General features: G+C 71.4%; 87 protein-coding genes and 2 pseudogenes (2 of these 89 running past the window's edge). 33 read left to right on the top strand and 56 right to left on the bottom strand.

Annotated elements, in window-relative coordinates; genetic code table 11:
* Nucleotides 1–618, top strand: the end of a protein-coding gene (locus ACIRSU_RS30930) for a glycosyltransferase (protein ID WP_403799096.1). 1389 nt of this gene lie to the left of the window's left edge; 618 of the gene's 2007 nt are visible here — the last part of the coding sequence; its start codon lies off the left edge, out of view; the stop codon is at nucleotides 616–618.
* Between the two features lie 36 nt (nucleotides 619–654).
* Here the strand turns inward: ACIRSU_RS30930 and ACIRSU_RS30925 are convergent, their stop codons facing one another.
* Nucleotides 655–1788: a hypothetical protein gene (locus ACIRSU_RS30925; protein ID WP_403799094.1), complete on the bottom strand. Its 1134-nt coding sequence runs from the start codon at nucleotides 1786–1788 to the stop codon at nucleotides 655–657.
* Nucleotides 1789–2042: 254 nt separating this feature from the next.
* On the opposite strand from ACIRSU_RS30925, the gene ACIRSU_RS30920 reads away from it, so the two are divergent.
* Both ACIRSU_RS30920 and ACIRSU_RS30915 read left to right on the top strand, forming a co-directional pair.
* A complete protein-coding gene (locus tag ACIRSU_RS30920; protein ID WP_403799092.1) occupies nucleotides 2043–3122 on the top strand; it encodes an LCP family protein in 1080 nt (359 codons plus the stop codon).
* Between the two features lie 20 nt (nucleotides 3123–3142).
* Entirely contained in the window at nucleotides 3143–3523 is a 381-nt protein-coding gene (locus tag ACIRSU_RS30915; RefSeq protein WP_403799091.1) for an NTP pyrophosphohydrolase, read from the top strand.
* On the opposite strand, the gene ACIRSU_RS30910 is transcribed toward ACIRSU_RS30915, so the two are convergent.
* The 9 genes from ACIRSU_RS30910 to ngcE all read right to left on the bottom strand — a co-directional run bounded on the left by ACIRSU_RS30910 (nucleotide 3520) and on the right by ngcE (nucleotide 15628).
* Nucleotides 3520–5034, bottom strand: a complete 1515-nt coding sequence (locus ACIRSU_RS30910; protein WP_403799089.1) for an amino acid permease — start codon at nucleotides 5032–5034, stop codon at nucleotides 3520–3522. The genes ACIRSU_RS30915 and ACIRSU_RS30910 overlap by 4 nt on opposite strands.
* Before the next feature lie 128 nt (nucleotides 5035–5162).
* Nucleotides 5163–7082, bottom strand: coding sequence for a 1-deoxy-D-xylulose-5-phosphate synthase (dxs, locus tag ACIRSU_RS30905; RefSeq protein ID WP_403799086.1), 1920 nt, complete (start codon nucleotides 7080–7082; stop codon nucleotides 5163–5165).
* 223 nt (nucleotides 7083–7305) lie between these two features.
* Nucleotides 7306–8649, bottom strand: coding sequence for a sugar ABC transporter permease (locus tag ACIRSU_RS30900; protein ID WP_403799083.1), 1344 nt, complete (start codon nucleotides 8647–8649; stop codon nucleotides 7306–7308).
* Nucleotides 8646–9449, bottom strand: coding sequence for an ATP-binding cassette domain-containing protein (locus ACIRSU_RS30895; protein ID WP_403799081.1), 804 nt, complete (start codon nucleotides 9447–9449; stop codon nucleotides 8646–8648). Before ACIRSU_RS30895 ends, ACIRSU_RS30900 begins: the two co-directional genes overlap by 4 nt.
* Nucleotides 9450–9600: 151 nt before the next feature.
* Nucleotides 9601–10701 carry a substrate-binding domain-containing protein gene (locus ACIRSU_RS30890; protein ID WP_403799078.1) on the bottom strand — a complete coding sequence of 367 codons (1101 nt, stop codon included), beginning with the start codon at nucleotides 10699–10701 and terminating at the stop codon, nucleotides 9601–9603.
* Nucleotides 10702–10823: 122 nt separating this feature from the next.
* Nucleotides 10824–12062: an ROK family protein gene (locus ACIRSU_RS30885; protein ID WP_403799076.1), complete on the bottom strand. Its 1239-nt coding sequence runs from the start codon at nucleotides 12060–12062 to the stop codon at nucleotides 10824–10826.
* Nucleotides 12063–12219: 157 nt separating this feature from the next.
* Entirely contained in the window at nucleotides 12220–13164 is a 945-nt protein-coding gene (locus tag ACIRSU_RS30880; RefSeq protein ID WP_403799073.1) for a carbohydrate ABC transporter permease, read from the bottom strand.
* A 15-nt stretch (nucleotides 13165–13179) separates the two neighbouring features.
* Entirely contained in the window at nucleotides 13180–14109 is a 930-nt protein-coding gene (locus tag ACIRSU_RS30875) for a carbohydrate ABC transporter permease (RefSeq protein ID WP_403799070.1), read from the bottom strand.
* A 67-nt stretch (nucleotides 14110–14176) separates the two neighbouring features.
* On the bottom strand, nucleotides 14177–15628 hold the full coding sequence (gene ngcE, locus ACIRSU_RS30870; RefSeq protein WP_403799068.1) for an N-acetylglucosamine/diacetylchitobiose ABC transporter substrate-binding protein: 1452 nt from the start codon (nucleotides 15626–15628) through the stop codon (nucleotides 14177–14179).
* A 400-nt stretch (nucleotides 15629–16028) separates the two neighbouring features.
* Between ngcE and ACIRSU_RS30865 the strand changes: the two genes are divergently transcribed.
* On the top strand, nucleotides 16029–19844 hold the full coding sequence (locus ACIRSU_RS30865) for a GH92 family glycosyl hydrolase (protein ID WP_403799065.1): 3816 nt from the start codon (nucleotides 16029–16031) through the stop codon (nucleotides 19842–19844).
* 70 nt (nucleotides 19845–19914) lie between these two features.
* Here ACIRSU_RS30865 and acnA read toward each other — a convergent pair whose 3' ends face one another.
* Nucleotides 19915–22650, bottom strand: a complete 2736-nt coding sequence (acnA, locus tag ACIRSU_RS30860) for an aconitate hydratase AcnA (protein WP_403799063.1) — start codon at nucleotides 22648–22650, stop codon at nucleotides 19915–19917.
* 168 nt (nucleotides 22651–22818) lie between these two features.
* Complete coding sequence (locus ACIRSU_RS30855) at nucleotides 22819–23556, bottom strand: alpha/beta fold hydrolase (RefSeq protein ID WP_403799061.1); 738 nt, start codon at nucleotides 23554–23556, stop codon at nucleotides 22819–22821.
* Between the two features lie 71 nt (nucleotides 23557–23627).
* On the opposite strand from ACIRSU_RS30855, the gene ACIRSU_RS30850 reads away from it, so the two are divergent.
* From ACIRSU_RS30850 to ACIRSU_RS30840, 3 genes are all read left to right on the top strand, one after another.
* Nucleotides 23628–24194 carry a sigma-70 family RNA polymerase sigma factor gene (locus tag ACIRSU_RS30850; protein ID WP_403799058.1) on the top strand — a complete coding sequence of 189 codons (567 nt, stop codon included), beginning with the start codon at nucleotides 23628–23630 and terminating at the stop codon, nucleotides 24192–24194.
* Between the two features lie 166 nt (nucleotides 24195–24360).
* Nucleotides 24361–24717, top strand: a complete 357-nt coding sequence (locus ACIRSU_RS30845) for a VOC family protein (RefSeq protein ID WP_403799056.1) — start codon at nucleotides 24361–24363, stop codon at nucleotides 24715–24717.
* A 50-nt stretch (nucleotides 24718–24767) separates the two neighbouring features.
* Nucleotides 24768–26297, top strand: coding sequence for a helix-turn-helix domain-containing protein (locus tag ACIRSU_RS30840; RefSeq protein WP_403799054.1), 1530 nt, complete (start codon nucleotides 24768–24770; stop codon nucleotides 26295–26297).
* 111 nt (nucleotides 26298–26408) lie between these two features.
* Here the strand turns inward: ACIRSU_RS30840 and ACIRSU_RS30835 are convergent, their stop codons facing one another.
* Nucleotides 26409–27632, bottom strand: a complete 1224-nt coding sequence (locus ACIRSU_RS30835) for an McrC family protein (protein ID WP_403799051.1) — start codon at nucleotides 27630–27632, stop codon at nucleotides 26409–26411.
* Nucleotides 27629–29482: a DUF4357 domain-containing protein gene (locus tag ACIRSU_RS30830; RefSeq protein WP_403799048.1), complete on the bottom strand. Its 1854-nt coding sequence runs from the start codon at nucleotides 29480–29482 to the stop codon at nucleotides 27629–27631. The genes ACIRSU_RS30835 and ACIRSU_RS30830 overlap by 4 nt, the downstream gene beginning before the upstream one ends.
* Before the next feature lie 187 nt (nucleotides 29483–29669).
* On the opposite strand from ACIRSU_RS30830, the gene ACIRSU_RS30825 reads away from it, so the two are divergent.
* The 4 genes from ACIRSU_RS30825 to ACIRSU_RS30810 all read left to right on the top strand — a co-directional run bounded on the left by ACIRSU_RS30825 (nucleotide 29670) and on the right by ACIRSU_RS30810 (nucleotide 40003).
* Complete coding sequence (locus ACIRSU_RS30825; RefSeq protein ID WP_403799046.1) at nucleotides 29670–30359, top strand: hypothetical protein; 690 nt, start codon at nucleotides 29670–29672, stop codon at nucleotides 30357–30359.
* Nucleotides 30360–30466: 107 nt separating this feature from the next.
* The gene (locus tag ACIRSU_RS30820; RefSeq protein ID WP_403799043.1) at nucleotides 30467–31756 is read left to right on the top strand and encodes a protein kinase; all 1290 of its coding nucleotides are present in this window, start codon (nucleotides 30467–30469) and stop codon (nucleotides 31754–31756) included.
* Between the two features lie 83 nt (nucleotides 31757–31839).
* Entirely contained in the window at nucleotides 31840–34803 is a 2964-nt protein-coding gene (locus ACIRSU_RS30815) for a DEAD/DEAH box helicase (protein WP_403799041.1), read from the top strand.
* A gap of 13 nt (nucleotides 34804–34816) precedes the next feature.
* Nucleotides 34817–40003: a class I SAM-dependent DNA methyltransferase gene (locus ACIRSU_RS30810; protein ID WP_403799038.1), complete on the top strand. Its 5187-nt coding sequence runs from the start codon at nucleotides 34817–34819 to the stop codon at nucleotides 40001–40003.
* 50 nt (nucleotides 40004–40053) lie between these two features.
* Here ACIRSU_RS30810 and ACIRSU_RS30805 read toward each other — a convergent pair whose 3' ends face one another.
* Nucleotides 40054–40257, bottom strand: coding sequence for a DUF397 domain-containing protein (locus ACIRSU_RS30805; protein WP_403799035.1), 204 nt, complete (start codon nucleotides 40255–40257; stop codon nucleotides 40054–40056).
* Nucleotides 40254–41114, bottom strand: coding sequence for a helix-turn-helix domain-containing protein (locus ACIRSU_RS30800; protein ID WP_403799308.1), 861 nt, complete (start codon nucleotides 41112–41114; stop codon nucleotides 40254–40256). The genes ACIRSU_RS30805 and ACIRSU_RS30800 overlap by 4 nt, the downstream gene beginning before the upstream one ends.
* Before the next feature lie 149 nt (nucleotides 41115–41263).
* Here ACIRSU_RS30800 and ACIRSU_RS30795 point away from each other — a divergent pair, with 149 nt between their 5' ends.
* The 3 genes from ACIRSU_RS30795 to ACIRSU_RS30785 all read left to right on the top strand — a co-directional run bounded on the left by ACIRSU_RS30795 (nucleotide 41264) and on the right by ACIRSU_RS30785 (nucleotide 46106).
* Nucleotides 41264–41704, top strand: a complete 441-nt coding sequence (locus ACIRSU_RS30795) for an ATP-binding protein (RefSeq protein ID WP_403799033.1) — start codon at nucleotides 41264–41266, stop codon at nucleotides 41702–41704.
* A gap of 104 nt (nucleotides 41705–41808) precedes the next feature.
* Nucleotides 41809–42234 (top strand): hypothetical protein, encoded by a 426-nt coding sequence (locus ACIRSU_RS30790; protein WP_403799031.1) that lies wholly within the window; start codon nucleotides 41809–41811, stop codon nucleotides 42232–42234.
* Complete coding sequence (locus tag ACIRSU_RS30785; protein WP_403799028.1) at nucleotides 42231–46106, top strand: AAA domain-containing protein; 3876 nt, start codon at nucleotides 42231–42233, stop codon at nucleotides 46104–46106. Before ACIRSU_RS30790 ends, ACIRSU_RS30785 begins: the two co-directional genes overlap by 4 nt.
* 18 nt (nucleotides 46107–46124) lie before the next feature.
* On the opposite strand, the gene ACIRSU_RS30780 is transcribed toward ACIRSU_RS30785, so the two are convergent.
* Nucleotides 46125–46385, bottom strand: a complete 261-nt coding sequence (locus ACIRSU_RS30780) for a hypothetical protein (protein WP_403799306.1) — start codon at nucleotides 46383–46385, stop codon at nucleotides 46125–46127.
* Entirely contained in the window at nucleotides 46349–47167 is an 819-nt protein-coding gene (locus ACIRSU_RS30775; protein WP_403799026.1) for a hypothetical protein, read from the bottom strand. The genes ACIRSU_RS30780 and ACIRSU_RS30775 overlap by 37 nt, the downstream gene beginning before the upstream one ends.
* A gap of 214 nt (nucleotides 47168–47381) precedes the next feature.
* On the opposite strand from ACIRSU_RS30775, the gene ACIRSU_RS30770 reads away from it, so the two are divergent.
* The 3 genes from ACIRSU_RS30770 to ACIRSU_RS30760 all read left to right on the top strand — a co-directional run bounded on the left by ACIRSU_RS30770 (nucleotide 47382) and on the right by ACIRSU_RS30760 (nucleotide 57610).
* The gene (locus tag ACIRSU_RS30770; protein ID WP_403799303.1) at nucleotides 47382–54353 is read left to right on the top strand and encodes a DEAD/DEAH box helicase; all 6972 of its coding nucleotides are present in this window, start codon (nucleotides 47382–47384) and stop codon (nucleotides 54351–54353) included.
* On the top strand, nucleotides 54350–56608 hold the full coding sequence (locus ACIRSU_RS30765; protein ID WP_403799023.1) for a UvrD-helicase domain-containing protein: 2259 nt from the start codon (nucleotides 54350–54352) through the stop codon (nucleotides 56606–56608). The genes ACIRSU_RS30770 and ACIRSU_RS30765 overlap by 4 nt, the downstream gene beginning before the upstream one ends.
* 654 nt (nucleotides 56609–57262) lie before the next feature.
* Nucleotides 57263–57610 carry a hypothetical protein gene (locus ACIRSU_RS30760; RefSeq protein WP_403799020.1) on the top strand — a complete coding sequence of 116 codons (348 nt, stop codon included), beginning with the start codon at nucleotides 57263–57265 and terminating at the stop codon, nucleotides 57608–57610.
* A gap of 39 nt (nucleotides 57611–57649) precedes the next feature.
* On the opposite strand, the gene ACIRSU_RS30755 is transcribed toward ACIRSU_RS30760, so the two are convergent.
* The 4 genes from ACIRSU_RS30755 to ACIRSU_RS30740 all read right to left on the bottom strand — a co-directional run bounded on the left by ACIRSU_RS30755 (nucleotide 57650) and on the right by ACIRSU_RS30740 (nucleotide 61970).
* Nucleotides 57650–59203, bottom strand: a complete 1554-nt coding sequence (locus ACIRSU_RS30755) for an MFS transporter (protein WP_403799017.1) — start codon at nucleotides 59201–59203, stop codon at nucleotides 57650–57652.
* 124 nt (nucleotides 59204–59327) lie between these two features.
* Nucleotides 59328–60158: an alpha/beta fold hydrolase gene (locus tag ACIRSU_RS30750; RefSeq protein WP_403799014.1), complete on the bottom strand. Its 831-nt coding sequence runs from the start codon at nucleotides 60156–60158 to the stop codon at nucleotides 59328–59330.
* A gap of 61 nt (nucleotides 60159–60219) precedes the next feature.
* Nucleotides 60220–60621, bottom strand: coding sequence for a RidA family protein (locus ACIRSU_RS30745; protein WP_403799011.1), 402 nt, complete (start codon nucleotides 60619–60621; stop codon nucleotides 60220–60222).
* Entirely contained in the window at nucleotides 60618–61970 is a 1353-nt protein-coding gene (locus ACIRSU_RS30740) for an acyl-CoA dehydrogenase family protein (RefSeq protein ID WP_403799008.1), read from the bottom strand. The genes ACIRSU_RS30745 and ACIRSU_RS30740 overlap by 4 nt, the downstream gene beginning before the upstream one ends.
* Nucleotides 61971–62183: 213 nt before the next feature.
* On the opposite strand from ACIRSU_RS30740, the pseudogene ACIRSU_RS30735 reads away from it, so the two are divergent.
* The 3 genes and pseudogenes from ACIRSU_RS30735 to ACIRSU_RS30725 form a co-directional block, all read left to right on the top strand.
* Nucleotides 62184–63800 (top strand): annotated as a pseudogene (locus ACIRSU_RS30735) (AMP-binding protein); the annotation flags it as partial.
* A 343-nt stretch (nucleotides 63801–64143) separates the two neighbouring features.
* On the top strand, nucleotides 64144–64944 hold the full coding sequence (locus ACIRSU_RS30730; RefSeq protein ID WP_403799005.1) for a PaaX family transcriptional regulator C-terminal domain-containing protein: 801 nt from the start codon (nucleotides 64144–64146) through the stop codon (nucleotides 64942–64944).
* 26 nt (nucleotides 64945–64970) lie between these two features.
* Complete coding sequence (locus tag ACIRSU_RS30725; RefSeq protein ID WP_403799003.1) at nucleotides 64971–65390, top strand: hypothetical protein; 420 nt, start codon at nucleotides 64971–64973, stop codon at nucleotides 65388–65390.
* 5 nt (nucleotides 65391–65395) lie between these two features.
* Here ACIRSU_RS30725 and ACIRSU_RS30720 read toward each other — a convergent pair whose 3' ends face one another.
* From ACIRSU_RS30720 to ACIRSU_RS30705, 4 genes are all read right to left on the bottom strand, one after another.
* Nucleotides 65396–65794 carry a hypothetical protein gene (locus tag ACIRSU_RS30720; protein ID WP_403799001.1) on the bottom strand — a complete coding sequence of 133 codons (399 nt, stop codon included), beginning with the start codon at nucleotides 65792–65794 and terminating at the stop codon, nucleotides 65396–65398.
* Nucleotides 65795–65804: 10 nt separating this feature from the next.
* A complete protein-coding gene (locus ACIRSU_RS30715) occupies nucleotides 65805–66194 on the bottom strand; it encodes a VOC family protein (RefSeq protein ID WP_403799300.1) in 390 nt (129 codons plus the stop codon).
* 47 nt (nucleotides 66195–66241) lie between these two features.
* Nucleotides 66242–68488, bottom strand: a complete 2247-nt coding sequence (locus tag ACIRSU_RS30710; protein WP_403799297.1) for a bifunctional salicylyl-CoA 5-hydroxylase/oxidoreductase — start codon at nucleotides 68486–68488, stop codon at nucleotides 66242–66244.
* A 611-nt stretch (nucleotides 68489–69099) separates the two neighbouring features.
* The gene (locus ACIRSU_RS30705; protein ID WP_403798999.1) at nucleotides 69100–69927 is read right to left on the bottom strand and encodes an enoyl-CoA hydratase family protein; all 828 of its coding nucleotides are present in this window, start codon (nucleotides 69925–69927) and stop codon (nucleotides 69100–69102) included.
* Nucleotides 69928–70207: 280 nt separating this feature from the next.
* Here ACIRSU_RS30705 and ACIRSU_RS30700 point away from each other — a divergent pair.
* Nucleotides 70208–70674: pseudogene (locus ACIRSU_RS30700) on the top strand (ATP-binding protein).
* Here ACIRSU_RS30700 and ACIRSU_RS30695 read toward each other — a convergent pair.
* Together ACIRSU_RS30695 and ACIRSU_RS30690 are read right to left on the bottom strand one after the other, a co-directional pair.
* Complete coding sequence (locus tag ACIRSU_RS30695) at nucleotides 70628–72154, bottom strand: amino acid permease (protein ID WP_403798996.1); 1527 nt, start codon at nucleotides 72152–72154, stop codon at nucleotides 70628–70630. The pseudogene ACIRSU_RS30700 and the gene ACIRSU_RS30695 sit on opposite strands and share 47 nt — an antisense overlap.
* Nucleotides 72155–72335: 181 nt before the next feature.
* Nucleotides 72336–73178: an MBL fold metallo-hydrolase gene (locus ACIRSU_RS30690; protein WP_403798994.1), complete on the bottom strand. Its 843-nt coding sequence runs from the start codon at nucleotides 73176–73178 to the stop codon at nucleotides 72336–72338.
* 61 nt (nucleotides 73179–73239) lie between these two features.
* On the opposite strand from ACIRSU_RS30690, the gene ACIRSU_RS30685 reads away from it, so the two are divergent.
* On the top strand, nucleotides 73240–73803 hold the full coding sequence (locus ACIRSU_RS30685; RefSeq protein ID WP_403798991.1) for a MerR family transcriptional regulator: 564 nt from the start codon (nucleotides 73240–73242) through the stop codon (nucleotides 73801–73803).
* Here ACIRSU_RS30685 and ACIRSU_RS30680 read toward each other — a convergent pair.
* From ACIRSU_RS30680 to ACIRSU_RS30650, 7 genes are all read right to left on the bottom strand, one after another.
* A complete protein-coding gene (locus ACIRSU_RS30680; protein ID WP_403798989.1) occupies nucleotides 73794–74222 on the bottom strand; it encodes a hypothetical protein in 429 nt (142 codons plus the stop codon). The two genes, ACIRSU_RS30685 and ACIRSU_RS30680, sit on opposite strands and share 10 nt — an antisense overlap.
* Before the next feature lie 120 nt (nucleotides 74223–74342).
* Complete coding sequence (gene argF / locus ACIRSU_RS30675; protein ID WP_403798987.1) at nucleotides 74343–75356, bottom strand: ornithine carbamoyltransferase; 1014 nt, start codon at nucleotides 75354–75356, stop codon at nucleotides 74343–74345.
* Between the two features lie 156 nt (nucleotides 75357–75512).
* Entirely contained in the window at nucleotides 75513–76745 is a 1233-nt protein-coding gene (locus tag ACIRSU_RS30670) for an arginine deiminase (RefSeq protein WP_403798985.1), read from the bottom strand.
* 196 nt (nucleotides 76746–76941) lie between these two features.
* Nucleotides 76942–79494: a polynucleotide kinase-phosphatase gene (locus tag ACIRSU_RS30665; protein ID WP_403798982.1), complete on the bottom strand. Its 2553-nt coding sequence runs from the start codon at nucleotides 79492–79494 to the stop codon at nucleotides 76942–76944.
* Nucleotides 79491–80969 carry a 3' terminal RNA ribose 2'-O-methyltransferase Hen1 gene (locus ACIRSU_RS30660; protein ID WP_403798980.1) on the bottom strand — a complete coding sequence of 493 codons (1479 nt, stop codon included), beginning with the start codon at nucleotides 80967–80969 and terminating at the stop codon, nucleotides 79491–79493. Before ACIRSU_RS30660 ends, ACIRSU_RS30665 begins: the two co-directional genes overlap by 4 nt.
* Before the next feature lie 73 nt (nucleotides 80970–81042).
* Nucleotides 81043–81945, bottom strand: a complete 903-nt coding sequence (gene mmuM / locus ACIRSU_RS30655; RefSeq protein ID WP_403798978.1) for a homocysteine S-methyltransferase — start codon at nucleotides 81943–81945, stop codon at nucleotides 81043–81045.
* Between the two features lie 4 nt (nucleotides 81946–81949).
* Nucleotides 81950–82873, bottom strand: coding sequence for an LLM class F420-dependent oxidoreductase (locus tag ACIRSU_RS30650; protein WP_403798975.1), 924 nt, complete (start codon nucleotides 82871–82873; stop codon nucleotides 81950–81952).
* A gap of 248 nt (nucleotides 82874–83121) precedes the next feature.
* Here ACIRSU_RS30650 and ACIRSU_RS30645 point away from each other — a divergent pair, with 248 nt between their 5' ends.
* The gene (locus ACIRSU_RS30645; protein WP_403798972.1) at nucleotides 83122–83334 is read left to right on the top strand and encodes a hypothetical protein; all 213 of its coding nucleotides are present in this window, start codon (nucleotides 83122–83124) and stop codon (nucleotides 83332–83334) included.
* A gap of 41 nt (nucleotides 83335–83375) precedes the next feature.
* On the opposite strand, the gene ACIRSU_RS30640 is transcribed toward ACIRSU_RS30645, so the two are convergent.
* The 4 genes from ACIRSU_RS30640 to ACIRSU_RS30625 form a co-directional block, all read right to left on the bottom strand.
* Complete coding sequence (locus ACIRSU_RS30640; protein ID WP_403798969.1) at nucleotides 83376–83867, bottom strand: DUF6099 family protein; 492 nt, start codon at nucleotides 83865–83867, stop codon at nucleotides 83376–83378.
* A 126-nt stretch (nucleotides 83868–83993) separates the two neighbouring features.
* Nucleotides 83994–84350, bottom strand: coding sequence for a nucleotide pyrophosphohydrolase (locus ACIRSU_RS30635; protein WP_403798966.1), 357 nt, complete (start codon nucleotides 84348–84350; stop codon nucleotides 83994–83996).
* Nucleotides 84347–85792, bottom strand: coding sequence for an AAA family ATPase (locus ACIRSU_RS30630; RefSeq protein ID WP_403798964.1), 1446 nt, complete (start codon nucleotides 85790–85792; stop codon nucleotides 84347–84349). Before ACIRSU_RS30630 ends, ACIRSU_RS30635 begins: the two co-directional genes overlap by 4 nt.
* Nucleotides 85793–85846: 54 nt before the next feature.
* Nucleotides 85847–86269: a cell division protein SepF gene (locus ACIRSU_RS30625; RefSeq protein ID WP_403798961.1), complete on the bottom strand. Its 423-nt coding sequence runs from the start codon at nucleotides 86267–86269 to the stop codon at nucleotides 85847–85849.
* 120 nt (nucleotides 86270–86389) lie between these two features.
* On the opposite strand from ACIRSU_RS30625, the gene ACIRSU_RS30620 reads away from it, so the two are divergent.
* The gene (locus ACIRSU_RS30620) at nucleotides 86390–86776 is read left to right on the top strand and encodes a hypothetical protein (RefSeq protein WP_403798958.1); all 387 of its coding nucleotides are present in this window, start codon (nucleotides 86390–86392) and stop codon (nucleotides 86774–86776) included.
* A 106-nt stretch (nucleotides 86777–86882) separates the two neighbouring features.
* Here the strand turns inward: ACIRSU_RS30620 and ACIRSU_RS30615 are convergent, their stop codons facing one another.
* Complete coding sequence (locus tag ACIRSU_RS30615; RefSeq protein ID WP_403798955.1) at nucleotides 86883–88397, bottom strand: SDR family oxidoreductase; 1515 nt, start codon at nucleotides 88395–88397, stop codon at nucleotides 86883–86885.
* 150 nt (nucleotides 88398–88547) lie between these two features.
* On the opposite strand from ACIRSU_RS30615, the gene ACIRSU_RS30610 reads away from it, so the two are divergent.
* Complete coding sequence (locus ACIRSU_RS30610; protein ID WP_403798953.1) at nucleotides 88548–89609, top strand: MerR family transcriptional regulator; 1062 nt, start codon at nucleotides 88548–88550, stop codon at nucleotides 89607–89609.
* A 189-nt stretch (nucleotides 89610–89798) separates the two neighbouring features.
* Nucleotides 89799–90341 carry an SMI1/KNR4 family protein gene (locus tag ACIRSU_RS30605; protein WP_403798951.1) on the top strand — a complete coding sequence of 181 codons (543 nt, stop codon included), beginning with the start codon at nucleotides 89799–89801 and terminating at the stop codon, nucleotides 90339–90341.
* Nucleotides 90342–90839: 498 nt separating this feature from the next.
* Here the strand turns inward: ACIRSU_RS30605 and ACIRSU_RS30600 are convergent, their stop codons facing one another.
* Entirely contained in the window at nucleotides 90840–92213 is a 1374-nt protein-coding gene (locus ACIRSU_RS30600) for a cryptochrome/photolyase family protein (protein WP_403798948.1), read from the bottom strand.
* Nucleotides 92214–92708: 495 nt separating this feature from the next.
* Between ACIRSU_RS30600 and ACIRSU_RS30595 the strand changes: the two genes are divergently transcribed.
* From ACIRSU_RS30595 to ACIRSU_RS30585, 3 genes are all read left to right on the top strand, one after another.
* Nucleotides 92709–93905, top strand: a complete 1197-nt coding sequence (locus tag ACIRSU_RS30595; RefSeq protein WP_403798945.1) for a hypothetical protein — start codon at nucleotides 92709–92711, stop codon at nucleotides 93903–93905.
* A gap of 106 nt (nucleotides 93906–94011) precedes the next feature.
* On the top strand, nucleotides 94012–94410 hold the full coding sequence (locus ACIRSU_RS30590) for a PIN domain-containing protein (RefSeq protein ID WP_403798942.1): 399 nt from the start codon (nucleotides 94012–94014) through the stop codon (nucleotides 94408–94410).
* 686 nt (nucleotides 94411–95096) lie between these two features.
* Nucleotides 95097–97106: a SpoIIE family protein phosphatase gene (locus ACIRSU_RS30585; protein ID WP_403798939.1), complete on the top strand. Its 2010-nt coding sequence runs from the start codon at nucleotides 95097–95099 to the stop codon at nucleotides 97104–97106.
* Nucleotides 97107–97369: 263 nt separating this feature from the next.
* Here ACIRSU_RS30585 and ACIRSU_RS30580 read toward each other — a convergent pair whose 3' ends face one another.
* Together ACIRSU_RS30580 and ACIRSU_RS30575 are read right to left on the bottom strand one after the other, a co-directional pair.
* Complete coding sequence (locus ACIRSU_RS30580) at nucleotides 97370–98698, bottom strand: class I SAM-dependent RNA methyltransferase (RefSeq protein ID WP_403798937.1); 1329 nt, start codon at nucleotides 98696–98698, stop codon at nucleotides 97370–97372.
* Nucleotides 98699–98783: 85 nt separating this feature from the next.
* Nucleotides 98784–100835, bottom strand: a complete 2052-nt coding sequence (locus tag ACIRSU_RS30575; protein WP_403798934.1) for an APC family permease — start codon at nucleotides 100833–100835, stop codon at nucleotides 98784–98786.
* Nucleotides 100836–101068: 233 nt separating this feature from the next.
* On the opposite strand from ACIRSU_RS30575, the gene ACIRSU_RS30570 reads away from it, so the two are divergent.
* Nucleotides 101069–101737, top strand: coding sequence for a potassium channel family protein (locus ACIRSU_RS30570; RefSeq protein WP_403798932.1), 669 nt, complete (start codon nucleotides 101069–101071; stop codon nucleotides 101735–101737).
* Nucleotides 101737–102411: a potassium channel family protein gene (locus tag ACIRSU_RS30565; RefSeq protein ID WP_403798929.1), complete on the top strand. Its 675-nt coding sequence runs from the start codon at nucleotides 101737–101739 to the stop codon at nucleotides 102409–102411. Before ACIRSU_RS30570 ends, ACIRSU_RS30565 begins: the two co-directional genes overlap by 1 nt.
* A 129-nt stretch (nucleotides 102412–102540) precedes the next feature.
* Here ACIRSU_RS30565 and ACIRSU_RS30560 read toward each other — a convergent pair whose 3' ends face one another.
* From ACIRSU_RS30560 to ACIRSU_RS30525, 8 genes are all read right to left on the bottom strand, one after another.
* A complete protein-coding gene (locus tag ACIRSU_RS30560) occupies nucleotides 102541–103347 on the bottom strand; it encodes a DUF3159 domain-containing protein (protein WP_403798927.1) in 807 nt (268 codons plus the stop codon).
* Between the two features lie 3 nt (nucleotides 103348–103350).
* A complete protein-coding gene (locus ACIRSU_RS30555) occupies nucleotides 103351–103749 on the bottom strand; it encodes an OB-fold nucleic acid binding domain-containing protein (RefSeq protein WP_403798926.1) in 399 nt (132 codons plus the stop codon).
* 106 nt (nucleotides 103750–103855) lie between these two features.
* Entirely contained in the window at nucleotides 103856–104542 is a 687-nt protein-coding gene (locus tag ACIRSU_RS30550) for a response regulator (protein WP_403798924.1), read from the bottom strand.
* Nucleotides 104543–104610: 68 nt separating this feature from the next.
* Nucleotides 104611–107178: a DUF4118 domain-containing protein gene (locus tag ACIRSU_RS30545; protein WP_403798922.1), complete on the bottom strand. Its 2568-nt coding sequence runs from the start codon at nucleotides 107176–107178 to the stop codon at nucleotides 104611–104613.
* 101 nt (nucleotides 107179–107279) lie between these two features.
* A complete protein-coding gene (locus tag ACIRSU_RS30540) occupies nucleotides 107280–107948 on the bottom strand; it encodes an ABC transporter ATP-binding protein (RefSeq protein WP_403799294.1) in 669 nt (222 codons plus the stop codon).
* A 210-nt stretch (nucleotides 107949–108158) separates the two neighbouring features.
* Nucleotides 108159–108917: a DUF3710 domain-containing protein gene (locus ACIRSU_RS30535; protein ID WP_403798919.1), complete on the bottom strand. Its 759-nt coding sequence runs from the start codon at nucleotides 108915–108917 to the stop codon at nucleotides 108159–108161.
* Nucleotide 108918: 1 nt separating this feature from the next.
* Nucleotides 108919–109431 (bottom strand): dUTP diphosphatase, encoded by a 513-nt coding sequence (gene dut / locus ACIRSU_RS30530; RefSeq protein WP_403798916.1) that lies wholly within the window; start codon nucleotides 109429–109431, stop codon nucleotides 108919–108921.
* Complete coding sequence (locus tag ACIRSU_RS30525; protein ID WP_403798913.1) at nucleotides 109431–110015, bottom strand: PaaI family thioesterase; 585 nt, start codon at nucleotides 110013–110015, stop codon at nucleotides 109431–109433. Before ACIRSU_RS30525 ends, dut begins: the two co-directional genes overlap by 1 nt.
* 58 nt (nucleotides 110016–110073) lie before the next feature.
* Here ACIRSU_RS30525 and ACIRSU_RS30520 point away from each other — a divergent pair, with 58 nt between their 5' ends.
* Entirely contained in the window at nucleotides 110074–110568 is a 495-nt protein-coding gene (locus ACIRSU_RS30520; RefSeq protein ID WP_403798911.1) for a DUF3093 domain-containing protein, read from the top strand.
* Between the two features lie 125 nt (nucleotides 110569–110693).
* Here ACIRSU_RS30520 and ACIRSU_RS30515 read toward each other — a convergent pair whose 3' ends face one another.
* The 4 genes from ACIRSU_RS30515 to ACIRSU_RS30500 form a co-directional block, all read right to left on the bottom strand.
* Nucleotides 110694–111713 (bottom strand): hypothetical protein, encoded by a 1020-nt coding sequence (locus ACIRSU_RS30515; protein ID WP_403798908.1) that lies wholly within the window; start codon nucleotides 111711–111713, stop codon nucleotides 110694–110696.
* A gap of 12 nt (nucleotides 111714–111725) precedes the next feature.
* Nucleotides 111726–112022 carry a DUF4193 domain-containing protein gene (locus ACIRSU_RS30510; protein WP_003955561.1) on the bottom strand — a complete coding sequence of 99 codons (297 nt, stop codon included), beginning with the start codon at nucleotides 112020–112022 and terminating at the stop codon, nucleotides 111726–111728.
* 397 nt (nucleotides 112023–112419) lie between these two features.
* The gene (locus ACIRSU_RS30505; RefSeq protein ID WP_403798907.1) at nucleotides 112420–113655 is read right to left on the bottom strand and encodes a sensor histidine kinase; all 1236 of its coding nucleotides are present in this window, start codon (nucleotides 113653–113655) and stop codon (nucleotides 112420–112422) included.
* 4 nt (nucleotides 113656–113659) lie between these two features.
* Nucleotides 113660–114313, bottom strand: coding sequence for a response regulator transcription factor (locus ACIRSU_RS30500; protein WP_403798905.1), 654 nt, complete (start codon nucleotides 114311–114313; stop codon nucleotides 113660–113662).
* A 364-nt stretch (nucleotides 114314–114677) separates the two neighbouring features.
* On the opposite strand from ACIRSU_RS30500, the gene ACIRSU_RS30495 reads away from it, so the two are divergent.
* Entirely contained in the window at nucleotides 114678–114851 is a 174-nt protein-coding gene (locus tag ACIRSU_RS30495) for a hypothetical protein (protein WP_403798902.1), read from the top strand.
* Between the two features lie 100 nt (nucleotides 114852–114951).
* On the opposite strand, the gene ACIRSU_RS30490 is transcribed toward ACIRSU_RS30495, so the two are convergent.
* Nucleotides 114952–115343, bottom strand: partial view of an inositol monophosphatase family protein gene (locus ACIRSU_RS30490; RefSeq protein ID WP_403798899.1) — the final stretch only. Its footprint extends 409 nt past the window's final position; only the last 392 of its 801 coding nucleotides appear in the window; its start codon lies off the right edge, out of view; its stop codon occupies nucleotides 114952–114954.

Below are 115343 nucleotides of genomic sequence, written 5' to 3'. Positions count from 1 at the left end.
GGCGTGCTGCGCCGGATCCGGATCAAGGAGCTCCAGCAGACCGCCAACGCGCTCATCTCCGCGCCGGAGGAGCACGGCCCGGTGCGCTTCCGGACCTTCGTGCGCTCGGAGGACGGCGGCTACCTCCGGATCGCCTCGCGCGAGCTCGCCGCGCACGCCGAGGTGCTGTCCGTCGAGATGAACGGCCCGCACCTGTTCGTGCAGCTCTACCCGTTCGGGGTGGTCCCGTCGCCGACGGCCGGTCCGGAGGTCGATCTCGCCGGACAGGGCGCCCAGATCATCGCGCAGAGCCGGAAGAACAAGGACGCTTTCTTCACCGTGCCCTGCGCGTTCGCGCCCGGGCAGACCGGCTTCACGCTCGACCTGCACCAGTACGCGGACCGGATGGTCGGCGTCGACAGCGGCTGGGACCTCAGCCTGGCCATCCCCGGGCATCTGACCGCCGACGGGCAGACCCACAAGCTCCGGCTCGGCCGCTTCCGCGACGACGTGCTCAAGCGCAAGCCGGTGTACGTGTACCCGAAGAACACGATCACGACGATGGACGGCCGCTCCGTGACGTACCACCCGTACTACACCGACAGCAATCTGCTCTCGATCGCCATCAAGCCGGCCTGAGCCCGGGGGCCCTCGGTCCGTCCCTCCACGTGGGCGTCAGACGCGGACCGAGGGCTCCATCACCAGGCTCGGACCGCCTGACTGGCGGGAGACGTGCAGCGCCCCGTCGGGGCCGATCAGCGCCAGGACCACGCGCCCGTAGGCGTCGTGGGCGAGGGCCGGGGTGCCCAGGCACCGGTCGCCAGTCGGCGACCACCACACGCCGCCCGCCTCGTTCTCCGTGGCGCAGGCGGTAAGCATGACCTGGCCGTCGGGGGCGCGGTGCACGAGGACCGTGCAGTCGTAGCCGTCGAGCAGGGTGCGGAGCAGCGACACCGGGCCCGTCGGGGCGGCGCCGCCGAGCGGGATGGACCACATGCCGGGGCGGTAGGCGACGAGGCCGCCCATGGACTCGTCGGTCCAGTAGTACGTGACCCGGTCCTGCGCCGTCTCCAGCGCGGTGGCGGTGCCGGGGCGGTGGGCGAAGGGGATGTCGTGGTCCTGCCGGTAGGCGCCGTCGGAGGCGTCCCGCACCAGACGGTGGGTCAGGCCCGCGCCCGGGACGAGCAATTCGGTGCGGCCGGACGCGGTGGTCACCGCGGCGGCGCCGTCCTGGGTGCGGCGCAGCTTCAGGTCCTTCCAGCCCTCCCACTTGCCGCCGCGGCCCTCGGCGCGGAGGAACAGGCTGCCGGCTCCGTTGCGCACGAGGGCGTGGACGAGGCCGGTGCCGGTCACGGCGAGCGTCGGCGCGCCCAGTCCGGCCGCCTTGTCGGAGTCCTTGTCCGGATTGCCCAGGGACCTCCATTCGGTGAGCGGCCGGCCCGTCTGGAACTGGGTGGCACACACCACGTCCACGACCTGCCCCGTCTGTCCGGTCCCGTCCTGACGGACCCGGCGGCCGACGAAGTGCACGAAGCCGTGGTCGCCCTGAGCGAGGGAAAGGTCGGTCAGGCCGGGTACGGGGAGGAGCTCGGGACCGGTCCACTCGGGGCCGCCGGGACGCGCCTCGGTCCAGCGCAGCACGCCCTCGACGCCGAGCGCGTACGCGGTGAGCCGGCCGTCCTTGCCGAGGACGAGCCAGCGGCCGGTGGCGGTCGACTCGGCGGCCCGGAAGTGCCCGGGGCGGTCCTGCTGTGGAGCGGACACAGAGCCCGCCGGACCGCCGGCTGCGCGCTTGGATCTGACCGGCATGAGCTGAGGCCGTCCTTCCCCGGAATTCCGTACGCCTCTGGGGCGGCGCTCCCTCGGAATTGTGCCGGTACTGGGTCACGGCTCAGGCGTGACGTTCGGATGCCGAAACCACTGGATTGCGCGAGCAATTATACGGGATTCGAAAATCCATCTATAGTGCAGACCCTGCCCCCCATAGAGTGGACCGGCCCCACCCGAGTCCCCGCCCCGAATCCCGCCCTCTGCGGGCCACGAGACCAAGGGACTTGAGCAGGATGAGCCACGACGTCATACCGCCGGAGTCGCGTGCCGCGCGCCGGGGAGCCGCCAAGGGACGCCCCCGCAAGCGCAGGACCGGCCGCATCATCCTGCTGACCCTGCTCGTGCTCCTCCTCGCCGCCGGCGGGACCGTGTACTGGATGTACTCGAGCATCGACGGCAACATCAAGGCCGTCGACATCACCAAGGAGCTCGGCGACAACCGGCCGCCGAAGCTGCCGACTTCCGGGCAGAACCTGCTGGTGCTCGGCTCGGACTCGCGGGCCGGGGCGAACGCGGCGCTCGACGGGGCAGCGGTGAGCGGAGCGCGCTCGGACACGGCGCTCGTGGTGCACGTGCCCGAGGGACGGCAGAGGGCCACGGCGGTCAGCATTCCGCGGGACACGCTGGTGACGCGGCCGGAGTGCACGCGGCGCGGCGGCGGGACGGCTCCCGAGGCGAAGCGGGTCATGTTCAACTCGGTGTACTCGGGCTTCGGTCCGGCGTGTGTGGTGAAGACCGTCGAGAAGATGTCCGGCGTGCGGCTCGACCACTACATGGAGATCGACTTCGCCGGGTTCAAGGACCTCGTCGACGCGATCGGCGGAGTGACCGTCGACGTCGACAAGCCCATCAAGGACAAGCACACCGGTCTCGACCTCGCCGCCGGTCCGCAGCGCCTGGACGGCACGCAGTCGCTCGCCTTCGTGCGCACCCGGTACGCCGTCGGTGACGGCAGCGACCTGGGCCGCATCGGCAACCAGCAGAAGTTCCTCACCGCGCTGCTCACCGAGGTGAAGAAGCAGGACCTGCTCGGCAGCCCCACCAAGACGTACGAGATCGCCGACTCGGCGACCAAGGCGCTCACCACCGACTCCGAGCTGGCCTCGCTCAAGTCGCTCGCGGACTACGGCCGCAGCCTCAACGGCATCGACCCGGCGAACATGGAGACGATCATGCTGCCGGTCGCCTACGACAAGAAGGACCCGAACCGGGTCGTCGCGTACGAGCCGAACGCCACGCAGCTGTGGACGGCGATCCGCGAGGACAGCGACATCCCGGCGTCGGCGAAGAAGTCCCCGGCGACCGGCGGCTGATCAGCTGACATCCTCAGGGCATGACACTCCCCCTGCTCATCGTCGACGGCGCCAATGTGGTCGGGTCCGTCCCCGACGGATGGTGGAAGGACCGGCGCGGCGCCGCCGAGCGGCTGCGGGACCGGCTCGCCGAGCACGGCGGGCCGGCCGAGGGCCCGTACCCCGGCCCGTACGAGATCGTGCTCGTCGTCGAGGGCCGGGCCCGGGGTGTCGCCCCGGTGCCGGGGGTGAGGATCGAGGAGGCGCCCGCCAGCGGGGACGACCTGATCGTGGAGCTCGCCCGGACCGCGGCCGGCCGGCCGTGCCTGGTGGTCACGGCCGACCGGGAGCTGCGGCGGAGGGTGGCGGAGACGGGCGCCGCCTGCGTGGGGCCCCGAGCTCTTCCCCGGGACCCGGACTAGTACTTCGCGTCCTGCCCCAGCTTGCCCAGCCGGCTGTTCCTGCGTCCGTACAGGAAGTAGACGGCGAGGCCGATCACCATCCAGACCGCGAACCGGAACCACGTCTCGCCCGGCAGGTTGAGCATCAGCCAGAGGGAGGCGGCGACGGAGAGGATCGGGATGACCGGCACCCAGGGAGTGCGGAAGGCCCGGTGCAGGTCGGGGCGGGTGCGGCGGAGGATGATGACACCGATCGCGACCATGACGAAGGCGAACAGGGTGCCGATGTTCACCAGGGTCGCGAGCTCGTTGATGCTGGTGAACCCGGCGATGATCGCGATGAGCCCGCCGAGCAGGATGGTCGGCCGGTACGGGGTCCTGAAGCGCGGGTGCGTGACGGAGAAGAAGCGGGGCAGCAGCCCGTCGCGGCTCATCGCGAAGAACACGCGGGTCTGGCCGAGCAGCAGGATGAGGCAGACGGTGGTCAGGCCGATGGCGGCACCGAAGCTGATGACGCCCGCGTAGAAGGGGTGGCCGACGGCCTTGAAGGCGTCGGCGAGCGGGGCGCTGACGGAGAGTTTGGTGTAGTGCTCCATTCCGGTGACGACCAGGGCGACCGCCACGTAGAGCACCGTGCAGATGAACAGCGAGCCGAGGATGCCGCGGGGCATGTCGCGCTGCGGGAGCCTGGTCTCCTCGGCGGCGGTGGCGACCACGTCGAAGCCGATGAAGGCGAAGAAGACGACGGAGGCGGCGGTGAAGATGCCCATGACGCCGAAGTTGGTCGGCGTGTAGCCGAAGATCAGCCCGAGCATCGGCTCGTTCCAGCCCGAGACACCGCCCGGCGGACTGACGGCCGGCGGGATGAACGGGTGGTAGTTGTCGCCGACGATGAAGAACAGACCCGCGATGATCACGATCATCACCACGGTCACCTTGATGGCGACGACGACGGCGGTGATCCGCGCCGAGAGCTTCATGCCGACGACGAGGATCGCGGTCAGCACCAGGACCAGCAGGAACGCCAGGATGTCGAAGGTGCCGCCGGGCACGTCGGGCCCTTCGAGCGCGGCCGGCAGATGCCAGCCGATGTTGTCCATGAGTGAGCGGACGTAGCCGGACCAGCCGACGGCGACGACGGCGGTGCCGAGCGCGAACTCCAGGACGAGGTCCCAGCCGATGATCCAGGCGGGCAGTTCGCCGATGGAGGCGTACGCGAAGGTGTACGCCGATCCGGCGACCGGCACCGTGGACGCGAACTCCGCGTAGCACAGGGCGGCCAGCGCGCAGACGATGCCGGCGGCCACGAAGGCGAGGGCGGTGGCGGGGCCCGCGTTCTCCTTGGCGACCTTGCCGGTGAGGACGAAGATGCCCGTGCCGATGATGACGCCGACGCCGAACACGGTGAGGTCCCAGGCGGAGAGGGACTTCTTGAGCGCGTGCTCGGGTTCTTCGGTGTCGCGGATCGACTGTTCGACCGACTTGGTCCGGAACAGGCCGGAGTTCCGCGTGGATTGCTGGTCCGTGCTCACGGTCCTACCTCCCTGGCTCGCCCTGGGGCTGCCCGCTCTCAGGCCAGGATGCACGCGGAAGGGCCGGTCGGCACCCCAAGGGGTGAGCCGACCGGCCCAAAGGTGACACTCGGTGAGGGGAGCGGGCGTCAGTCCCGCGCGGGCTCCACGGCCTTGGCGCTGGTCTCGAACCTGCCGTCGAGCCGCGAGACCAGGCCGGTGACCTGGCGCGCGATGTCCGGTGCGGTCAGGCCGATCTCGGCGAGCACCTCACCGCGCGAGGCGTGGTCGAGGAAGCGCGGCGGGATGCCGAAGTCGCGCAGCGGCACGTCCACGCCCGCGTCGCGCAGGGCCTGGGCGACGGCGGAGCCGACGCCGCCGACGCGGCTGTTGTCCTCGACGGTGACGACCACGCGGTGGCCCTCGGCGAGCGGGGCGAGGGCCTCGTCGACGGGCTTGACCCAGCGCGGGTCGACGACGGTGGTGGAGATGCCCTGCTTGTCGAGCAGGTCGGCGATCTCCAGGCACATCGGCGCGAGCGCACCGACCGAGACGAGCAGCACGTCGGGAGTGTCGCTGCCGGCCTCGCGCAGCACGTCCATGCCGCCGACCCGGCGCAGGGCGGGTACGGCGGGGCCGACCGCGCCCTTGGAGAAGCGGACCACGGTGGGCGCGTCGGTGACCTCGACGGCCTCGCGCAGCTGGGCGCGGACCTGGTCGGCGTCGCGCGGCGCGGCGAGCCGCAGGCCGGGCACGACCTGGAGGATCGACATGTCCCACATGCCGTTGTGCGAGGCGCCGTCGGTGCCGGTGACGCCGGCCCGGTCCAGGACGAAGGTGACACCGCACTTGTGCAGGGCCACGTCCATCAGGACCTGGTCGAAGGCGCGGTTGAGGAAGGTCGCGTAGACGGCGAAGACCGGGTGCAGGCCGCCGGTGGCGAGGCCGGCCGCGGAGACCGCGCCGTGCTGCTCGGCGATGCCGACGTCGAACACGCGCTCGGGGAAGGCCTTGGCGAAGCGGTCGAGCCCGACCGGCTGGAGCATGGCCGCCGTGATGGCGACGATGTCCTCGCGCTCCTTGCCGAGCGCGACCATCTCCTCGCCGAAGACGCTGGTCCAGTCGGCGCCGGAGGAGGCGATCGGCAGACCGGTGTCGGGGTGGATCTTGCCGACGGCGTGGAAGCGGTCGGCCTCGTCCTGGAGCGCGGGCTGGTAGCCGCGGCCCTTCTCGGTGAGGCAGTGCACGATGACCGGGCCGCCGAAGCGCTTGGCGCGGGTGAGCGCCGACTCCAGGGCCTCGATGTCGTGGCCGTCGATGGGGCCGACGTACTTCAGGCCGAGGTCCTCGAACATGCCCTGCGGGGCGATGAAGTCCTTCAGGCCCTTCTTGGCGCCGTGCAGCGTCTCGTAGAGCGGCTTCCCGACGACGGGCGTGCGCTCCAGGATGTCCTTGCCGCGGGCGAGGAAGCGCTCGTAGCCGTCGGTGGTGCGCAGGGTGGCCAGGTGGTTGGCGAGGCCGCCGATGGTGGGCGCGTAGGAACGCTCGTTGTCGTTGACGACGATGACGACCTGACGGTCCTTGGCGTCGGCGATGTTGTTGAGCGCCTCCCAGGCCATGCCGCCGGTCAGCGCGCCGTCGCCGATGACGGCGACGACGTGGTCGTCCCTCTTCAGGACCTGGTTGGCCTTGGCGAGGCCGTCGGCCCAGCCGAGGACGGTCGAGGCGTGCGAGTTCTCGATGACGTCGTGCTCGGACTCGGCCTGCGACGGGTAGCCGGACAGACCGCCCTTCATCTTGAGCCTGGAGAAGTCCTGGCGGCCCGTGAGCAGCTTGTGGACGTAACTCTGGTGGCCGGTGTCCCAGAGGACCTTGTCCTTGGGCGAGTCGAAGACGCGGTGCAGGGCGATGGTCAGCTCGACCACGCCGAGATTGGGACCGAGGTGCCCGCCGGTCTTGGAGACGGCGTCCACGAGGAAAGTCCTGATCTCTTCGGCCAGCTGGTCCAGCTGTTCCGAGGAGAGCCGGTCCAGATCTCGCGGTCCCCTGATACGGGTCAGCAGAGCCACCCGTGCCTCCTTGCTTTGAACTGGTCGAGCTTGCCGATTTGTCGAGTCTAATGTTCCGTCTTGGATCGTGGGCATCGGGCCGGTGGCTTCACCGCCACCCGGATGGCCGACACACCGATGATCCGTGCGGTCGCCGCACTGCTCCGGACGCAGCAGTGCCCGGCGCCGGTTCTCGGCGCCGGGCGGACTGTACGGGGTCCGGGTTACGCGGTGGTGACCGGTGTCACGCGCGGCCCGCGGTCTTCTGCGTGCGGCGGGAGACCGAGTCGATCACGACGGCGGCGAGCAGCACCGCGCCGGTGATCATGTTCTGGATCGCGTTGGACATGCCGATCATGTTCAGACCCTGCTGGATCGACTGGATCACGATCATGCCGAGCAGTGCGGACCAGACCTTGCCCCGGCCGCCGAAGAGGCTGGTGCCGCCGATCACGGCCGCGGCGATGACCAGCATCAGCGTGTTGCCGCCGCCGAGGCTCTTGGTCGCGCCGCCGGAGAGGCTCGCGATGAACAGGCCGCCGAACGCGGCGAGGGTGCCGGAGATCGCGAAGACGGCGATCCGGATCCGGTCCACGTTGATGCCGGCGCGGCGCGCCGCCTCGGCGTTGCCGCCGACCGCGAAGACCTTGCGGCCGAAGAGGGTGCGGCGGGCGACGAAGTCGGCGATCACCAGGACGGCCAGGAAGAGAACCAGGGCCAGCGGCAGGCCGCGGGCGCCGGCGGGCTCGTTCATCACGTACGCGACGACGAAGACCAGGACGGCGACGACACCGGTGCGCAGCAGGATCTCGCTCATCGGGCGGGCCGGGAGCTGGGCGGTCTTGCGGCGGCTGCTGTCGCGGAGCTGCGAGAGCACGTAGGCGGCGACGGCGAGCAGGGCGAGGCCGTACGCGGCGATCTTGTCGGCGAAGAAGTAGTTGGTGAGGTTCTCCACCACGCTGCCGGACGGCGTGTTGATGGAGCCCTCGCCGCCCATCAGCCATTCCTGGAGGCCCATCCAGCCGAGGAAGCCGGCCAGGGTGACCACGAAGGCGGGGACGCCGATCTTGGCGAAGAAGAAGCCGTGCAGCGCGCCGATGACGGTGCCGGTGAGCACCGCGAGCACGATGGACAGCCACTCGTTCATGCCGTGGCTGACCTGGAGGCCGGCCCAGACGGCCGCGCCGACGCCGGCGACCGAGCCCATGGAGAGGTCGATCTCGCCGAGGACGAGCACGAAGACGATGCCGACGGCCATGATGCCGAGGCCGGAGGCGTAGACGGCGACGTTGGCGACCGAGCTCGCGGACAGGAAGTTGCTGTTCTGGAGCTGGAAGACGATCGCGATGACGATCAGGCCGAGGATCACCGGGAGGGAGCCGAGCTCGCCGCCGCGGATCTTGCGGGAGAACTCGGTCAGGTAGCCCTTGAGGCCCTCCTCGCGGACGAGGAGGCGGGGGTCGACGGCCGGGACCGGCGCGGCGGAGACCTCGGTCACCTCGGCGGTCGCGGTCACCTCGGCGGTCGCGGGGGCCTCGGTGGTCTCGGGGGTCTCGGTGGTCTCGGGGGTCTTGGCGAGGTCGCTCACTTCGCGGCACCCTTCTCGGCGTTCGCGGCCGTACGGGCCTGCCGGCGGGTCACGGCGTTGTCCGTGGCACCGGTGATGGCGGCGATGATCGTCTCGTGGGTGGTGTCGGCGACGTCGAAGACGCCGTTGTTGCGGCCGAGCCGGAGCACGGCGACCTTGTCGGCGACGGCGCGCACGTCGGCCATGTTGTGGCTGATGAGGATGACGCCGTGGCCGCGCTCGCGCAGCCGCTCCACCAGGTCGAGGACCTGGGCGGTCTGCTCGACGCCGAGGGCGGCGGTGGGCTCGTCCAGGATGACGATCTTGGGGTCGCCGATCAGGGCGCGGGCGATGGCCACGACCTGGCGCTGGCCGCCGGAGAGGGCGGCGACGGGGATACGGACCGACGGGATCCGGATGGACAGGGTGTCCAGGAGCTCGCGGGCGCGCTTCTCCATGGCGATCTCGTCGAGCACGGAGCCGGAGCTCAGCTCGCTGCCGAGGAAGAGGTTGGCGACGACGTCGAGGTTGTCGCAGAGCGCGAGGTCCTGGTAGACGGTCGCGACCCCGAGGTTCTGGGAGTCGTGGGGCTTGGTGATCTGGACGGGGCGGCCGTCCCACTCGATGGTGCCCTCGTCGATCGGGTGGACGCCCGAGATGGTCTTGACGAGGGTGGACTTGCCGGCGCCGTTGTCGCCCACCAGGGCGACGACCTCTCCGGCGTGGATCTCCAGATCGACATCGGTGAGCACCTGGACGGCGCCGAACCGCTTGGAGACCCCGCGCAACGCCAGCACGGGCGCAGCGGACACGTGAATCATCTCCTTCGCCGCCTGACCGGCGGGGATGTGGTGCAAAAAGACTGAGGGGAGTCCGGCGCCCCGCCCCCGCTTGCGGGGCGTGGATGTCGGGGCGGGTGCGCCGGACCGTTTCTGCGTGGGGGGCGGGGCGGGGCGAGCCGGGCCCGGCGGGCTACTTGATGCCCGCGGCGTCGCAGGCCGCCTTGTACTCGGCGGTGCAGATGTCGGCCGCCTTGTAGACGTTGTCCGCGATGATCGTGGAGGCGATGTTGTCCTTGGTCACGACCTGCGCGTCGTACAGCTTCGCCGGGATGCCCTTGAACTCACCGGTGAGGCTGTCGACCTGGACCGGGGTGAGGTCGTCGATCTTCTCGCCCTTGAGGAGCTTGACGGCGATCTCGGCGGTGGTCTCGGCCTCGGGCTTGATCTGCTTGTAGATCGTGAAGGCCTGGTCGCCCTTCAGGATGCGCTGCAGACCGGCGAGTTCGGCGTCCTGGCCGCCGACCGGGACCTTGACGGCCTGCTTGTTGAGGGCGGTGATGATGCCGCCGGCCATGCCGTCGTTGGCGGAGTAGACGCCCTGGAAGCCGGTCTTGCCCAGCGAGTCGATGGCGGCGCCCATCTTCTTGTTGGCCTCGTCCGGGGACCAGTCCGGGATGTCCTGCTCGTAGACGACCTTCTTCACTGCGCTGTCGATGACGCTGTGGGCGCCCTTCTTGAACAGCGGGGCGTTCGGGTCCGTCGGCGAGCCGTTGATCATGACAACGTTGGCGGACTTGGCGCCGGCACCGAGGGCCTTCACCAGGGCCTCGCCCTGCAGGCGGCCGATCTTCTCGTTGTCGTAGGAGACGTAGGCGGAGATCGGGCCCTCGGCCAGGCGGTCGTACGCGACGACCTTGACGCCCTTGGCCTCGGCCTGCTGGACCCAGGACTTGGTGGCCTTGTAGTCGACCGAGTCCAGGATGATGACCTTCACGCCCTGGGTGACGAGCGCGTCGAACTGCTTCTTCTGCGTCTCGGTGTCCTGCGCGGCGTTGTTGTACTTGACCTCGCAGTCGGAGCACAGGGCCTTGATCTTCGCCTCGATGATCGGGCGGTCGAAGGTCTCGTAGCGCGTGGTCTTGTTCTCCGGCAGGAGCAGACCGATCGTCTTGCTGTCACCGCCGGCCGAGCCGCCGGAGCCGTTGTCGCCGGCCTTGCCACAGGCGGCAAGGGAGAGGGCCATGGAAACCGCGGCCGTGCCTATGACGACGCGACGCGTCACTGCGTTCATGTGGGGTTGCCTCCCTGACGAGGCCGCGACGTTGCGGCCGAGGTGGCTGGAAGTCAACTCGGCCGTACGTCCGACGTCAAGGAGTAAATCCTTAACGAGACGACAACGGTGCCATTCGTTATCTAAGTGAAGGCAGGAGACTTCGCCTTCATGGTCCCTGACAAACCGCCCATAGCGCCCAGAGCACCCACAGTTCCCTCCAGGAGCGTCGACTCGCCCATCTCGCTCAGTACGAGGGCGAGCGCGCCGAGCACCTCCGCGCGGCCGCCCAGGGCGCCCGGCGCCAGGGAGAGCTGCCGGGCGGCGCTGGGGATGGCGTAGCGGGAGACGGAGTCCCGGATGGGCGCGAGCACCAGCTCGCCGGCCTCGGCCAGATCGCCACCCAGGACCACCCGGCTCGGGTTCAAGAGGTTGCAGAGGTTGGCGACACCGCTGCCGATGTGCCGGCCGACGTCGGCGATCACCCGGCGGCAGCCGGGGTCGCCCTCGCGGGCCAGCTGGACCACCCGCTCCATGGTCAGGTCGGGCCCGTGGCTGGGCTGGAGCAGCGGCAGGACGTAGCGGGCGGCGGTGAAGGTCTCCAGGCAGCCCCGGTTGCCGCAGCGGCACACCGGGCCCGACTCGTCGAGCGTGATGTGGCCGATCTCGCCGGCCGTGCCGCCCGGGCCCCGGTAGACCCGGCCGTCGATCACCAGACCGGCGCCGACACCGCTGGCGACCTTGATGTACGCGAGGTCCTTCACGCCCCTGCCGCTGCCCCAGACCAGCTCGCCCAGCGCGCCGAGGTTGGCGTCGTTGTCGACGTGCACGGGGACGCCCAGGCGGGCGGAGAGCTCGTCGGCGGGGTTGATCCCGCTCCAGCCCGGCAGGATCGACGTGGAGCCGAGCAGGCCCGACGAGACGTCGATCGGGCCGGGCACGCCGAGGCCGACGCCGATGACCTTGTCCCGGCCGATGCCGGTGCTCGTGATCAGCCGTGTGACCAGCTGTTCCGCGCGGTCGAAGCCCTCCGCGGCGGAGGCGTCGACATCCAGCGGCTCGGCCTCCTCGGCGAGCACCTGGTGGGCCAGGTTGCCGACCGCGACGCGCAGGTGCGTATGCCCGAAGTCGACGCCGATGACGATGCCGGCGTCGCCGCTGAGCGAGACGCTGCGGGCCCGGCGGCCCCCGGCGGAGGTCGGGGTGACCTCCACGGTGCCGCCGTCCTTCAGCTCCCGCACGATGTTGGAGACCGTGGCGGCGGACAGGCCCGTCGCCCGGGCGATCTCCGCCTGGGTGAGCGATCCGGCCATCCTTACCGCCCGGACGACCCGCTCCAGATTGGCCCGGTGCAGCGAGGACTGCGACCCCGGAGTCTCCATTGACTCTCTCCACCCTATGACGTGTACAAGTTATGAACTCCAAGCTCCGCTGTGGGGCTTGTCGGCGTCAAGTCCTACAGCGGAGCGGAATCCGGACGCAAAAGATCCGGCCCCCGGGGGAGTGAGTCCCCGGGGGCCGGACGGAGCGCCTGACTCGTTACTTGAGCGTGGCCGAGGTGAGACCTGCCTGGACCTGCCGCTGGAAGGACAGGTAGACCACCAGCATGGGGATCATGGCGATCGTGACGCCGGCGAAGAGCACCGGCAGGTCGGAGGCGTAGCCCTGCTGCTGCTGGAGCTGGATCAGGCCCTGGGTGAGCACGTACCGCTCGGGGTCGTCACCCGTCTGGGGCTGCATCAGCACGGTCGGCAGCAGGAACTGGTTCCACTGCCCCAGCGTGTTGAAGATGCCGACGCTCACCAGGCCCGGCTTCGCCATCGGCAGCATCACCTGGAAGAAGGCCCGGGTGTGCGAGGCACCGTCCAGGATCGCGGCCTCGAAGACGGCCTCCGGCAGCGTCCTGAAGAAGGAGTGCATGAAGAAGACGGTGAACGGCATCGAGTAGGCGACGTACACCAGGACCAGGCCCTGGTAGGTGTTGAGCATCCCGAGCATCTTCACCATGAAGAAGAGCGGGACGAGCGCCAGGAAGACCGGGAACATCGCGCCGGCGACGAAGAAGTAGTAGATGAGCCGGTTGCCCCAGAAGCGGTAGCGCGCGAGCACGTACGCGGCCATGGAGCCGAAGAGCATCGTCAGCGGCACCGAGAACACCAGGACGATCACGGTGTTGAGGAAGTAGTCGCCGATGCCCTTGTGCCAGGCCCGGGCGAAGACGTCGAAGGACCAGTGGGCGGGCCAGCCGAAGGCCGAGCCGGCGATCTGCGAGTCGGTCTTGAAGGAACTCAGGACGAGCCAGATCAGCGGCAGCACGATCATCAGCGCCCACAGGGCGAGGAAGCCGTGCGAGAAGACGTTGAGGACGGTGCCCTCGCGGGCCGGGCCGGACGCCGGGGCGCCGCTCTTGCCGGTCTTGCCGCCCGCGCGCTGGCGGGGCACCCCGGCCGTGGGGGTGTCGGACTTCTGGATGGGTGCAGTCATCGTCGGTTCTCCCGCTCAGAACTCGAGGCGCTCGCGGCGGGTGGCGCGCAGCGTGACCACGGACACGATCAGGGTGAGCAGCAGCATCACGACGCCCATGGCGCAGGCGTAGCCGCTCTTTCCGAAGTAGAGGAAGTTCCGCATCATCACGGTGGACATGACCTCGCTGTGGTGGTCGGGGCCACCGCCGTAGTCGCCGGAGGTCATGGTCGAGACGAGGACGAACATGTCCATCGCCACGATGCCGAGGTAGACCCAGGCCGTCTGCACGGAGTCCCACAGCAGCGGCAGGGTGATGCGGAAGAAGGACTGGGCGCGGCCTGCGCCGTCGATGAGCGCGGCCTCGTAGATGTCCTTGGGGATGGACTGCATGGCGGCGGAGAACAGCACCAGGTAGAAGCCGACGCCGTGCCACACGACGACCGCCATCAGCGCCCAGAGCACGAAGTTCGGCTCGTTCAGCCACTCGATCGGGTTCTCCGCGTCGATGAGGCCGAGCTTGAGCAGCACGCCGTTGAGCATTCCGCCGGTGTCGCTGCGGTACACGGCGCCGAAGAGCACGGCGAGGATCGCGAGCGAGAGGACCTGCGGGAAGAAGTAGACGATCTTGTAGAACTTCGAGCCGCCGACGCCGGCCACTCCGCCGGCCCGGCTGCGCCCGCCCGCGTTCACCATGAAGGCGAAGAAGAGGGCGAGCAGGATGGTGATCACCGGGATGAACACCAGGAACAGGATGTTGTGCCAGACCGCTCCCAGGAAGACGTCGTCCTTGAAGAGGGCGACGTAATTGTCGAGTCCGACGAAGGAGAAGGTCTGCGACTGGCCTTTCCAGTCGGTCAGCGAGTAGCCGAACGTCTGGATGTACGGCCAGATGACGAAGACCAGATAGAGGGTCACGGGGACGAAGAGGAATCCCGTGACGAACTTGTACTGCCCTTTGCGCATGGCGTGGCGTTCCTGTCCCTGGTGTGGCCGGTGTTCCCGGCTGTTCCCGGCTCGGTGGTGCGCGAGATCAGTCGCGGTGGTTGTTCTTGGCCGCCGGGTCCTTGGCGGCCTTGTCGACCGCGGCCTGGGCCCGCTTCAGCCATTCCGCGGGCTGGATGCGCTTCGCCATCAGCTCGTTGGAGGCGTTCTGGATCTCGGTGTCCATCTCGCTGTACCACTCGGTGTAAAGGAACCGGAAGGTGTTGGTGCCGGCCTTCTTGGACGCCTCGACGGTGGACTGGGTGCCGGGGCGCAGCTTGACGCTCGGGTCCACGCCGTCGGCGAGGATGGTGAGCGAGTTGGCCTCCTTGGCGAAGAGCGTCGACCACTCCTTGGAGAGCATCATCCGCATGAACTCCTTCGCCTCGGCCAGGTTCCTGGCCTTGGCGGGGATGATGAAGGGCTCGCCGGAGCCGGCGCGGATCGCCTCGTACGGCATCTTGCTGCCGGGCAGCAGCGGCATCGGCATGAACTTCATGTCGAAGTCGGCCGGGGTCTGGTTGAGCTGCTCGTTCTCCAGCCAGGAGCCACAGGTGATGAAGGCGGCCTTGTACTGGTTCCAGCGGGTCTGCGACTCGGTGTGGGTGAGGCCGTTGGTGCCGGGCATGAGGTAGCCCTTCTCGACCACCTCGTAGATCGCCTCGACGGCCTCCTTGGCGGCGTCGGAGCCGACGAAGGCCTTGGGGTCGAGGTTGTCGATCGCCTTCATGGCGTCCAGGCCGCCCTTCTTGGCGATCAGGTCCATGATGGCGACGTTGATGTAGTACGGGTACTTGCCCTGGTGGGCGAGGCCGCCGATGCCCTGCGCGGTGGCGTCCTTGCAGATGGCGAGGAACTCGTCCCAGGTCTTCGGCTCGGTCCAGCCCTTCTCCTTGAAGAGCTTGCCGGAGTACCACAGGCCCCACACCGTGTAGATGTAGTTGAGGGCGACGGTCTTGCCCTCCAGGATGCCGGCGTCGAGGGTGCCCGGGATCAGGGTGTCGCGGACCTTCTTGGCGGGGTCGTCGACGGACGGCGCGTCGAGGACCTCGGCGAGGTCGAGCAGCTGGCCGTTCTTCTGCAGGACGTCGATCTTGATCTTCTGGGCGCCGGAGTCGTCGACGATGTCCGGCGGGTTGCCCGCGTTGAAGCGGGGCTGGAGCTTGCCGGTGATCTCCTGGGTGCCGGTGTGGGTCGCGGTGATGCCCCACTTCTTGTTGAAGCTGGCCTCCCACGCCTTGGCGTAGTCGTCGCCGTAGCCGCCCTTGAAGACGACGACGTCTATCTTTCCGCCCTTGGCGACGCCGAACGGATTGTCCTTCGTCTTCTCGCCCTTGGGCTTCTCGGAGCCCGTGTCGCCGCCGCCGCTGGAGGCGCACGCCGACAGGAAACTCATCGTGGGCACCGAGATCAGACCGAGTGCGGCGGAACGCCTGATCAGATCGCGGCGGCCGAGGCCCCCGTTGCCGGGGGCGTCGTTCTGGGCGGAGGTGGATCCCATGCTCAAGTCCTCGCCTTCATTCAGGACTCAGGCGGTGTACCGGTCGCCCGTACAGAGTTCGCCTCAGGCGAAGGGCCCCGCCACCGCGGTCAATTGCAGCTGGGTCGTGCAGGCGTCGGGCGTCGTCGTCATTGGTGCGTGGTACGACGGGCTGGACGCCGACAGGTATAGTCCACTTCCCGTCATCGGAGCAAGATCGAAACCGGCTTTCCCCGTGAGTCTTCTCCGAGTTGAGACCTGCGGGATATCCGCGGCATTTCTGCCCCGATTCCTCCCCTGCCCCTCCCTTCATTTTGCCGTCAACATCCTTGACAGCCCCTGCGGTTTGCCCTTCTCTGGGATCTTGCGCGGTGAGATTGACAACGTTGTCTACAACCAGCGGCAGGAGTGGCGACACGGCATGCACCTCCCTCTCAGAGCACTCTCGCTCGCGGCGTCGGCCGCACTGGTCCTGAGCCTCACCCCCGCGGTGGCTCAGGCACTTCCTGGCGGATCGGATGATTCAGCCGACACCACCCGGGAGTTCAGCACCTCCTTCGAACCGGACGAAGTCCAGCCGACCTGGCGCAACACCGTCGAAGTCGGCCCTGACGGGCAGAAGCGCGCATCCGGCGTCGACGGCGGATTCGTCACCGGAATCCCGGGCAATGTCACCGACCGGGTGACGGCCGTGCGCGCCAGCGGCGAGAACGCCGGCGCCGGTGAGGTGAAGGAGAACCTGGTCGACCTCCAACCCGGCACCAAGTGGCTGGTGTTCGAGCCGACCGCCTGGCTGGAGTTCGACCTCGACCAGCCGGTGAAGCTTGCGACGTACGCGCTGACCTCGGCCAACGACGCCGCCGAGCGCGATCCCCGCGACTGGACCCTCAAGGGCTCGGTGGACGGCAGGGAGTGGACGGTCCTCGACACGCGGTCGGGCGAGAGCTTCGCCAAGCGCTTCGAGACGAAGTCGTACGACATCCCGGGCGCGGCCGGCGGCGCGGGCACGGCGTACGCCCACTACCGCCTGGAGATCACCAGGAACGCGGGCGCGGGCCTCACCCAGCTCGCCGACGTCCAGTTCTCGAACGGCGACACCTCCCAGCCCGTGCCGGAGGAGATGCGCAGCGCCGTCGACCGCGGCCCCAGCGGCTCCCCCACCGCGAAGGCGGGCGCGGGCTTCACGGGGAAGCGCGCGCTGCGCTACGCGGGCACCCACAAGGGCGACGGCCGGGCGTACTCGTACAACAAGGTCTTCGACGTCGACACCCGGATCGTCCGCAACACCGAGCTGTCCTACGAGATCTTCCCGTCGATGTCGGCCTCCGACGCCGACCTGAACTACCCGGCCACGAACGTGTCCGTGGACCTCGTCTTCACCGACGGCACCTATCTGAGCGAGCTGGGTGCGCGGGACTCGTACGGCGGGCTGCTCACCCCGCAGGGCCAGGGCGCGGCCAAGCGGCTCTACGTCAACCAGTGGAACCGGGTGAGCGCCCGGATCGGGGACGTCGCCAACGGCAAGACGGTGGACCGGATCCTGGTGGCGTACGACTCCCCCAAGGGCCCGGGGAAGTTCCAGGGCTGGCTGGACGACCTGTCGATCGCGCCGAGGACTCCGCAGCAGCCGTACGACCGCCTCTCCGAGTACGCCTCGACCGTCCGCGGCACCAACTCCTCCGGCTCCTTCTCGCGCGGCAACACCTTCCCGGCCACGGCCGTGCCGCACGGCTTCAACTTCTGGACGCCGGTCACGAACGCGGCGATGCAGAGCTGGATCTACGAGTACGCGCGCGGCAACAACGCGGACAACCTGCCGGCCCTCCAGGCGCTGGCCGTCAGCCACCAGCCGAGCCCGTGGATGGGCGACCGGCAGACCTTCCAGGTGATGCCGTCGGCCGCCGCCGGCACCCCGCCGACCGACCGGGGCGCCCGCGCGCTGCCGTTCCGGCACGCCGACGAGACGGCGAAGCCGTACCTCTACGGCGTCACCTTCCAGAACGGTCTGAAGGCGGAGGTCGCCCCGGCGGACCACGCGGCCGTCATGCGCTTCACCTATCCCGGTGCGGACGCGAGCGTCGTCCTCGACAACGTCACCGACCAGGGCGGGCTCACCCTCGACCCGGAGACCCGCTCCTTCACCGCCTACTCGGACGTGAAGAGCGGTCTGTCGACGGGCGCGGGCCGGATGTTCGTCTACGGCGTCTTCGACGCGCCGGTCACGGACTCCGCGGCGCAGGGCGTGAAGGGGCATCTGCGGTTCGACGCGGGCGCGGACCGCACGGTGACGCTGCGGATCGCGACCTCGCTGATCTCCGTCGACCAGGCGAGGGCCAACCTCGCCGACGAGATCCCGGAGGGCACGTCCTTCGACACCGTCCGCGAGCGCGCCCAGGACGCCTGGGACGAGGTGCTCGGCCGGGTCACCGTGGACGGCGCGAGCCACGACCAGCTGGTCACCCTCTACTCCAGCCTCTACCGGCTCTACCTCTACCCCAACTCCGCCTTCGAGAAGGTCGGTTCGGCCTACCGGTACGCCAGCCCCTTCACTCCCCCGGCCGGGCCCGACACCCCGACCCGGACCGGTGCGAAGGTCGTCGAGGGCAGGCCGTACGTCAACAACGGCTTCTGGGACACCTACCGCACCACCTGGCCCGCCTACGCGCTCCTCACCCCGAAGAAGGCGGGTGAGCTGGTCGACGGCTTCGTGCAGCAGTACAAGGACGGCGGCTGGATCTCCCGCTGGTCCTCGCCCGGCTACGCGGACCTGATGACCGGCACGTCCTCCGACGTGGCCTTCGCCGACGCGTACGTGAAGGGCGTCGACTTCGACGCGGAGGCGGCGTACGAGGCGGCCCTGAAGAACGCGACCGTCGTCTCGCCGAGCCGGGGCACGGGCCGCAAGGGCATGGCCACCTCGCCCTTCACCGGCTACGCCTCGACCGACACCGACGAGGGCCTGTCCTGGTCCCTGGAGGGCTATCTCAACGACTACGGCATCGGACGGATGGGCCAGGCGCTCTACGCGAAGTCCGGCAAGAAGCGGTACGCGGAGGAGTCCGCGTACTTCCTCGACCGGGCCCGCAAGTACGTCACGCTCTTCGACGCGAAGGCCGGCTTCTTCCAGGGCCGGGACGCGAGCGGCGCCTGGCGGGTGCCCTCGGAGTCGTACGACCCGCGGATCTGGGGCTACGACTACACGGAGACCAACGGCTGGGGCTACGCCTTCACCGCCCCGCAGGACTCCCGGGGCCTGGCCAACCTGTACGGCGGGCGCGCGGGCCTCGCGCGGAAGCTGGACACGTACTTCTCGACGCCGGAGACGGCGAGCCCGGACGTGGCCGGCTCGTACGGCAGCGTCATCCACGAGATGACGGAGGCCCGGGACGTGCGGATGGGCATGTACGGGCACTCCAACCAGGTCGCGCACCACGTGCCGTACATGTACGACGCGGCCGGGCAGCCGTGGAAGACGGCGGAGAAGGTCCGCGAGGTGCTCTCCCGGCTCTACACGGGCAGCGAGATCGGCCAGGGCTACCACGGCGACGAGGACAACGGCGAGCAGTCGGCCTGGTTCCTCTTCTCCTCGCTCGGCTTCTATCCGCTGGTGATGGGCAGCGGGGAGTACGCGATCGGCTCGCCGCTCTTCACGAAGGCGACCGTGCGGATGGACAACGGCCGCACCTTGGTCGTGGAGGCGCCGCGGAACAGCGCGGAGAACATCTACGTCCAGGGCGTGAGGCTGAACGGCGTGGCGTGGAGGTCGACGGCGCTGCCGCACGACCTGCTCGCGAAGGGCGGCACCCTGAAGTTCGACATGGGCCCGAAGCCCTCGGCCTGGGGCACGGGCGCCTCGGCGGGCCCGGTGTCGATCACCAAGGACGACAGGGTGCCGGCGCCGCGGACGGATCTGGTCAAGGGCGCGGGCCCGCTGTTCGACGACACCTCGGCGACGTCGGGCCCGGTGGCGGGCGCGGTCGAGCTGCCGGTCACCGCTCCCGGCAAGGCGGTCCAGTACACGCTGACCTCGTCGGCGGACCGGGCGAAGGCACCGGCGGGCTGGGTGCTCCAGGGCTCGGCGGACGGCGTGACGTGGACGGACCTGGACCGGCGGTCGGGCGAGTCCTTCGCGTGGGACCGGCAGACCCGGGTGTTCACGGTGGCGGCGCCGGGCTCGTACGCCAGGTACCGGCTCGTCGCCACCGGCGAACTGGCGGAGGTGGAACTGCTGGGCTGAGGTCCGTACATGAGGAAGGGCCCTCTCCCCGAGCGGGGAGAGGGCCCTTGCCGTACCGATCCTTTGGCTGTTAGCCGCGGATCAGGTTGCGCAGCACGTACTGCATGATGCCGCCGTTGCGGTAGTAGTCCGCCTCACCGGGGGTGTCGATGCGGACGACCGCGTCGAACTCGACACCGGTGTCGGTGGTGACCTTGACCGTGCTGGGGGTCGTGCCCTCGTTCAGCTCGGTGATGCCGGTGATGGAGAAGGTCTCCTCGCCGGTCAGGCCGAGCGAGTCGGCCGACTGGCCGGCCGGGAACTGGAGCGGGAGGACGCCCATGCCGATGAGGTTCGAGCGGTGGATGCGCTCGTACGACTCGGTGATGACGGCCTTGACGCCGAGGAGGGCCGTGCCCTTGGCCGCCCAGTCGCGGGACGAGCCGGAGCCGTACTCCTTGCCGCCCAGGATGACCAGCGGGATGCCGGCGGCCTGGTAGTTCTGCGAGGCGTCGTAGATGAAGCTCACCGGGCCGTCGGCCTGGGTGAAGTCGCGGGTGTAGCCGCCCTCGGTGCCCGGCGCGATCTGGTTGCGCAGGCGGATGTTGGCGAAGGTGCCGCGGATCATGACCTCGTGGTTGCCTCGGCGCGAGCCGTAGGAGTTGAAGTCACGACGCTCCACACCGTGCTCGGTGAGGTACTTGCCGGCCGGGGTGTCGGCCTTGATGGCACCGGCCGGGGAGATGTGGTCGGTGGTGACCGAGTCGCCGAGCTTCGCGAGCACGCGGGCGCCCTCGATGTCGGTGACCGGGGTGGTCTCCATCGTCATGCCCTCGAAGTACGGGGGCTTGCGGACGTAGGTCGACTCGGGGTCCCACTCGAAGGTGTTGCCGGTCGGGATCGACAGCGCCTGCCACTGGGCGTCGCCGGCGAAGACGTCCTGGTAGGACTTGGAGAACATGTCCTCGCCGATGGCGTTGGCGACGACGTCGTTGACCTCGGCCTCCGACGGCCAGATGTCCTTGAGGAAGACCGGGTTGCCCTCGGTGTCGACACCCAGCGCGTCCTTGGTGATGTCCACCTTCATGGAGCCCGCGATGGCGTACGCGACGACCAGCGGCGGGGAGGCCAGGTAGTTCATCTTGACGTCGGGGTTGATGCGGCCCTCGAAGTTCCGGTTGCCGGAGAGGACCGAGGTGACCGCGAGGTCGTGCTCGTTGACGGCCTTGGAGACCTCCTCCGGCAGCGGGCCGGAGTTGCCGATGCAGGTGGTGCAGCCGTAGCCGACGAGGTTGAAGCCGACCTTGTCGAGGTACGGGGTCAGACCCGCCTTGTCGAAGTAGTCGGTGACGACCTTCGAGCCCGGGGCGAGGGTGGTCTTGACCCACGGCTTGCGGGTCAGGCCCTTCTCCACGGCCTTCTTCGCGACGAGCGCGGCGGCGACCATGACGTACGGGTTCGACGTGTTGGTGCAGGAGGTGATGGCCGCGACCGTCACCGCACCGTGGTCGAGCGTGTAGGTCGTGCCGTCGGGGGCGGTCACCTGGACCGGGTTCGACGGGGCGCCACCGTTCGGGTGGTTGGCCGGGGCGTCGGAGGCCGGGAAGGACTCCAGCTCGGCCTCGTCGGCGGAGGTGACGTAGTTGAGGACGTCGGTCTTGAACTGCTCGGCGGCGTTCGCGAGGACGATGCGGTCCTGCGGGCGCTTCGGGCCGGCGATCGACGGGACGACCGTGGAGAGGTCGAGCTCCAGCTTCTCGGAGAAGTCCGGCTCGGCCTTCGGGTCCAGCCAGAGGCCCTGCTCCTTGGCGTACGCCTCGACGAGCGCGACCTGCTGCTCGGAGCGGCCGGTGAGCTTGAGGTAGTTCAGGGTCTCGTCGTCGATCGGGAAGACCGCGGCGGTGGAGCCGAACTCCGGCGACATGTTGCCGATGGTGGCGCGGTTCGCGAGGGAGGTGGCGGCGACGCCCTCACCGTAGAACTCGACGAACTTGCCGACGACACCGTGCTTGCGCAGCATCTCGGTGATGGTCAGCACCAGGTCGGTGGCGGTGGTGCCGGTGGGCAGCTCGCCGGTCAGCTTGAAGCCGACGACGCGCGGGATGAGCATGGAGACCGGCTGGCCGAGCATGGCGGCCTCGGCCTCGATGCCGCCGACGCCCCAGCCGAGCACACCGAGGCCGTTGACCATGGTGGTGTGGGAGTCGGTGCCGACGAGGGTGTCGGGGTACGCCTGGCCGTTGCGGACCATGACCGTACGGGCCAGGTGCTCGATGTTCACCTGGTGGACGATGCCGGTGCCCGGCGGGACGACCTTGAAGTCGTCGAACGCGGTCTGGCCCCAGCGCAGGAACTGGTAGCGCTCCTTGTTGCGGCCGTACTCCAGCTCCACGTTCTCCGCGAAGGCGGAGTTCGTGCCGAACTTGTCGGCGATGACGGAGTGATCGATGACCATCTCGGCCGGGGAGAGCGGGTTGATCTTCGCCGGGTCGCCGCCGAGCGCCGCGACGGCCTCGCGCATGGTGGCGAGGTCGACGACACAGGGGACACCGGTGAAGTCCTGCATGATCACGCGCGCCGGCGTGAACTGGATCTCCTGGCTCGGCTGGGCCTGGGAGTCCCAGTTGCCGAGCGCCCGGATGTGGTCGGCGGTGATGTTCGCGCCGTCCTCGGTGCGGAGCAGGTTCTCCAGGAGGACCTTCAGGCTGTAAGGGAGGCGCGCGGAGCCCTCGACCTTGTCCAGCTTGAAGATCTCGTACGACTCGTCGCCCACGCGCAGCGTGCTGCGGGCGTCGAAGCTGTTCGCCGACACGACAGTCTCCTTCATATATGTGCGCGTTCCACCGCATCCTGCCGCCACGCCACGTCGCCAATCCGCTAAGGTAAGGCTAAGTTAGGTAACCCTTACCGCCAGACTGATGTCGGCGTACGGCAGCGGTGCGCCTCGGCAGATATCTCGATGTCGAGATAACTCTAGTACATCACCGGCGGTCGGTCATGCCCGGCAGGGCCCGAGAAACCCGGCCAGCGTCGCCACGAACCGGGCGGGGTCGTCCAGCCACGGATAGTGCCCGGCACCCGGCTGTACACGGAATGTGGCGTCCGGCACGAGCCCGGCGCACTCCTCGACCGCGCTCGGCGGGCTGTTCACGTCGAACTCGCCCGCGAGCAGCAGGACGGGCGCCGAGAGCGCACGGAGTCCGGCGCGAGTGGCGGCAGGGGTGTCCGCGTCATCGGCGGCGGGGACCGCCCCCGCCGCGACACTCGCCGCGTGGTGGCGACGCGCGGCGGCGTCCCAGCGGCCGTACCGGAAGGGCGCGACGGCCTCCCAGTCGGCACCCGTACCCGCGTTGATGGCCTCGAGGGCGGCGAAGGCAGCCGGGAACCACGGCTCGGCCGCGCGGCGGCGGGCGAGGGCGAGCCGGGTCCCGGCACTGATGTCGATGCCGACGGCACGGGTGCTCGGGGCGACGAGGGCGAGCCGTTCGACACGGCGCGGGTGACGGGCGGCGTACCGGACGGCGGCGTTGGCGCCGGCGGAGTGGCCGAGCAGGGCGATGCGGTCGAGCCCGAGGCGGATACGGAGGGTCTCGATGTCGTCGGGGGTCGCGGGCCGCGCGGGGCGGCGTTCGGGGAAGACGAGGGTGCGGTGGGCGGAGAGGCCGCCGAGGTCGCCGAGGTAGGCGGGGTCGCCGGCGCCGCCGGGAACGCAGAGGAGAGGTTCGGGTTGCATAACCACGTTATATAACCCAGCTATGACGCTGTCGAGACCTGCCGAGCGCGCGGTATAACTGGGTTGTGGACATGACCGAGGAGCAGGCCGAGGAGCTGTTCGCCGGGATGAACGAGGTCATCCGGGCGGGCGAGGAGATGCGCCGCCTGCGCGCCGAGATGATCCAGCAGTTCGCCGCCGCCGGCTGGACCCAGGACCGGCTCGCGCGGCTCGCCGGGATGAGCCAGCCGGCCGTCTCGAAGCAGCTGACGAGGCCCCGGGCCGGGGAGGCGGCGGACGTCTCGCTCGACCAGCACGACACGCCGTGGCTCGAAGGGCGCCTGTGGGGTCTCGCCGAGGAGATCGCCGGCACGCTGGGCGGGGCCGCGGCATGCGCACGCCTCACGCACGCGCTGGCCCTGGGCCGGAAGCGGTTCACACCGCAGAACGTGGACGCGCTGCGACGCCTCGTCGAGGAGGACCTGCGCACACACCGGGCCGAACTCGCACCACGACACCAGGAGACGTACGACCGGGTCGCCCGCGCCCTCGACACCATGCCCCCGCCGGCGCGGGAGGCCGGGGGCGGGCCCGGGGGGCCGGCGGCACGCCGGACGCTGGCGCGGCAGGTGCAGCGGGTACGCCTGCAAGGGCGCTGACCTTCGCGTCACCGCGCCGGGTCGGGGTGACTGCAGCGCACCCGCGCCCGGTCGCGGTGACCGCCGCTCACGCGCACCCCCCTACGATTTCCGGCCCATTGCCGTCGTACCCCCGTACGGTCGCGGCGCGATTGCCGCGAAGCGGACACCGGCGGACGATTGACCCATGTTCAGCGGCGCGCATGTGATCCTCTACACCCCGGACGCGGAAGCGGACCGCGCGTTCCTCAAGGACGTCATCGGCTTCGACCACGTGGACGCGGGGCGCGGTTGGCTCATCTTCCGGCTGCCGCCGGCCGAGTTCGCGGTGCACCCGACCGAGGGGGCGCCGAAGAACGAGATCTATCTGATGTGCGACGACATCGCGCAGACGCTCGCCACACTCGAGGACCGCGGGGCGGAGGTCTCACGGCCCGTCAACGACCAGGGCTGGGGCCTGGTGTCGGCGGTGCGGCTGCCGAGCGGTACCGAACTGCCCCTGTATGAACCCCGTCACCCCATTGCGCATAGTCCGTCACCCTGATGGCCTACCCCACCGCGAGCGTCATCTCATATCTGAGATAACGTGACGCCATGGCAGACGACTACCTCGTACGCATCGGCAAGCTCATCCGTGACGCCCGCCAGCACCGCGGCTGGACCCAGACCCAGCTGGCCGACGCACTCGGCACCAGCCAGAGCGCCGTCAACCGGATCGAGCGCGGCAACCAGAACATCAGCCTTGAGATGATCGCCCGAATCGGTGAGGCTCTCGACAGCGAGATCGTCTCCCTGGGTTACGCGGGCCCCATGCACCTGCGGGTCGTGGGCCGCCGCCGGCTCTCCGGCGCCATCGACGTCAAGACGAGCAAGAACGCCTGTGTCGCGCTGCTGTGCGCCTCCCTCCTCAACAAGGGCCGCACGGTGCTGCGCCGGGTGGCCCGCATCGAGGAGGTCTTCCGGCTCCTGGAGGTCCTCAACTCCATCGGCGTCCGCACCCGCTGGATCAACGAGGGCGTCGACCTGGAGATCGTGCCGCCGGCCGAGCTGGAGATGGAGGCGATCGACGCGGAGGCGGCCATCCGCACCCGCTCCATCATCATGTTCCTCGGGCCGCTGCTGCACCGCCTGGACCGCTTCAAGCTGCCGTACGCCGGCGGCTGCGACCTCGGTACCCGCACGATCGAGCCGCACATGATCGCGCTGCGCCGCTTCGGCCTCGACATCACGGCCACCGAGGGCCTGTACCACGCCCAGGTCGAGCCGAACGTCGCCCCCGACCGCCCGATCGTGCTGACCGAGCGCGGCGACACCGTGACCGAGAACGCCCTGCTGGCCGCCGCCCGCCACGACGGCGTCACCGTCATCCGCAACGCCTCCTCCAACTACATGGTCCAGGACCTGTGCTTCTTCCTGGAGGCGCTCGGCGTACGGGTCGACGGCATCGGCACCACCACGCTCACCGTGCACGGCGTGCCGCAGATCGACGTCGACGTCGACTACTCCCCCTCCGAGGACCCGGTCGAGGCGATGAGCCTGCTGGCCGCGGCGGTCGTCACCGAGTCGGAGCTGACGATCCGCCGGGTCCCGATCGAGTTCATGGAGATCGAGCTCGCGGTCCTGGAGGAGATGGGCCTCGACCACGACCGCTCGGCCGAGTACCCCGCCGACAACGGCCGCACCCGCCTGGTCGACCTGACGGTCCGCCCCTCCAAACTGGAGGCGCCGATCGACAAGATCCACCCGATGCCCTTCCCGGGCCTCAACATCGACAACGTCCCCTTCTTCGCGGCCATCGCGGCCACGGCCCAGGGCAAGACCCTGATCCACGACTGGGTCTACGACAACCGCGCCATCTACCTCACCGACCTCAACCGCCTCGGCGGCCGCCTCCAGCTCCTCGACCCCCACCGCGTCCTCGTCGAGGGCCCCACCCGCTGGCGCGCCGCCGAAATGATCTGCCCCCCGGCCCTCCGCCCGGCCGTGGTCGTGCTCCTCGCGATGATGGCGGCCGAGGGCACCTCGGTGCTGCGCAACGTGTACGTCATCAACCGGGGTTACGAGGACCTGGCGGAGCGCCTGAACTCGGTGGGCGCACAGATCGAGATCTTCCGGGACATCTGACCCCTTGGAGAACACCGCTTCCGCCCCCTCCTCATCGGAATTCGTGCCGGTCAGGAGGGGGCGGTTGGCGTCTGCGGGACCTCGCTCGCATCACGCGTCATCGGAATCGCTTCACAGTGGCTGCCCCATCGGAGCAGAACTGATCATGCGCCGAGCCAGCGCGTCGATCTCGGCAAGCAACCCAGAAGGCCGCTGGTCCAGATCGATGGCGTGCTGGTGGAGGACGGTGCCAGCGTGTCGGACGTGGTGGCTGGTGTGCGGCGCGTTGCCCATCGCGTACACCAGGTGCCCCTCCGGCAGCCCCAGGGCAGTGCAGTAGGCCAGCATTTGGTACAGGTCCTCATTCGGAAAGCCGGGCTTTCTGCGGGCCTTGTACTTGGCGTCCGCGACGATCAGTGGGGTGCCGGACTCTCCGTACCAGACGAAATCGGGTCGCAGGCGGATCGCATCCCCTTCGTCCATGTGGATGTTCCGGGCCTGGAAGACACTTCTGCCACCGTAGGGGCGCATGGCCTCCCGTAGTGCCGTACAGATGAAGTCCTCGTAGATGCCATTCATGTCGAACAGGAATCCGTTCATGCGCAGCTGCCCGGGCAGGTGCTCGGCCGACCACCCCCTCAGCACCGTTTCGGAGAGGTGGAGCGCCGGGTGATAGCGGGTGTTGAGCCGCGTCGGATGCCAGCCGAGTGGTGTCTGCCCCCGGGTGAGCGGTGTGATGTCCACCAGCCGGGACCGCTGGTGCATCAGGCGCGTACGTACGGTCCGGGGGACACCGGGGAGGCGCAGAAGCCGGTCGACAGCCGCGCGGAGGAGGCGGTTCTCGGTGATGTCCGTGGTGAATTCGTCGTACGTCACCTCCGCGGGCACGGGCATTCCGAACCGGCGGCGGATCTGTTCGGACTCGCGGAGCCGGCCGCGTACGACAGGGGACGACTCCTCGGCCGTCCGGTAGCCCTGGAGCAGGCCCTGCCGCAGTGCGCGGTCGATCTGGCGCTCGACGGCGTGCGCGAACGCCGGGAGGAGGTCGTTGTGCGCGGCCAGGTCCACGGTGCCGTCCCTCCAGCCCGGGGGGTCGCTGCTGTAGCCGAGCAGGAAGAGCAGGCGGGCGATCGGCACCTTGGGAGTGATCCGCACCGTGACGCCTTCGCCGCCCGGGACGGTCAGCGTGACGGCGCCGACCTTGCTGCCGGCGCGCAGCCGCCAGGCGCCCGGCTCGTACGGGTCCGGACCGGCCTCTTCCAGGATCCTGGAGGCGGCCAGTGCGCGGCCCACGGCGTCGGGGAGCCGGACCGAACGCGCGGGTCCGTGTTCGACGAGCGGAACGTCGGAGGTCACTGCGCGTCGGTCCCGTCGCCCGGTTCGGGCGAGGTGGTGCGTGACGCGAGCGCCCTGCGGAGTGCCGGCAGGCCGTAGCGGCCCTCGATGTCCACGCCTTCGCCATAGTGGTGCTCCTCCAGAAGCGGGAGGATCTTGGTCCGCCAGGTCCGTTCCAGTCCGCCCTCGCGGTAGACGCCGGGCTTCATCAGGTACGACGGTCCGACCTTGAAGTCGGGGTCGTCGATACGGGCGTTGAGGGCGTCGAGCAGGTCCGCGGGTTCGGCGTCCTTCTCCTCGGCCTCCAGCCAGGAACGCAGCAGCCCTCGGGTGGGGTCGATGCGCGGGGACAGCTCGACGAACGCGAAGCGTCGGCGCATCGCCGCGTCGACGAGGGCGATCGAGCGGTCGGCCGTGTTCATGGTGCCGATGACGAAGAGGTTGGGGGGCAGGAAGAAGTCCTCGTCCGAGTAGGTCAGCCGCACCGACAGGTCCCGGTATTCGAGGAGGAAGTACAGCTCGCCGAAGACCTTGGCGAGGTTGGCCCGGTTGATCTCGTCGATGACCAGGAAATGCGGGATGTGCCGGTTGCCCTCCCTACGGGCCAGTTCGGCGAACTCGCGCAGGGGGCCGGCCGTGAGCCGGAAGGCGACCTCGCGCGTGCCGGGGTCCTCGCGGGGGCGGAAGCCCTCGAAGAAGTCCTCGTAGGAGTACGACGGGTGGAACTGGACCAGTTCGACCTGTTCCGGTCCGCCGCCGAAGAACGCGGCGAGCTTCTGCGCGAGGAAGGTCTTTCCCGTCCCGGGAGGGCCGTAGAAGATCAGCTGCTTCTCGTCGTGGAGCAGTTGCCTGATCTCCTGCAGCCATTCGAGGTGGTGCACGTGCAGCTCCTTCCGCAGCTCCTCGGTGGGCTCGGGCAGCTCCACGTCGCGGCGGGCGGTGACGGCCAGGGGCTCGGCGCTGATCCCGGTGCCGTCGGCCAGGGCCTCCTCCACCAGCTCCTCGTCGCTGACCCCGAGGCCGTCGACGACGGCCTTGACGGTCGTGAGGTCGACCACGTCGTGGCGCGACGAGAGCTTCTGACGCAGGTCCTGCGGAAGCTCGTTCAGAGGAAAGCCGTCGCCTCCCCACTCCACGGGGCGCCAGAGGACGCGGCTTCCGTCGTCGGCGACGAGGTGCTCGACGTTGCCGGTGATCTTCCCGGTGTGGAGCCGGCCGTCGGCGAGTGCGCACACCGTGTCGCCCGGCCGCATCCTGGAGAGGAAGGCGTGCAGCTCCTCGACGAGCTGCGGCTTCTCGGTGTACGTCGCCGTCGACCCGTAGTCCTCGTCGACGAAGGTGCGCAGCTGTTCCTTGCTGATGCCCTGGGTGGCGGCGGGGCGCAGGTGGGCGGCGGTCAGGGACACCCTGCCTTCGGGGAGCCACGCGCGCCGGAACAGGTCGGGGCCGGCAGAGTGCGGCCCCCGCACCAGCCAGGCGCGGCTGGGACCCGACCACACCTGGTCGAGGAAGTCGGCGAGCGGCCGGCCGTCCTCGGTCTTCCACTCCATCCACCCGTTGCTGCTGCGGCCCACGAGGATGTCCGCCGCCGCGGAGGGCGAGTTGCACTCCACGTCCTCGACCACTTCGAGCCAGCCCGGCCACGTGGAGGTTTCGCGTATCACCCCGTCCGCGATCAGCCGTTCGCGCAGCCGGTACGAGGAAGGCGCCTTCTCCGGGAACGACGGGACGACGTCGGGTCGCGCCGGTGAGCCCGCGAGCACCACCATCTTCTGGCTGCCGTTGGTCCCGCTCTCGGTGAGCAGCCGGCCTCTGGCCGTGGGCCCGCCGTACGGAAGGCGCAGCTGGAACTCCGGGTACGAATCGAGCATCGGTGTCCTTGGGTCAGAGGGTACGGCCGGGTGCATTGTGGGGCGCTCGTGATCCACTTCGGCATCGCTTCGCGTATTTCCGGCCAACTCCGACGCCTCGGCCGGCACAGATCCGGCCGCGCGTTGCCGTGCACGGCGGCCGACGTCCATGATCGGGAGCGGAGCACCGGCACGGCGAGGGGGAACGGTGGGCACCGGAACGACGAGCGGACCGACCAGGCAGCGGCACACCGAGGACCTGCTGGCGGCGGTGTCCATGACGTCCGCGCAGCTCGCCCAGGCGGTCGGCCGGTTCGACGGTGACACCCCGGCCATGGTGACGGCTGCCATCCGCACGGCGGAACGCGCCTTCGAGGAGCTCGACGCCTGCTACGAGGTCATCGACGACGCGTCGGCCACGGGCCAGGCGATCGCCGCCCGGCTGAGCGCCCTGCTCGCGGCGGAGGACGAGCCGGGTGTCGGCCTGGAGCTGGACGCCCTGGACGCGGTCTCCGCTCGCGTCCGTGGCACGGACCGCGCCCGGGAGCTGCTGCACCGTGTCCTCGGACGGGAGGAGGCGGCCGAGCGCGCCCTGCCGGCCGTGCGCCGTCTCACCGGGGCGGACCTGCCCGCTCTCCCTTCCGCGTACGCGGACGACGCGGGTTTCGACGACCTGATGGCCATGGCCGCCCGCGAGGAGGAGCTGGTGCCACGGCTGCGCGCGGCGCACGCCGAGCGCCTGCGCGAGGTGGCCGCGCACCTCGTCCACGTGGTGGAGCAGGTCGCGGCCGTGGGTTTCGCCGACGAGGCCTTCGCCCGGGAATCGGCGCACGAGGCACGCCGGGCCCACGAACTGTGGGTTCGGTGCCTCGCGGAACGCAGGCGCGACTTCGGATAGCCGGCTATCTCCGCGCCCGTACAGCACCGGCCTCCGGCCGGATACCGTGTGCGGTGCGACCGGACATGTCAGCTCCGTCCTCACGCTCACGAGCAGAAAGGCCCCTCGTGCACATCGCTCCCCTCAGCCCGCATGACCCCGTCGAGCTGGGCGGCTACGAGCTGCTCGGCCGCATCGGGCACGGTGGCATGGGGCAGGTGTACCTGGGCGAGTCACCCGGTGGGGAGCCAGCCGCCGTCAAGGTGATCAAGCCGTCGGTCGTGGACTCCGAGACCCGGCAGCGCTTCGCCCAGGAAGTGGAGATCCTCAAGACGATCTGGGGTGCGCGGATCGCGGCGCTGCTCGACGCCGACGCGGAGGCCGATCCGCCGTGGCTGGCCACCGAGTACATCGAGGGCCCCGACCTGAGCCGGCACGTGGCCCTGCACGGCCCGCTGCCCTCGCTGCTCGCCGCCTCCCTCGGGGCGACGCTCGCCGAAGCGCTCGCCACGGTGCACAAGCAGGGTCTGCTGCACCGTGACCTCAAGCCCGCGAACGTGCTGCTCGGCCCCAACGGGCCGAAGGTCATCGACTTCGGCCTCGCGGTGTTCGCCGAGTCGAGCGTGTCCCTGACCGCGCCCAACGCCGTGGTCGGCACCCCGGCCTGCATGGCGCCCGAACAGGCGCGGGGCGACCGGCCGCTGTCCCCCGCGGTCGACGTGCACGCGCTCGGCGCCGTGATGCTGTTCGCCGTCTCCGGTCACCTCCCGTACCAGGCCGCGAACATCCACGTCCTCTTCCACCAGGTCACGGACCCGGAGACGGATCCCGACCTGTCAGGGGTCCCCGACGAGCTGGTGCCCCTGCTGACGGGGATGCTCGCGCACCGGGCCGAGGACCGGCCGGCGCTGAGCGACGTCGTCCAGCAGTGCCGGGCGGTCATCGAGGCGCAGGGTTTCAAGGTCGCCCAGGCACGGCGCCGGCTCACGACGCACACGGCGGCTCCCCCGCATCCGCTGGACAGCCTACCGCCGACGGTCGCCCTCCCGCTGCCGCCCACCGTCCCGGCGGCCCCGGCGGTTCCCGAGACGAACACGTCGCCGACGACAGGGCCGACCGTGGTGCTCTCCCCGGACGCCACCCCGCCGGCCGTCCCCGCGCCTGACGCCGACGAGCAGGTCGCCCCCGAGCCGACCCCTACGCTCGTCGACCGTCCCGCGCCGCGGTCCGGAACCGCCGCGCCCTCGTCCGCGCCCGCCGCTCCGCAACCCGCCACGGGCGCGGACAGCCCGTCGTCCACGCCGCCGACCACTCCCCGCGCTCCCCGCGGCCGGCCCGGGCAGCGGCTCCATTCCGCCCAGGCCCGGATCACCGCACAGCGGCTCCGCGAGGTGTACGCGGCCCAGGCGGCGTTCTGACACCGGCGGGCTCACGATGCCGGCGGACCCGCGATACTGAGGGGTCTGCCACAACCGTCACGAAACACCACAGGAGGACACGGGTGACCGCCGTCCAGACCAGCCCCGAGCAGCACGGCGACGCGTCGGACGCGGCGGGGCAGGAGCAGTTCCCGGCAGGCGCGCAGGTGCTCGTACGCGACGAGGTGTGGCTGGTCAGGAACGCGGTGCCGACTACCGACGACGGCACCCGGGTCGAGGTGGTCGGGGTGTCCGACTTCGTGCGGGACCAGGAGGCCGTGTTCTTCACGGGCCTGGACACCGTCGAGCTCATCGACCCGCGCGACACCCGCCTGATCGCGGACGACTCCCCCACCTACCGGCGCTCTCGGCTGTTCCTGGAGGCCGTGCTGCGCCGCACGGCGCTGCCCCAGTCCGAGCGGCGGCTCGCGCTCGCCGACTCCTTCCTCCTGGACCCGCTCCCCTACCAGCGCCGCCCCGCCGAGCTCGCGCTCTCCGGCGCCAATCTGCGTCCCCGGCTGCTGATCGCGGACGTGGTGGGCCTGGGCAAGACGCTGGAGATCGGTCTGACGCTCGCGGAGCTCATCCGGCGCGGCCGGGGCGAGCGCATCCTCGTCGTCACGCCGCAGCACGTCCTGGAGCAGTTCCAGCACGAGCTGTGGACGCGGTTCGCCATTCCGCTGGTCCGCCTGGACTCGGTGGGCATCGAGCGGATTCAGCGCGAGATCCCCGCGGGACGGAACCCGTTCACCTTCTTCAAGCGCGTGATCGTCTCGATCGACACGTTGAAGAACACCGACCAGTACCGCCATCACCTGGAGCAGATCCGCTGGGACGCGGTCGTCATCGACGAGTCGCACAACCTGATCAACCGCGGCTCCCTGCGCAACCAGCTCGCCCAGACCCTGGCGCCGCGCACCGACGCCCTGATCCTCGCCTCCGCCACGCCGCACAACGGCGACGCGAGGTCGTTCGCCGAGCTGATCGCCCTGCTGGACCCGGCGGCGATCCGCGACCCGGAGAACTACCGGGCCGAGGATATCGAGCACCTCTTCATCCGCCGTACGAAGGTCAGCACCGAGGTCCGCGAGCAGATGAAGGGCCAGTGGGCGGACCGCGGCCCGTCCCAGGCCGTGCACTGCCCGGCCACCCCGGCCGAGGAGCGGATCTTCGAGGAGCTGGCGGCCGTCTGGCTGCCGCGCGACGGCAGCCCGTCCGTGAGCTCCGTCCCGCTCTTCCCGTACACGCTCCTCAAGTCCTTCCTCTCCTCGCACGCGGCGCTCAAGGCCACCGTGAGCGCCCGTATCAAGACCCTGGAGAAGAAGGACGACCCCCGGGCCACGGAGGCGGAGCTCGCCGCCCTGCACCGGCTCGCGGACCTGGCCGCGGACCTGACGGAGGCGGACTCGGCGAAGTTCGCCGCGCTGGTGGAACAGCTGCAGGGCATCGGCGTCGGCCCGTCCTCCGACACCCGTGTCGTGGTCTTCTCGGAGCGCGTCCAGACCCTGGAGTGGCTCGCAACCGTCCTGCCCGCCGCCCTCGGCTTCCGGGGCCGGACCGCGAAGGACTGCCTGCGCGTGATGCACGGCGGTCTGTCCGACGAGCAGCAGATGCGGGTCGTGGAGGAGTTCGGGCTGGCCGGCGCTCCGGTACGGATCCTGCTGACGGGCGACGTGGCTTCCGAAGGCGTCAACCTGCACCGCCAGTGCCACCAGCTGGTCCACTACGACGTGCCGTGGTCGCTGATCCGCATCGAGCAGCGCAACGGCCGCATCGACCGCTACGGGCAGGCCCAGCCGCCGCAGTTCCGCGCCCTGATCCTCACCAGCGGCACCGAGGGCGCGAAGGACGACACCCTGGTCTCCGAGCGGCTCCTGGAGCGCGAGGACCAGGCGCACCGTTCGCTCGGCACGGCGGAGGCCGTCACCGGCCTCTACCGCGCGGAGGCCGAGGAGAAGTCCCTCATCCAGGATCTGCTGCGCGGCAGGACCGTGGACGAGTCCCTCGACGGGCGCCGGTCCGGCGAGGACGCCGGCACGGATGCCATGGACGACTTCCTGGCAGACTTCTTCGGTGCGGTCGGTGACGAGCCGCAGGCGGAGCACACGGAGGCCGGCGGGCAGTCCGCCCCCGAGACGGCCGGGGACACCACGGGCACCGGTACAGGTGAGGGCACGGGCACCGTCCTCCCCCGCCTCTTCGACTCGACCGCCCACTTCCTGGACGAGGCGCTGCGCGAGGTCTACCCGGACGCCCGCGACCGCCTGGACCTCGACCGCGACGAGCAGTCGGGCCTGCTGTCCTTCCGTCCCCCGGCCGACCTCCTCCACCGCCTCAAGGCACTGCCCGTGGACTACCTGCGCGAACAGCGGCTGCGCGAACGGCTGTTGGTCACCTTCAACCGGCGGCTCGCCCAGCACTCGCTCCAGCGAGCCCGCGAGGCGGGTTCCACCTCCAGCTGGCCGGAGATCTCGCTGCTGACCGATCTGCACCCGGTCGTCGAGTGGCTGACGGACAAGGTCCTCGTCCGGCTCGGGCGCCAGGAGGCGCCGATGATCACGGCCGAGGTGGCGGAGCCCACCTACCTCGTCCAGGGCGTGTACTCGAACGCCCTGGGCCGGCCGACGGTCGTCAAGTGGATGGGCGTGACGCGCAGCGGGGCCGTGGACGACGACATGGTGTCGCTGCTGCGCCGCTCCGGGGTCGGCCCGACGATGGCGAACAAGCTCCGCCACCGGGACCCCGCCCCGCTGGCCGCCGCCATCCCCGCCGTCCTTGAGGCAGCCGAGGGCTTCATGGAGCGGCACCGGGACGCCTGGGACCGGCCGCTGCGCGAGTCGATCGAGCGCCACAAGCTGCGGCTCGGCGACTGGGAGCAGCCCACGCTGGCGGGCGAGCACACCAAGCGGCGGCTCACCGACCTCGCCGACGACCTGCTGACCACCGGGCAGCGCCCGATGCTCCGCGTGCTCGCGGTGCTGCTGCCCGACCCCGACGCACCACCGGCCGCGTCCGCGCCCCTGTCCGCCACGCCCGCCGCCCTCTGAGAGAGCCACTGTCATGACGTACGACTCCCTGGTCAACCGCGGCGACTACTTCTCGGCCCACTACCTCGCCGAGGTGCTGCCCAAGGACCTCAAGACGGGCCTGCTCCAGACCTGGAAGGAGCGTGAGGAAGCCGCCAAGCCGCCGGCCGGTACGGGAGAGGCGGCGCCCTCCGAGGGCCCCGACATCCTGCGCGAGGAAACCAAGCAGGCCCTGCCCGTCACTCCGCGGGCCGGTCTCCGGGCACTGCGCCGCGACTACTTCCGGGCCCGCTCGTTCTTCGCCCTCCCCGAGGACGCCGAGGGCACCGCCTCCGTGCCCGACGCGGGCGACGACGCGCTGACGTACGACACCCCCGCCTGGCGGGAGCGGGTACACGCGCTGAACGCCGAGGTCCTGCGCGCACTGGGCTACGACGCGAAGCCCGGCAACCTCACCGTCTGGCGGGCGGGCCAGAGCCACGAGATCACGGTCGCGCACGCCGAGAAGGGCCTCGTCGCCATCGACTGCGGCTGGGCCGCCGAGGCAGACGCCGCCCTGGACCCCGACGGCCCGGGCCGCCTTCTCGACCCCGTCGTCCTCGACGGCTCGAACAGCCTGACCACCGGCTCCAAGCTGGCCTCGTTCCTGTTCGCCTGCGACGAGGCACCGCGCTACGTCCTGCTGCTCGTCGGCGGCGTCGTCGTCCTCGCCGACCGGATGGTCTGGGGTGAGGGCCGCTACCTCGCCGTCTCCCTCGACATCGCGCTTCAGCGCAACGACACCCGCCCGGGCGGCGAACTCGACACCGTCGCCGCGCTGTTCGGCGCCGACTCGCTCCGCACCCCCGAGGAAGGCGGCGAGAACCCGCTCGCCGAACTCGTCGGCAAGTCCACCAAGCACGCGGTGGGCGTCTCCAGCGAGCTGCGCGACGGCCTGCGGCTGAGCGTCGAGCTGATCGCCAACGAAGTCCTGGAACGCCTCCGCGAGCAGGGCGTACGTCCCCAGGACATCGGCGAACTCCCGGAACTCGGCCGCCAGCTGACGCGCGAGTCGCTGCGCTACCTCTACCGCATCCTGTTCCTGCTGTACGCCGAGGCCCGCCCCGAGCTCGGCATCCTGCCGTCCGACTATCCCGAGTACCAGCTCGGCTACGGCCTCGGGCGGCTCGGCGAGCTCGTCGCGGAGCGCGACCTCGTCGACGAGAAGTCCCGCCGCGGCTTCTACCTGTACGAGTCCCTGGACCTGCTGTTCCGCAAGGTCCAGGACGGCTACCGGCCGCGCCGCACCCACGGCGAGGCGGCGGAGACGGCGGAGACGGCCGACACTTTCGGCGCCGCCGACGCCGTCGGCGCGAAGACCAGCGAGGACCTGGGCCTGCGCTTTGAGCCCCTGCACTCCACGCTCTTCGAGCGGGACTCGATCAAGCTGATCGGCGCGGACGCCGTCGTCGACCCCCGGTACGACGCCGATGAGGCTCTCGCCCGCGGCGAGCGCGTCCGCTACCTCGACACCCGGCTCCGCAACGCCACCCTGTACGAGGTCCTGCACAAGCTCATGCTGACCAAGGGCAGGAAGGGCGAGCGCGGCGGCTTCATCTCGTACGCCCAGCTGGGCATCAACCAGCTCGGCGCCGTGTACGAGGGCCTGATGTCGTACTCCGGCTTCATCGCGGGCGAGGAGCTGTACGAGGTCGCCAAGGGCGGCGACCCGAAGGACGGCTCCTGGCTGGTGCCCAAGTCCAAGGCCGACGAGTATCCCGACACGGTCTTCGTCCGGCGCCCGGACCGCGACACGGGCGAGGAGCTGCGCGTCCGGTACGCCCCCGGCTCGTTCGTCTACCGGCTCTCCGGCCGCGACCGCCAGACCTCGGCGTCCTACTACACCCCGGAGTCCCTCACCAAGGTCACGGTGCAGCTGGCCCTCCAGCACCGCCTGGACCAGGACGGCACGGTGACCGAGGCACGGGAGCTGCTGGATTGGAAAATCTGCGAACCGGCCCTCGGCTCGGGCGCGTTCCTCAACGAGGCCATCAACCAGGTCGCCGCCGAATACCTGCGCCGCCGGCAGAAGGAACTCGGCCGCTCCATCGACACCGAGCAGTACGCCGTCGAGCTCCAGAAGGCCAAGGCGTACATCGCCCTGCACAACTCGTACGGCGTCGACCTCAACGAGACGGCGGTCGAGCTGGCCGAGGTGTCGTTGTGGCTCAACACCATGCACCCCGGCATGGAGGCCCCCTGGTTCGGCCTCCACCTGCGGCGCGGCAACTCCCTCATCGGCGGTCGGCGCGAGGTGTACGGCCCCGAACGCCTGAAGAAGGGCGGCTGGCTGGGGGCGACGCCGGAGCGCTATCCGCTGGCGGACGCGCAGGCGGGTGTGCCGCTGCCGGAGGGCGCGGTGCACCACTTCCTCCTCCCCGCGAAGGAGTGGGGCGCGGTCGCGGCCGAGAAGGAGGCGAAGGCGCTGGCGCCGGAGGCCGCGAAGGCGCTCGGCGCGTGGCGCAAGACGGTCACGAAGTCCCCGACGGCGAAGCAGACGGCCCGCCTTCAGGGCCTCGCCCGGCGGGCCGAGTACCTGTGGGACCTGGTCGTGCAGCGGCTGACGATCTCCGAGCGGGAGATCTCGCGGCGGGTGGACGTGTGGGAGGCGGAAGCGGAATGGCTGCGTCGCCCGAAGGAGGCCGTGCCCCGGGAGAAGGTGCTGGCCGACCTCACGGCGGTGGACACCCCGTACTGGCGGCTGAAGAAGCTCATGGACACGTGGTGCGCGCTGTGGTTCTGGCCGGTGCAGGAGGCTGCGCTGCTGGACGGGACCGACGCGCGGTACGAGCGGGCGGACGTCGTGCCCGCATCGCAGGGCGGGGCTGCTGCGGAGTCCGGGGCGTCGGACGTGATCCGTACGTACGAGGAGGTCGACCTCCTCGGGAACGTCACGGTGAAGGAGGTCAGGCGCGGCGACATCGACAAGCGGCGCAAGGGCACGCGCAAGGGCGAGCAGTCCTTCGCGGGCCAGCGCCGCGAGGTCATCCCGCTGGCGAACCTGGACGACTGGCTGGACTTCGCGGAGGCGCTCCTTGGCACGCACGACGTGCCCGCGGAGTCGCTGGTGGCGTCGTTCGACTCGCTCGACGCGCTGGAGCGGTACGAGGACGATCTGCCGGACTGGATGGGCATGGACCGGTCGTATTGGCTGGAGGGGCGGTTCCCGTGGGTGGGGGTCGCGGGGGACGTGGCGAGGCAGCAGGGGTTCTTCCACTGGGAGCTGGAGTACGCCCAGGTGTTTGGGGGGCGGGGTGGGTTTGACCTGCAGGTGGGGAATCCGCCGTGGGTTCGGCCGGACTGGAAGGAGGACTTGGTCCTGGCCGAGCTTGATCCGTGGTTCGCCCTGTCGAAGAAGCCGGACGCCTCGGAGTGGCTAAGGCGCAAAGAAGCACTGATCTCCACAGAGCGCAGCAGGAAGTTCGTCCTTAACGAGTTGTCGACCCACGCAGGCGCAGCCGACATTGTTAGCAGCGCGGTCATGTACCCACTGCTCGTCGGTACCCGGGGGGATCTATACCGAGCCTTCATGGCGCGCGCTTGGAAGAACATCGCTCGACACGGTAGCGCCGGAATGATCCATCCAGATACTCACTTTGGCGGATCCAATGAGGCCACACTCCGAGCCGAAGCATACCGTCACCTGCGCATGCATGCCCATTTCGTCAATTCCTCCAACTGGGCATTCGAAGACTTGAATCGCTCGCAGGAATTTGGGATGCACATCTACGGAACCCCTCAGGAACCTCAGTTCTTGCACGTCAGCGAGCTGCGAGATGCCGAGGTCTTGCCCGCTTCCCTGAATCACGATGGGCATGGCGAGGCTCCAGGAATCAAACACAACGGTTCATGGGACATTCGACCGCACCGCGATCGAGTAGTACACGTGGATACGAAGCTACTGACGAGCTGGAACGCGCTGACCGACTCGACCAGCAGCGCTGCCCGAACCCCACTGCTATATCCAGTTCTGGGCAGCGAGCAAGGGGCCGTGGAGGCGATGGCATCCTTCGAACTTCACCTGTCCGACTTCCTCCCGTCAATCTCCGCCGGATACAACGAAACCAACGCAACCAAGGACGGACTGATTCGTTGGGAGAACAGGGAAGTATCGAGCCTCAGGCAGGTAGTCCTTCAAGGCCCACATTTTACTGCGGCACTCCCCTTCTCCAAGCAGCCGCGCGTGCCGTGCCGAAACAATCGCGACTGGGATCCGATTTCACCAGCAAGCATCCCTAGCGACTTCTCTCCTGTGACCAATTACGTGCGCGCAGCTGACGAGAACTCATACCTCGCCGCCCAAGATCACTGGAATGGACAGCCGTCCAGCTCCTACTACCGATTGGCCTGGCGACGCATGATCCCCTTCGATAGCAGCCGCTGTCTACACGCGGCTCTCATCCCGCCTGGCCCTGCCCACGTACATGGCGTCTACTCGGCAGCCCTTCCGACAAACCGTCTCACCACGCTAAATGCTGGATTCTGGGCCACTCTCCCGCTCGACTACCTGCTACGCATCACGGGACGCTCGAACCTCCAGGTCAGAGAAGCCAGCAAGATGCCTGCAGCAGATCCTCGGCACCCGCTGGCGCCAGCACTACTCCTTCGTACCCTCCGCCTCAATGGCCTTACGGACCACTACGCCCCCCTCTGGGAAGAGCTGTTCGACCCACGGTGGGCGGGCTACGAGGACTGGGCCAACCCCGCCTGGCCAGGACTGGCGCCTCTCGCTGCGGGTCTGAAGCCCACCTGGGACTACGACACCCCGCTCCGTACCGAGCACGAAAGACGCGCCGCGCTCGTGGAGATGGATGCGCTCGTATCCGTTTGGCTCGGCATCACCGCCGATCAGCTCGTCGCGATCTTCAAGTCGCGCTACCCGCAGCTGCACGACTACGAGGCGAAGACCTGGTTCGACGCCAACGGCCGCAAGATCGCCGAGAACTTCAACACGTACGGCCACGGCCAGACGAAGCAGGACTGGCTCGACTTCGAAGCCCACCTGGCCGACCCCGCCAACACCCCACCCCCTGCCGGCTACGTCGGGCCCTTCTACAAGGCCGACCGTGAAGCCGAGATGCAAGCCGCGCACGCGCACTTCCAGGCGCGGCTGGACAAGGAGATCGAGCTCGGGCGTTGGACGCCTCCGGCGCGCAAAGCGACCGTCGAGAGCGCGGCATGACATGCGGCTGCCCCGGACCCTTCGAGGTCCGGGGCAGCCGCGTCGCTGCACTACCGGCTTGCGAAGCCGACGAACGCAGTCCAGGCAGATGCGTCGACCACCAGCCCAGAGCGGGTCGTGTCCTTGGAGTCGCGCACGTGGACGCTGCTCGCGCATGCAGCTACCTCAACGCAGTCACCACCGTCCCCGGCGCTGTAGCTGCTCTTGAACCAGGCAAGTCCCTCGTTGCCATGCTCCGACTGCTTCACGATCATCCGTCTCCCAGCAACTTCTCGATCAGAGCCTGCGACTCCCGTGGGGTGAGAGCCTGAGCACGCAGCGTCCCATACGTGGCTTCCAACCCGCGCACCCTGCCCCGCTCAGTGTGTAGGCGGCTGTCGCTCTGGACCTCCGTGTAGGCGATCCTCCGCCCGTCCTTCAGCTCCATCAAGGTGAACGGTCCCGCCAGTCCAGCGTGTTCCTCACGGTCGAGCGGCATCACCTGCACATCAACGTTGCGCGCCTGGCTGATCAGCAGGATCTGTTCCAGTTGGCCTCGCCAGACATTCCGCCCTCCAAGGCGCTTGTGAAGGGCGGCCTCTTCGATCACGAAGCTCATGTGAGGCTGCGGGCGCCTGGTGAAGATCGCCTGGCGGGCCAGTCGGGCGGCGATCCGCTGCTCGATGGTCTCGTCGTCCAGCAGAGGACGCCACATCTTGAACACAGCGCGGGCGTAGTCCTCCGTCTGCATGAGGCCCTTCACCAGATGGGCGTCGTAGGCATGCAGCTCAACCGCCTCCGCCTCCAGCTTCGCCGCGTCCCGGAAGAACGCCGGGTACTGCGCCCGCGCAACCTCCTCCTTCATCTCCTTCAGGACCTCGCCCGCGTCCAGCAGCTCGTCCGCCTGGTCGATGAAGCGAGGCGGCGGGACCCTCCGCCCCTGCTCGTACGCCGCGATCGTCGACGCCGAGTACCCCAGCCGCGCCCCGAACTCCGACCGCTCCACCCCGGCCCGTACCCGGAACCGTTTCAGCTGGCGGCCGAAGACGCGCAGGATGCCCGAGCCCGGGTCCGGTGCGGCGGCGTCGCCGGCCGGGTCGTCGTCCTCTGCCCGCTGGATGGATTCGTTCATGCCCGCCATCACCTCCACCGGCCAACGCCGCTCCGCGTCGGCCGTCACGCTCCGCGCCGCCTACAGGCGCCGACACCGCGCCTACCGCTGCCCCCTGTACGCGCGTCGGGCCTTACTCAGCGTAAGCGGCGGGCACCAGCCTGTGTCCCATGAACAGCGAAACTTCCCTCGCATCCACCGCCCTTGAGTTCGCGATGCGCTTCACGTCTTCACCGCGCGGTGCCCGCCTCGCCCGGCGCCTCGTCTCCCACCGTCTGGACAGCTGGGGGCACCCGTACACCTCGACCGCCAACGAGACGATGACGCTCATCGCCGCCGAGTTGACCGGCAACGCCGTGCGTCACGGGCACGTCTCCGGGCGGGATTTCCACCTCCGGCTCACCGACTCGGCGGACACCCTGCGTATCGAGGTCACGGACACCCGGACCGAGCGCGTACCGCTGCTCTCCTCCCACGAGCCGCCCGGGGACGCCGAGTCGGGGCGCGGGCTGCTGGTCGTGGCGCGGCTGGCGAGTCGGTGGGCGGTGGCGCCGCGCGTAGGCGCTCCGGGGAAGACCGTGTGGGCCGAACTGTGCCTTTCACGCCAATGACCAGCAGGTTTTCGGAAACGGGCCGACGGTCTGTCCGTGCGTGCCGCTAGCGTCGTTCGTCCGTGTGTGCACTGCACGGGGGAGCCCAAAGGAGAACAGCGCACGTGAGCAGCACCACCCACACCGACCCGGCCGCCGGTTACCGCATCTCCATCGTCGACGAAGATCCGCTGCGTGCCCGGCGCGAGGCCCGCGAGTTGCTCGCCGCCCTCGCCGAGGCGGACCCGCAGGCCGCGCTCGACGTTCCGGCCAGCCCCGCGACCACCGGCTCCACCACCGACAAGGGCGGGCCGGTCGCCGATCTCCTCAGTCTGGTGTTCGGCGGCGGCTCCCTGGTCGCCGCCGCCCTGCAACTGTGGCTGGCGCGCGTGCCGCAGCGGACGATCGTCGTCACGCGGCCCGACGGGGCGACGCTGACCATCTCCGGGAAGCAGGCCCGCGCGGACGACGCACAGATCGAGCGGTTCCTCAACGGTGGGGCGGGTTCGGCGGACGAGGGCGGCGCGCAGGGCGGGCCGGGCGCGGCGTGAGTGACAACGACCGGTACGCCATGCTCATCGGCGTATCCACGTACGACAGCGAGCGGTACCACGATCTGCCGGCGGTGCGGGCGGACCTGCACTACATGCAGGCGGTCCTGGAGAGCACCGAGATCGGCATGTACAACGACTGCGCGATGGTCGCGGAGCCGACGCGTGCCGAGATGCTGCACGCCGTGGAGACGTTCTTGGAGGAGCGGCAGGCCAGTGAGACGGCGCTGCTCTACTTCAGCGGGCACGGGGAGTTCTGCGAGGCGGACGGGCAGCTGTACTTCCTCACCCGGGACGCCGATCCGGACGACCTGCCGGGTACCGCCGTGCCGGCTGAGTTCCTGGAGCGGATGCTCACGTCGTGCCGGGCCTCCTCGAAGGTCGTGCTGCTCGACTGCTGCTCCAGCGGCTCCGTCGTCCAGGGGTGGACAGCCAAGGGGGCAGCAGACGGCGGCGAGCGGCCCGCGCCCAGCACGCTGCTACGGCCGACCGGCGTGTACTTCATCACCGCCTCGGACGCCCTCCAGGCCGCCTCGGCACTTGCTCCGGCCGGTTCCTCGCTCGGCACGTCCCGGTTCACCGGGGAGATCGTCGAGGGGCTGCGCAGCGGGCGGATCAAGGACAGCGGCTGGATCACGCCGGACGACCTGTTCGAGTACCTGACCGCGCAGATGGTCCGCATCGGCGTGCCCGAGGAGCAGCGGCCCACGAAGTCCACCATCCGTGCGACGCATTCCCTGCCGCTGGCCCGGTCGGTGGCCCGGTCCGTCCGGCTTCCCGAGCCGCCGCCGGAGGCCGGTGGCGGTCTGCCGGTCTCCTCGGCGCTGTCGAAGGCCCGCGGCCTCGTCGCGCAGGACGCGCACGACGGCGTGGACCGGGAACGTCTGCTGCGCTACTACGCGCACTGCCTGCGGGCCCAGGCCGAGTCGAAGATGCTGCCCGACCGGGACGGCGGCCGGAACTCCGATTACTTCCTGCTGAGTCAGGTGCCGGAGACGATCCAGTCGGGACTGGGGTCCGGTCTTCCCGCACCCGGTGGACTGCCCAAGGCGAAGAGTACGGGTGCGAAGGTCGACGAGGCCGGGTTGCAGGAGTACTGGTACGGGTACCCGGCCGTGACGCTGCCCGAGCGCGGCGGGAACGGCGGCCGGCGGGCCGCGGTGCGCATCGCGCCGCTGCTGGTCCAGCCGATGGAGCTGGCGCCCGACGAGAACGGGCAGGACCGGCTGCGGCCGAGCGGAGTGCCGACGCTGCACAGCGGTGTGCTCACGGAGCTGCTGGAGGACGAGGAGGCGGCCGAGTTGCTCGGCCGCTGGCAGCCGACCTGGCAGGAGGGCAACGCCGCCCAGATGGTGAAGGCGGTGCGGGAACTCCTGACGCGACTCGAACTCCCGGAGCTGGAACCGCTCGACCTGTCCGCGCTCAGCGAGCGCTCCGTCATGGACTCGCTGCGTCCGGGCGCCCACAACGCCGCCATCCTCCTCGCGCCCTCGGGTCTCGAACGGACCGCGACCGAGGGCCTCGTGGAGAACCTGCTCCAGATGTCCACGCGCGCCGACCGGATCCCCGGCACCGCCCTGGACGCGCTCCTCACCGGGTGTGGCGACGGCGGGCCGGGCGGGAGCGACGCGCCGCCCGTCCTGGTATCCCCCGGGCCGTGCAACGAGAGCCAGGCGCAGGTGATCACGTCGGCGATGACCCGGCCGCTCACGGTGTCCACCGGGCCGCCCGGCACCGGGAAGAGCGAAGTGGTGGCCGCCGTGGTCGCCACGGCGGTGGCCGCCGGGCAGTCCGTCCTCGTCGCCTCCACCAACAACGAGGCCGTGAACGTCGTGGCCGAGCGCTGCGACGCCATCTCCCCCGGGCTGCTCATGCGGACGGGGAACTCCGAGGCCCTGGAGGCCGAGGCCGCAAAGCTGGAGCGGCTGCTCGCCGAGCCGGTCGAGGCCCCGGCGCGGGGTGCGGCGACCGTGGCGGGCGACCTCAGGAACCGGCACGCCCGGGCCGCCGCGCACGAGGCCGAGGCGGCGCGGCTGGTCGGCGAGGAGGCGCGGCTGCTGGAGCTTCTGCGGGAGCGGGCGCGCCGCGCGGACGAGCTCGGGCTGCCGGTGGAGCTGCTGGAGCGGGCATGGCCCGAGGGCGGGAGCGCGGCGCTCTCTGACTGGGAGGACCGGGCGCGCAGGGCCGCCGTCGCCCGCTGGTACTCGTTCGGCCGGTGGCGCAGGGGGCGGGCGCTGTCCGTGTTCGTCGCCTCGGCCGCGGAGGGCGGTGCGGGCGCGTGGCCGGCGTGGGCCGCGGAACGGCCCGTACCGCCCGAGCTGCTGCTCTCCCTCGCCGAGGCCGCCGGAGTGGAGGGCGCGCTCAGGAGCCTCGTACCGGGGCATCTCGCCCTGGACGAGGAGGCGCTGAAGCAGGCACGGCTGGAGAGCCGGGCAGGTCTGTCGGAGGTGTCGGGCGAGCTGGCCCGGGCCGTGTCCGCCGAGGCGATGGCCCGTGGGCGGTCGTTGATGGCCCAGCGGCTCCAGGCCCTGCGCCGGCGCTCCGGTTTCTGGAAGAGCCAGCGCAATCTGATGGCGCACCTGAAGGGCTGGGCCATCAGCACCCACTCGGTGCGCCAGCTCGAACTGGTCCCGGAGCTCTTCGACCTCGTCGTGATCGACGAGGCCAGCCAGTGCTCGATCCCGTCGGTGCTGCCGCTGCTGTTCCGCGCCAAGCGGGCGCTGATCATCGGGGACCCGATGCAGCTCGGGCACATTCCCGGGATCACGGCGCAGCAGGAGCGGCAGGCCCGCGTGCGGGCCGGGCTGAGTGCGGCGCAGCTGGAGGATCACCGGCTCGCGTACCACGTGTACTCCGCGTACCACGCCGCGGCGCAGCACGGCGAGGAGACGCTGCTGCTCGACGAGCACTACCGGTGTCATCCGGCGATTGCCGATGTCGTCAACGGGCACTGCTACGCGGGGCAGTTGCAGGTCCTCACCGACGTCAGGGAGCAGGTTCCGGCGCTCGATCCGGTGGGGTCGGGCGGTCCGGCTCCCGCCCTCGGCTGGGTCGACGTGCCGGACGGCGTGTCCGCGCTGGGCGCGGGCGGCCGGTCCTCACGGAACGCGGCGGAGGCCGCCCGGGTGCGGGAGACGGTGGACGAGCTGCTCGCGCGGCTTCCCGAGGACGCGACGGTGGGCGTCGTGACGCCGTTCCGTGCCCAGAAGGACGCCCTGGCGCGGGTGTGGGCGGACGACGACCGCGTGCGGGTCGGCACGGTGCACGCCTTCCAGGGCGGCCAGCGGGACGTCATGGTCCTCAGCCCGGTGGCCACCGACAACACCCCTCCCCGTACGACGCACTGGGTGTCGAGCCAGGTCAACCTGTGGAACGTGGCCGTCACCCGGGCGAAGTCGCAACTGATCACCGTGGGCAGCCATGCCTTCTGGCAGGGACAGGCGGGGCTTCCGGCGCTCCTCGCGGGAAGGTCGGAGGTGCTGGGGGCGGGATCGTCGGCGGACCGGCCCGGCACAGCCTCCGGCGCGAGGTCGCGGAGCGCCTTCCGTGAGGAGCTCACGGACCGGCTCCAGGACTTCCTCAGGCGCCGTGGTGTGACCGATCTGGAGCGCGAGACGGTGGTCGGCGGGCACGTCGTCGACCTGCTGTTCACGATGGACGGCGCCAACACCGCCGTCCTCGTCGACACCGGGCCCGAGCACGGGCAGGACCCGGCCCGCCATCTGCGTCTGACGCACGCGCGCGGCGACCTGCTGCCCGGGCTGCCGTCCGGCGGCTCCGGCGCGAAGCCCGGACCGGTGGCGCGGACGGTCCGGGTGCCGGCGTGGCGGATCCTGGCGGGTGACGCGACGCTGGAGCCGCTCTTCGCCTGAGCGCGCACCCCGCCCGGGTCAGGTCCTGAGGCTCCGGACGACGTGCGTCATGTGCTGGACATGGCCCACGCGCAGCCAGTCGCCGACGTTCCCGGTGCCTTTCGGACCGTGGCCGTGCGCGCAGTCGCGCAGCCAGGTCTCGGCCGTGCTCGCCGCCGGGCCACGGAAGTCCGGCAGGGCGAGGACGTCCCGCGCGGCGGCCCGGACGGCGGCGGCCCGGCCGGGACCTCGCGTAGGCGCCTTCACGAGGACGTACGACTCGTCGGTGGTGTACCGCAGCGCGTTCCAGGGCGGGCCTCCCTTGCCGGTGGAGGGCGGGCGATACCCCTCGTGGAGTCGGCGCCGTAGTCGCCGTACGCGAGGATGGAGTCGAACTCCCGTCCGCTGCCCCGCACTTCCGTCCACACGCGCCAGTCCGAGCGTGGTACGACCGCGCTGCCACGCTCCAGGAGCCGGGCGGTGACGTCGGGGAAGGCGCCGCCCAGGACGGCCGCCGTGCGCCAGGGGAACAGCGGCAGCAGGGCGTCGAGAGCGCGCCGTGTCTCCTTCGCGGCGTCGGTGCGGTCGGCGAGGACGGCGCCCAGGTCGAGCAGGAGGTCCGCCTCCACAGCGGGGTCGACACGGGCGATGAGGTCGCGGACGGCATGAAGGGGCACGTCGTCCCAGTGGCCGGGCAGCATGACGCGTATGCCGAGTCCGCTCCCCGTGGACCGGGCGTGCTCCAGCATCGCGGCACGGTGAGCGTCTGGGCGGTCGGGGCCCGTCACCGGGCGCAGCGCACTCACGTCGGCGTCCGCGAACAGCGCCTCGGCCAGCGCCGACTGCTGCGCCTCGTCGGCGAACGGGCAGTCGATCCAGGCCGGATGATGGCGATGGGCCTTCCGCACACGCCACAGGTCGCCCCGTACGCCCACGGCGAGTGCGTCGGGATGTACGCCAGCGCGGGGCGGAAGGTTCCACAGCGGCACGACGGCCGTTTGCACCTCTGGGATCAGCTGCCGGTACGCCTGGCAGGCATGCTGCTTGGTCGGCAGGACGGGAACGTACAGCGGTCCGGACATGGCGGCTCCCCCTCGGCTCTGCCCGCGTCCTCTTCGCCGCGCCTGTCCTCGCCCGTCCCATTGTCCATTCCAGGATCCGCCGCATCACCGCCGCACGAAATGGCGTCTTTTCAGCCTTCATGACTGAAACTTCAATGAATCTGGAAGCGCTGTGATCACCGAGGTACTGTTCGTGAGGCTCGGCAGCGGTATCGGCAAGGTGAAAGGGACCGTCGTGAAGCCCACCATGGCCGCCGCCCAGTTGCGCGGCAGTCTGACGCAGTACCTCACGACGACGTACGCCCTCGCCGACGAGGGCACCCGGCGTGCCCTGGAGCGCTTCCTCGGACATCCCGAGACGGGGATCTTCCGGGGGCCGTACCTCCGGATCCGGACGCCGTTCCACGTGGCGGACGACGGCTGGCAGCGGGAGCTGGAGTGGACGGCCGGGTTCCCCGGCTTCGCCCCCTACCGGCATCAGGCCCGGGCGTGGGCGCGGCTGTCCACGCTGCACGGCCCGGCCCGGCCGACGCTGGTGACCACCGGGACGGGCTCCGGCAAGACGGAGTCGTTCCTGATCCCGGTGCTCGACCACTGCCGCCGCGAGCGGGCGCGCGGCAACCGGGGCGTCAAGGCCGTCCTGCTGTACCCGATGAACGCGCTCGCCACCGACCAGGCCGGCCGCATCGGCGACTACCTGGCGCGGCCCGAACTGGCGCAGGTGACGGCCGGTCTGTACATCGGCGACCGGCCCGACACGGACTTCCGCCGGGTGATGACCCGGCGCGAGGAGATGCGCGTGTCGCCGCCGGACGTGCTGATCACCAACTACAAGATGCTCGACCTGCTGCTCCAGCGCGGCGAGGACCGTTCCCTGTGGGAGGGCGCCGACCTCACGTACGTCGTGCTGGACGAGTTCCACACGTACGACGGTGCGCAGGGTACCGACGTGGCCATGCTGCTGCGGCGGCTGGCCGCGGCGACCGGTGCGTCACGGCCTGGCCGGCCGCTCGGGTCGATCTGCCCGGTGGCGACGTCGGCGACCCTGGGCGAGGGCCCGGCGGGCGCTGCGGGCAAGGAGGCCGGCGGCATCCTCGACGTGGCTTCGCGGGTGTTCGGGATGCCCTTCCCGGCGGACGCGGTGGTCGGCGAGGAGAGGATGTCGGCCGAGGAGTTCACGGGTGCCGTGGACTACGAGCTGCCCGAGCCGCCGACGCCGCAGGAGATCATCGCCTGTTCGGGCGGTCCCGGTGTGGAGGCCCAGCCCGATCTGCTGGACCTGGACGGGCTGGCGGAGCGGCTGCTCGGCCGCGCCGGCCTCGACGCCTTCCGCATCGGGCGGCTGCTCAAGCGCCACGACTTCACCCACGGCGTGCTGTCGCTGCTCGGCGGAGAGCCGCTGGACGAGTGGGGACTGCGCGACCGGCTGGCCCGCTTCGGGTACGCGTGGGGGCGCACGGCGCGGGAGAATCCGCAACTGGTGCTCCAGGCGCTGTCGCGGTTCGTGGCCCTGCTGTCGGCGGCACGCGATCCGGAGTCCGACGAGCGCCGGCCCCGGCCGCTGCTGCACATCGAGGCCCACCTGTGGGTACGGCCCGTCACCCGGGTGCTGCGCGGTGTGGGGGCGGCGCCGGAGTTCCGCTGGTACGAGGACGACCGCACCGCGGCGCGCCGGGCCGCGCTGCACGCCGCACCGGTCGGCGACGAGGAGTCCGACGGGTCGTCCGCCGGCTGGCCGTCGCCCTCCGCGCGGCCGCAACCGCTGGCCGGGGCCGACACCGCCGTCCGGCCCGCCGAGGTGCATCTGCCCGCGGTGTACTGCCGCAACTGCGGCCGCTCCGGCTGGGCGGCCCTGTCCCCCGAGGCGGACCCGCAGCGGCTGGTCATGGCCCAAGATCGGATCTGGCGGGCGTCCGTGGGCCGGGACAAGCGGCGCCTGCGCTACTTCATCGCCGCCACGCAGAGCGAGCGCCAGCAGACGCTGGACGCGCTGACCTGTGCGCGGCCGTCGGACGGCGGCGGAGTCGACCCGCTGTCGGTGGTGGTGCTCGACGGCGGGCAGGGCACCTACCGGTTGCCGACGCCGTCGGACGCGGGCGACCTGATCGACGCCTGGTTCGCGCTGGCCGTGCTCGACAAGAAGTCGGCCGACCGGGCCGCCAAGGACGACCGCTGCCCTGCCTGCCACACCGACAACAGCATCCGCTTCCTCGGCACCGCGCAGGCGGCGCTCGCCTCGGCGACCGTCACCCAGCTGTTCACGGGCGGCGACATCGCGCTCGTACCGGAGGAGCGCAAGACGCTGCTCTTCAACGACTCCACGCAGGACGCGGCCCACCGGGCCGGATACGTCGCGAACGCCTCGTACAAGTTCTCGCTGCGCTCGCTGCTCGCCCACAACCTGGACGAGTCGGGCGCGCCGACCGCGCTCAACGACCTGATCGGACACGTCCTGGAGTCGGTGGACGACCCCGAGGCGCTGGCCGCCGTCGTGCCGCCCGACCTGCACGACGAGCCCGGCGTCGACCGGCTCCTCTCGGGACGCGGCACCGGCGACGCGCGGACGTGGAAGCTGATCGGCGAGCGACTCGCCTTCGCCACCGTCATGGAGTTCGGGCTGCGCAGCCGCATGGGCCGCACCCTGGAGCTGACGCGGACCGCCGCGGCCGAAGTGGTCGTCGCGGAGCCCGAGCGCGTCACGGCGCTCGCCCGCGACATCCACCTGTCCCTGCCGGGCCAGCTCCTCGTCACCGGCGGGCTGCCCACGCCCGACCGCTACCTCGCCTACGTCCGCGGCCTGCTGGAGCGCCTGCGGCTGCGGGGCGCGGTGCACCACCGGTGGCTCGACACCTGGATGAAGGAAGCCGGCACCAACCGGTACCTCATCTCCGGCCGCAGGCCGGAAGGCATGCCCGCATTCCCCGAAGGCGTCGCGCCGCCGCGCTTCCTGCTGGACGGACAGAAGGACAGGTCGGAGTTCGACGCGATCACCGGCCGGCTGGGCTGGTACCAGGACTGGACCCGCCGCTGTCTCGGCCTGGACGCCGCCGGTGCCACCGAGTACCTGCGGCGGCTGCTGCCCGCCCTCGCCGACGAGCGGGTGCTCGCGGTGCGCACCGCCAGGGACCGGCAGACACGGCTCTACGGGCTGCAGCCGGGGCACATCGAGGCGCGGCTGCTCGACGACGCCGTCGTCAACAAAGCGTTCGTCAGCTGCGAGGACTGCGGCTGGCAGCAGGTCGTGGCGCCGGAGCGCCGCACCCGCTGGTACGGGCACCCGTGCCCGCGCTACCGGTGCAAGGGATTGCTGACCCCGCCCCAGCCCGGCATGCCGCGCAGCGGTTCCAGCACCTCCGGGTTCGGCTCGGCAGTCCGCGAGCGGGACTACACCGGCGACTACTACCGCCGGCTCTACCTGACCGGCGGGACGTTCCGCGTGGTCACCGCGGAGCACACGGGCATGCTCACCAGGCCGGAGCGCGAGCGCGTCGAGCGCAGCTTCAAGGCGGGCACGCACTACACCGACCCGAACGTGCTCTCGTGCACCCCGACACTGGAACTCGGCATCGACATCGGCGAGTTGTCCGCCGTGCTGCTCGGGTCCCTGCCCAAGGGCCCCGCCAACTACGTGCAACGGGCCGGCCGTGCGGGACGCCGTACGGGCAACGCGCTGGTCGTCGCCTTCGGCGGGCGCCGCGCCCGCGACCTGTACTACCTGGACGAACCGTCGGAGATGATCGCGGGGACGATCCTTCCTCCCGGCTGCTACCTGTCGGCCGTGGAGATCCTGCGCCGCCAGTACACGGCCCGGCTCCTCGATCTCGCGGCGAGCGGCGGGCTGCGGACCTCCGACGGCGAACTCCTGCCGCCGGTGCCCCGGTTGTCCTCCGCGCTGTTCGGCACCACGGGCTGGTGCCAGGACCTGGCGGACGCCGCGCAGACCCACGGCGCCACGCTGGTCGAGGAGTTCCTCGCCCTGTTCCCGGGGGGCGGCGACGATGCCGACGGTGGCGTGTCGCCATACGCGGCGGACGAGCTCAGGGCGTACGCCACCGGCGGCATCGTCCGGGCACTGCAGGAGGCGGAGGAGGACTGGACCGGACGGCGCGAGGAGCTCCGGCGCAGGATCGCCGCGATCGACGAGGCCGCCGAGCACCTGGTCCGCACGGACGTCGTCCAGGACCGCGAACGCCGGGAACTGCTCGCCGAACGGCGCGGCGCCGGGGACCTGCTGCGGGAACTGAGCCAGTCGAGCGCGCACGGCACGCTGGTGGAGCTCGGGCTGCTGCCGAACTACAGCCTCACCGACACCACCACGCAGCTGGAAGCGACGCTGTACTGGACGGAGACCCCGGACGACGAGGAGGACACCCGGCCGGAGAACCCTGCGGGGGACCCGGCCAAGCGGGTGTACCGCAGCGAGACGCGGGACTACGAACGCTCCCGCAAGCTCGCCCTGACCGAACTGGCGCCCGGGAACAGCTTCTACGTCAACGGCTACCGGCACGTGGTGCGCGCGCTCGACGTCGGCACCCCGGACCGCCGGGCCTGGGCCGAGTGGCGGCTCTGCCCGGCGTGCGGGTACGTCCGTACGCACGACGCCAGGAAGGACACCAGTCCGTGTCCCCGCTGCGGAGGGCGGGAGATCGCAGACGCTGGCTGCGTGCAGTACGTGCTCCAGCCGCGGCGCGTCGTCTCCCGTGACAAGCGGGACGACGCCCGGGTGCGGGACGACCGCGACGAGCGGGACCGCCGGCACTACGCGGTGCTGACGACGGTCGACGTCGACCCGGAGCGGATCACCCCCGGGTCGTGGCGGCACGAGACGGCCGTCTTCGGCGTGGACTTCACCCGGCACGCGAAGATCCGCACGCTCAACCTGGGTCTCGACCGGGAGGAGGGCAGCAGCACCGTGCCTCTCGCAGGTGCGGACGTGCGGCTCAACCCCTTTTACGTGTGCACCAGTTGCGGCGGGGCGACGGCCGAGGGCCGTCCGGTCGTGGACGTGCCCCAGCACGCGCTGACGGACTCCGGCGCGGCAAGCACCGCGGCCGCCGCCCACCACCTGCTGTGGTGCCCGCGCCGCCGGACCAGGGAGACCCCGGCGGCCGGACCGGCCGAGCCGCAGGGCAAGGGTGAGGACGTGCCGCTGCTGCTCGCGCACGAGCTCACCACGGAGGCGGTGCGCATCCTGCTTCCCGCGTCCGTGGCCCGCGCCAAGGAGCGCCTCGCGTCGTTCACGGCGGCGCTGTTCGCGGGCATCGCAGCCCAGTACGGCGGCGATCCCGACCACATCGACATCGCCGAGGCGACGATGCCCGACCATCTGGGTGCCGACGGCTCCGACTGGCCGCGGCGCTTCCTGGTGGTCTACGACCGCCTCCCCGGAGGCACCGGCTATCTGCACCGGCTCGCGTCCGCCGACGGCTTCCGGGACGTGCTGCTCAAGGCGCGGGACGTCATCGAGGACTGCGGGTGCCGCGAGAAGGGTCTCGACGGCTGCCACCAGTGCCTGCTGCGGCGCGTGCCGGCGGCGGACTACGACAAGGTCAGCCGCAACGAGGTGCGGCAGATGCTGGAGGACCTCCTCGGCGAGGACGGTTCACGCTGGCGGACCTCCCCCGTCGCGACGACCCGGCACATCCCGCTGGAGCGGCAGGCCGAGAGCGATCTGGAGATCCTGTTCATCGAGACGCTCCAGGAGTGGGCGAGGCTCGCCGATTCCGGGGCCACCGCCGACGCGTACACCACGTCGGCCGGCACCTACGCGCTCGACCTGCGGCTGACGGGGGACGACGGGGCGACCGTGAGCTGGCGGGTCTCGCAGCAGCGCGCGCTGGACGGCACCCGGCCCGACATACTCCTCGAACGACTCGACGCGCCCGGCCCTCGCGTCGCGGTGTACCTCGACGGCTTCGCCTACCACGCGACCCCCGAGCACAACCGGCTGGCCGACGACGCCAGGAAGCGCACCGGTCTGCGCAGCGAGGGACTACGGGTGTTCCAGCTGTCGTACGACGACGTCAAGGAATGGCGTGAGCGCGTACGGGACACCGGATACGCGGCGGCGGGCCCGGCCGACCCGGTCTGGCAGCCCTACCCGGCGGACGCGCAGAACCGGGCACGCGACTACTACAGCCGCATCGGCGGAGGACTGCCCGGCGAGCTGTCCGACGCCGTCTGGGTCAACCCCGCCCGGCTCCTGCTCGCCTACCTGCGGACGCCCGACGCCCCACGCTGGCAGCGGCGGGCCGAAGCCGCCGCCGCGGGGCTCATCGGCGCGGCCGGCGTCCGCGCCGCCGCCCTCGGGCCGGACGGCCTCGGGTCGGCCCTGCTGTCGGCACTGGGCGGCGGGACGGTCACGGGCCCTGCGGGACCGGTCCGGCTCGTGTACGGGCCCGACGCCTCCGGCTGCCGGCTCGTCCTGGCCGCGGACGGACGGCGCACCCCGCCGGTGTGGACGGGCCTGACGGTGCTCGACGACAGCGCCGAGGCCGTGGCCGACGCGCAGGCCCACCGGAGGCGCTGGCGGGCCTGGTTGTACTGGAGCAACGTGCTGCAGTTCTTGGACCACGGGGGCGGCGACAGCGCCCAGCTCACCACGAGCCTCGTCGACGGCTTCGCCACCGAAGCCCTGACCGTGACCGGCGGCGAGGGATGGCTGCAGTCCGCCCGGACCGAGATTCTCCGGGAGGAGTCGGCACCGGTCGCGGCCGAGGCGGCGGCGGTCGAGGTCGGCGCCGTCCGGGACGGCACACCGGCGGCCACAGTCGCCGTGGCCACGGTATCTGCCGAAGTGGCGGCAGCGGCTGCCGAGCCGGTCGCAGCGACGGCGACCGGACGGGACCCGGGCTGGGACCCGGTGCTCGAATTCCTCGATCCCGACGAGGCCGGCCTGTCCGAGCTGGCCCTGGCCCTGGCGGAGGCCGGGGTACCGGCGCCCGAGGACGGCTACGAACTCGACGAGCGGGGATGGCAGGCTGAACTGGCCTGGCCCGCAGCCCGCGTCGGCGTGGTCCTCGGCGCCCGCGACGACGGCCTGGAACCCGACCACGAGGCCGCGGACAGGGACAAGGCCTTCGCAGCAGCCGGCTGGGACGTCCGTACGGCGACGGCCTGGAACGCCGCCGAACTCGCCGCCCGGCTGCTCGGACGGGACCGGGACACGAACCACGACAGCACCAGTGACGGGGAGCACACACGATGACCGCCTCGGGCGTGACGCTGCGCCTGCTCGACAAGGCCGACAAGGAGATCCTCAAGCTCCCCCGCACGGTCAAGGGCGCCTTCTTCGACTTCCAGCACAAGTTCAAGACCAACCCGCACACCACCGGCCTCAAGCTCCAACAGCTCAAGGGAGACAGCCGGCTGTGGTCGGCGCGCGTCAGCGACGACTACCGGGCGCTGCTGATCCGGCTCGCCGAGGACGACTGGCTGATCGTCTCCGTCAAACACCGCAAGGACGTCTACGACCGGCTGTCCGCACAGGTCAACCAGGTCACCGGTGGCATCGAGTACGTCGACCTGGAAGTTGTGGAGGAGAGTGTCCTCCGCAGGCTTCCCGCCCCGCCCGCCCCCGCGCCGGTCGCGCCCGAGGCCCCAGCACCCGAAGCGGCCAAGCCGCAGGAGCTCTTCGCAGCCTGGACCGACGCCCAGCTGTCGGAGCTTGGCGTCGCCGAGCCGCTGCTCCCGGTCATCCGGACGCTCACCACCGAGGACCAGCTCCTCGGCCTCGTCGAGTACGCGCCCCAGCTCACCGGCGAGGTCCTGCTCGCCCTCTTCGACGGCAAGTCGTACGACGAGGTCCTCGACCAGGTGACGACGCCCGTCGCCGTCGCCGAACCGGTCGACCCCGAGGACTTCCAGGCCGCGGCGCAACGCCCGGCCACGGTCGTCACCACCTCCGACGAGGCCCTCCGCGAGGCCCTGGAGGGCGGCGACTTCAGCCGCTGGAAGGTCTTCCTCCACCCCACCCAGGCCAAGCTCGTGGAACGGCGCTACTCGGGTCCGGCCCGGGTCGGCGGCGGGCCCGGCACGGGCAAGACCATCGTCGCCCTGCACCGGGTGCGTCATCTGGTGCGGCAGCTGCCGCCCGGCCGCGACAAGCCGGTCCTGCTCACCACCTACAACAAGAACCTCGCCGCCGATCTCCGGTCCCGGCTGCTGGAACTGGGCGGCGAGGAGCTGCTGGCCCGGGTCGAGGTCAGCCACGTCGACCAGCTGGCGCTGCGCATCGTGCGCGAGGCCGAACCGGGCAGCGGCAAGCAGGTGATGGACGACAGCCAGGCCGTACGGGAATGGCGGGCGCTGCTCGACGAGCTGGGCGAGGAAGGATGGGACCCCGAGTTCCTGCACGACGAATGGACCCAGGTGATCCTGGGGCAGGCCGTCGCCACGCGCACCGACTACTTCCGCGCCCGGCGGGCCGGCCGCGGCCGGAACGTCACCCGGGGCGAGCGCGCCGCAATCTGGCAGCTCGCGGAACGCTTCACCCAGCGCCTGGACCGGCTCGGACGCCAAACCTGGGACCAGGTCGCCGAGCGCGCCGCCCGGCTGGAGATGGGCCGCGAACAGCGCATCCTCTCCCTCGCGCGGCAGCGGGAGGAGGCCGGCGGCCTCGACAACATCCACGTCGCGGACGGCTCGGGCGGCTGGCTGCGCTACCGGTACCGGCACATCGTGGTGGACGAGGCCCAGGACCTGCGCCCCGCGCACTGGAAAATGCTGCGGGCGATGGCCCCTCGGGAAGCGGACGACCTGTTCCTGGTCGGCGACACCCATCAGCGCATCTACAAGAACCAGGTGACGCTCGGCAGCCTGGGCATCAACATCCGAGGCCGGTCGTCGAAGCTGAGCCTGAGCTACCGCACGACGCGGCAGATCCTCCGCTCCGCGCTCGACGTGCTGGGCGAGACGGACTACGACGACCTCGACGGCGACAAGGAGACGCTGGCGGGCTACCGGTCCGTGCTCAGCGGACGGCAGCCGTCAGGGCACTCCTACCCGGACTGGGCCGCCGAGCGGGAAGGCATCGCGGCCCTCATCGCGGGCTGGGACGCCGACCCCGATCTGGCCATTCCGCACGAGCAGATCGCCATCTGCGTGCCGACGAACCAGATGGCCGCCGAGATCGGCTACACGCTCGGCACGCACGGCATCCGGCCGGTGGAGATCCGTGCCGACGGCCCGCAGGGCGACGGCGGCGTGCACATCGGCACGATGTTCCGGTTCAAGGGACTCGAATACCAGCGGATGATCATCGCGGGCGTCTCGGACGGCCTGGTGCCGCGCGAGGCGGTGAGCCGGCTGCGCACGAGCGATCCGGTGCGATACCGCCACGAGTTGCAGCGGGCCCGGTCGCTGCTGTTCGTGGCGGCCACCAGGGCTCGGGACAGCGTGGATGTCTTCTGGCATGGGACACCCAGTCCATTCCTCGGGCCAGCACTGACGCAACACGAGTAAAGCCGGCCTGGGCGCACTCCACGACCACGCCGAACGGATCCCTGTGGGACTTCTGTCTTTGCCGGGCCAGCCCCGGACCACAGCCCCCCCGCCCCGGAGCGATCCGGACCGGCGGGGGCTTCCGAGGGTTGGTCCTCGAGAATGGTGAATGGGCGCCCGTGGCCCAAACTGCGGCCGGGCGGTCGGCCTGGCGGGACGGACTGGCTCAGCCCTGGTCGTCTACCGGCGTGAGCCGCAATCCCGTTCAATGGCAGATGAGTTGACCGTTCCTTCGGCAGGGGGGAACAGTTGGCTGAGGATCCGGGACAGCAAGGGAGCGCTCCTGCACGGCGACTCGGCGAGGTTGCGGCTCTGATCTGGGCAATAGCGGCAGTTGCCGGCATCTTGCTCGGCATCTTCGGGGTGCCGTCCTTCCATGGCGTGTCGACCTCGCGCCCGCCCACCGGCTCTGGTTCCCCGATCCGGACCACTGCGGCTCCCTCGACCCCGTCGCCCCTGCCCGGCCCATCCCTTCCTGACCTCCCCCAGGGATGGCACCGGGTTCGGGACGTCGAGCTCACAGCCGTGTTCGCCGTTCCGGACGGGTGGACGCGAACCGAGAAGAACACGATCCAGAGCGGTTGGGCCTCGCACGGCGGCACGTACGAGATCGTCATGAAGCGCGACACCTCGTACGGCCCGACCGCCCAAGCCGCGGCTGAGGGCCAGCACGCCTGGTATCGCAAGGAAGCCGAGTCCTCGATGGCCGGCCTCCGTGCTACGACCCACACCACTCGCCAGAGCGAGAGGGATGCGGTCTGGATGGAGCTCGATTATCACTGGAGGGGCCAGCCCCCCCCCCGCAAACGTGTGGAGGTCTTCGTGGCGGGCGACGCGGGCCGCGCCTACCAGCTCCTCGTCGACACGACGGCGACCGGCGACCACCCCGTAAGACAGCGGGAACTCTTCGAAGCGGCTCGTGCGCAACTGATAACGGACGTCGAGTACTCTCCGCCGGGCTGACGGACGTCCGTCAGCCCGGCATCGCCGTTTCGTACATGCTCAGCCCGCGCCCGGCACCATCCCGCCGCCCCGCAGGCGTTCCATGTCCGAGGGGCGGACCTTGATCGCGATGATGGCGATCAGGCAGGAGAGGATGGCGAACGCCGCGGCGACGATGAAGCCGGCGGTGACGCCGCTGGTGAGGACCTGGTCGCTCCAGGGTTTGGGGAGTTGCTGGGTGCGGGCGAACTGGGCCTTCTCCAGGGGACCGGCCTGGGAGAGGAAGGCGGGGACCTGGGTGTGGGCCTCGTTGCGGCTGGCCGTGCCGAAGACGGTGACCAGGATGGAGAGGCCGAGCGAGCCGCCGACCTGCTGGGTGGCGTTGAGGAGGCCGGAGCCGGCGCCGGCCTCGTGCGAGGGGACACCGGAGAGGGCCATCAGGGTCAGCGAGACGAACATCATGCCCATGCCGGCGCTCAGGACCAGCATCGGTCCGAGGATGCTGCCCAGGTACGTGGAGTGGACGTCGGTCAGGGTCAGCCAGGACAGCCCGGCCGCGAGGCAGATCGAGCCGATGACCATGAAGGGTTTCGGCCCGTACCGGGGCATGAGTTGGGAGGTGATCCCGGCGAGGACCGCGATGACCGCGCTGACCGGCAGGAAGGCGAGTCCGGCCTGGAGCGGGCTGAAACCCAGGACGTCCTGCACGAAGAGCGTGAGGAAGAAGAACATCCCGAAGATGGCCGCAGCCAGGCAGAGCATGATGCCGTAGGTGCCGGACCGGTTGCGGTCGGCGAACATGTGCAGCGGAGTGATCGGCTGCCGCGAGCGCCGCTCGATGAACACGAAGGTGACGAGAAGGACGACCGCCGCGCCGAACGAGCCCAGCGTGAGCGGGTCCTGCCAGCCCTCCTGCGCGGCGCGGATGAAGCCGTACACCAGCGCCACCATGCCCAGCGTCGAGGTGAGCGCGCCGAGCACGTCGAAGTGGCCGGGGTGGCGCTCGGACTCCTTGACATGGCGCGGGGTCAGGAAGGCGATGAGCAGCGCGATCGGGACGTTCACGAAGAACACCCAGCGCCAGTTGAGCCATTCGACCAGCAGCCCGCCGGCCAGCAGGCCGATCGCGCCGCCGCCGGCCGAGACGCCCGCGAACACGCCGAAGGCCCGGTTGCGTTCCGGCCCCTCGTCGAAGGTCGTGGTGATCAGGGACAGCGAGGTCGGCGAGGCGATGGCCCCGCCGACGCCCTGGAGCGAGCGGGCGGCGAGCAACTGCCAGGACTCCTGGGCGAATCCGCCGAGCAGCGAGGCCAGTCCGAAGAGCAGCACACCGAAGATGAAGACCCTGCGGCGGCCGAGGATGTCACCGGTGCGGCCGCCGAGCAGCAGCAGTCCGCCGAAGGTCAGCGTGTAGGCGTTGACGACCCACGACAGGCTGGTGGTGGAGAAGTTCAGTGCGCTCTGGATGTGTGGGAGCGCGATGTTCACGATGGTGATGTCGAGGACGACCATCAGCTGGCAGGAGGCGATCACGAACAGGGCGATGCCCTTGCCGTCGCCCTCGTGCCGAGGGGCGGCGGTCTTCTGCGAGGTCGTCGGCTTGGGGGTAGTCATGGCGCATCGCGCCCTCACCTGAGGGACCCGTGGGCCGGTCAGTCCACCTTTCGACCCTAAGCCCGCCCCCAGGACGTCACCAGTTGATCAAGCAACAGCCGCGGGCCGCCCCGAACAGCCGGGCTCAGCCCTCCGCGACGAAGGCGCGCAGCTCCGCCGCGAGCCGCTCCGGCTGGTCCTCCGCGATCAGCGTGCGGCTGTCCGCGACCTCCACGTACCGCCCCTTCGGCAGCAGCGCGGCCAGCCGGCGCCCATGCTCGCGCGGCATCATCAGGTCGTCGGCGGCCCAGACCACCAGCGCCGGCCGGTCGAAGGAGCGCAGCCCCTCCGCCGCCCGCAGCAACTCGTCCTTGCGCACGGCGAGGTTGTAGCGGCGGAAGTCGTGCCGTACGGCCGGGTCGGTACGCAGCGGCTCGAGCCAGCCGTCGACGACGGCGTCCGGCACCGGCCGCCGGGTGAGCGCGCCGATGCCGACGGGCAGGCGGCGCAGCGCCTTCAGCCCGAGCACCCGCGCCATCAGGGCGACCCCGCCGGGGATCCGGCAGGCCAGCGCGATCATCTTGCCAGGGGCGCCGGGCGGGTAGTTGTCGAATGCCTCGCACGAGACGAGGACGAGCCGGGCGAGCCGCTCGGGGTGCTTGACGGCGACGGTCTGCGCCCGGCCGCAGTCGCTCTCGACGAGCGTCACCTCGCGCAGGTCGAGCCGGTCGAGGAGCTCCCCGACCAGGTCGATCACGGTGTCCGGCGACAGCGGTACGTCGGGCCGCATCGGGATGCGGTGCGAGCCGTACGGGAGGGTCGGCGCGATCACCCGGTGGTCGGGGGCGAGCCGGGCGGTGACCTCGCGCCATACGGTGGCGTCGTGGACCAGGCCGTGAAGCAGGACGACCACAGGTCCCGGGCCGCCGGTGTCCTCGTACGCGATGGACCCGGCGCTCAGCTCGATCTCCGGCATGACCCTCCGCCTCCCCCGTCCGTCACGTGTCCCTCACGCGCACGTGTCCCTCACGCGTCCGTCACTCGTCCACGACCGCGAAACCGTCCAGTTCGACCAGGGCCTGATCGTCCCACAGGCGTACGACACCGATCACGGCCATCGCCGGATAGTCGCGGCCCGCCAACCGGTGCCAGATCCGGCCGAGTTCGTGCGCGTGGTGCCGGTAGTCGGCGACGTCCGTGGCGTAGACGGTGACGCGTGCCAGGTCGGCGGACGTGCCACCGGCATGACGGAGGGCGGTGAGCAGGTTGGTGAGAGCGGTCTCGAACTGCTCGGGCAGCGTCTCCCCGATCACCTTGCCGTCGCGGTCGAGACTGGTCTGCCCGGCGAGGAACACCAGCCGGCTGCCGGTGGCGGTGACGGCGTGGCTGAAGCCGCTCGGCGGGGAGAGCTGGGCAGGGTTGTGGCGGTGCAGGCTCATGGGCGGACTCCTGCCTCGGCGGGGGTTTCGGCGCGGGGAGCGGTGGAGGTACGAGAGCGGGTCTCGGCGGCGCTCCGGGCTCCGGGTTCGGCGGCGGTCCCGTCGCGGGGCTCGGCGGAGGTACGGGACCGGGCCTCGACAGCGCTCCCGGCGCGGGGCTCAGCAGCGCTCCCGTCGCCGGGCTCGGCGGAGGTACGAGACCGAGTCCCGGCAGCGCTCCCGGCGTCGGCGCCCCGGTACAGCTCCTTCGCGATGATCGTTCGCTGTACCTCCGTCGCCCCCTCGTAGATCCTGGGCGCCCGCACCTCCCGGTAGAGGTGTTCGAGGAGGTGGCCGCGCTGGAGTGCGCGGGCGCCGTGCAGTTGGACGGCGGCGTCGACGACGTACTGGGCGGTCTCGGTCGCGAACAGCTTCGCCATCGCCGCGCGGCGCGGTACGTCCGGGTCTCCCCGGTCGTACGCCTCGGCCGCCGCGTACACGAGCAGCCGGGCCGCCTCGGTGCGGGTCGCCATCTCGGCGACCTGGTGCGCCACGGCCTGAAGGTCGGCGAGGACGCCGCCGAAGGCGGGCCGGGCGGCGGTGTGGGTCAGGGTGGCGTCGAGCGCGGCCTGCGCCATGCCGACGGCGAAGGCCCCGACGCTGGGCCGGAACAGGTTGAGCGTCCCCATCGCCACCCGGAACCCCTCCCCCGGCGCCCCCAGCACGTCACCCGGCCCGACCCGGACGCCGTCGAAGACCAGGCTGCCCAGCGCGTGCGGCGCCAGCATGTCCAGGGCCTCGCCGCCGAGCCCGGCCCGGTCGCCGGGGACGAGGAAGGCGGTGACGCCGCGGGCGCCCCGCGGGTCGTCGCCCGTTCGGGCGAACACCGTGACCAGGTCCGCCTCCGGCGCGTTCGAGATCCAGCGCTTCTCGCCGTAGAGGCGCCAGCCACCCGCTTCCCGGTCCTCGACGGCCTCCAGGGACAGCGCGGCGGCGTCGGATCCCGCACCCGGCTCCGAGAGGGCGAAGGCGGCGACGGCGCGGCCCGCGACGACCTCCGGGAGCCAGCGTCCGCGCTGCTCGGGGGTGCCGAAGGCGGCGACGGGGTGGGCGCCGAGGCCCTGGAGGGCGAGGGCGGTCTCGGCCTCCGTGCAGGCGTGGGCGAGGGACTCGCGCATCAGGCACAGGTCGAGCGCGCCGGAGTCGAAGAGCCGGGCGAGCAGCCCCAGCTCGCCCAGGGCGGCGACGAGGGGGCGGTTGACGCGGCCCGGTTCGCCCTTCTCGGCGAGCGGGCGCAGGCGGTCGGCGGCGAGCCGGCGCAGCTCGGCGCACCAGGTGATCTGTTCCGGATCGAGCGAGAATGCGGCCATGGGGCCCTCTCCCGGGCCGGCGAGGCCAGAACCCGTATCGGAAGCGGTGTCTGTCAGGGAGCCGTATCGCGAACCGTTGACTGTCGTCACCATCACGATACGCTCCTTGGGCGACGGCCGAACCCGAACCGACCGGACCGGCCCCCAGGACAGGCGCCACCGCCACGACAGCCACCACCGCCACGACGATCCCACCGACAGGGGGACGGACGCATGGAGCTGACGCCCTCGGCCCACCAGGACACCTTCGCCCGCGACCATCTGCCGCCCGCGGAGCAGTGGCCGCAGCTGCTCTTCGAACTGCCCTCCCTCTCCTACCCCGACCGGCTCAACTGCGGCGCCGAGCTGCTCGACCGCACGGTGGAACGATTCGGCGGCGAGCGCGCCGCCTTCCTGGACGACGAGGGCGATGTCTGGACGTACGGGCAGCTGCGCGAGCGGGTGGACCGGATCGCGCACGTCCTGACCGGGGACCTGGGCGTGCGCCCCGGCAACCGGGTGCTGCTCCGCGGCCCCACCACGCCCTGGCTGGCCGCCTGCTGGCTCGCCGTGATGAAGGCGGGCGCGGTCGCCGTCACCGTCCTCGCCCAGCAGCGGGCCCGCGAGCTGGCCGTGATGTGCGAGCTGGCCCGCTGCAGCCACGCGCTGTGCGACGTGCGCGCGCTCGACGAGCTGGTCAAGGCCGAGGTGCCGGGGCTGCGCGTCACGCCGTTCGGCGGCGACGGCCCCGACGACCTGCTGACCCTCTCGACGGGCAAGCCGGACCGGTACGAGGCGGTGCCGACCGCCGCCGACGACGTGGCGCTGATCGCCTTCACCTCCGGCAGCACCGGGCGCCCCAAGGGCTGTCTGCACTTCCACCGCGACGTGCTCGCCGCCGCCGACACCTTCTCCGCGCACGTCCTGCGTCCGGAGCCGGACGACGTCTTCGCCGGCTCCCCGCCCCTCGGCTTCACCTTCGGCCTCGGCGGGCTCGTCGTCTTCCCCCTGCGGGCCGGGGCGTGCGCGGTCCTGCTCGAACAGGCGGGACCGCAGCAACTGCTCGCCGCGATCGCCCGGCACCGGGTGTCGGTGCTCTTCACCGCGCCGACCGCCTACCGGGTGATGCTGGAGGAGCTGGACGTCCCCGGCCACGAGCACGACCTCACCTCGCTGCGCCGCTGCGTCTCGGCGGGCGAGAACCTCCCGGCGGCCACCTGGGACGCCTGGCACGAGCGCACCGGCCTGAAGCTGATCAACGGCATCGGCGCGACCGAACTCCTGCACATCTTCATCTCCGCCGCCGACGGCGACATACGCCCCGGCACCACCGGCCGCCCGGTCCCCGGCTGGCAGGCCCGCGTCGTCGCGCCGTCCGGGCGCGAGCTGCCGGACGGCGAGCCGGGGCTGCTCGCGGTGCGCGGCCCGGTCGGCTGCCGCTACCTCGCCGACCCGCGCCAGACGGAGTACGTGCGCGAGGGCTGGAACATCACCGGTGACACCTACGTCCGCGAGCCCGACGGCTACTTCCGTTACGTCGCCCGTGCCGACGACATGATCATCTCGGCCGGGTACAACATCCCGGGCCCCCAGGTCGAGGAGGCCCTGCTCGCCCACCCCGACGTCGTCGAGGCGGCGGTGATCGGCCGGCCCGACCGGCTGCGCGGCGAGATCGTGGTGGCGTACGCGGTGGTGCGCGACGGGGTGCCGCGCGACGGCGCGACGGCGGCCGCGCTGCGCGCCTTCGTACGGGCCAGGCTCGTCCCGTACAAGTCGCCGCGCGAGATCGTCTTCCTGGACGCGCTGCCGCGCACGGCGACGGGCAAACTGCAACGCTTCCGGCTACGGGACAACAGACTCCGGGACGCCCGGCACGGAGGGCTCCCGAGCGACGTGCTCCAGGACGCCAGGCTTCAGAACGACGGGCTCCGGGACGACGGGATCCAGAGCGACGGGATCCGGGACGCCAAGCGTCGGGACGACGCACTTCGGGACGACGAACTCCGGGACAGCGCGCTTCGGGACGACGGGATCCGGGGCGCCAAGCGTCGGGAGGACGGACTCCGGGGCGACGGGCTCCGGGGCGACGGAACCCCGAACGAAGGGCGCCAGAGCGGCGTACTCCAGAACGTCCGGCTTCGGAACGACGGGTTCCGGGACGACGGGGCCGGACCCGGCGCCCTAAAGTGATCACGTGGCCGAGCAGCACACCCCCCGATCCCTGATCGTCTCGCTCTACGGCGCGTACGGCCGGTCGCCGGACGGCGCGCCGCTGGCGGTGGCCGAGCTGATCAGGCTGCTCGGCGCGCTCGGCGTGGACGCGCCCTCGGTGCGTTCCTCGGTGTCCCGGCTGAAGCGGCGCGGGCTGCTGCTGCCGCGGAAGACGGCGGAGGGCGCCGCCGGGTACGCCCTGTCGGACGACGCCCGGATGCTGCTCGACGACGGCGACCGCCGGATCTACGCCCGCGACGAGCCCCGGCTCGCCGACGGCTGGGTGCTCGCCGTGTTCTCCGTCCCGGAGGCCGAGCGGCACAAGCGCCATCTGCTGCGCTCCCGGCTCGCGCGGCTCGGCTTCGGGACGGCCGCGCCGGGCGTGTGGATCGCGCCGGCCCGGCTGTACGGGGAGACCCGACACACCCTGGAGCGCCTGGAGCTGTCGCCGTACGTGGACCTGTTCCGCGGCGACCACCTGGGCTTCGCCGCGACGGCGGAGGCGGTGGCCCGCTGGTGGGACCTGCCGTCGATCGCCAAGCTGCACGAGGAGTTCCTGGACGCCCACGAGCCGGTGCTCCGGGCCGGGCCGCCGGCCACGCCGGAGGACGCCTACCGGGCGTATCTGCTCGCCCTGGACTCCTGGCGCCGGCTGCCGTACGCCGACCCGGTCCTGCCCCTCGAACTGCTCCCGGAGAACTGGCCGGGCACCCGCTCGGCGGAGGTCTTCCTGGCGCTGCACGAGATGCTGCACGCGCGGGGCGCGGAGTTCGTGCAACCGTGACGGGCCCGCGGGCCGTCCCCGCGAGAGTGAGCACACACCTCTCCCGTCCGGTCTCCGGGTGGCAGTGGCTGTCCTGGTGGGCGACGGTGCCCTTCGCGTTCGGCGTCGCCTACGGCGCGAGCGCGCTGACCGCGCGGGCGCGGGCCTACTGCGACGCGGCCTGGGAGCCGCAGCACCGTTTCGTTCATCTCATGGAGTTCGTCGTCCTCGCGGGCGGCGGCGCGACGGTCGCCTTCGTGGCGGCGATGGTGGCCCGCCGGGCGACGCTGTGCGCCTCGCGCCCGGTCCGGGCCTCGGCCCAGCTGCTCGCGGTGGTGGCGGTGCTGCCGACGATCGCCTGGCTGTACGTGGGCGCGCAGGCCACCCCGGACGGCTGTCCGGGCGACTCGGGCCTGTGCCCGGCGAGCAACGTGCCACCGTGGTGGCCGGCCTGGCTGCCCGAGTGAGCCCCTCAGAGATCCGGTCGGCTGAAGCCCGCCTGGTGGGTGTGGAGTGTGACGGTGGCCTCGCGCCCGCCGAGCATCTCCGCCTTCGCACGCAGCCGGGTGACGGCCTCCGGGCTCGGGTCGCCGTACACGTCGATGGTGCGCAACCGGATGTGCGCGCCGAGCGCGCGGAACCTCGGCCCGCCAAGCTCCAGGTGGAACTCGAGGGACGCCGAGTCCGGGTGGACGGCGAGGACGGTCATCGTGGCCGCGGGCTCGTCGAGGTAGAAGTGGTAGGCGAGCAGCCGCGGCTCGCGCTCCTCGACGAACGCGGCCAGGTCGCGCATCCCGGCCCGCAGCTCGTCGAGCCCGCCCGCACGGACGTCCGAGCGGTCGACGTAGTACAGAGGCTGCGACTTCGTCATGGCGGACGGGTCAGCTCTTGTACTCGGCGATCTGGATCAGGTTGCCGCAGGTGTCGTCGAGGATCGCGATGGTGACCGGCCCCATGTCCACCGGCTCCCGGGTGAAGCGCACGCCGAGCGCGCTCAGCCGCTCGAACTCGGCGCGCACGTCGGTCACGGCGAAGGAGTTCACCGGGATGCCGTCGGCGGTGAGGGCCTCCTGGTACGCCTTGGCGGCCGGGTGCTGGTTGGGCTCCAGGACCAGCTCGACGCCGTCGGGGTCCTCCGGCGAGACGACGGTCAGCCAGCTGTGGCCGCCGAGCGGGACCTCGGTCTTCTTCACGAAGCCGAGCACCTCGGTGTAGAAGCGCAGGGCCTTGTCCTGCTCGTCGACGAAGATGCTGGTCAGGTTGATCCTCATGAGGTGCTCCGGGTGGTGCGGGGGTACGACGGTGCGGGGTGCCGGGGTCACGGGTCCTTGCGGCCGGTCGGCGGGCGCCGGCTGCCCGCGCGGTACGGGTCCGGCCAGGGCGCGGCCGGGCCGGCGTAGCCCTGTTCGGCGGCCGCGTGCAGGGTCCAGTGGGGATCGTAGAGGTGCGGGCGGGCCAGCGCGCAGAGGTCGGCGCGGCCGGCGAGGAGCAGGGAGTTGACGTCGTCCCAGGAGGAGATCGCGCCGACCGCGATGACGGGCACGCCGAGGGCGGTGCGGATCCGGTCGGCGTACGGGGTCTGGTACGAGCGGCCGAACTCGGGGCGCTCGTCGGGGACGACCTGGCCGGTCGAGACGTCGAGGGCGTCGGCGCCGTGCGCGGCGAAGGCGCGGGCGATCTCCACCGCGTCCTCGGCGGTGGTGCCGCCCTCGGCCCAGTCGGTGGCGGAGATGCGCACGGTCATGGGCCGGTCGGCCGGCCAGGCCTCCCGGACCGCGTCGAAGACCTCGAGCGGATAGCGCAGCCGGCCGGCCAGGTCGCCGCCGTAGCCGTCGGTGCGGTGGTTGGTGAGCGGGGAGAGGAAGCCGGAGAGCAGATAGCCGTGCGCGCAGTGCAGTTCGAGGAGGTCGAAGCCGGCCCGGGCGGCGCGCCGGGCGGCGGCGGTGAACTCCTCGCGCACGGCGGTGAGTCCGGCTCGGTCGAGGGCGTGCGGGGTCTGGTTGACGCCGGTGCGGTACGGCAGCGGCGAGGCGGCCACCAGGGGCCAGTTGCCGTCCGGGAGCGGCTGGTCGATGCCCTCCCACATGCGGCGTGTGGAGCCCTTGCGGCCGGAGTGGCCGAGCTGCACGCCGATCGCGGTGCCGGGCGCCTGCGCGTGGACGAAGGCGGTGATCCGGGCCCAGGCGTCGGCCTGTTCGTCGGTCCACAGGCCGGTGCAGCCGGGGGTGATCCGGCCGCGTTCGCTCACGCAGACCATCTCGGTCATGACCAGGCCGGCGCCGCCGAGGGCGCGGGCGCCGAGGTGGACCAGGTGGAAGTCGCCGGGAACGCCGTCCTCGGCCACGTACAGGTCCATCGGTGAGACGACGACCCGGTTGCGCAGGGTCAGTCCGCCGAGCCGGAACGGGGTGAACATCGGCGGCGTGCCGGGCGGGCAGCCGAACTCCTCCTCGACGGCGGCCGTGAAGCGGGCGTCGCGCAGGCGCAGGTTGTCGTGGGTGACGCGGCGGCTGCGGGTGAGCAGGTTGAAGGCGAACTGCTTGGGCGGTCGGTCGAGTTGGCCCGCTATCTCCTCGAACCAGCGCAGGCTGGCGGCCGCGGCGCGCTGGGTGGACTCGACGACCGGGCGGCGCTCGGCCTCGTACGCGGCGAGCGCCTCGGGCAGCCGGCCGGGCCGGGCGTCGACGTGGGCGGCGAGGGCGACGGCGTCCTCGACGGCCAGTTTGGTGCCGGAGCCGATGGAGAAGTGCGCGGTGTGGGCGGCGTCGCCGAGGAGGACGGTGTTGCCGTGCGACCAGCGGGCGTTGACGACCGTGCGGAAGGCGGTCCAGGTGGAGTTGTTGGAGCGCAGGCCCCGGCCCTGGAGCGCCTCGGCGAAGATCTTGGCGCAGCGGGCGGCGGACTCGCTCTGGGCCTCCGTGTCGTCGCCGAGCTCGTCGAAGCCGGCGGCGCGCCAGACCTCCTCGCGCATCTCGACGATGACGGTGGAGGAGTCGGCGGAGTAGGGGTACGCGTGGAGCTGCATCACGCCGTACTCGGTCTCGGCGATCTCGAAGCGGAAGGCGTCGAGGGCGAAGTCGGTGGCGAGCCAGATGTACCGGCAGCGGTGCGTGGTGATCGTGGGCCGGAAGACGTCGGCCCGTTCCTCGCGGGTCCTGCTGTGCACGCCGTCGGCCGCGACGACGAGGTCGTGGGTGGCGGCGAGCCGGGCGGCCGGCGGGGCCTCGGTGCGGAAGCGGAGCCGTACGCCGAGGTCGGTGCAGCGGGCCTGGAGCAGTTCCAGGAGACGGCGGCGGCCGAGCGCGGCGAAGCCGTGGCCGGTGGAGGTGTGCAGACGGCCACGGTGCGCGATCTCGACGTCGTCCCAGTGCACCAGCTCCTTGCAGAGGGCGGCGTGGACGACGGGGTCGGCGCTCTCGATGCCGCCGAGCGTCTCGTCGGAGAGCACGACTCCGAAGCCGAAGGTGTCGGTGGGCGCGTTCCGCTCCCAGACGGTGACCTCGCGGGCCGGGTCGCCGCGCTTGAGCAGCGCGGCGGCGTAGAGCCCGCCGGGGCCGCCGCCGATGACGGCGATGCGGAGCGGTACGGCCCCGGGGCGGGGGACGGCGGGCCGCGCGGCCTCGGCGAGAAGGGCGGGCGGCGTCACCGCCGCGCCCCGCACCGCGCCGGTGCCGCCCGGCGCGGTACGGGGTCCGGGGGGCGCCACGGGCAGCGCGGGGGCCAGGCCGGTGGGTGACGGCGGAGGGCCGGCGGGTTCCGGGGAGCCGGGCAGGGCGGGGGCGAGGCCCGCGGGTGACGGCGGAGGACCAACGGGTTCCGGGGAGCCGGGCAGGGCGGGGGCCAGGCCCGCGGGTGACAGCGGGGGACCAACGGGCTCCGAGGGGCCGGGTAGCGCGGGGGCCAGGCCCGCGGGTGACAGCGGGAGGCCGGCCGGCTCCGCCGCCGGGCGTTCGGCAGGCCGGGGGGAACCGGCCGGCTCCGACGCCGTCGACCGTTCGGCGGGCCTCGCTGAACCGGGCGGGTGCGCCGCCAGGCGTTCGGCGGGCACGGTGGAACCGGACGAGTGGGCTGCCGGGCGTTCGGCGGGCACGGTGGAACCGGGCGGGTGCGCTGCCGGTGCCGCCGGTACCCGTGCACGCACCGCCCCGTCCGCCGGCTCCGCCGCGCCGCGCACGCTCACCGTCCTCGCCATTTCGCCGGGCGCTTCTCGGTGAACGCGGCGTGGAACTCGGCGTAGTCCTCGCCGTGCATGAGCAGCGCCTGGGTGGCCGCGTCCATCTCGACCGAGGCGGCCAGCGGCATGTCCAGCTCGGCGGTGAGCAGCGCCTTCGTCTGGGCGTGGGCCAGGGCCGGGCCCTCGGCGAGGCGGCGGGCGAGGGCGGCGGCGCGGGTGTCGGCGGCGCCTTCCTCGGTGAGTTCGCTGAGGAGGCCGATGCGCTCGGCCTCGGCGGCGCCGACGGGGTCGCCGAGCATGAGGAGCCGGGTGGCGTGGCCGAGGCCGACGACGCGCGGCAGGAGGTAGGCGGCGCCCATGTCGCCGCCGGAGAGGCCGACGCGGGTGAAGAGGAAGGCGAAGCGCGCCGTGGGGTCGGCGACGCGGAAGTCCGCGGCGAGGGCGAGGACCGCTCCCGCGCCGGCGGCGACGCCGTGGACGGCGGCGATCACCGGGAAGGGGCATTCGCGCAGCGCTCGCACGGTCTGCCCGGTCATCCGGTTGAAGTCGAGCAGCTGGGCGGTGTCCATGGAGAGGGTGGCGCCGATGATCTCGTCGACGTCGCCGCCGGAGCAGAAGCCGCGTCCCTCGCCGCCGAGCACCAGGGCGCGGACGGCCCGTTCCCGGGACAGCTCGGCGAGCAGGTCGCGCAGGTCCGCGTAGGCGCCGAAGGTGAGGGCGTTCAGCTTCTCGGGGCGGGCGAGGGTGATCGTGGCGACGCCGTCGTCGATCGTGAGGCGCAGGTGTCGCCAGCGTTCGGTGCGGGTCGCGGAGCCGGTGAAGGGGCTCATTTCGGGAGGACCTCCCTGATTGTGCGCGCGTACGGGTACGGCATCACCATCAGAGGGTATCACTCATCTGTGACCACCGTCACGAGCACGCGATAAGTGCACGCACGCGACGCAACCCACGCCGTAAGCGCGACGTGTGACCACCAGCCGAAGGTCCCGGCCCCTGGTCCCCGCCGGAACGGGCGACCGCCCCCTGGAACGAGATGTACGACTCCGTAAGGTTGAAACCAGGACATCACGCCCGCCCGCGCCCACACCGAGCCCGAACGGACCCCCCGCCGTGTTCGAAGTCCCCGCTCCCCCCGCCACCGCCTGGCGCCTCGCCCTCCCCCACACCACCGCCGCCGTGCCGCTCGCCCGCGCTCTCGTCCGCTCCGCCCTCACCGAGATCGAGGGCCCGGAGCAGGCCGCGGTCGACGGCTACACGGCCGAGCTGCTCACCGCCGAACTGGTCGCCAACGCCGTCAAGCACACCCCGGGCGACGGCCCGATCGAGCTGGTCGTGGAGCTGATGCCGACGCCCGGCGGCTGCCAGATCGAGGTCCACGACAGCCACCCCGCCGCCCCCGGCGACCTGGGCAGCCCCGATCCGGCCGCTCCGGTCGACCCCTGGCAGGAGCACGGCCGCGGCCTGCTCCTGACCGCGCGCTGAGCAGCGACTGCGGTCACCGCCCCACCGCGCACGGCAAGGCGGTCTGGTTCACGCTCCCGGCCGTACCGCGCCGGCGGCGGCCTCAGGAACCGTGACCGCGACGTCCCGCGGAGCCGGGACGGAAGCGGCCTCCGAAGCCGGAACCGGGACGGCCTCGGCAGCCGCCGATTCCGCGCCGAACCGCGAGTGGCGGCGCCCGTACCCCGCGTAGACGAGCGCGCCGATCACCAGGAAGGCCGCGAACTCCAGCCAGGTCGTCCAACCCGTCCCCCAGATCAGGTACAGGCAGAAGCCGACACCGAGCAGCGGGCTGAGCGGATAGAGCGGGACGCGGAAGGAGCGCGGCAGCTCCGGGTCGCGGCGGCGCAGCGCGATCACCGCGATGTTGACGACGGCCATGACCGCGAGCGTGCCGATGGTGGTGAGGTCGACGACGGCGCCGAGCGAGGCGAAGGCCGCCGGGACGGCGAAGACCGCGGCCACGATCCAGGTGTTGGCGACGGGCGTGGCGCTGCGCGGCGAGACCTTCTCGAAGACCCGGGGCACGAGGCCGTCGCGGGACATCGACAGCAGGATCCGCGTCTGCCCGTACATCACGGCGAGCACGACGGACGCGATGGCGACGACCGCGCCGAAGGCGATGATCCCGCCGCCGACCGTCGAGTGGGTGACCTGGTCGACGACGAGCGAGAGCGCGGCCGGCTTGTCGCCGACGGCGCCCGCGCCGAGCGCCCCGATCGCGGAGAGCGCGACGGCGCCGTAGAGCAGGGTGACCACGCCGATGCAGATGAGGATCGCGAGCGGGATGGTGCGCCGCGGGTTCTTCACCTCCTCGCCGGCGGTGGTGATGGCGTCGAAGCCGATGTACGAGAAGAAGGCGACGGACGCGCCGGCGGTGATCCCGGCCGTGCCGTGGGTCGCGAACGGGGAGAGGTGGCCGGCCCGGAAGGCGCTGAAGCCGATCGCGCAGAAGACGATCAGGATCGCGATCTTGAGCACCGCCATCGCGGCGGTCGCCCGGGCGCTCTCCCGCACGCCGCGGACGAGGAGCACGGCGGCGAGCGCGATGACGATCACGGCCGGCAGGTTGACCACGCCGCCGTCGGCCGGCCCGGCGGAGAGCGCGGCGGGCAGGTGCCAGCCGATCAGGCTGTCGAGCAGCTCGTTCAGGTACTGGCTCCAGCCGACCGCGACGGCCGAGACGGAGACGCCGTACTCCAGGAGCAGGCACCAGCCGACGAGGAAGGCGACCCGCTCGCCGAGGCTCGCGTAGGCGAAGGAGTACGAGGAGCCGGACACCGGGATCGCGCTGCCCAGCTCCGCGAAGGAGAAGGCGGTGAAGACGCAGGTGAGCGCGGCGAGCACGAAGGAGACCACCACGGCAGGCCCGGCCTCGGCGACGCTGTCGGAGAGCCCGACGAAGATGCCGGTGCCGACGATGGCGCCGATGCCGAAGCACACCAGCTGGAACAGCCCCATGGTGCGCTTGAGGCCATGGCCTTCGAGGTCGGCACCGGACTCGGCGAGCAGCCGCTGCGGGGATTTGATCCGGCGGGAGTCGATCCGCGAGGACATGGAGTGGTTCTCATCTCTGGTCGTGCAGGCTCATGCGGGGTGTGCATGCGAGAGGGGGGCCCGGGCTTTTTCACCCGGACCCCCCTGAATACGGCGATGGTAAGCCTCGCCGCGCATATTCACCCAATCGGCGGCATTCCCATGCCCTGTGCCATGCGCCTCATGCCCTGTGCCTCATGTCCTACGCCCCGTAACGGGCGAACTCCCACGGGTCGTGCGCCGAGAACACCTCCACCTCGTCACCGTGGTCACGGAGCAGTTCGCGCAGCCGGGCCTGGGTGCCGAGCCGCAGGTCGCGGTGGACTTCGGAGCGGGTCTGCACGACATCCATCAGCGGATGCGGCTCCTTCGCGTCCGCCATCTCGCGGTGGTAGTAGTACGCGTCGCCGCAGTGCAGCAACCATCGCCCGGCCGCCTCGTCGCGCACGGCGACCCCGGCGTGGCCGGCGGTGTGGCCGCCGAGCGGGACGAGCCGGATCCCGGACGGCAGCCCCTCCAGACGTACGGAGTCGAAGCCGAACCAGTCGTCGGCGGGGTCGGCCAGGTCGGCGCGGCCGGGCTCGTACGTGACCCAGTCGGGCTCGTGCGCCCAGTGCGCCGGGCGGTAGCGGTAGCTCGGGGCCTCGGCGCGCGCGGCCGCGAGTTCGGGGGCGAGCAGGTGCACCTTGGCGCCGGGGAAGTCGGGCAGCCCGCCGCAGTGGTCCACGTCGAGGTGGGTCACCACGATGTGCCGCACGTCGGAGGGCGCGTACCCGAGCCGGGCGACCTGGCGGACGGCCGTCTCCTCCTCGTCGAGCGCGGGCGCCGCCATCGCGACCCAGTCGGCGCCCAGGGTGCCCTCGGGATCGCGGACGTCGCCGAGGCCGAGGCCGGTCTCGACCAGGACGAGCCCGGCGGACTCGGTCTCCACGAGGAGACAGTGGTTGACGGCGGGGGCGGGGGCCGGGCCGTCGTAGGTGGGGTCGATGGTGCGGACCGAGCCGCAGTTGAGGTGATGAACCTTCGTGACGCTCATGTCGTTCATGACGGGTAGGCTGCGACTTGAACCGCGCTTCAAGTCAAGCGACGTGGACGGGGGATCGACCGTGGACGAAGGACTGCTGGACATCGCCGAGGTCGCGGAGCGCAGTGGCCTCGCGCCTTCGGCGCTGCGCTTCTACGAGAAGAAGGGCCTGATCACCCCGGCCGGCCGCAACGGTCTGCGCCGCACCTACCACCCGGACGTCCTGGAGCGCCTCGCCCTGATCACCTGCGCGCGCGGCGCGGGCTTCTCGGTCGCCGAGGTGAGCCGCTTTGTGGTGGCGCGGCCGTCCGACGCGGACCTGCGGGTCCGGATGACCACCAAGGCCGACGACCTCGACGAGCAGATCGGCCGGCTCTCCCGGCTCCGCGACAGCCTGCGCCACGCGGCGGTCTGCGACCACGAACCGATCGTCGACTGCCCCGACTTCAAGCGGGCGGTCGGCAACGTGCCACAGGTGGCCGCGCCCCAGGCGACCACGCCACGGACAACGGCACCCCAGGCGACCGCACCCCCGGCCGCCGCACCTCGGGCGACCACGCCCCAGGCGGCCGAACCCCAGGCTGCCGGACGTCAGACGGCAGGACGTCAGGCCGCGGGACGTCAGACAACAGGACGTCAGCGGTAGAAGGTCCGGCCTGCGGCGCCGGAGGACACCGACCACACCTCGGTTATGAGCCCGCCGGCGATCCGAAGGGTGTCGGTCCCGCTCCTGGCGACGGTCCCGCCGTCCTCGCCGGTGAAGCTCGCCAGATACGGCCGGGCCACCAGGCCGGTCGGTGCACCGTCCACCAGGGTGAGGTCCACCACGGCCTCGCCCTCGGCCGCGAACCGCAGGTCGGTGCGGCTGCGGCGCCACGCCCCGATGATCTCGGCGAGCCCGGCCGGAGTGCGGACGGCGTCGAACGCCTCCGTGTTCGCCTGCGCGTAGCGGAGGGTGAAGTCCGGAGCCATGATCTTCTCGGCGAGCTCCAGCTCACCGTTCCACAAGGCCGTCCACTGCGCGTAGATGCCGGCACCGAGGCGTCGCAGGTCGTCGCCGCTCATCAAGTCCCCCTGTTCGTAGCGGTTGCTGACACTCACGAACGTAACAGGGGGGTCTGACAACGGACCGTCCGACGACCAGGCGCCGGAAGGTCAGGCGTCCGCCAACCAGGCGCCGGAAGGTCAGGCGTCCGACGCCCGGGCGAGCGTGGCGACCATGACCGCCTTGATGGTGTGCATCCGGTTCTCCGCCTCGTCGAAGACGACCGAGTGCGCCGACTCGAAGACCTCGTCGGAGACCTCCAGTTCGGTCAGCCCGTGCCGGGCGTGGAGGTCGCGGCCGACGGCGGTGCCCAGGTCGTGGAAGGCGGGCAGGCAGTGCAGGAACTTGACGTCCGGGTTGCCGGTGGCCCGGATGACGTCCATGGTCACGGAGTACGGCGCGAGGGCGGCGATCCGCGCGTCCCAGACCTCCTTGGGCTCGCCCATCGACACCCACACGTCCGTGGCCACGAAGTCGACGCCGCGCACACCCTCGGCGACGTCCTCGGTGAGCGTGATCACCGCCCCGCTCGCCTCGGCGAGCCGCCGCGCCTCGGCGACGACCGAGTCGGCCGGCCAGTACGCCTCGGGGGCCACGATCCGGACGTCCATGCCGAGCAGGGCGCCGGTGATCAGGTAGGAGTTGCCCATGTTGAAGCGCGCGTCGCCGAGGTAGGCGAAGGCGAGCTCGTCGAGCGGCTTGGCGCAGTGCTCGGTCATCGTGAGCACGTCGGCGAGCATCTGGGTCGGGTGCCAGTCGTCGGTGAGCCCGTTGTAGACCGGCACCCCGGCGTGGGCGGCCAGCTCCTCGACGACGACCTGGCCCTCGCCCCGGTACTCGATCGCGTCGAACATCCGGCCCAGCACCCGGGCGGTGTCCTTGACCGACTCCTTGTGCCCGATCTGCGAGCTGACCGGGTCGAGGTAGGTGGTGGAGGCGCCCTGGTCGGCGGCGGCGACCTCGAAGGCGCAGCGGGTGCGGGTGGAGGTCTTCTCGAAGATCAGCGCGATGTTCCGGCCCCGCAGCCGCTGCACCTCGGCGCCCGCCTTCTTGGCCGCCTTGAGCTCGGCGGCGAGCGCGATCAGGCCGCGGAACTCCTCGGCGGTGAAGTCCAGCTCCTTGAGGAAGTGGCGGCCGATGAGGTCGGTGGCCATGGCGTGCTCCTGGATACGGTCGGGGACGTCGAGGGACGAGGACCTTGGAAGTGTATACGTAATTCAGCATTCTTATACAGCCCGCCCTCGCCCCCGACCCGCAGGCCTCACGCGGCGCCCGCCCGGAGCGCGCCCCGCCCGCCGGCGCCCCGGCCCCTACACGGCGTCCCGCTCCACCGGGCAGCTCATGCAGCGCGGACCGCCCCGGCCCCGGCCCAGCTCGCTGCCGGGGATCTCGATCACCTCGATGCCCTGCTTGCGCAGATGCGTGTTGGTGGTGACGTTCCGCTCGTACGCGACGACGACGCCGGGCTCGACGGCGAGCACGTTGCACCCGTCGTCCCACTGCTCCCGCTCCGCCGCGTGGACGTCCTGGGTGGCGGTGAGCACCCGGATGTCCTGGAGGCCGAGGGCGGCGGCGATCGCGCTGTGCATCTGCTCGGGCGGATGGTCGGTGACCCGCAGGGACTGCCCCTCGTCGCCCGGCTCGATCGTGTACGAGCGGAGCATGCCGAGGCCCGCGTACTGGGTGAAGGTGTCCCCGTCCACCATCGTCATCACCGTGTCCAGGTGCATGAACGCGCGCCGCTTCGGCATGTCCAGGGCGATGATGGTGCGGGCCGACCCGGCCGCGAACATGCGGCGCGCCAGCATCTCCACGGCCTGCGGGGTGGTGCGCTCGCTCATGCCGATGAGGACGGCGCCGTTGCCGATGACCAGGACGTCACCGCCCTCGATCGTCGACGGGTAGTCGGCCTGCCCCTCCGACCAGTGGTGGAAGCTGCCCGCCTCGGCGCCGGTGAACAGCGGGTGGTGCTTGTAGATCGCCTCGAAGTGGACGGTCTCGCGCTGCCGGGCCGGCCAGCGCATCGCGTTGATCGACACGCCGTCGTAGATCCAGGCGGAGGTGTCCCGGGTGAAGATGTGGTTCGGCAACGGGCCGAGCACGAAGTCGTCCAGGTCCAGGGCGTGGAAGCGCACCGAGGTAGGTTCCCGGTGCGCCGCCAGGTACTCCCGCTTGGTCATGCCGCCGACGAGCGCCTCCACCAGGGTCACGGAGTCCATCGAGTCGAACACCGCCCGCAGATGGTCCGCCGCGAGCGGCCCGTACTCCTTCTCGTCGAAGACCCGGTCGAGCACCAGCTTGCGCGCCGCCGGCAGCTCCAAGGTCTCCGCCAGGAGATCGCCGAAGAGGTGCACCTCCACTCCCCGGTCCCGCAGCACGTCCGCGAAGCCGTCGTGCTCCTGGCGCGCCCGGCGCACCCACAGCACGTCGTCGAAGAGCAACGCGTCCTTGTTGCTCGGGGTGAGCCGCTTCAGCTCCAGATCGGGCCGGTGCAGTATGACGCGGCGCAGCCGCCCGGTCTCGGAATCGACATGGAATCCCATGCGCCCCATCCTGACCGAGCGGAGCGCCCCGCGCGTAGTACTCCGCGTGTCACGCGGGCGACGAGGTGGGGTCGCGGCGGAACCGGAACCCCGCCTCGTCGTCTCGTGACTCGCCTCATGACCCGCCTCACGGCTCGCCCTGCGGCTCGTCCTGCGGCTGGCCGTGTGGCTCGCCTCCTGGCTCGCGCTGCGGGCGTCAGAGCCGCGGGTCCACCGGCTCCGACTCCAGGGCGAGGACCGCGAACACGGCCTCGTGGATCCGCCACAGCGGCTCACCTGCCGCGAGCCGGTCGAGCGCCTCCAGGCCGAGCGCGTACTCGCGCAGCGCCAGCGAGCGCTTGTGGCCCAGGAACCGCTGGCGCAGCCGCTCCAGGTTGTCCGGACGGGTGTACTCCGGGCCGTAGATGATCCGCAGGTACTCGCGTCCGCGGACCTTGATGCCCGGCTGCACCGGCCGCCCGTCCTTGCCCAGGGCCGCGGCCGCGAGCGGCTTGACGACCATGCCCTCGCCGCCGGCCGCGGTCAGTTCGAGCCACCAGTCGACGCCGGCACGTACGGACGCCTCGTCGGCCGGGTCGACGACGAGCCGCCGTGTCACCTGGAGCAGGCCGGTCGGATCGTGCTCGACCAGCCGGTCGAGCCAGGCCAGCTGCTCGTCGTGCGGTACGGCGGCCAGCGAGCGGCCGCGCGCGGCGAGCACCTGGAACGGCGCGAACCGCACGCCCTCCAGACCGTCCGTCGGCCAGCAGTAGCGCCGGTACGCGTCGGTGAACGCGGCCGCGTCCGCCGCCCGTTCCCGCTGCCGGCCGAGCAGCTCGTCGAGCCCCGCGACCCCACGCGCCGCGGCCTGTTCGAGCGCCCCGAGCGCGCCGGGGAAGACCGCCCGGGAGGCCGCGCCGACGGCCGCGTACTGGGAGCGCAGCAGCCCGGCGGACTTCAGCGACCACGGCATCAGCTCGCCGTCGAGCAGCAGCCAGTCAGTATCGAGTTCTTCCCAGAGCCCGGCCGCGCCGATCGCCGCCCGCAGCCGCCCGAGGACCTGCTCGGTGACGGCCGCGTCGTCGAAGAACGGGCGTCCGGTACGGGTGTGCAGCGCGCCGGTTGGACCGTCGACCCCGAAATACTCGCGCGCCGCCGCGGCGTCCCGGCAAACGAGCGCGACGGCCCGGGAGCCCATGTGCTTCTCCTCGCACACGACCTTCCCGACCTCGTCCGCCGCGTACTGCCTGAACGCCTCCGCCGGGTGTTCAAGGTAGCCTTCGACCCTCGACGTGCCGGTGGGCGCCATGGTCGGCGGGAGGTAGGCGAGCAGCCGCGGGTCGACCGCGAACCGGCTCATCACCTCGAGGGCCGCGGCCGCGTTCTCCTCGCGGACCGCGACGTTGCCCAGCAGCCGGGTCTCGACGATCCGCCGCCCGTGCACGTCGGCCAGGTCGAGCGGCCGCCCCTGGTGTCCGCCGGGCGCCTGGGCCGCGAGCGGCTTGGCCGGCTCGTACCAGACCCGCTCGGCGGGTACGTCGACGAGCTCGCGCTCCGGCCAGCGCAGCGCGGTCATCTTCCCGCCGAACACCGCGCCGGTGTCGAGGCAGATGGTGTTGTTGATCCAGGACGTGGTCGGCACGGGCGTGTGCCCGTAGACGACGGTCGCCCGGCCCCGGTACTCCTCCGCCCACGGGTAGCGCACCGGCAGGCCGAACTCGTCGGTCTCGCCGGTGGTGTCCCCGTACAGCGCGTGCGAACGCACCCGCCCGGAGGTGCGGCCGTGGTACTTCTCCGGCAGACCGGCGTGGCAGACCACCAGCCGGCCCTCGTCGAGGACGTAGTGGCTGACCAGGCCGTCGATGAACTCCGCGACCTGCGCCCGGAACTCCTCCGGCTCGCGCTCCAGCTGCTCGATCGTCTCGGCGAGGCCGTGGGTCTGCTGCACCTTGCGGCCGCGCAGCCAGCGGCCCAGCTTGTTCTCGTGGTTTCCGGGCACGCACAGCGCGTCCCCCGCGGCCACCATGCCCATGACGCGGCGCAGCACGCCCGGGCTGTCCGGCCCGCGGTCGACCAGGTCGCCTACGAAGACCGCGGTGCGGCCCTCCGGGTGGTGTCCGTCGACGTAGCCGAGCCTGGCGAGCAGCGTCTCCAGCTCGGAGCGGCAGCCGTGGATGTCGCCGATGATGTCGAACGGCCCGGTGAGGTGACGCAGGTCGTTGAACCGCTTCTCCAGGACGACCTCGGCCGACTCCACCTCCGCCGCGCTGCGCAGCACGTGCACCTTGCGGAAGCCCTCGCGTTCGAGTCCCTTGAGCGAGCGGCGCAGTTCACGGCGGTGCCGCTGGATCACGTGCCGGGGCAGGTGCGCCCGGTCGGGGCGGGCGGCGTTGCGTTCCGCGCACACCTCCTCGGGCAGGTCGAGGACGATCGCGATCGGCAGCACGTCGTGCTCGCGGGCGAGCTGGACGAGCTGGCGGCGCGCCTCGCGCTGCACGTTGGTGGCGTCGACGACGGTCAGCCGGCCGGCGGCGAGCCGCTTGCCCGCGATGTAGTGGAGGACGTCGAAGGCGTCCTTGCTGGCGCTCTGGTCGTTCTCGTCGTCGGCGACCAGGCCGCGGCAGAAGTCGGACGAGACGATCTCGGTCGGCTTGAAGTGCCGCCGGGCGAAGGTCGACTTGCCGGAACCTGTGGCGCCGACGAGGACCACGAGGGAGAGATCGGTGACGGGCAGCGTGCGCCCGGTCTTCTGGGCGGCGTCGTCGGTCATGCCGCGTCCTCCTTCGTGGTGTCGGTCTCGGTGTTCTCCGTGCGGGTGAAGACGGCCAGCTGGGTGGGCGGGCCGACCTCGGGGTCGTCCGGGCCGACGGGGGCGAACCCGACCTCGTAGCCGTGGCGGTCGGCGACGCCCCCGGCCCAGGTGCGGAACTCCTCGCGGGTCCATTCGAAGCGGTGGTCGCCGTGCCGGACGTGACCGGCCGGCAGCAACTCCCAGCGCACGTTGTACTCGACGTTCGGCGTCGTCACGACGACCGTGCGCGGCCGGGCAGAGCCGAACACCGCGTACTCGAGCGCGGGCAGCCGCGGCAGGTCGAGGTGCTCGATGACCTCGCTGAGCACGGCCGCGTCGTAGCCGGTCAGCCGCTTGTCGGTGTACGTGAGCGAGCCCTGGAGCAGCTTCACCCGGCCGGCCTGCCGCTCGCCCATGCGCTCCAGGCGCAGCCGGCGGGCGGCGACGGACAGCGCGCGGGCCGACACGTCCACGCCGACGATCTCGGTGAAGCGCACGTCCTTGAGCAGGGCCTGCACCAACTGCCCCTGGCCGCAGCCGAGGTCGAGCACCCGGGCGGCGTCGGCGGCGCGCAGCGCGCCGAGGATCGCCTCGCGGCGCTGCTCGGCGAGCGGCACCGGCCGCTCCTCGGTGTCGGTCGTCTCGTCGACGGCGTTGTCGACGTCGTCGACGTCCAGGCCGTCGGCCTCGGCGAGCCGGACGAGTTCGAGGCGCTCGGTGGCCTCCCGGGTCAGGGACCAGCGTCGGGACAGGTAGCGGCTGGTGATGAGCTGCCGCTCCGGGTGGTCGGCGAGCCAGCCGTCACCGGCGCGCAGCAGCTTGTCGACCTCGTCCGGCGCGACCCAGTAGTGCTTGGCGTCGTCGAGGACCGGGAGCAGGACGTAGAGCTGGTTGAGCGCGTCGGCGAGCCGCAGCTCGCCCTCCAAGACGAGCCGCACATACCGCGAGTCGCCCCACTCGGGGAACTCCGGGTCGAGCACGACCGGTTCCGCCGTCACGGCCGCCCAGCCGAGCGGGCCGAAGAGCCGGGTCACGAGCCCCGCCCCGCCGCGCGCCGGGAGCGCCGGGATCTCGATCCGCAGCGGCAGCGGCGCGGCGGCCCGCTCGGGCAGCGCCGCACAGCTTCCGTGCAGGGCGCTCTTGAAGACCTTGGCGAGCGCGACGGCGAGCAGCGAGGACGCGGCGTACGGCCGGTCGTTCACGTACTGCGCGAGCGCCGCGTCGGGCGCCCCGCCCCGTCCCTTGCCCCTGCCCTTCCGCACCAGCGCCACGGGGTCCACGTCGAGCATCAGCGCGACCGTGCACCGCTCCGCGCTCGCCTCGGGGTAGACGACGTGCGCGGTGCCGTGCGCGGTACCGAACGCCTGCGCCTTCTCTGGATGCTTGTGCAGGAGAAAGCCCAGGTCGGTGGCGGGTTTCTCGGCCGTGCCGGTGGTGCTGATGGTCAGGAACATGCGTTCAAGAATGACCTTCGCCGGCGCTCGGCCACAACGCATTTCCGCCCCGGCCCGGCGGCCGGCCGGGCCGCTACCCGCGCAGGGTGACGGCCAGTTCGGCGATGGCGTCCGGTCCGACGCGGCAGCAGCCGCCGATGAGCCGGGCGCCGGCGGCGCGCCAGCGGTCGGTCCTGGCCGGGTCGAAGGTGGCCGCACCGCGCCAGCCGCGCGCGCCGGCGTCCCACTGCTCCCCGCTGTTGGGGTAGACGACGACCGGCTTGCCGGTCGCCTCGGCGGCGATCTCCGCGGCGGCCCCGGCGTCGTCCGGGTCGCAGCAGTTGACGCCGACCGCGACGACCTGGTCGTTGCCCGCGGCCAGACCGAAGGCGTCCGCCAGCGGCTGCCCGGCCCGGGTCCGCTCGCCCTCGACGGTGTACGAGAGCCAGACCGGCACTCCGCACCCTTCGACGGCCCGCAGCAGCCCCTCGGCCTCGTCGGCGTCGGGCACCGTCTCCAGGGCCAGGACGTCGGGCCCGGCCTCGGCCAGGACCTCGATCCGGGGCCGGTGGAACCGTTCGAGCTCGTCCACCGACAGCCCGTACCGGCCGCGGTACTCGCTGCCGTCCGCCAGCATCGCTCCGTACGGCCCGACGGAGGCGGCGACCCAGATCTCCCGCTCGACCCGCTCGCTCGCCGCCCTGGCCAGCTCCACGCTGCGCGCGAGCAGCCGCGCGGCCTCCGCCCGGCCGGCGCCGCGCTGGGCGAAGCCCTCGAAGGTGGCCTGATAACTGGAGGTGATCAGGACCTGGGCACCGGCCCGCGCGTAGGCCGCGTGTGCCGCCTCGATCTGCTCGGGCCCGTCGGCGAGCAGCCGCGCGGACCAGAGCGCGTCGGAGAGGTCGCAGCCCTGGGCCTCCAGCTGGTTGGAGAGCCCACCGTCGAGCACGAGCACCCCTTCGGCGAGGGCGGCGGCGAGCGTGTGGTCGGGTTTCATCGGGTCACCCCAGCTGCGTCTGTACCTGTGCGGAGATCAGCTCCAGGTGGTCCAGATCGTCCAGATCGAGAACCTGGAGGTAGATCCGGGTGGAGCCCAGTGCACCGTACCGGCCGATCTTGTCCACGACCTCGGCGGGTGACCCCGCCAGGCCGTTGGCCTTCAGCTCTTCGACGTCCCGCCCGATGGCGGCCGCCCGGCGGGCGACCTCCGCGTCGTCGCGGCCGACGCAGACCACCAGCGCGTTGGAGTACACCAGCGCCCCGGCCGCCCGCCCGGCCTCGGCCGCCGCCTCCCTTACCCGGCCGAACTGCCGCTCGGTCTCGTCGAGCGAGGCGAACGGGATGTTGAACTCGTCGGCGAACCGCGCCGCGAGCCGTGGGGTGCGGCGCGCACCGTGTCCTCCGACGAGCACCGGGATCCTCGCCTGGGCCGGCTTGGGCAGCGCGGGCGAGTCGGTCAGCTGGTAGTACTCGCCCTGGTACGAGAACGTCTTGCCGGTCTCGGTGCCCCACAGCCCGGTGACGATCTCCAGCTGCTCCTCCAGGCGCCCGAACCTCTCCTTCGGGAACGGGATCCCGTACGCCCGGTGCTCCTCCTCGAACCAGCCCGCGCCGAGGCCCAGCTCGACCCGCCCGCCGGACATCTGGTCGACCTGCGCGACCTGGATCGCGAGGACGCCGGGAAACCGGAAGGTGCCGGCGGTCATCAGCGTGCCGAGCCGGATCCGCCGGGTCTCCCGCGCGAGACCGGCCAGCGTGATCCAGGCGTCGGTCGGCCCGGGCAGGCCGTCGGCCGCGCCCATGCTCAGATAGTGGTCCGAGCGGAAGAAGGCGTCGAAGCCCAGGTCCTCCGCGGCCTTGGCGACCGTGAGCAGGGTGTCGTACGACGCGCCTTGCTGGGGTTCCGTGAAGATTCGAAGATCCATACCTCCATCCTGCACCGTCGGGTGCGCGTCAACCGTTTCGTCAGCGGGTGAGCCCCACCGGCCCTGTCGGGTGAATATCCGCCCCTCGGCGGGCGGCCTCTCGCCAGGCCAGTGACCGGGGCCGGGGACCCGTCGTTGGCTCGGGCGGAGCCGGACCGCCCGGCCCGCGTGCCGGCGGCCGCTGCCGGTGCGTCGCTCTCTCTTGTGGGCCTTTTCCTCACCGGAGGGCCCGGGCCGAGGAGGCCGCCATGTCCCAGGAAGCCGCTCCGGAGCGGTCCGTTTCCGAGCAGCCCGCCCAGCCACCGCTCCCCCCGGTGCCCCCACAGCCGGCCGGCGAAGCTCCCAAGGGTCTGCTGCAGCAGATGGAGGAGCTGATGGCGGCGCTGACCGCCGACCTCTCGCAGCTCGACGCCGACCTCCAGTCCTCGGCCGACCGCCCGGAGGGCACGACGAGCGCCTGACGGCCGGGCGCGGGCCCTTTCCGGCACCCGGGCGCAAGGCCTCACCCCGGGCCCGCGCGGCCCCGGGCCGTGTCGGGCGGGCGGTGCGGGTCTCGGTCGCGCAGAGCGAGCCGGCGGAGCATGGCGCGGACGTGGTCGCCGGCCTCGTCGGCGGCGTCGATGGCCTCGATGGACTGCCAATAGAGCCCCTCGTCGTCCGTCGCGCAGGCCACACCGACGAGGGCGATGCCCACCTCGCCGAGGAGGGCGCCGAGCGCGGTCAGCGCCGTGCGCGCGTCGCCGACGGTCGTGAGCTGCGCGGCACGCAGCCCACCGGTGCGCAGCGCGGGGTGGTCCACCGCACCACGTCCCCCTCCTGTCTCGCTGAGCCCGCGGGCCTCGCCGCGCAGCTCCAGCGGTCCGGCAAGCGCGAGGTGACTCCCTATCGCCTCGGCGAGGGCCTGGGCCTGCCAGGCCTCCGCCACGATGTCCAGTGCCGTGCGGCTCTCGGCCAGTGCATGCCGGCCGCTCGCGATCAATCGCTCCGCTTCCATCAACGCCGCCCCCGTTCTGATGACTTACCGCTCACTCATTCCATTACCCAGCGTGAGGCCGACTGAGCCCAAACACCAGAGGAATTCGGAAATCTGTGGACAGGAAGCTCGTTGGGGAAAACTCGATCACTCCGAAGAGTGACGATCAGGTGCCCGAGGCCCCCGCGCCGGGAAGCGGAGCTCGTTCCGGTCGATCTTCGCCGCCAGCGCCGTCAGCGGATCGATCCCCAACACCTCGCAGAACTGCAGCAGATAGGCGAGCACGTCCGCGACCTCGTCCGTGACCCGGTGCGCCGTGTCCGGGTCCGCCATCACGCGGTCCGACTCCTCCGGCGTCAACCACTGGAAGATCTCCAGGAGTTCGGCCGCCTCGACGCTGAGCGCCGCCGCCAGGTTCTTGGGCGTGTGGTACGGCTGCCAGTCCCTGGCCGCGGCGAATTCCGCGAGGCGGCGCTGCAGGGCCGCCACATCGAGTTCTGTCACCCCTCAGATCTACCAGGTGCCAGATCCACCACCGTCACCCCCGGCACCCCTGCCGGGCCCGGCACACCTGCCGTACCCGGTGCCCCTGCCCCACCTGCCGCCCCCGTCGGCCCTGCCGTACCCGGCGCCCCTGTCGTACCCGGCACGGCCGTCACCCCCTCCCCCACCGTCGCCACGAGACGCATGTGTCCGCTCGCGCAGATCTCGGCGGCGAGCGCGAGCAGGGCGCGCGTCTGCCGGGCGTCGAGTCCGTGGTCGAGTCCGTCGGCGAGGACGGTGAGCGTCTGCATGGCCTGCGGCACCTCCGCGACCGGGTCGACGACGAGCACACCGGGGCCGGTGAGCAGGACGAGCCCGAGGGCGAGATAGCGCAGTTCGCCGTCGCCGAGCCGGCCGAGCGGGGTCGCCGGGCGGCCGGTGCGCTCCAGGACGGCCTCGACCGTGCCGGCGTCCATCGACTCCCGTAAACCCAGGGCCGCCACCGGCCCGGCGCAGCCCGCGCCGGCGAACGCCGCGAGCCGGGCGTGGCGGCGCGGGCATTCCGTCGCCGTGCGGTGCAGCACCTCGGCGAGGTTGCGGCAGTCGCGCCGCAGCCGCCCCTCGCCGACCGGTACCGGCGTCCGCATCCGTCGCGGCACCGGATCGCACGGGAAGACCGAGCGCAGCCCCACGACCATCTGCTCGGCGGCGGCCAGGACGTCACGCTGCCCCTGGGTCTTGCCGGCGACGCGCAGCGGGAGCAGGGCCGTACCGAGGACGTCGTCGGGGAACGGGGCGCGGGTGACGGGGGTACTGCCGGCGGTGTGCCACTCGGCCTGCACGGTGCCGCGGCCCGGGTCGCGCAGGGCGGTGGTGAGCAGGGTGCGGCCCTGCCAGGTGAGCCGTTCGCCGACGATCCGGAGGTCGGGTTCGGCCTGGACGGCGACGTCGAGACGGACCGGACCGGCCGGGCCGTCGACCGTGCAGCCGATCCGGAAGCCCCGCCTCCCCTGGGTGTCGGGCCGTGCCCGGTCCGGCACGTGGCCGGCCGCGTCCGGCAGGGCCTCGGCGAGGCCCGCCCCCGCGCCGAGCCGCGCGAGCACCTCGTACGCCCGCAGGACGGTCGACTTTCCGCTGCCGCTCGGGCCCCGGAGCAGCGTCACGGGCCCGAGCGGCACCACGGTCCCGCGATGCGCCCCGAACGCCGAGAGCCGCACCTCCGTGACGGCGGGCCGGGCGACCAGCGGGCCCGGCCCCTGGTCGTACGCGCGGGGGTCCGTTCGCGGATCCGCGCGGGAGTCCGTTCGAGGGTCCGTTCGCGGATCCGCCCGGGGGTCCGCGCGGAGGTTTGTGCGGGGGCCCGTTCGAGGGTCCGTTCGGGAGTACGTGCGGAGGTGCCCCTGCTGGGGCACGAGGCCCGGCGTCAGGGTGCGGTCGGGGGCGTTGCCGCCGGTGGTGGTCATGATCGAAGGTTCGCAGCCCTCCGCACGACGAACCGTTACGCCTGAAGCACCTTCCTACGAACGGGGGATCGCGCCCTCGCCCACGTCCGCCGCGCTCTCGTCCTCGACGCCCTCGACCTCCGTACCGGCCGGCGCGAGCAGGAAGACGTTGCGGTCGACGCGGTGCATCCCGCTGCCGAGGCCGAAGACGACGCCGCTGCTGAAGTCGAGGATGCGCTTGGCGACCTCGGTGTCGGCGCTCGTGAGGTCGAGCAGCACGGGGATCTGGGCGATGAGGTACTCGGCGACCTCGCGGGCGTCGGCGAAGACCTGGACGCGGAGCACGACCATCCGGCGCTGTTCGGCGGCCTCGTACTGGTCGGGGATCGTGCGGTGGTCCACCCTTGACGGCCATTCGTCCCGGCCGCGCAGGGGAACAACCTGGGCCAGGCCCTCCCACTGCTCGTCGGTGACGTCGTACCTCTCGTACCTACTCATGCGCCCATCCTCCCGTTACTCACCCGTTCGGCCCAACACCGACACGGCTGACGCCCTATGATCTCCCGCCGGTGAGGGGCGGTACGGACACCGCACCGCGGGGAGATGGGGCAACGGACGATGGACCGACAGACACGGCGATCGTTGGACCGGCCGGACGACCGGGTCGCTTCCGTGCTGCGCTTCGCCACGGAGCTGATCGCATGGGTGGCGACTCCGTGGGCGCTGGCCTCGTACTCCTGGGCGCTCGCCGCACTGTCCGTGGTGGTGCTCATCGGGCTGCCGACGGTCTTCGCCACTCCCGGCGACAAGACCCAGGTGATCGTCCCGGTCCCGGGCCCGGTCACGATCCTGCTGGTGCTCGTCCAGCTCGCGGCGGCCGTGACCGCCGCCTGGGCCGCGTGGCCGGTGTGGGCGGCGGTCGTCGTCTCCGTACTGGCCGCGGCGACGGTGGTGACGGAACGCGGGCGCTGGCGGTGGCTGCTGCGGCGCGGTGGCCGCGACTAGCGCGTGGCCGAAGTAAGACTGAGCCTCCGTGGCGCGTGGCCGAAGTAACCTGAGCCTCCGTGGCGCGTGGCCGAAGCAACCTGAGCCTCCGTGGCGCGTGCCCACCTCACGGGCCGGCTCGTCGGGCGCTCTCCGTCTCGGCCGTCCGGGCGATGTTCCGCGCCATTCCGCCGAAGACGGCGGCATGGAAAGGCGCCACGCTCCACCAGTACGCCTGGCCCGCGAGGCCCCGTGGGTGGAAGAGCGCCCGCTGCCGGTACGTGGTGCGGCCCTGTGCGTCCCGGTCGACGGCCATCTCCAGCCACGCGAGACCCGGCAGACGCATCTCCGCCCGGAGGCGGAGCAGGTGTCCGCGGTCGATCTCCTCCACGCGCCAGAAGTCGAGCGCGTCGCCGACGCGGAGGCGCTGCGCGTCCCGGCGTCCCCGGCGCAGCCCCACTCCGCCGACGAGCCGGTCGGCCCACCCGCGCACGGCCCAGGCGAGCGGGAAGGAGTACCAGCCGTTCTCGCCTCCCACGCCCTCGATGACCCGCCACAGCGACGCCGGGCTCGCGTCGACGGTGCGGGTGCGCTCGTCGGTGTAGAGGCTGCCGCCGGCCCAGCCGGGGTCGGTCGGCAGCGGATCGCTCGGCGCCCCGGGCGGCGAGGCGGAGGACCAGCGGGTGGTGACCTGCGCGTCCCGTACCCGGCGGAGGGCGAGCCGGAGTGCCCTTTCGAACGGGATCGGCGTCCCGGGGCCGTCCGGGGCATACCGCGCGATGTCGTTCTCGGTGCAGATCACCTCGTGCCGCAGCGATTCCGTCAGCGGTCGCGCCAGGGCCGCCGGGACCGGCGTGACCAGGCCGATCCACTGGCTGGACAGCCTCGGGGTGAGGACGGGCACGGGGACGATGAGACGCCGGCGGAGCCCGGCGACCGCCGCGTACCGCACCATCATGTCGCGGTAGGTGAGCACGTCGGGTCCGCCGATGTCGAACGTCCGGCTGACGTCCGGGGGCATGGCGGCGCCGGCCACCAGGTACCTCAGCACGTCGCGGACGGCGATGGGCTGGACCTGACTGCCGACCCAGCTCGGCGTGACCATGACGGGCAGCCGCTCGGTCAGGTACCGGAGCATCTCGAACGAGGCCGATCCCGAGCCGATGACGACGGCGGCCCGCAGGACGGTGGTGGGCACGCCCGAGTCGAGGAGGATGCGGCCCACTTCGGTACGGGAGCGCAGGTGCGGCGAGAGACGGTCCGCGGGTACCCCGCGCGGGGTCAGGCCGCCCAGGTAGACGATGCGCCGCACGCCGGCGGAACGGGCCTCGGCGGCGAAGGTGCGGGCGGCGAGCCGGTCGGCGTTCTCGAAGTCCGCCGTCGAGTTCATGGAGTGGACCAGGTAGTACGCGACGTCGACTCCGGCGAGGGCCTCGCGGAGGCTCGCGGCGTCGGTCACGTCACCGCGCACGATCTCCGCCCGGGCGGTCCACGGGAAGTCGCGGAGCTTGGCCGGATGCCGAGCGAGGCAGCGCACGCGGTATCCGCTGTCGAGCAGCTCGGGTACGAGGCGGCCGCCGATGTAGCCGCTCGCGCCGGTGACCAGGCAGCGGGTGCCCTTGGTCGGTGTGGAAGTAGCCATGCGCTGATCCGTTTCACTGATTCCGGAGACGTACGCGCCTTCTGCGGGTTCTTCGCCGGAAACGGCACCCTCTGATGCGGATACGGATGCGGATGCGGATGCGGATACGGCGACTCGCTCCAGCGCCCGGTCGCAGCGTTTCCGCAGCGTATGGTGAATGGCGTGTCCGACACGACGCACGGGATCACGACGGGTGCGGTGGCCCGGCGCCTGGGAGTCTCGCCGACGACGGTGCGCTCCTGGGACCGGCGGTACGGCACCGGCCCCGCGGTGCGCGCGGACGGACGGCACCGCAGGTGGAGCCCCGCGGACGTGGCGATGCTCGCAGAGATGTGCCACCTCACGGCGTCCGGCGTCCCGCCCGCGGAGGCGGCACGCGCCGCCCGGCACGTACGGGCCCGAGCCGGAGCGACGGCCGTCGCGGTGACAGCCGCCGGGTCTGCCGAGGCACCAGCCGCCCGGTCTGCCAAAGCGAAGGGGCGGGCGGAGCCGGTGGAGTCGCGCGTGTCTCCGGCCGACGAACCTTCGCGGAGGCGCCACCGCGCGGGGCCGGGCGGCGGACTGCCACTCGCCGACGTACGGCAGGAGTGCCGAGGGCTGGCCCGCGCCGCGGTGCGTCTCGACGGTCCGGCCCTGGAGGAACTCCTTCAGGCGGTCCTGGACCGGTACGGGCTGGTCGCCGCCTGGGAGGAGGTGATGGCCCCGACGCTGCACGCGGTGGGCCGCAAGTGGGAGTCCTCCGACGACCGTTACGTCGAGGTGGAACACCTGCTGTCCTGGCACGTCTCCACCGCGCTGCGGCGGGCGGCCGCCACCGGCCGGCCGACGGCCACCTCCGCCGCTCCGGTCGTGTTGGCCTGCGTCCCGGCGGAGCAGCACTCGCTGCCGCTGGAGGCGCTCGCGGCCGGGCTGGCCGAACGGGGCCTGCCGACCAGGATGTTCGGCGCGGCGGTGCCTGCCGAGGCCCTGGACGCGGCGGTACGGCGGTCCGGTCCGGCCGCCGTGGCGCTCTGGTCGCAGGCGAGGTCCACGGCGAACCACTCCCTGGCGCGGCACATCGCGGCGACGACGTTCGGGGTAAGGGGAGCGCGCACCTCTCCTCTCGTCCTGCTCGCCGGTCCCGGCTGGCTGGGCCGGACGCCCGGTCCGGGCATGCTGCGGCCGGCCGGACTGCGCGAGGCCCTCGACTCGATCGCGCGCCTGTATGCGTGACCGGGCCGCGTCCGCCGAGCGGACCTGGACCGCGCTGAGGTGGCTTTGTCCATGAGTACGGACAGCGAATGTTCACTACCTCGGGAGGCACCTGCTTCCGGCTCTGTCCGATGTTCATGACCTGGGCAGCACAGTCCCGGGGTGAGGCAACCGCGATGCGGTGTCAGCCCCTTCTGCCAGCATGCTGCCGTGACAGACATACGTGATCAGCGTCCCACCGAAGCCACTCTCGACTTCCTGCGCTCCGCGTTCCCGCCGGAATGGCGCGAGCCGGCGCTCGGACACGAAGCCGTCGCGGACTGGGAGCAGGAGAACGGGGTGACCCTCCCGGAGCCGTACAGGACGTTCATCGCAGAGATCAGCAACGGGTCCGGACTCGGCCCCGCCGGCGACGGCGGTCTCCAGCCGCTCGGCTGGCTGCCCGACACGTGGCCCGACCTCGGCCCGCGGCAGCCAGGCGCACCGTTCCCCCTGGAGGCAGCCTGGCCCTGGGAGGACGACGAGAGTGTCGACCACGAGGACCCGCGGATCGACGACGCATTCAACAAGGAGTCCATCGTTCTCGGGTCCGAGGACGGACTGTCGTTCTGGCTTCTGCTGACCACTGGCCCCCGCCGCGGCGAGGTGTGGATGATCGCCGACGTCGGCGCCGTCCCGGCGCCCGGCGACCAGGCATGGGGCTTTGAGGAGTGGGTGCAGCGCTGGCACACCGGCAATGACTGGTGGGACTGAACGCTCCGTACTGACCCCTCGCAGGTCACGGGCTGTTCGAATCCTGAGTGCCTCCCGAAGTGGTGAACATTCGCTGTCCGTACTCTTGGACAAAGCCAGCGCTGAGGCGACCGGCGGCACACTCAACCGCTTCATGAGCCAAGGCTCTTCGGCGCGGACGTCGCACGGCGTGGTGGTGCGGGAGGGGGGGTCGGCGCCTTCGGCGCGTGGCGGAGCGTGGGGGTGCGGCGCGGCCGGGGCGGTGAGGTGGCCGGTCGTCCGGTGTGCGGTCATGACGGTTCCTCCTCCGGGCGGTGACGCGATCGGCCAAGGCTCGTCGGCCGCCCGTCGAGCCGTACGGCCATGGGGGCACGGGACGGCGGTTCGGCCTCGGTGTCCGCCTTGGCCTCGGCGATCCCGGGTCCCCTTCACGTTCCGGCCGACGAGCCCCGTCGGACAACTCGCATCGTTCGCGCATCGAAAGCGGCCGGAACCACGGGCACGGCCGGGAGAAGGAACTCAGGCGACGCCCCGCGCCTGGCGGAAGCGCGCCAGACCGGCGGAGAGCTCGATCAGCCGGTCGGGGTAGTCGAAGGCTGCCCGGTCCAGCCCGGTGAGCCGCCAGGGCTCGTGGACGGCCGGTCCGTCGAGGCCGGCGAGTTCGGGGACCCAGCGCCGGACGTAGCTGCCGTCGGGGTCGTACCGCTTCCCCTGCCGCACCGGGTTCAGGACGCGCTGGGGCCTGGAGTCCGTGCCCGTGCCGGCGACCCACTGCCAGTTGAGCTGATTGTTCGCCACGTCGCCGTCCACCAGGAGACCCAGGAAGTGGCGCGCACCCTCGCGCCAGTCGATGTAGAGCGTCTTGGTCAGGAAGGAGGCGGCGATCAGCCGGCCGCGGTTGTGCATCCAGCCCTCGTGGGCGAGTTGCCGCAGGGCGGCGTCGACCACGGGGTAGCCGGTTCGCCCCTCGCGCCAGGCCGCGAGGTCCGCCCCGGCCTCGGCGCCCCGCCTCCAGCGGTCGTGACGAGGGCGGTAGTCCGCGCCTGCCGCGTCCGGTCGGGCGGCCAGCACCTGATGGTGGAAGTCGCGCCAGCACAACTGTCGTACGAAGGCCTCCGCCCCGGCACCGCCACGCTTCCTCGCCCGGTGGACCGCCTCGACGGCGGAGACGGCACCGAAGTGGAGGTACGGCGAGAGGCGGGACGTGCGGTCCGCCGCCAGGTCGTCGTGGCGCTCCTCGTACGCGTCGACCTCCTCCGACAGCCAGGAGCCGAGCCGCCGGCGCCCTTCGCTCTCCCCTCCTGCCGCGAGACCCGGCGACACGTCCGCAATCCCGGAACGCCGTGGCATCCGCTCCGACCGCACGTCCGAGGGCACACGTACCACCCTCGGGGCGGCCAGCGGCGCACGCAGAGGCTCGTGGACCCAGCGCTTGTAGTAAGGCGTGAAGACGGCGAAGTGGTCCGAGCCGTACGGCGTGAGGTCCCCGGGCGGCACCACGCAGGTCACGCCGTCGTGCACGTACAGCCGGCACCCGTCCGATTCGAGCACCCTGCGCAACCGTGCCTCCCGCGCCGTGGCGAAACCCGTCACCCCTGCGGCCATGTGCACCTCGTCCGCTCCGACCTGCCGCACCAGCTCCCTGACCTCCGTCACCGTGTCGCCCTCGCGCACCACGAGACGGCCGCCACGGTCCTTCAGCCCGCGGTCGAGGTCCGCGAGGCAGTCCGCGAGAAAGGCCAGCCGATTGGGCACGGCGAACCCCGCCCGGTCCACGGCCGGGTCGCGGACGAACACCGGCACCACATCCCGCGCTCCGTCGCTCGCCGCCCTCAGGGGCGGATGGTCGTGAACCCTGAGGTCAGACGTGTACAGAACGACGGAGACGGTCATCGCGCCCTCCTAGCTCGGCCGCCGGGCACATACGTCGCCGGCGCACTGCCTTCACACTCCTACCTCCCCGATTCCGCGGATTGGCGCCTGCCGGATGCGTACGGGCGTGGCGCGCTTCGTCCACGCCGTCCGCATCGACTCCCGGCACGCCCCGCGCGCCGTCCTGGACCTGGAGCAGATGCTCGCCGCGCAAGCGCCGGCCGCGCTCTCGCGACGTGCGCCGGGGGCGGGGGGCGGGTGGACGGATGGTGAAGGCCACGTGAAATGCAGCCAACTTGATGGCCGCCGCACGCGCGTAGACCGCACCGCCACCTCAGGATTCCTGCGTGTCCGACTATCGAACACGATGGCTGAAAATTGAACTACTGCTCGATCGCGGCGCTACGGTTTGCGGCGGTTGACGTTTCCAGCGAGAGGAAACCCCTCATGACCTCAGCCGACAGCGCGCCGATAACGGCCCACATCCTCACCGGCTACCGCCCCGAGGACGGTTTCATGGCCGTCGAGCTGTACCCGCCTCCGGCCGAGTACGTATGGCACGACGAGCACGCCGAGCAGCAGGAGCAGCGCTACGGCCCGGGAGTGGGCTACCACCAGTGGCTGGCCGTGGACCTACTCGGCGGCGCAGTCTGGTTCGGCGACATCGACTGGCGGGCCTCGCGTGAAGACCTCGACGGTCAGATCCCCGGCTTCCCCCGCAGGGCGCTCGGCGACGGGACCATCCCGGCGCCCGGGGTCATGGTGCAGCTTCTCGACCACCTGACCCAAGACGAACAGCGCGACTGCTCCTGGCGCTTCTTCACCTCCGAGGAGTTGCACGCGCTCGCGCTGCGCATACTGCCGGCCGTGCAGCGGCTCGTGGACTCGATCCACCGGATCGGACCGGAAGGCGAGCTGGAATGGTCGGCCGAGGCCGCCACCGCCTGGGACGACATCGAGCAGACCGCGGCCCACACCCTCACCCCCTCCGGCGAAGTCCTCTGGCCCAGGCCCCGGACGACACCGACTCCGGCCTGGCGCATCGAGGTCGGCGCGTTCCTCGACATGAACCCCGACCTGTGCGACCCCTCCTGGGGTCTGGCCACGGATGCGGAACTCGATGCCTACGCCGACTACCGTCCCGAGAGCGGCTACGGCGGTGTACCGGGGCGGATGTGCCGTGCCGCCGACCAGCAGATCGAGGACGGTTTCACCTTCTACGGCCACCGTGCCGCCCTGTACGCCTACCGCGCGCGGGCGTGCGGCGACCGTACTCCGACGGACGCCCGTGTCTGGCTGGAGACGGCAGAGGCGGGTCGGGGCGCCTGGGAGGCGGCCAAGCCCCTCGGAGCCAGCCTCGCCGACGTCCCGGACTGCGCGTTGGCGGCCTTGGCCGAAGGATTCCAGAGCGCCGCGTACAGGGAGGGGCTGGTGCTGACGGGCCTGGACACCTATCTGCGTCGGTTGCGCGCCGCGGAACGTTCCGCCGTCGACCAACAGCTCGTCCGCGAAGCCGAGGAGGTCAAACGCCTCGAGAACATACTGAAGGACTTCCGCACCGCACGTAACCGCACCGTGGCGAGGGTCCTGGCCTGGTCCGACGGGCGTAGCGACGGGGAAATCGCCCGCCTGGCATCCATGCCCGACGACTGCGTCAGTGACTGGCGGGCCCGCCTGACCGACGCGGAGTCAACCGCCGCACCCACAGGGTGACAGTGCGCGGCGAAGACGCTTCCCACGGCGCCGCCCATCCCGAGGCCGTCGCCGCCAAGCGGGCCAAGCTCGCCAGCGGCGCAGCCTCCGGAGCCGAGGCGGCTGCGTGAGTGGCACCCTCATCTTGGACAGCGAGGGCATGGCCAAGGCCGTCCAGCGCGACCGCGAAGTCCACGAGTGGCTTACCGCCGCCCGTGACGCCGACCTTCCGGTGGTCACCTCGGCCGCGGTGCTCGCCGAGGTGATCCACCCCAGGATCAATGACGCCGCCCTGAAATGGACGCTGTCCCGGCTGCGGGTCGAGCCGGTCACCCACGCCATCGCCCACTCCGCCGCCACCCTGCTGCGCACGGCCGGGCTGCACGGTCACAAGTACGCCATCGACACCATGCTCTGCGCCACCGCCCTCGCCCAGCCCGGCCGCGTCACGATCCTGACATCCGATGTCGAGGACATCACCATGCTCACCACCGACCACCCACACGTGACCGCAGAGAAGATCTGACTTGCGACACCAGACCGGGCACCTTGCGCCGTCTGTTTCCCGGCGCATCCACCTGGGTCTGTGACGGTGGGGCATCGTCCGCGCGAACAGGTGTATGCCCTCGCCGCCCAAGCCTTCGGCCGACACAGAGAGCCGCCACCGCGCCACGCGGTCGAGCGCTCCCGAGGGCCAGCCGGCTCGGTCCGCATCCCGCCCAAGTGCGGTGCTACGGCGTGATGAAGGCGTCTGCGCCGGTCGCGTCCGGGATCGGCACGGCGGGGCAGGGAGTCGGCATGGCTGCATATGGGGCATCGCCCCAGGAGGCGGAAGGCGCTTTACGTCGACGCGGAGCGTGTCCGGCCTGGGGCTCGCTGGAACGGTCATGGGTGCTGAGCACTCGGTCTTGTCTCTGCCTGTCCGCAGAAAGACGGGAACCTGGCGCCGCCCGGGCAGCGGTGCTGCCGCCTCCGCGTGGCCCCGGCTCGCGGCTCCGCTTCTCAGCGGAGCGTGTGGCCACAGCGCACACCCCGCCGGCTGCCGCCATGATGTCCGAACCCCGGACGGCGAGCAGAATTGACGTGAGGTCCCCGTCCGCCGACGAGTGGCGCACTCGGCTTTCGCGTGTGCGCCTGAAAGGGCACCTGGTGTCATCGAACCCAACGGGGGAAGTGCAGGCTCCCGGGCCGCTCTGGTCGGAGCCGGGAACCTTGCTGGAGCACGTGGCCATCGCCGTGCTCGGGATGGATGAGGAGGACCGGATCTGCTACTGGGGACCCGGCGCACGGAGACTCTTCGGATACGAGGCGGGGGACGTCCTCTCCAAGCCCGCCGCAACCCTCTTCCCCGCCGCCCCCGTGGACGGGACCAGTGCTGCGGAACGGCTCGCGGAACGTGGTCGTACCCTGGGTTACTGGCGGGTAAGAATGCCCGCCCTGCACCAGGACGGAACGGTCTTCGACTGCGGATTCCGGGTCTTCCCGGTGACGGGCGACCAAGGCCGCACCGTCGTCGTCGGCCTGGCCAGCCGGGGCGACGAACTCGACCGGGTGAAGACCAACCTCGCCTTCCTCGACGCGCTCTTCGAGACGTGCCCGATCGGCCTCGTCATGCTCGACGAGGAGCTGCGCTACGTCCACCTCAACCAGGCCCTCGCCGACATGGACGGCATCCCGATCGAGGACCACATCGGGCGCAGCATGGAAGACTTCATGATCACGTCCGACGGCGGCGAGTACCAGCGCATGCTGCACGCCGTCGCCGACACGGGGCAGCCCGTCGTGAGCGCGCTGGTCGTCCTTCGCACGCCGGGCCGTCCCGACCGGGACCAGGTGCGGTCGGTGAGCTTCTTCCCGTTGAGCCAGGCGGGCGATACGCGGCCGGGACTGGGCGGTCTCCTCGTCGACGTCACCGACCGCGAGCAGGCCATCGTGGAAGCGACGGCCGGACGGCAGCGGCTGGCCCTGCTGGACCGGGCCGCGGCCCGGATCGGCACCACTCTGGACGTGGACATCACCGCCCGTGAGCTGGTGCAAGCGACCGTTCCGGAGTTCGCCGACGCCTCCGTCGTGGAAGTCGTGGAGTGGACGGACGAACCCGAGGGGGGGTTCGACCCGGACATGCCCCTGGTCACGCGGCGCATCGCATCCGGCACCAGCCTGCCGCCTCCGGCACCCGAACTCGTCGGCGGACTGGAGCGCGTGACATACCCACCGGGCTCGAGCATCCACGAGACACTGAGAACGGGCCTGCCCGTCTGCGTCGCCGTGAACGATGAGTTCATGACACAGACCGTGATCCACCAGGCCCGCAGCCAGTTGCTGATCGACAGCGGCCTGACCTGCCTCCTCATCGCTCCCCTCATCGCCCGGGGCACGGTCCAGGGAATCACCATGTTCGGCCGCTCCGCCGCCCGCCCCGTCTTCACCGAGCAGGACCTCAGCCTGGCCGGCGAACTCGCCTCGCGCGCCGCCCTGTGCCTGGACAACGCCCGCCTCTACAGCCAGGTCCAGGAGATCGCACTCACCCTCCAGCGCGCGCTGCTCCCCACCGCCCTGGCGACCAGCCCGTCCCTGCGCATCGCTCACCGCTACCTCCCCGGCAGCCACCTCACGGAGGTCGGGGGCGACTGGTACGACGTGATCGACCTGCCCGGCGGCCCGGTGGCCCTCGTGGTCGGCGACGTCATGGGACACGGCGTACCGGCGGCCGCAGCGATGGGCAGGCTACGGATCACCGCCAAGGCGCTGGCCCGCCAGAACCTGGAACCCGACGACCTCCTCATGGAACTCGACGCCTGCGCACAGGAAGCGGGCATCGAGCTGGCGACCTGCCTCTACATCCACTACGACCCCGCGACGGGCCGCGCCCACATCGCGAACGCCGGCCACCCCCCACCCCTCGTACGCGAACCGAACGGCACGGTGAGGATCATCGACAGCGTGCCGGGTGTTCCCCTCGGTGTCGGCGGCTTCCCCTTCGGCACGCTCGATATCGAACTCCACCAGGGAGACATCCTGGCCCTCTACACCGATGGCCTCATCGAGGCTCGCGGCAAGGACATCGACGAGGGCATCGGAGCACTCCGCACCGAACTGGCGAGTGTTGCCGGTACGTTGGAGGAGACGGCGGACAGCATCCTCACGCACCTGCTGCCGGCCGGCCCGACCGACGACACCGTGCTCCTCCTCGCCCAGGTCAGTCCACGGAACGGACCGTAGGAGCCGAAAACCAGGACCGAAGCCGAAGCGGGGATCAGCTGGGCAGCAGCCACCGCGGAGCGCCTCGACGCACTGAACACGCCGCCCGGAGTAAAGCAGATCCCTGTGCAGGCAGCCCTCCACCCACCGCCACCTGCGCGCGAGAATCGACCTGACGAGCCATCAAAAAGAGCGTCACATGAGCGTCACGAGCCTCGTCTCAGCGTCAGGACATCGCCCGTAACACCCACACCGCGCATCCAGCCCACCCGCAGAACAGCAGGTCAGGAGTCCTTCTTCACCGGCTCCAGGATCGCCACGCACTCCACGTGGTGCGTCATCGGGAACAGGTCGAACGCCCTCAGCGTCCGCACCCTGTACCCGCTCTCCCTGAAGTAGCCCAGGTCCCGCGCCAGCGCCGCCGGGTCGCAGGCCACGTAGGCGATGCGGCGGGCGCCGAGGGCGGTGAGGTGGTGGACGGTCTGCTTGCCGGCGCCGGCGCGGGGCGGGTCGAGGACGATGAGGTCGACGTCGGTGATGCCGGTGCGGGGAAGGACGGATTCGACCTTGCCCTGCTCGATGCGGACGCGCGGGAAGTCGGCGAGGTTGTGGCGGGCGTCCTCGACGGCGCGCTTGCCCGACTCGATGCCGAGGACGGCGCCGTTGTCGCCGAGGCGGTCGGCGAGGGCGCCGGCGAAGAGGCCGACGCCGCAGTACAGGTCGAGGGCGGTCTCGCCCTTGCGCGGGAGGAGGCCCTGCATGACGGCGCGGACGAGGGTGTCGGCGGCCTTCGGGTGGACCTGCCAGAAGCCGCCGTTGCCGACGCGGTAGGTGCGGTCGTCGGCGCGCTCGCGGACGAAGGGGCGGCCGTGGACGCGGTGGACGCCGCCGTCCTTCTCGCCGACGCGCATGACCGAGACCGGCTTGTCGAGCTCGACGATGGGCAGCCGGGCACCCGGGCGCGGGGTCAGGATGACCTGGCGGTCCTGCGAGCCGGTGGCAGCGATGGCCTCGATGGAGGCCATGCCCTCCCAGGTGCGCTTCTCGATGCCGAGCTCCGAGACGCCCTCGGCCGCGATCATGCAGTGGTCGACGACCTCGACCTCGTGCGAGCGGTGCTTGCGCAGGCCCGCGTGGCCCTCGGCGTCGACCGCGTACTGGACGCGGGTGCGCCACTGCGGCACCTCACCGGCGGGCAGCTTGTCGCCCTCGGCCGGGACGACCGTGCCGTCCCAGCCGGCCTCCTCCGGGGTGAGGCCGGCGAGCCGCTTGAGCTGCTCGGCGATGACCTCGCCCTTGAGGCGGCGCTGGGCGCCCGGCTTGGCGTGCTGCCAGTCGCAGCCGCCGCACTTGCCGGGGCCGGAGAAGGGGCACGGGGCCTCGATCCGGTCCTTGGACGGCTGGAGGATCTCGACGGCGTCGGCGCGCAGGAAGCGCGAGGTCTCCTCGCCCTCGGTCACCCGGGCCCGGACCCGCTCGCCCGGCAGCGCGTGCCGGACGAAGAGCACCCGGCCCTCCTCGGTGCGGGCGATGCAGTGGCCGCCGTGGGCCACCGGGCCTACCTCGACCTCGTACTCCTCCCCGATCAGCGACGAGACAGGCGTGTTCTGCATGACCAGGGGCTCCAGAGGCGAGAGGGCGAAGACGAGAGAAACGGCCGAAAGAAAGGTGGGCTGCCGTTGACAGCAGCCCACCAGTCTACTTGCTCTTGCCGGCCGATTCCTTCTGACCCTTCTCCACCGGGCCGCGGCGCACCGCACCCGGCGCGCTCCACTCCTGGCGCCTGCGCGCCCGCTTCCTGGCGGCCTCGGAGGACCGGAGCTGGTACGGCACGGAGGTCACCATCACGCCCGGCGTGAACAGCAGCCGGCCCTTGAGACGCAGCGCGCTCTGGTTGTGCAGCAGGTGCTCGTACCAGTGGCCGACCACGTACTCCGGGATGTAGACGGAGATGGCGTCGCGCGGGCTCTCCTGGCGCAGGTTCTTGACGTACTCGATGACCGGCCGGGTGATCTCGCGGTACGGCGAGTCGAGGATCTTCAGCGGTACGTTGATGCCGCGCCGCTCCCACTCCTCCTTGAGCGCCTTGGTCTCGGCCGGGTCCACGCTCACGGTGAGCGCCTCGAGGCCGCTCGGGTGCATCAGCTTGGCGTAGGCCAGGGCGCGCAGGGTGGGCTTGTGGAGCTTGGAGACCAGGACGACGGAGTGGACCTGGGAGGGCCGCACGTACTCGTCGGGGCGCTCCTCGGCGGCGGCGATCTCCGCCGCGACCGAGTCGTAGTGCCGGCGGATCGCGGTCATCGTCACGTAGAAGATCACCATGCCGAGCAGGGCGACCCAGGCGCCGTGGGTGAACTTGGTGGCGAGGACGACGACCAGGACGAGGCCGGTGAAGAAGGCACCGAAGGCGTTGATCGCGCGGGAGCGGATCATGTGGCGGCGCTTGGCCGGGTCGGTCTCCGTCCGCAGGTGGCGGTTCCAGTGCCGGACCATGCCGGTCTGGCTGAGGGTGAAGGAGACGAAGACGCCGACGATGTAGAGCTGGATCAGGCGGGTCGAGTCGGCCCCGTAGATCCAGACGAGGAGGGCGGCGGCGCCGGCGAGCAGCACGATGCCGTTGGAGAAGGCGAGGCGGTCGCCGCGGGTGTGCAGCTGGCGCGGCAGGTAGCGGTCCTGGGCGAGGATCGAGCCGAGGAGCGGGAAGCCGTTGTACGCCGTGTTGGCGGCCAGGAAGAGGACGAGCGCGGTGGCGGCGGCGAGCAGTACGAAGAAGAACGTTCCGTCGCCGAAGACGGCGGCCGCGACCTGGGAGATGACCGGGTCCTGGACGTAGGACTCGCCGACCGGCTTGCCGTGGTTGAGGAGGTCGGTGGCCGGGTTCTCGGCCATCCGCACGTCCGTCGCCATGGCGAGGAAGATGATGCCGCAGAACATGGTGACGGCCAGGCCGCCCATGAGCGCGAGCGTGGTGGCGGCGTTCTTCGACTTGGGCTTGCGGAAGGCGGGCACGCCGTTGGAGATCGCCTCGACGCCGGTGAGGGCGGCACAGCCGGAGGAGAAGGCGCGCAGCAGCAGGAAGACCAGCGCGAAGCCGGCCAGCCCGCTCTTCTCGGCGTGGATCTCGAATCCGGCGGTGGGGGCGGTCATGGTGTCGCCGAGGACGAGACCGCGCCAGGCACCCCAGGCGATCATGACGAAGACGCCGAAGACGAAGACGTACGTCGGGATGGCGAAGAGGCCGCCGGACTCCTTGACGCCGCGCAGGTTCATCAGGGTCAGCAGCACGATCACCGCGATGGCCGAGGCCACCTTGTGCTCGACGACGAACGGCACGGCGGAGCCGAGGTTCTCGATGCCGGAGGCGATCGACACGGCGACGGTGAGGACGTAGTCGACGAGCAGGGCGCTCGCCACGGTGAGTCCGGCCTTCGGCCCGAGGTTGACGGTCGCGACCTCGTAGTCGCCGCCGCCGCTCGGGTACGCGTGCACGTTCTGCCGGTACGAGGCGACGACGGTGAACATCAGGACCACGACCGCGAGGGCGATCCAGGGGCTGAAGTGGTAGGCCGACAGGCCCGCCACGGAGAGGACGAGAAGCACCTCACCGGGCGCGTACGCCACCGAGGACAGCGGGTCGGAGGCGAAGACGGGAAGGGCGATCCGCTTGGGGAGAAGGGTCTCGCCGAGCTTGTCGCTGCGCAGGGCCCGCCCGATCAGGATCCGTTTGGGCACGTCGGTCAGTTTGGACACAACAGAGGATCGTAAGCGTTCGAAATGAGCCGTGTGACCCCCCACCCCGATCCGCACGGAATCTCCCTGGTTACCACCGCCGGTGAGGTCCCGTCCGGCGTCGCCGCTTAAGCTCGGACCGGACAGCACGCGTGTGCGTTGTCCGCCGCAGCCCGGGCAGTCGGGCGAGGAAAGTTGTGATCAGGGTGTTTTCGCAGGTCAACAGGGCGATCAGGAGTGCGGGGTAAGGGGACGTGCACATCGTCATCATGGGCTGCGGGCGAGTGGGCGCCGCTCTCGCGCAGACCCTGGAGCAGCAGGGCCACACGGTCGCGGTCGTGGACCAGGACCCGACGGCTTTCCGCCGCCTGGGCTCGGGCTTCGGCGGGCGCCGGGTCACGGGCGTGGGCTTCGACCAGGACACGCTGCGCGAGGCGGGCATCGAGGAGGCCGGTGCCTTCGCCGCGGTGAGCAGCGGCGACAACTCGAACATCATCGCCGCGCGGGTCGCGCGTGAGATGTTCGGCATCGAGAACGTGGCCGCCCGTATCTACGACCCGCGGCGCGCCGAGGTCTACCAGCGCCTGGGCATTCCGACGGTCGCGACGGTCCGCTGGACCGCCGACCAGATGCTGCGGCGGCTGCTGCCGTCGGGTGCGGAGCCGCTGTGGCGTGACCCGAGCGGCGGTGTGCAGCTCGCCGAGGTGCACACCTCCCCGGCGTGGATCGGCCACAAGATCAGCCGGCTCCAGGAGGAGACCGGGGTGCGGGTGGCATTTCTCACCCGACTGGGCGAAGCGATTCTGCCGACGTCGCAGACGGTGCTGCAGGAGGGCGACCTCGTGCACGTGATGATGCGGACGGACGAGATCGACAAGGTCGAGGCGGCCTTCGCCGAGGGTCCCGAGGAGGGCGGTCACTGATGCGTGTCGCTATTGCCGGCGCGGGCGCGGTGGGCCGTTCCATCGCGGGCGAGCTCCTGGAGAACGGGCACGAGGTCCTCCTCATCGACAAGGCGCCGACCGCCATCTCGGTGGAGCGGGTGCCGCAGGCGGAGTGGCTGCTCGCCGACGCCTGCGAGATCACCTCGCTCGACGAGGCCGCGCTGCAGCGCTGCAACGTCGTCATCGCGGCGACCGGCGACGACAAGGTGAACCTGGTCGTCTCGCTGCTCGCCAAGACCGAGTACGGCGTGCCGCGCGTGGTCGCCCGGGTCAACAACCCGAAGAACGAGTGGCTGTTCAACGAGGCGTGGGGCGTGGACGTCGCCGTCTCGACGCCGCGCCTGATGTCGGCCCTGGTGGAGGAGGCGGTGAGCGTCGGCGACCTGGTCCGGCTGCTGCGCTTCAGCCACGGCGACGCCAACCTGGTGGAGCTGACCCTCCCGCCGGAGTCCGCGATCGCGGGCACGCAGGTCGGCGAGGTGGCCTGGCCGCAGGACACCTCCCTGGTCACCATCATCCGCGGCTCCCGGGTCCTCACGCCGAGCGCGGAGGAGACCCTGGAGGCGGGCGACGAGCTGCTGTTCGTGGCCACGCAGGCGCGCGAGGAGCAGCTGGAGGAGCTGCTCTCGGTGCGCCGGGAGAGCGGCGAGTGACGTAGCCGGACAGCCTGACATCCGGACATGGAGAGGGGCCCGGGACCTGTGACAGGTCCCGGGCCCCTTCTGGTACGTGCGTACGTCTGCGCGTCGTCTGCGAGTCCGGTACGTGCGTACGTCTGCGAGCTATCCGTCCGTACGCCCCTGAGCCGCGGCCTTGCGCTCCTCCTCGGCCTTGGCCTTCTCGGCCTTCTCCTCGGCCTCCATCTCGGCGAAGACGTCGATCGGCGGCGGCGCCTTGGCGAGGAAGACCCAGGTCAGATAGACCGCGAGCAGGAACGGCGGGATCTTCAGGGCGACCAGGACCCAGCCGAGCTGGGTGGTGTCGGCCCACCAGTACAGCGGGAAGAGGATCGCGCACTTCGCGAGCAGGATGAGTCCCCAGGCCCAGCTGGCCTTGGCGTACGCCTTCTTGCGACCTGGGTTGCGGGTGCGCCAGGAGAGGTTCTCCTTGAAGATCGGGCCGAGGATCAGGCCGATCAGGGGCACGCCGGCGAGGGTCGTGACGATGTAGGCGACGGCCATGCCCAGCGTGTAGAGCATGCCCGGCAGGTAGAAGTCCTTGGCGTTGCCGGTCATCATCGCGAAGACCACACCGAAGGCGACGCCGAAGACGCCGCTGAAGGCGTGCTTCAGGGTGTCACGGCGGACCAGCCGGACGAGCACGAGGACCAGGGAGACCGCGAGGGCGGCGATCGCCGAGGAGTGCAGGTTCTTGTTGATCGTGTAGATCGTGACGAAGAGCAGGCCCGGCAGGACCGTCTCCACCATGCCGCGCACCCCGCCGAACGCCTCGAAGAGGGCCGCCTCGGTGACCGCCTTGTCGGCCTGGGCCTGCGGGTCCTGGACCCGGGCGTGCCGCCCGGAGGCCGGCCGGCCGGAGGTCTGGTCGGCGGTCGACTGGTCGGCGGTCGGCTTGTCGACTGACGTCACCGGCTACTCCTGTCCGAGCGGTCGCAGCTCGTATTTGGGATTGAAGAGGACCCGCCGGCCGTGGCTCATGGAGATCCGGCCGGAGGCGATCAGCTTGCGGCCCGGTTCGATGCCCACGATGGACCGGCGGCCCAGCCAGACGACGTCCAGCGGTGCCGTGCCGTCGAAGAGCTCGGCCTCCAGCGCGGGCACACCCGCCCGGGGACGCAGGGTGACCGTGCGCAACGTACCAGTCACCTTGACTATCTGGCGGTCGGAACAGTCGGAGATACGCGTGCACCCCGAAGCAGCCGCGTCCTCCTGGAGCTCCACCGACTCCAGCTCCTCCTGCGAGGTGGAAAGGCGGTCGAGCATACGGCGGAAGCGTCCGGCCGGCTTCTCTGTACGCGGTGCAGCACTCATACAGAAAGCGTACCGGCCCTCGCCGACACCGAACCCGGCACCGGACCGGTACCGAAGCCGCTACCGAACCGGGTGCGGAAGCCGCCATCCGACCCCGGTATCGGACTCAGCGTTCGAAGCGGTAACCCATGCCCGGTTCGGTGACGAAGTGACGCGGATGCGAGGGGTCCCGCTCCAGCTTCCGCCGCAACTGCGCCATGTACACGCGCAGGTAGTTGGTCTCGGTGCCGTACGAGGGCCCCCAGACCTCCTGCAGCAGCTGCTTCTGGCTCACCAGTCGGCCGCTGTTGCGGACCAGGACCTCCAGGAGGTGCCACTCGGTGGGGGTGAGCCGGACGTCCTTGCCGTCGCGGTGGACCTTCTTCGCCGCCAGGTCGACCGTGAAGCCGGCGGTCTCGACGACCACCACGTCGTCCTCGGCGCCGCCGACCGGCTCGGCGCGGCGGACCGCGGCGCGCAGCCGGGCGAGCAGCTCGTCCATGCCGAAGGGCTTGGTGACGTAGTCGTCGGCGCCGGCGTCGAGGGCCTCGACCTTCTCGTCGGAGGTCTGCCGGGCGGAGAGCACCAGGATCGGCACCCGGGTCCAGCCGCGCAGGCCCTTGATCACCTCGACGCCGTCCATGTCGGGCAGCCCGAGGTCGAGGACGACGACGTCGGGATGGCGCTCGGCGGCGAGCCGGAGGGCGGTGGCGCCGTCGGGAGCCGCGTCGACCTCGTACTTCCGCGCCTTGAGGTTGATCACCAGGGCGCGGACGATCTGTGGCTCGTCGTCGACCACCAGGACCCGGGTCATGGAGGAGGGCCTTCCTTGTCGTTGGGGCGTTCTGTGGGACGGGATCCCGTACGGGCGGGTTCCGTGCGTCACGTGAGGGTGCGCACGTTCGTCGTGGCGGCACCGGGGTCCGGAGGCGGGGCGGTGCCGGAGCCGGGCCCCTGGGCGGTCCTGAGGGTGAGCACCATGGTGAGCCCGCCGCCCGGGGTGTCCTCGGCGCTGATGGTGCCGCCCATGGCCTCGACGAAGCCGCGGGCGACCGCGAGTCCGAGGCCGACACCGGAGCCGCGCGGGGCGTCGCCGAGGCGCTGGAAGGGCTCGAAGATGCCGTCCTTGCCCTCGTCGGGGACGCCGGGGCCGCGGTCGGTGACGCGCAGTTCGAGGCGCTCGCCGAGGACGCTGGCGCCGACGGCGACGGGGGCGCCGCCGGGGCTGTACTTGACGGCGTTCTCGACGATGTTGGCGACGGCCCGCTCCAGGAGGCCGCGGTCGACGGCGACCATGGGCAGCGTCTCGGGGATGTCGAGGTCGACGCTGCCGTCGGGGACGCCGCCGAGGGCCATGGGCACGACCTCGTCGAGGTCGGTGGGTCGGATGAGCGGCGTGACGGTGCCGGTCTGGAGCCGGGACATGTCGAGGAGGTTGCCGACGAGGTGGTCGAGGCGGTCGGCGCCTTCCTCGATCCCTTCGAGGAGCAGGGCCCGGTCCTCCTCGGACCACTCGACGTCGTCGGAGCGGAGGGACGACACCGACGCCTTGATGCCGGCGAGCGGAGTGCGCAGGTCGTGGCTGACGGCGGCGAGCAGCGAGGTGCGGATCTTGTTGCCCTCGGCCAGCTTGCGGGCCTCCTCGGCCTCGTCGACGAGGCGCTGGCGGTCGAGCACGACCGCCGCCTGGGCGGCGAAGGCGCCGAGCACCCGGCGGTCCTCGGCGGGCAGGACGCGCCCGGTGAGGGCGAGCGCCAGATGGTCGCCGACGGGCATGTCGACGTCGGCGTCCTCGGGCCGGGCCACCGGCCGGGCGCCGACGCTGGCGGCGCAGGTCCAGGGTTCCAGGTCGCCGGAGCGTTCCAGGAGCGCGACGGACTCCATGGAGAAGGTCTCCCGGAGCCGTTCGAGCAGGGCCTCCAGGCTGGACTCTCCGCGCAGCACGCTGCCCGCGAGGTAGGACAGCACCTCGGACTCGGCGCGCAGCCGGGCGGCCTGCTGGGTGCGGCGGGCGGCGAGGTCGACGACGGAGGCGACGGACATGCCGACGCCGAAGAAGACGGCGATGGCCACGATGTTCTTGGGGTCGGCGATGGTCAGCCGGTGCAGTGGCGGGGTGAAGAACCAGTTGAGGAGCAGGGAGCCGAAGGCCGCCGAGGCGAGGGCCGGCAGGAAGCCGCCCAGGAGGGCGGCGGCGACGGTCATGGCGAGGAAGAGCAGCATGTCGTTGGCGAGCCCGAGCTGCGCGTCGACATGGGTGAGCAGCAGGGTGAGCAGCGCGGGTCCGGCGACGCCGACGAGCCAGCCCCAGACGATGCGGGCGCGGCCGAGCCGGGCGCCGCGGGCGACGGGCAGGCCGCGGCCCTTGGCGGCCTCCTCGTGGGTGACGATGTGGACGTCGAGGTCGGGCCCGGAGTCGCGGGCGACGGTCTGGCCGACGCCCGGCCCGAGGACGTACTGCCAGGAGCGGCGGCGGCTGGAGCCGAGGACGATCTGGGTGGCGTTGACGCCGCGGGCGAACTCCAGGAGGGCGGCGGGCACGTCGTCGCCTATGACGTGATGGAACGTTCCGCCGAGGTCTTCGACCAGGGTTCGCTGGACCGCCAGCTCCTTGGGCGACGCCGAGGTGAGCCCGTCGCTGCGGGAGACGTAGACGGCGAGGACTTCGCCGCCGGCGCCCTTCTCGGCGAGCCTGGTGGCCCGGCGGATGAGGGTGCGGCCCTCGGGGCCGCCGGTGAGTCCGACGACGATCCGCTCGCGGGCCTGCCAGGTGGACCGGATGTTGTGCTCGCCGCGGTACTGCCGCAGGTACTCGTCGACCCGGTCCGCCGTCCACAGCAGGGCGAGCTCCCGCAGCGCGGTGAGGTTGCCCGGCCGGAAGTAGTTGGACAGGGCGGCGTCGACCTTGTCCGGCTTGTAGATGTTGCCGTGCGCCATGCGCCGCCGCAGCGCCTGCGGCGACATGTCGACCAGCTCTATCTGGTCGGCGCGGCGGACGATCTCGTCCGGCACGGTCTCCCGCTGCCGTACGCCGGTGATCGACTCGACGACGTCACCGAGCGACTCCAGGTGCTGGATGTTCACCGTGGAGACGACGTCGATCCCGGCCGCGAGCAGCTCCTCCACGTCCTGCCAGCGCTTGGGGTTGCGCGAGCCCGGCACGTTGGTGTGGGCGAGCTCGTCGACGAGCGCGACGGCCGGCCTGCGGGCCAGGACGGCGTCGACGTCCATCTCGGTGAAGGCGGCGCCCCGGTGGGTGAGCTCCCGGCGCGGCACCGTCTCCAGGCCGTGCAGCATCACCTCCGTACGCGGCCGGCCATGGTGCTCCACGAACGCGACCACGCAGTCCGTACCGCGCTCCACGCGCCGGTGCGCCTCGGAGAGCATCGCGTACGTCTTGCCGACGCCCGGTGCCGCTCCCAGGTAGATCCGTAGTCTGCCGCGTCCCATGGCTCGACCATACGTCCCGCGAAACGGACATTCCGCACGGGTATGGACGACCGGGGGCGGTATTGACGTGATCCTGATGGGCGCGGCCGGAGGACGGCCGCTCAGTGCTCGATGATCTCGCCGTCGCTCAGTTCGAGCACCCGGTCGGCGAGGCCGAGGAGCTGGGAGTCGTGGGTGGCGACCAGGGCCGTGCAGCCCTCGCTGCGGACCACGGCGCGCAGCAGCTCCATGACCGCGAGGCCGGTCTCGGCGTCCAGCTGTCCGGTCGGCTCGTCGGCGATCAGCAGCGCGGGCCGGTTGGCGAGGGCTCGCGCGATGGCGACCCGCTGCTGCTGGCCGCCGGAGAGCTCCCCGGGGCGCTGGGCGGCGTGGTCGGCGAGCCCCACCAGGGCGAGCAGCAGGGCGACCCGCTCCTCGCGCTCCTTGGGGTCGGCCTTGCGCAGCCGCATCGGCACGCCGACGTTCTCGGCGGCGGACAGGATCGGTATCAGCCCGAAGGACTGGAAGATGAAGCCGATCTTGTCGCGGCGCAGCTCCAGGAGGCCTTCCTCGCCGAGCTCGGCGAGGTCGATGCCGTCGATGACGATGCGGCCCCGGTCGGCGGTGTCGAGGCCGCCCACCAGGTTGAGCAGGGTGGTCTTGCCGGAACCGGAGCGGCCCTTGAGGGCGACCAGCTCACCGCGCGGGATGTCGAAGGAGACTCCGCGCAGGGCGTGCACGGCGGCCTCGCCCGTCCCGTACGAACGGTGCAGGTTCTCCACCCGGACCATCGGCGCGCCGGCCGGGTCCTCGATGACGGCCGTGCCGGTACGCGCGTTGCTCTCACTCACCGTGAAACCCCCCTGGTTCGAACGTGTGCGCCGCCAGTATGTGCCGATCACGAGGGCGGGTGCCAGGCCTGTGGACAACGGCCTGTGGACAACGCACGGTGGGCCGCTCCCCGTGCGGGGAGCGGCCCACCGATTCGATGTTCTCGCGGGTCAGCGGACCTCGGAGATCTCCGGTCCGCGCTGGAGCTGGCCCATGCCGCCGGAGAACCGCGAGCCGGCCTGGTCGTCTGCCTGCACGCCGTCCGGCACCATCTGGGCGTCGTTGGGCAGCTTGAGGACGATCGGGTCGCGCGGGGCCATCGGGCCCTCACCGCGGACGACCACGGTGTCGCGCACGATCTGCTCGAGCAGGCCGGCGGCCTCGGGCTGCACGGCGCCCTGCCCGGAGATCACACCGCGCAGGAACCAGCGGGGGCCGTCGACACCCACGAAGCGCACCAGCTGGACGCCCCGGTTGCCGTCGGGCAGCTGCACCGGGACCTGGGCGCGCAGCTCCCAGCCCAGCGGGCCCTCGACCTCCTCGATGGCGCCGCCCTGCTGGGTGATGCCCCCGGCGATCTCGTCGCGGACCTCGCCCCAGATGCCCTCGTTCTTGGGCGCGGCGAACGCCTGCAGCTGGACGGCGCTGTCGCGCAGCACGACGGTGGCCGCGACGATCGCGTCGCCCGCCACCTCCACGCGCAGCTCCATGCCCTCGACGCCGGGCACGAAGAGGCCGCCGAGGTCGACGCGCCCCTCCTCCGGCTTGCTGACCTCGGAAATGTCCCAGGGCCCGTCGGGCCGCGGCGCCGGCGGAAGGTTCACCCGGCGCGACTCGCCGGCGGCGTCATCGGTGTCGACGGCATCGACGACCTGCTCGGCCTCGCCCGCTGCGTCAGCGGTACCGCTCTTCTTGCGACGTCCGAACACGTCACTGTCCTTCCCGGTCGGATACGACCGAAGCGTATCGATTCCCACCCGTAGAGCCGTCCACGGCGGCATGACCGCCGGTGGACCCGAAGCCCCCCTCGGCCCGCGCGGAGCCGGGAAGCTCCGCCACCTCGTGGAAGCGCACCTTCTCGACCTGCTGGACGACCAGCTGGGCGATCCGGTCGAACCGTTCGAACCGCACGCTCTCGCGCGGGTCCAGATTGACCACGATCACCTTGATCTCTCCACGGTACCCGGCATCGACCGTCCCTGGGGCATTCACGAGCGCGACGCCGCAGCGGGCGGCGAGGCCGGAGCGCGGGTGGACGAAGGCGGCGTAGCCGTCGGGGAGGGCGATGGAGACCCCGGTGGGCAGCACGGCCCGCTCCCCCGGGGCGAGCTCGGCGGCCTCGGTGGTCACCAGATCGGCACCGGCGTCGCCGGGGTGGCCGTACGCCGGGATCGGCACGTCCGGGTCCAGGCGGCGGATGAGTACGTCGACGGGATTGCGCATCAGGGGTTCACCTCGAAGGCGCGGGCGCGCCTGACCTGGTCGGGGTCGGACATGGCGGCCTGGATCTCCTCCGGGCGCCCGTTGTCGATGAAGTGGTCGACCTTGACCTCGATGAAGAGGGCGTCGGCGCGGACGGCGACGGGGCCCTCGGGCCCGCCGATCCGGCCGACGGCGGTCGAGTAGATCTTGCGGCCGTGCACGGCGGTGACCTCGGCCTCCAGGTGGAGCACGGTGCCGACCGGCACGGGCCGGGCGAAGTCGGTCTCCAGGCGTCCGGTCACGGCGATGACGCGGAGCAGCCAGTTCAGGGAGCCGAGGGTCTCGTCGAGCGCGGTGGCGAGGACGCCGCCGTGCGCGAGACCGGGCGCGCCCTGGTGGTCGGGGGTCACGGTGAACTCGGCGGTGACGGTCACGCCCTCGCCCGCGCGGGCCTCCAGGTGGAGGCCGTGGGGCTGCCCGCCGCCGCACCCGAAGCAGTACTCGTAGTGCGCGCCGAGGAGCTCGCCGGGGGCGGGCGCGTCAGGGTGGCGGACCGGCGCTATGGCGTCGGCCGGCGGGGTGAGAGCGGGCGATGTTCCTGTCACAGGCGCAGACCTTACCCGCGCGGCCGGGCGCGGGTCTCGCCGTGCCAAGCTTGGACGCATGCAGCAGCCTTCCGCACCGTCCCCCGCACAGCCCGCCGCGCCGAGCTTCGACGAGCGCCTGACCGCGCCACGCTCGTGGTGGGTGATCGTGGGACTGTTCGGTCTGTCCGGCGCCCTGATCATGTTCCCGCTGGGTCCGGTGGCGACGCTGGCCGGCCTGATCGTGGTGGCGGCGCTGGCCGCGGCGGCGGTCTCCTCGTACGGTTCGGCCCGCGTCCGGGTGGTGGCCGGTTCGCTGGTCGCCGGGGACGCGCGGATTCCGGTGTCGGCGCTCGGGGCGCCCGAGGTGCTCGACGCCGAGGAGGCGCGCGCCTGGCGCACGCACAAGGCCGATCCGCGCGCCTTCATGGTGATGCGCAGCTACGTGCCGCAGGCGGTACGTGTCGAGGTGACGGACCCGGCGGACCCGACGCCGTACGTCTACCTGTCCAGCCGGAACCCCGAGGGCCTCGTGGCGGCCCTGGAGAAGGCCCGCGCCGAGGCGACCGCATAGGGCCCGGCGGTCCAGGCCGGCCTCTGGAGGAGGCTCGCCGTCCGCCTCTGAAGGAGTCGCGCCGTCCACCCCTTGAGGAGTTCTCGGCGTCTGCCCCCTGAGGAGCCTCAGCGGTCTCCCAGGGGCTAGAAGTCGATCTCCTTGGGATTCTCCGGCTGCTCCAGCGGGGGCAGCGCCGGGAGGGCGTCCCAGGGGATCTGGCGGGCGCGCAGGTCCCTGCGGATGTGCCCGGCGACCTTCCTGGTGTCCCGCCGGTTCATGACGGCGCCGACGGCGGCGCCCACCAGGAACGGGGTGAGGTTCGGGACGTTGCGCATCATGCGCTTCGTGATCTGCTGGCGCAGTTCGCGCTTGAGCTGTCCGCCGAGGGCCGCGTTGACGGTGGTGGGCCGGGTGGGGTCGATGCCGCGCTCCTCCGCCCAGGAGGTCAGGTACGCGGTCGAGCGCTGGGTGAGTGTGCCGGGCGGCCGGAGGCCGTAGACCTCGTGCAGCTCGGCGATGAGCTTCAGTTCGATGGCGGCGACGCCGGTGATCTCCGCGGCGAGCTCGGCGGGCATCGCGGGCGGTACGGGCAGCATCGCGGCGGCGCCGATGCCGGCGCCGACGGTGGCGCTGGCGTTGGCCGCGCCGAGGACGAGCTTGTCGGCGAGCTGCTCCGGGCCGAGCCCGGGGAACTGCCGGCGCAGGGTGGCCAGGTCCCGTACGGGCACGCGCGGGGCCAGCTCGATGAGCCGGTCCGCGAGATAGCCGATGCCGGCCCTGGCGCCCTGACCGCCGCGCTTCACTCCGCGCCGTACGGCGTCGATGCGGGCGCTGTCGAGCCTGATGCGGTCGAGCTGGACGCGCGCGGGGTTGGCCACGCGCCTCAGGACGCCCCCCGTGCGGGCCTGGGAGGCCTCGGGGGTGCCGTCGGGTCGGTCCGGGTCCGGAACGGCCCGGAGGGCGGCGTCCGCTGCTTCGAGCGAGGCCGGATGGCCTCGCCCGTCGTCACGTGCGCCAGGTGTGGGCAGGTGGGCGGAGTGCTCGGCCGAGGACGCGTCGAGGACGCCCTCCGCCGGGCCTGAGCCGCCCTGGTACGTCTCCGGCCTCCCGGGGAGCCGGAGCCGCCGCTTCCGAGACGGTCGAGACGGTGTGTCGCCTGCCACGGCCGCTCGATCTCAGTCGCAGTCGCGGCAGATCGGCTGGCCGTTCTTCTCCCGAGCCAGCTGGCTGCGGTGGTGCACGAGGAAGCAGCTCATGCAGGTGAACTCGTCCGCCTGCTTCGGCAGCACTCGGACCGCCAGCTCCTCGTTCGAGAGGTCGGCGCCCGGGAGCTCGAGGCCCTCGGCGGCCTCGAACTCGTCGACGTCGACGGTCGAGGTCGACTTGTCGTTGCGGCGGGCCTTCAGTTCTTCAAGGCTGTCCGAGTCGACGTCGTCGTCGGTCTTGCGTGGGGTGTCGTAATCCGTTGCCATGTCGCTCTCCCCCTCTGGGTGGTTTGCGGTGTCTCCAGCGCACGTAACGCGTGAGAGGCCGGACTTGTGCCCGACCCGAGGCGGAGATTTTGCCTCACATCAAGGTCTGTTACTCAATCGACACCCAATCCGCCCTCTCACGAGTGATCGGCTTTGGGTGGCGAACCGGACCGTACACGGTCCGCCGGACCTCCTTCACGGGCGCCACCCCGTCTACTTCCCGTCATTCGGACCCCTGGAAACCCGGACTTTTCCGGGTTTTCCGAGAGAATTCGCGATCACGGAGAGTGGAGGACCGGACACTCAATCCTGTGATCGATCACACAGGACCGTCTCAGGAATGAGAACCGGAAATTTAGCGCAAGGCGAACAAATCCGGTCGGCACATGCAGTGTAGTCAGATCGGCAGGGTGACCCTCATCACGAGCCCGCCGCCCTCGCGAGGCTCGGCGATGATACGGCCGCCGTGGGCACGCGCCACGGAGCGCGCGATGGAAAGGCCGAGGCCGACGCCCTTGTCGCTGCCGGTGCGCTCCTGGCGGAGCCGCCGGAATGGCTCGAAAAGATTGTCGATCTCGTACGCGGGGACCACGGGCCCGGTGTTGGACACCTCCAGGACCGCCTGGCCGTTCTGGGTCGAGGTGACGACCTCGACCCAGCCGTCCTCCGGGACGTTGTACCGGACGGCGTTCTGCACCAGGTTCAGCGCGATCCGTTCGAGCAGCACACCGTTGCCCTGGACCACGGCAGGGGCCCGCTCGCCGCGGAACTCCACGCCCTTGGCCTCGGCCTCGGCGTGCACCTGGTCCATGGCCCGGGAGGCGACCTCGGCGAGGTCGACCGGTTTCCGCTCGACGATCTCGTTGTCGCTGCGGGCGAGCAGCAGCAGGCCCTCGACGAGCTGCTCGCTGCGCTCGTTGGTGGCGAGCAGGGTCTTGCCGAGCTGCTGGAGCTCCACCGGCGCCCCCGGGTCCGAGAGCTGGACCTCCAGGAGCGTGCGGTTGATCGCCAGCGGCGTGCGCAGCTCGTGCGAGGCGTTCGCGACGAAGCGCTGCTGGGCGCTGAAGGCGCGCTCCAGGCGCTCCAGCATCTCGTCGAAGGTGTCGGCGAGCTCCTTGAGCTCGTCGTCCGGGCCGTCCAGCTCGATCCGCCGGGAGAGATCGGATCCGGCCACCTGGCGGGCGGTGCGGGTGATCCGGCCGAGCGGGGAGAGCACCCGGCCGGCCATCGCGTAGCCGAAGGCGAAGGCGATGATGCTCAGGCCGAGCAGGGCGAACAGCGAGCGGCGCAGCAGGTCGTCCAGGGCGAGGTCGCTCTGGTGGCGCAGACATATCGAGGCGGCGTTGTTGATCTGCTCGCCGGTGGACTTGTCGGGCAGGTTGCACCAGTCGGTGGTGGCCGTGACCGTGCCGCTGACCACCTTGAAGGGCAGCTCGGAGGTGCTCTCGCGGAGCGCCTGCGCGGTGAACAGGTAGATGATCGCGAGCAGCAGGATGCCGGCGATCAGGAACATCCCGCCGTAGAGGAGCGTGAGTCTTATCCGGATGGTCGGGCGCAGCAGCGGGCGGACCGGGTCACGGGGGTCCCAGGTCGGTTTCGGGGGCGCGTGCAGGGGCGCCGGGGTCTGGGCCATCGGTTCAGATCCGGTATCCCGAGCCGGGGACGGTGACGATGACCGGAGGCTCGCCCAGCTTGCGGCGCAAGGTCATCACGGTGACCCGGACCACGTTGGTGAACGGGTCGGTGTTCTCGTCCCACGCCTTCTCGAGCAGCTGCTCGGCCGAGACGACCGCGCCCTCGCTGCGCATCAGGACCTCCAGGACCGCGAACTCCTTGGGCGCCAGCTGGACCTCCTTGCCGTCGCGGAAGACCTCGCGGCGGTTGGGGTCGAGCTTGATGCCGGCGCGCTCCAGGACGGGCGGGAGCGGGACGGTGGTGCGGCGGCCCAGGGCGCGGACGCGGGCGATGAGCTCGGTGAAGGCGAAGGGCTTGGGAAGGTAGTCGTCGGCGCCGAGCTCCAGGCCCTCGACGCGGTCGCTGACGTCGCCGGAGGCGGTGAGCATCAGGACGCGGGTGGGCATGCCGAGTTCGACGATCTTGCGGCAGACGTCGTCGCCGTGGACCAGCGGGAGGTCGCGGTCGAGGACGACGACGTCGTAGTCGTTCACCCCCACGCGCTCCAGGGCGGCGGCGCCGTCGTACACGACGTCGACCGCCATGGCCTCCCGGCGCAGGCCGGTGGCCACCGCATCCGCGAGCAGCTGCTCGTCTTCGACGACGAGTACGCGCACGTCTGTAGATCCTTTCCTGGGCCCCGGTCCTGGAGGTCCTGGACGCGGACGGGCGGTTTCGCGCACTGACTGTGCGTGTCCATCCTGCCCCGAACGCGCGTAAACCGGCTGTAAGACGGCGGTCTGCGGCTCCCGACCGCGTCCGCCGCGCCGGGCGCCGCGGGCATGGCCGGAAGAATTCACCTGAATCGTGGGCCAGTTGAGGTTTCCCTGAGGAAGGCGTTGGGGAGGACGACTAGCAACCCCGCGATCACGCCCCGTGGACGGCATGCCGTCCACCACTCTCTGTCCCCCAGGGGTTGCGGTGCGTGATCCACCACTCCGGGCACTCTTCGTGCCACGACCCACGACGAGGGGGCGCACGATGGACGCTTTCACCGCAGGGCTGCTGCACCGCATCAGGACCACGCAGTCCGACCTCACGCGCGCTCGTGAGGCGGGCGACGACTTCCTGGTGGAGGTCGAGCAGGCCGAGCTGGACGACCTGCACCGCCTGGCCGCCGAACACGGCGTGGAGGTCGGCGCGGCCAGCGCCTGACCACCGACGTGAGCGGGCCCCCGGGAGTCACCGACTCCCGGGGGCCCGCTCGCGTTTTCGGCATCCCCGCACGCCTGCGGTTTCGTGCGAACGTGCCTGCTCAGTCGTGCCAGGCGCCCGCGTCCTCCAGGAACTCCTGCAGCACCCCGAACAGCCCCGCCGACGCGGCCAGCGCCAGCTCGCCCGACGGCGGCTCGCCGGGGCGGCCGCCGGTCAGGGCGCCGGCCTCGCGGGCGATCAGGTCGCCCGCCGCGAGGTCCCAGGGGTTGAGGCCGCGCTCGTAGTAGGCGTCGAGGCGGCCCGCGGCGACGTCGCAGAGGTCGATGGCGGCGGAGCCGGCCCGGCGGATGTCGCGGACCTGCGGGAGCAGGCGCTGGGCGACGTCGGCCTGGTGGGCGCGGCGGTTCTGGAGGTAGCCGAAGCCGGTGGCCACGAGGGCCTGGTCGAGCTCCGGCGAGGGGCGGGCGGCGAGCCGGCGGTCGCCGAGCCAGG

Origin of the sequence: Streptomyces sp. NPDC101160 (assembly GCF_044768205.1) — a bacterium.
In the GTDB taxonomy this organism is placed as follows: Bacteria; Actinomycetota; Actinomycetes; order Streptomycetales; family Streptomycetaceae; genus Streptomyces.
This window is presented reverse-complemented; position numbering and strand designations above follow the sequence as displayed.

Coding starts and splice junctions, on each gene's coding strand:
- ACIRSU_RS30925 (WP_403799094.1), bottom strand. CDS start 1,788: ATGCCGGTCAGATCCAAGCGCGCAGCCGGCGGTCCGGCGGGCTCTGTG.
- ACIRSU_RS30920 (WP_403799092.1), top strand. CDS start 2,043: ATGAGCCACGACGTCATACCGCCGGAGTCGCGTGCCGCGCGCCGGGGA.
- ACIRSU_RS30915 (WP_403799091.1), top strand. CDS start 3,143: ATGACACTCCCCCTGCTCATCGTCGACGGCGCCAATGTGGTCGGGTCC.
- ACIRSU_RS30895 (WP_403799081.1), bottom strand. CDS start 9,449: ATGATTCACGTGTCCGCTGCGCCCGTGCTGGCGTTGCGCGGGGTCTCC.
- ACIRSU_RS30890 (WP_403799078.1), bottom strand. CDS start 10,701: ATGAACGCAGTGACGCGTCGCGTCGTCATAGGCACGGCCGCGGTTTCC.
- ACIRSU_RS30885 (WP_403799076.1), bottom strand. CDS start 12,062: ATGGAGACTCCGGGGTCGCAGTCCTCGCTGCACCGGGCCAATCTGGAG.
- ACIRSU_RS30880 (WP_403799073.1), bottom strand. CDS start 13,164: ATGACTGCACCCATCCAGAAGTCCGACACCCCCACGGCCGGGGTGCCC.
- ACIRSU_RS30875 (WP_403799070.1), bottom strand. CDS start 14,109: ATGCGCAAAGGGCAGTACAAGTTCGTCACGGGATTCCTCTTCGTCCCC.
- ngcE (WP_403799068.1), bottom strand. CDS start 15,628: ATGGGATCCACCTCCGCCCAGAACGACGCCCCCGGCAACGGGGGCCTC.
- ACIRSU_RS30865 (WP_403799065.1), top strand. CDS start 16,029: ATGCACCTCCCTCTCAGAGCACTCTCGCTCGCGGCGTCGGCCGCACTG.
- acnA (WP_403799063.1), bottom strand. CDS start 22,650: ATGAAGGAGACTGTCGTGTCGGCGAACAGCTTCGACGCCCGCAGCACG.
- ACIRSU_RS30855 (WP_403799061.1), bottom strand. CDS start 23,556: ATGCAACCCGAACCTCTCCTCTGCGTTCCCGGCGGCGCCGGCGACCCC.
- ACIRSU_RS30850 (WP_403799058.1), top strand. CDS start 23,628: ATGACCGAGGAGCAGGCCGAGGAGCTGTTCGCCGGGATGAACGAGGTC.
- ACIRSU_RS30845 (WP_403799056.1), top strand. CDS start 24,361: ATGTTCAGCGGCGCGCATGTGATCCTCTACACCCCGGACGCGGAAGCG.
- ACIRSU_RS30840 (WP_403799054.1), top strand. CDS start 24,768: ATGGCAGACGACTACCTCGTACGCATCGGCAAGCTCATCCGTGACGCC.
- ACIRSU_RS30830 (WP_403799048.1), bottom strand. CDS start 29,482: ATGCTCGATTCGTACCCGGAGTTCCAGCTGCGCCTTCCGTACGGCGGG.
- ACIRSU_RS30810 (WP_403799038.1), top strand. CDS start 34,817: ATGACGTACGACTCCCTGGTCAACCGCGGCGACTACTTCTCGGCCCAC.
- ACIRSU_RS30805 (WP_403799035.1), bottom strand. CDS start 40,257: ATGATCGTGAAGCAGTCGGAGCATGGCAACGAGGGACTTGCCTGGTTC.
- ACIRSU_RS30800 (WP_403799308.1), bottom strand. CDS start 41,114: ATGAACGAATCCATCCAGCGGGCAGAGGACGACGACCCGGCCGGCGAC.
- ACIRSU_RS30795 (WP_403799033.1), top strand. CDS start 41,264: ATGAACAGCGAAACTTCCCTCGCATCCACCGCCCTTGAGTTCGCGATG.
- ACIRSU_RS30775 (WP_403799026.1), bottom strand. CDS start 47,167: ATGTCCGGACCGCTGTACGTTCCCGTCCTGCCGACCAAGCAGCATGCC.
- ACIRSU_RS30765 (WP_403799023.1), top strand. CDS start 54,350: ATGACCGCCTCGGGCGTGACGCTGCGCCTGCTCGACAAGGCCGACAAG.
- ACIRSU_RS30760 (WP_403799020.1), top strand. CDS start 57,263: ATGAAGCGCGACACCTCGTACGGCCCGACCGCCCAAGCCGCGGCTGAG.
- ACIRSU_RS30755 (WP_403799017.1), bottom strand. CDS start 59,203: ATGACTACCCCCAAGCCGACGACCTCGCAGAAGACCGCCGCCCCTCGG.
- ACIRSU_RS30750 (WP_403799014.1), bottom strand. CDS start 60,158: ATGCCGGAGATCGAGCTGAGCGCCGGGTCCATCGCGTACGAGGACACC.
- ACIRSU_RS30745 (WP_403799011.1), bottom strand. CDS start 60,621: ATGAGCCTGCACCGCCACAACCCTGCCCAGCTCTCCCCGCCGAGCGGC.
- ACIRSU_RS30740 (WP_403799008.1), bottom strand. CDS start 61,970: ATGGCCGCATTCTCGCTCGATCCGGAACAGATCACCTGGTGCGCCGAG.
- ACIRSU_RS30720 (WP_403799001.1), bottom strand. CDS start 65,794: ATGACGAAGTCGCAGCCTCTGTACTACGTCGACCGCTCGGACGTCCGT.
- ACIRSU_RS30715 (WP_403799300.1), bottom strand. CDS start 66,194: ATGAGGATCAACCTGACCAGCATCTTCGTCGACGAGCAGGACAAGGCC.
- ACIRSU_RS30705 (WP_403798999.1), bottom strand. CDS start 69,927: ATGAGCCCCTTCACCGGCTCCGCGACCCGCACCGAACGCTGGCGACAC.
- ACIRSU_RS30695 (WP_403798996.1), bottom strand. CDS start 72,154: ATGTCCTCGCGGATCGACTCCCGCCGGATCAAATCCCCGCAGCGGCTG.
- ACIRSU_RS30690 (WP_403798994.1), bottom strand. CDS start 73,178: ATGAACGACATGAGCGTCACGAAGGTTCATCACCTCAACTGCGGCTCG.
- ACIRSU_RS30680 (WP_403798989.1), bottom strand. CDS start 74,222: ATGAGCGGCGACGACCTGCGACGCCTCGGTGCCGGCATCTACGCGCAG.
- argF (WP_403798987.1), bottom strand. CDS start 75,356: ATGGCCACCGACCTCATCGGCCGCCACTTCCTCAAGGAGCTGGACTTC.
- ACIRSU_RS30670 (WP_403798985.1), bottom strand. CDS start 76,745: ATGGGATTCCATGTCGATTCCGAGACCGGGCGGCTGCGCCGCGTCATA.
- ACIRSU_RS30665 (WP_403798982.1), bottom strand. CDS start 79,494: ATGACCGACGACGCCGCCCAGAAGACCGGGCGCACGCTGCCCGTCACC.
- ACIRSU_RS30660 (WP_403798980.1), bottom strand. CDS start 80,969: ATGTTCCTGACCATCAGCACCACCGGCACGGCCGAGAAACCCGCCACC.
- mmuM (WP_403798978.1), bottom strand. CDS start 81,945: ATGAAACCCGACCACACGCTCGCCGCCGCCCTCGCCGAAGGGGTGCTC.
- ACIRSU_RS30650 (WP_403798975.1), bottom strand. CDS start 82,873: ATGGATCTTCGAATCTTCACGGAACCCCAGCAAGGCGCGTCGTACGAC.
- ACIRSU_RS30645 (WP_403798972.1), top strand. CDS start 83,122: ATGTCCCAGGAAGCCGCTCCGGAGCGGTCCGTTTCCGAGCAGCCCGCC.
- ACIRSU_RS30640 (WP_403798969.1), bottom strand. CDS start 83,867: ATGGAAGCGGAGCGATTGATCGCGAGCGGCCGGCATGCACTGGCCGAG.
- ACIRSU_RS30630 (WP_403798964.1), bottom strand. CDS start 85,792: ATGACCACCACCGGCGGCAACGCCCCCGACCGCACCCTGACGCCGGGC.
- ACIRSU_RS30625 (WP_403798961.1), bottom strand. CDS start 86,269: ATGAGTAGGTACGAGAGGTACGACGTCACCGACGAGCAGTGGGAGGGC.
- ACIRSU_RS30620 (WP_403798958.1), top strand. CDS start 86,390: ATGGACCGACAGACACGGCGATCGTTGGACCGGCCGGACGACCGGGTC.
- ACIRSU_RS30615 (WP_403798955.1), bottom strand. CDS start 88,397: ATGGCTACTTCCACACCGACCAAGGGCACCCGCTGCCTGGTCACCGGC.
- ACIRSU_RS30610 (WP_403798953.1), top strand. CDS start 88,548: ATGGTGAATGGCGTGTCCGACACGACGCACGGGATCACGACGGGTGCG.
- ACIRSU_RS30600 (WP_403798948.1), bottom strand. CDS start 92,213: ATGACCGTCTCCGTCGTTCTGTACACGTCTGACCTCAGGGTTCACGAC.
- ACIRSU_RS30595 (WP_403798945.1), top strand. CDS start 92,709: ATGGCCGTCGAGCTGTACCCGCCTCCGGCCGAGTACGTATGGCACGAC.
- ACIRSU_RS30580 (WP_403798937.1), bottom strand. CDS start 98,698: ATGCAGAACACGCCTGTCTCGTCGCTGATCGGGGAGGAGTACGAGGTC.
- ACIRSU_RS30565 (WP_403798929.1), top strand. CDS start 101,737: ATGCGTGTCGCTATTGCCGGCGCGGGCGCGGTGGGCCGTTCCATCGCG.
- ACIRSU_RS30555 (WP_403798926.1), bottom strand. CDS start 103,749: ATGAGTGCTGCACCGCGTACAGAGAAGCCGGCCGGACGCTTCCGCCGT.
- ACIRSU_RS30550 (WP_403798924.1), bottom strand. CDS start 104,542: ATGACCCGGGTCCTGGTGGTCGACGACGAGCCACAGATCGTCCGCGCC.
- ACIRSU_RS30545 (WP_403798922.1), bottom strand. CDS start 107,178: ATGGGACGCGGCAGACTACGGATCTACCTGGGAGCGGCACCGGGCGTC.
- ACIRSU_RS30540 (WP_403799294.1), bottom strand. CDS start 107,948: ATGGTCCGGGTGGAGAACCTGCACCGTTCGTACGGGACGGGCGAGGCC.
- dut (WP_403798916.1), bottom strand. CDS start 109,431: ATGCGCAATCCCGTCGACGTACTCATCCGCCGCCTGGACCCGGACGTG.
- ACIRSU_RS30520 (WP_403798911.1), top strand. CDS start 110,074: ATGCAGCAGCCTTCCGCACCGTCCCCCGCACAGCCCGCCGCGCCGAGC.
- ACIRSU_RS30510 (WP_003955561.1), bottom strand. CDS start 112,022: ATGGCAACGGATTACGACACCCCACGCAAGACCGACGACGACGTCGAC.
- ACIRSU_RS30505 (WP_403798907.1), bottom strand. CDS start 113,655: ATGGCCCAGACCCCGGCGCCCCTGCACGCGCCCCCGAAACCGACCTGG.
- ACIRSU_RS30495 (WP_403798902.1), top strand. CDS start 114,678: ATGGACGCTTTCACCGCAGGGCTGCTGCACCGCATCAGGACCACGCAG.